The following is a 115,343-nucleotide window of genomic DNA, read 5'->3' as shown; positions in this document are numbered from 1 at the left end:
CAAGCATTAGAAAAAGGATATTTACAAGAGGAAATATTATCTGGGGATTTTAATGGAATGTTGGACGAACCAATAAAGAGAGAAATGAATTATGAAAGAATAATTAAGAGAACAAAGCCTGTATTTTTACAAAATGGTACTGTGACGGCAGGAAATTCGTGTGGTGTAAATGATGGAGCATGTGCTGTTCTTGTAATGGAAGAACAGCAAGCTCGAAAATTAGGATATAAGCCTGTTCTTCGGTTCGTTCACAGTGCTGTAGTTGGAGTGGACCCGAATCTCCCAGGAACTGGTCCGATATTCGCAGTACAAAAACTACTCAGAGAAATGAATTTAGTAATAGAAGATATTGATTGTATTGAGATGAATGAAGCATTCGCTTCGAAAATTGTTGCTTGTGCAAAGGAATTACAAATTCCATATGAGAAGCTCAATATAAATGGTGGTGCAATTGCACTTGGTCATCCGTACGGTGCGTCTGGGGCTATGCTTGTAACACGCTTGTATTATCAGGCGCAAAGAGAACGTATGAAATATGGAATTGCGACATTAGGAATTGGGGGTGGAATTGGGCTTGCTCTATTATTTGAGAAAGTAGAAGACTAGCAAGGAACTAGTTTTCTACTTATTGAGGGACATATACATTACTGCCAGGTTTTGATTTTATTTCGTTCCAAGCAGCGATAGCATCAGCTTTTGATTTTCCTTTGTTGCATGGATCTTCGAAAAAAGCACGAGTAAAACGATTGTATTCAAACTGTGCACCGATGTTTGTTTTATATGCTGGGTCTTTTTTACGTTCGTTTTCTTCATACCAAAACGTTACAGCATCCTCATATGTTTTCCCTGCATTCTCTTTAAAAAACTTTTGAAGGGCTACTGTAAAGCGGAAGTTTACTCCAATTTTTTCTTTAAAAAAAGCACGGACATCTTCGCTACAGCGGTGGTTTTCAGTAATAATCGTTTGAAGAGAAAGATCTTTATAGGAGAGGGAGTTTTTACTCTTTTTTTGATTAGAACAATTCTTTAATATTTTACCTGTAGTCAAAAAGTGTGTAATACGTTCAGAAATCTCAGTTTTAGAGCCGTTTGAGGGTAAATCATGCTCACGACAAAATGTTTGCAGTTCTGCTTTTAACCAATAATAATTTTGAAAATCTTCGAGTGGTATAGCTTTTGTTAAAGGTGGACGCATGAATGTAACAACTTCTTTCTTCCATAATTTCCTTTAATTATAAAACGTATGTTCTTTTTGTGGAAGGGTTAATTTGTAAATTTAATAGGAGTAGGAGAGAGAGTATGACTAATTTAATGCAAGTTCGTGTTACGGGAATTTTAATTGAAGATGAAAAAGTATTATTAGTAAAACAAAAAGTCGCTAATCGGAATTGGTCTTTACCCGGAGGAAGAGTAGAGAATGGTGAAATGTTAGAAGAAGCGATGATTCGAGAAATGCGAGAAGAAACAGGATTAGAAACTAAGATTAAGAAATTACTTTACGTTTGTGATAAACCAGGTACTATACCATCTTTATTACATATTACATTTCTACTTGAAAGGGTTACAGGGGAACTTACGCTTCCTTCTAATGAATTTGATCACAATCCAATTCATGATGTACAAATGGTAGAGATAGAGAAACTAAGTAATTATGGTTTTTCAGGGGTTTTCATTAAACTTGTGTCTGAAGGATTTCTAAACGCAGGGAGTTATCAAGGATTAAAACAAAATATTGGTTTGTAAACATAAGAGGAGGCTGTTATTTTGGAACAGACTCCTCTTACTATATAAGTTGCGATTGTTGTTGTATTTTGTGGGTAAATCGGTATTTCTTATAGAATCGTTGATATATTAGAAAAATCGTTCATATAATTTCATTTACTGTATTACTATGTACGAAGCAGAAAAGAGAAAGGGATGTCATCCAGTTCAATGACATCCCTTTCATAAAATAATCTACACTGCAGATTGTAAAGAAGAAATAAGTTGATTTAAAAACTCATCTCCAGTCATAATTGCTTTCCCACCGCCACGGGCACTCTTTTTATTTCCTCCGCCTTTTCCTTCAATAGAAGGGAGGGCATCTTTTAAAAGTGTATTCATATCGAGTGTCACTGCCTTACCACAAGTAAGGATGCATTGTAGTTTTTCTTCGTTTTCAATGACGAAGTATGTAATTGCCTGTTCTTGTTGTTCTGTAATGATAGCAGACAGTTTTGCGATTTCTGGCATTGAGCGATCTGTAAATACTTTAGAGATAAGTGTTCCAGTATGTAGTTCTTCTGATTGTTGTAATAATTCATTTGCTTCTACAAATAATAGTTTTTCATTCATTGTTTGCATTGCTTTTTCGTTTTCTTTTTGAGAGGTAATAAGCTGGGCTACTTTTGTTGGAATATCAGTTTCGCTACTGTTCAATTGTTTAGAAACATCTTTAATAATTTGTTGGTGCTGCCTAATTAATTTAAGTGTGCGCCAACCAGCGATAAACGTTAAACGTATACCACCTTTGTTGCGCTCCCAGCTAAGTACTTGAATAGGGCCTACTTCACCTGTATGTTTCGGATGTGTTCCACCGCAACCGTTGTAGTCATAGTTTTCGATGATAACAACGCGTATATTTTCTATCATAGTTGGCTCTTTACGAAGGGGCAATTTTTGCGCTTCTTCTAAGGTCATCCATTCAATACGAATAGGGTGATTTTCAAAGACAATTTGATTAGCAATTTGTACTGCCTTTTCAATGGTCTCTGTAGAAAGGTTAGCCGTCTCTAAATCAATTGTCACTGTTTCTTTTCCAAGATGGAACCCAATTGTTGGTATGTTAAAATGATCCCAAAAAGCAGCAGATAAAATGTGCTGAGCTGTATGTTGTTGCATATGGTCAAAACGACGTTGCCAATCTATTTTCCCGTCTACTTCTTTTGTATGTAGTTGTTCTACTATGAAATGACGAATTTCTCCATCTACCTCTTCGACATTAGTTACCGGAATGTCATTTAAAGTTCCAGTGTCATGTGGTTGTCCGCCACCTGTTGGATAAAATGCAGTTTCATTTAGAACAACGTACAAGTTTCCTGCTGAATCAATATCTTGTTTTATAACTTTAGTTGTAAAGACTTGCTGATAAGCGTCGTTGTAATATAATTTTTGTTCCAATTTGTTTTCCCCTTTCGTGTTCACTAGTTTCATTGTAAAGCAATCGAAATAAGTTTCCTAATATTTCAGAAGAAAGAAACTATTTTTAGAATTTTCTTGCTATAATAAGGAAAAGAAAATGCGGGGGTGGAAAGAAATGCTGTATGATAACGGCGTAGATAAACTGCTTAGTTTAAACAGAAATATTTCTGAATTATATCGAGAATTAAATGAAATGACCCGGATTTTAACGGAATGTAATCGAGAAAGTGTGAAATTTGATCGGTTATATGTAAAAGAGTTACTTTGGAAAAAAGAAGATGTGATAGAGAAGTATGATCAATTACTTGTCCAGTTATGTATTAATGAATGCTTTGATTTAAAAAGTGTAATTACTGGCGAATATAAGTATACATATGAAGAAGTAGAAAGCATTGTATTAGAATTTAATGAAAAGTATAATGTTGTAATTTTAATTAAAGATGTTTGTAAAGAATTACAGTTTACATATGGAATTGATATGGACATAACGAGAACAGCTCGGGTGTAAACATCTCAAGTATAGAAAAAGGAAAAAGAAAGCAGATCCTTTGCTTTCTTTTTTTATGTAGAAAAAGGGAGAGTAGATCTAAAGATGAAGGGGAAGTTACAACAGATTCATCCGCTAGGCATGACAATAATTATAGGGACTTTATTTGCGAGATTCGCCACTTCAATGAGTATTCCTTTTTTAGCGATTTATTTAACAACCGTTAAAGACGTATCGGCTGGAATGACTGGTGCTATTATTGGAACGAGTGCACTTGTTGGAGTGTTTGCTAGTTTTATTGGGGGGAATTTATCGGACCGATTTGGCCGAAATATAATAATAATATGGTCCATGATTGTTTGGGTTTTTGTATTTATAGGATTTTCAGTTGCAGATCATGTTTTGAGTTTTTTTCTATTAAACGCTTTGAATGGATTGTGTCGTTCATTTTTTGAACCAACATCAAGAGCGTTATTATCAGATTTAACGAAACCAGAGTATCGTTTACTCGTTTATAACTTACGGTACGGTGCAATAAATGTTGGGGTAGCGATTGGTCCACTTGTTGGATTACAAATTGGAAGTGCCAAATCAACAATTCCGTTTTTAGTAGCCGCTGGAGTGTACATTCTATATACAGCGATATTAGCGTTGCAATTTAAGAAGTACCCACTTGAAAAGAAGAAAATAAATACAGAAAAACCCGTCACGATGTTAAATGCAATTCGTATTTTACGAAAAGACATAGTATTTTTAGTTGCGTTAGTCGGTATTATTTTGAGTAATTGTGGCTTTTCACATTTAACGACGACAGTATCTCAATACTTTGCAAACGCACATATATTTCAAGATGGAGTAAAGTTATTTTCATATATGCTAACTTTAAATGCGATTGTAGTAGTGGCCATTCAATACCCTGTTATTAAAATGTGTAAAAGGTATACGCCATTAGCGTCTATTATAGTCGGAACGTTGTTTGTGAGCGGGGGATTGTTTGGATTTGGAATAGTAGAATCCATACTAGGTGCTGCCATCTGTACAATTATTTTTACAGTTGGAGAAGTTCTAATGTTCTCAATGACAGATGTATTTATAGATGATATAGCTGTTTCAAATCTAAAGGGTACATATTTCGGAGCGATGGGCTTCTCTGGAATTGGCGGAGTAATTGGTCCTTGGTTTGGCGGGATACTCCTCGATTACTATGGATATCAAAATGGTTTTGTAGTATTTTTCATATTAGCCATATTTTCAACTGTAGCATTTCCAGTCCTTTTAGTTACAAAAGGTTTATTGAAAAAAAGATATATTAGAAATTCTAAAATAGAAATACATGCGAAATAACAGAAGCCCGAGCAAACTAAAAATTTGATCGGGCTTCTGTTTGTATTTATATCGATCCTTAATGCGAAAAAAAGACTTTCTTTTCATGCTCATTAGCAACTTCATTTTTGGAAATATGAATGGTTAAAAATCCATTTTCTAAACAGGCTAGCATCTTCTTGTAAATAATATTAGCAGGTAAGGGAATTATTCGCTGTAAAGAAGCATTGTTATGAAGTATGCAAATGTTTAGGCCTGTCTCCATCTTTTTTATGAGTACATTCTGTTCAGTTACATTTGGTACATCTGTTTCCAAAATGTATTCTTGTTCTGTTTCACAAAGGTCAATATGAATTTGATTTGGAAAACTAAAGTTACTATAAGAATCGGAACAAAATTGATCCATCCATTCTTCGAAACCATCAACATGAAAAAGACAATTCTTCTTTTTCTTGCCCATGTACGACACCCTCCGTAAAAGCTCAATTCATACTATGTTATGCATGAATGAAGTAGGGGTGAAGAATAAATGAAAAATATAAACAGTGTATGTGACAAATATAGCTAGTGTGAATGTTTTTTTACATATCATGATGTGCATGATTTTTTTGGCGTGAATGGTTACGGTTTTTTACTTTATGAGACCCGCTTAAAGGTTCAGGCTGCCCAGAAGAGTACCCTTTCTTCTCGTTTTGACGATTAGATTGATTATTGTTTTTACCCATTGTATTTTACACCCCCTCTTTTTATTTAGAATGAGAGAAGTTTGCGAATTTATACGAGAATGTTTTTAGAGAAAAGGGTAAAGATAAGTAGGACTAACTAATATAGAAAGGGGAAAGTATTATGCCATATCATAAAAATAAGCAACAAGCTTTTCAGGCCGCGCAGCAAGGATTTGTTCAAGCGGAAAATGTATTTAATAATATTGTGAAAAATGATCCGAATTACGGTCATGATTTAAAAGAACTACGCCAAGAAGTTCAGGAGGCGTACGAACAGATTCAAAATGCACTTGAAGTAGCATCAGAAACACAACGTCCACAACTTGAGGAATATGAAAGTAATCTCCAAAATATTATGCAGAATGTAGATCAATTAGAAAAGTAAAGGAAGGTTGTTGTGAATTCAACAACCCCATTACTCTTAGCGCTACTATGCTGAAACGAAAAATTTTTATTTTAATTTTTTCCTTAATGTGTGCAGTACATATATTTCAAGTGGACAAAGTGGAAGCGAAAATGTTGTTAAGGAAAGAGTTAGAACCGACTGGTTATGTAACATGGGAAGTACCTAATAATGAGAAAATCATTGCGATTACATTTGATGATGGACCGGATTCAACTTATACACCGCAAGTATTAGATTTATTACGTCAATATAAAGCGGAAGCGACTTTTTTTATGATTGGCTTTCGAGTTCAGCGTAATCCATACTTAGTAAAGCGAGTGCTAAAAGAGGGGCATGAAATCGGAAATCATACGATGAATCATTTGTATGCAAATAGTTCTTCAGATGAAAAGTTGAAAAATGACATTTTAGATGGAAAAAAATATTTTAAAGAATGGGTAAAAGAACCTTTATTGTTCCGTCCACCAGGTGGATATATTAATGACGCTGTATTTACAACAGCAAAAGAAGCTGGCTATCAAATTGTTTTATGGTCATGGCATCAAGATCCTCGTGATTGGGCAAACCCTGGTACAGAATCTATCGTGAATCATGTTGTGAAAAATGCTAAAAGCGGAGATATTGTACTGTTGCACGACGGGGGGAATGATCGTAGTCAAACAGTGGCGGCATTGGCAAAAATTTTACCAGAGCTCAAAAAGCAAGGATATCGATTTGTGAAGGTTTCGGAGCTATTACGTTATAAGCATTAAAAAAAATCCCAAAAGGTGAACCTTTTGGGATTTTTCGTTACTGATTCTTTTTTCGCTTCTTGTTATTTTGTCGCTGCGCAGCTGTTAAAGGCTCATTTGCAAATTCTTCGTTATAACCAGTTCCTTGTCCTTGCGCGGATGCTGCATTCATTCCTGAAATAGTATGATTTGCTTTTCGTTTACCCATTTTTTCTCACCTCTATAATGTTTTTATAGATGAAACATGAGTTGCTCATAACATATATGAACGTAAAGTAGAGTGCTTTACTTTACAATAATAGTATTTATAAGGAGCATGGACACTATTCAAATTTAGAAAGATAAAGAAAACTTATTATAATCTATAAGTTTCTTATTATTTACTTATTTAGAAAGTTGTAATAAGATATTATCGTAAGGTATTGAAAAGTTTGTCTACATTTTATATTCAGACAAATTAGTCACGTTTAACAGGGGGGAAACATAATGGTCAAACATAATCCATTTCAATCACGTGCAACTTTTGAATTAGATGGAAAGACGTATCATTATTATCAATTGAAAGCGCTTGAAAATGCAGGGGTTGGCAACGTATCTCAATTACCATATTCCGTTAAAGTTTTACTTGAATCTGTACTTCGTCAAGTAGATGGACGCGTAATTACAGAAGAGCATGTTACAAATTTAGCGAAATGGGGAACGAAAGATGTTCAAGATATTGATGTTCCATTTAAACCATCTCGTGTAATCTTACAAGACTTCACAGGTGTTCCAGCTGTTGTAGATTTGGCTTCGCTTCGTAAAGCAATGGCAGACATGGGCGGGGATCCTGATAAAATTAATCCTGAAATTACTGTAGACCTTGTAATTGACCACTCTGTACAGGTTGATAGAGCGGGTACGGCAGACTCACTTGCATTCAACATGGACTTAGAGTTTAAACGTAATGAAGAACGTTATAAATTTTTAAGCTGGGCACAAAAATCATTTGATAACTACCGTGCAGTTCCACCAGCAACAGGTATTGTACACCAAGTAAATCTTGAATATTTAGCACCGGTTGTTCATGCGGTGAAAAATGCTGAAGGTGACTTAGTTGCATACCCAGATTCATTAGTTGGAACAGACTCACATACAACAATGATTAATGGTATCGGTGTTCTTGGATGGGGCGTTGGTGGTATTGAAGCAGAAGCAGGAATGCTTGGACAGCCTTCATATTTCCCAGTACCTGAAGTAATCGGTGTGAAATTAACTGGTACACTTCCAAGTGGTACAACAGCAACTGACGTTGCATTAAAAGTAACACAAGTGCTACGTCAAAAAGGTGTAGTTGGTAAATTTGTTGAGTTCTTCGGTAATGGACTAAAGAGCATGCCTTTAGCTGACCGTGCAACAATTTCAAATATGGCACCAGAATACGGTGCAACTTGTGGATTCTTCCCAATCGACGACATTTCATTAGAATACTTACGTTTAACAGGTAGAGATGAAGAGCAAATTCGCGTTGTTGAAGAATATTGTAAAGCAAATGGCTTATTCTATACAGCGGACAGTAAAGATCCAATCTACACTGATCTTGTTGAAATTGATTTAAATACAATTGAATCTAACCTTTCTGGGCCGAAACGTCCGCAAGATTTAATCCCGCTTTCAAATATGAAAGAGGAGTTCCATAGAGCTGTTGTAGCACCAGTTGGAACACAAGGACTTGGATTCAATGAGCAAGAGTTTGATAAAGAAGTGAAAGTTACATTAAAAGATCAAGAAGTAACGATGAAAACAGGCGGAATTGCAATTGCTGCGATTACAAGCTGTACAAATACGTCAAATCCATACGTATTAATTGGAGCAGGTTTAGTTGCGAAGAAAGCAATTGAAAAAGGACTTAAAGTACCTGGTTACGTAAAAACATCGTTAGCACCAGGGTCTAAAGTTGTTACAGAGTACTTAGATAAGTCTGGTTTAACAACGTATTTAGATCAATTAGGTTTCCAAACAGTTGGTTACGGCTGTACGACTTGTATCGGTAACTCTGGTCCATTAGCAGAGGAATTAGAAGAAGCGATCGCAGCAAACGACTTATTGGTAACATCTGTTTTATCTGGTAACCGTAACTTTGAAGGTCGTATTCATCCACTTGTAAAGGCAAACTACTTAGCGTCACCACCACTTGTTGTGGCATATGCACTTGCAGGTACTGTTGATATTGATCTGAAAAATGATGCAATCGGTAAAGATGCAAATGGCAACTCTATTTACTTCAATGATATTTGGCCATCAGCTAAAGAAATTGAAGATGTAGTTCAAAGTGTTGTTACATCTGAATTGTTCAAAAAAGAATATGCGCAAGTATTTAACAGCAATGAGCGTTGGAATGAAATCCAAACTTCAAATGAAGCTTTATATACTTGGGATAATGATTCAACATACATTCAAAACCCACCGTTCTTTGAAGGATTATCTAAAGAGCCAGGTGAAGTTGAAACGTTATCAGGTTTACGCGTAGTTGGTAAATTTGGTGATTCTGTAACGACAGACCACATTTCACCAGCAGGTTCAATTGGTAAGCATACGCCAGCAGGACGCTATTTATTAGAAAACGGCGTACAACCAGTTGACTTTAACTCTTACGGTTCTCGTCGTGGTAACCATGAAGTTATGATGCGTGGTACATTCGCAAATATCCGTATTAAAAACCAAATCGCACCAGGAACAGAAGGCGGATATACAACATATTGGCCAACTGGTGAAGTAACATCTATCTATGATGCTGCTATGAAATACAAAGAAGATGGCACAGGCCTTCTAGTTGTTGCTGGTAAAGATTACGGTATGGGAAGTTCTCGTGACTGGGCTGCGAAAGGTACAAACTTATTAGGTATTAAAGCAGTAATCGCAGAAAGCTTCGAGCGTATTCACCGCAGTAACTTAGTGTTAATGGGCGTATTACCATTACAATTTAAAGATGGCGAAAGCGCTGAAACATTAGGTCTTGTTGGTAACGAGTCATTTGAAATTCAAATTGACAAAACAGTTAGACCACGCGATCTTGTAAAAGTAGTTGCAATCGATGCAGAAGGCAATGAAAAACAATTCGAAGTAGTAGCTCGTTTCGATAGTGAAGTTGAAATTGACTATTACCGTCACGGTGGTATTTTACAAATGGTTCTTCGTGAGAAAATCGAAGAGTCTAAAGTATCGAACTAAATAATTGTAATGAATGATAAGGAAGCTGACATATGTTAGCTTCCTTACTTTATGTACAGAGGAAAGGGATGAAACCATTTGGTTTCATCCCTTTCCTTTTTTTATGCAAATTTGGAGGAATGATGATGAATGAGTATAGAAAAATTGTGTTGCCGCTGTTGCAAGAAAAGCTGTTGTTAATTACTGCGATATGTAGTGGGATGATAGCTGCTATTTTAAATTTATCTAGACCTCTTTTAATGGGGTTAATTGTAGATAACCTTATTCAGCGAGAGTTAGAATGGGCGTATATGTACATTGCATTATTTGCAGGTAGTTGGTTTTTGATGTGGACGAATACACTTTTGTTTGGTTATATAAGTACAAAAGCGAGTCAACGTATATTACGAGAGAAGCGTATAGATTTATTACGTCACTTTTTGTCATTACCATTTGAAGAAAGTGAGAAGGTAAAACAAGGAGAATTAGAAACATTAGTCATTTCTGATATTCCGAGTTGGGTAAGGTTATATGGATCTATATTAATTGAATACATTCATGCAATCGCGCAATTTATTGGGGCATTAATAGCGCTTCAGCATATCGATATACAGTTTATATGGTGGGTTACTCCGTTTTTATTTTTAAGTACGATTGTTCCGATAGTTACGACGAAAAAGGTGAGAAATGTAGCGAGTATTGCTCAAAAAAATCATTCAAGTGTTGTAGAGATGATGTCACAGTTTGTAAGGGGTATACAAGATTTGCGTAGTTTACAAAAAGAGAGCTGGGCAATTGGCTTATTTAAAGGAGTGACAACAAAGTCTTATAAAACGGAAGTAAAAAAGACTATGATACAACATTGTATTGGGATAGTAGGAACGGTAATAGAAACAGGAGCATATATAGTTGTTCTTATTATAGGAGCACAAAAAATAATGAAAGGGGATATGGAAGTTGGATCACTCGTTGCGATATTAGCTACAATTGAGACGTTATTTTTCCCTGTTCGTTATGCGAGTGATTTATTAATGATGACACAAGTTGCTGTTGCATCGGCAAATCGAGTTTTTTGCTTTTTAGATATACGAGCTGAAGATAGAAATGTAGAAAGAGCGATGGGAATGAAGTTGAAAAATGTTTCATTTCAAGAGAACGGTGAGGAGAAGTATAGAATTAAAAATATTGATTTGCAAATTTCTCCTGGTGAACTTGTTATCATTGTGGGAGAAAGTGGTGCTGGAAAAACAACCTTATTAAAGTTATTAACAGGATTATATAAGCCTTCAAGTGGTATGGTTGCTTATTACGGTAAGAAAGCTCGTATGACTACTGTATGGCAGGAACCAAGTTTTTTTCGGGCGACAGTAAAAGAGAATATACATTTTCAAGAAGATATTATAGAAAAACAGTTTAAAAAAAGTATCGAGCTTGTAAATATGAAGACAATCTTAAAAAACTTATCAGAAGGAATCCATACTGTACTGCACAAAAGTGGAGAAGAGTTTTCGGGAGGAGAAAGAAAGCGTCTTGCGTTACTGCGAGCGATTGTAACAGAGCCGAATATTGTTATTTTAGATGAACCGACTGCTGGATTGGATCCAGGTAATCAACAAGCTGTTTGGAATATGATTGAAGGGTTGGGAGAAAACGTAACGAAAATTGTGACGACACATGATGTAGAAAGGGCGATGATAGCTGATCGGGTTATTGTAATGAAGAATGGAGTTATTGTGGAATGTGGGAATCCTAGAGAATTATTAAATTGCAACTCATTGTTCAAAGAGATGCAAACAAAAAGATAAGAGCTGCGTAGCGCTCTTATCTTTATTCAGTCTTATTAAGTTGATACGTATAAGACTCAGGATCGCTAGTACTAAATTCTTTGACTAAAGTAAGTTGATTTGTATCTGGGTTATATTTGAAAATTTTGACCGTATGTTCGCTACTTAGTGATGGATTATATTCTTGAATAGCAAATGTATTTTCAGCAATCTGTGTCATATTACTGGTGGAAGCACTTTCTGTGGAATCATGATTTGTAGAAATTTCAACGACCCTTCCACCGTTGAAAAATAAAAGAACGATTACTAAAATAACTAAGCATATTCGTATATAGCGAAGTTCTTTACTAATAGGGTGTTCTCCCAAAAAAATCATCCTTTCTGTAACTATTGTGTAGTAGTGGTGATAGTCATTGTGAAGAAACTAAGAATACCGAGGCCTGCTAAAAGGATAAATGAGATTAAAGCGATATAGAGACAAATACGTCCAACTTTCTTTTTTTCAGGATCTTTACTGAAGAGCGAGATAATCCAAGTGATAATTCCGATTGGGGAAAATATAAAACTAAGAATATATAATAGTATTTTTTCGAATAAATTCATAAAAATACCTCCCTTTTTGAAAGTTCTATATGTGCAGTTTTCTTCGTATTAGCGCTGCTGTTATATAGGAAAGTACAGAATAAACAGCACCATAAACAATCCAAGCATCTAAGTTTTGTAAAGCTAGGTATATATCAAATCCAGAGACGATAATAAAAAATGTAAGTGGAACAGTAAAAGAAATAATAATAGCAGCCCATTTGAATTTGTATAGTAAGCAACTAAAAAAAATACATAGTAAGGGTAAAGTGAAGAAAACAAAAGTAAATGGGTTGATAAGTAGTTGTAAAATACATATCACCTCGCAGGTTTTGTATGTATTTCTAATTATATGATAAAAAGGAAAATGTTTTATCTCCGCTATGAATATTCTAACTATTTCGAATGTGAATATTTCCAAGCTTGTCCGTATAAGCTAAAATAAGGTATATAGTATTGAGGTAATTATGTTACAAGAAGATAAACACGTAAGGGTGATATAATATGTGGCGGAAACTTACCATTATTGTAGTGTTACTTTGTTTAGCGGGATATGCAGCGTATGAACAGTTTGGTAAAAAGGATCAGGCAGTACAAGGGAAGCAAGAAAAAAGTGAAGCTGCTATGAAAGAGATTATCGCAAGGAACGGTATTGAAATTGGAAAGAGCGCACCAGATTTTGAATTAACAAAGATAGATGGAACGAATACAAAATTATCCGATTTAAAAGGGAAGAAAGTTATTTTAAACTTTTGGGCAACGTGGTGTGGGCCATGTCAGCAAGAAATGCCTGATATGGAGGCCTTTTATAAAGAGCATAAAGAAAACGTAGAAATTTTAGCTATAAATTATACTCCTTCAGAAAAAGGTGGGGGAGAAGAGAAGGTAAGCAATTTTGCTAAGGAAAAAGGAATTACTTTTCCTATTTTATTGGACAAGAACATTGATGTGACGACAGCGTATAAAGTAATTACAATCCCAACGTCTTATTTTATAGATACAAAAGGTGTCATCCAAGATAAGTTTATCGGACCGATGACACAAAAAGAGATGGAAAAACGGATTGCGAAATTGAAATAATAAGTAAAAAGGCAGAGATGGATATTGGCCATTTCTGCCTTTTCTTTTTCATAGAGTGAGGACTTCGTGATATGATAAAAGAAAGATAACCGTTAATAACAGATGAGGGAGTGTATGGATTGGGGAATGTATCCTTACCATTAGATTATGTTGTAATTGATTTTGAAACGACAGGGTTTAATCCCTATAATGATAAAATTATCCAAGTAGCAGCTGTGAAGTACCGTAATCATGAACTGATTGATCAATTTGTATCGTATGTGAATCCAGAGCGTCCAATTCCAAACCGAATTACGAGTTTAACAGGTATTACAAATTATCGTGTTTCAGACGCACCAACAATTGAAGAAGTATTACCTTTATTTTTAGCATTTCTAGATACAAATATTATTGTGGCACATAATGCTTCTTTTGATATGCGTTTTTTAAAGAGTAATGTAAATATGCTTGGACTACCTGAGCCTAAAAATAACGTTATTGATACTGTCTTTTTAGCGAAAAAATATATGAAGCATGCGCCTAATCATAAACTGGAAACGTTAAAACGAATGCTTGGAATTCGCTTAAGTTCTCATAATGCATTTGACGATTGTATTACATGTGCAGCTGTTTATCAAAGATGTGCATCAGTTGAAGAAGAAGGAAAGAGAAAAGCAAAGAAAGAAGTACTGGATGACACAGCGGTATTTGAAGCGGTAAAAGAAATACTTGTGCGAAATAAACGTGATATTGAATGGATTCGTTGTATGAATGTCGGGAGTTATTTAGATATAAAGGCTTTTTATCCAATTATAAGGTTAAAGGTAAAAGGGCGAAAGAAATATGTGTTAACAGAAAAAATGGAAGACGATGTAAGAGGAATTTGTACGAGCTTAACATGTGAGGCAGCATTGAAAAGTGAGATTGGCAACACGAGAATTATGATTGACAGTGTAGAGGACATTTTGAAGTTAGAGAGCTACATTGTAGAAGAATACGATTCGGTATTACGAGCGCTGGATGAATATAGAGCAAATAAAGTAAATGCAGATGAAGAAATTAAAAAGTATTTAAATATGATGGTGTAAAAAATCCCATGCGTAAAATATGCGCATGGGATTTTTTATCAAAACATAAAATTTTCTTATAAATCTGATTAAAGAGTTTTTCATTTGCTCATACTATGTAGTAAGAAAGCGAAGGAGAAAGGGTGAGCAACATGAGAAGAAGTCGCCGCAAGTCGTTTGAAGAACTTGTAAATGAAAATAAACAACAATTATTAAGCGATCGTGATGCAATCGATCGAATTGAAGAGCGAATTGAAAAACGTTATGAAATGAAACTTTTTAAGCAGGCTGAATAATTCTTAACACTAGTACGATACTAGTATTAAGGAGGCGATAGTAATGGGTAATCCGAAAAAGAATTCAAAAGACTTTGCACCAAATCAAATTGGAACACAATCGAAAAAAGCTGGTGGCAATAAAGGGAAGCAAATGCAAGACCAAACTGGCAAACAACCGATTGTAGATAACGGTTAAAGAAAAGGAGAATGTTGCATTCTCCTTTTTATGTATAAATTTAAAGGAGTATAGGTAATTTAAGATAGTATATATAATTAGGAGGGAATAACATGCCGAATCCAGACAATCGAAGTGACAACGCTGAAAAATTACAAGAAATGGTACAAAATACGATTGATAATTTTAATGAAGCAAAAGAAACAGCTGAGCTTTCTAATGAAAAAGATCGTGCTGCTATTGAAGCGAAAAATCAAAGACGTTTAGAAAGTATTGATTCATTTAAAAGTGAAATAAAAGATGAATCTTAACAGAATGTACAAAAAAAGGGGCTGACGGAAGTCAGCCCTTTTTCGTGATTGTAAAGTTTTCAACGAGTAAACGCCAATTTTGTGGGAATGGTAGACCAATTTTCCAATAGCTAATGCCGCCTATACCTTGCTCTTTCATTAAATTAAATTTACTTTGTACGGACCGTGAATCTTCAAACCATACTTCGTGTTGTACGCCGTTTTCGTCAAAGTAATTAAAATGGGGAGCTTGAGCTGTGAAATCATAGCGGATAGGAACATTGTATTTACGAGCTAGTGCAACAGCTGCGACAGAGCTAACTGCTTTTGCTGGTGGATTCCCTTGTTTGAACGGTAGTTTCCAATCGAAACCGTATAAATTTTGCCCCATCATAATTTTTTGTGGAGGCATTTGAGATTTTGCATATTGAAGTACTTCTTTTACAGGACCAATAGGAGAAATTGCCATCGGTGGCCCACCTTGCCAACCCCAGTCGTATGTCATAATAACGACGAAATCAACAATTTGCCCTTGTGCTTTATAATCATGGGCTGCAAAAAATTTTCCTTTTTGAGTGGAGCTTGTTTTTGGTACGAGAGTTGTACTTAATGTGTACCCGTTCGGTAAGCGTGTTTTCACATTTCGTAAAAAACGATTATATGCTTCACGATCTTCGGGCGCCACATTCTCGAAATCAAAATGAATGTCTCGCATGCCATATTTTTCAGCTGTTTGCAAAATGTTTGTAATAAATTTATTTTGGATGGTTGCGTCGCGTAAAAGAACAGATGCCAGATCGGCACTGAAATTTCCATTTTCGATATTTGTAATAACGAGCATAGGGATGGTTTTACCTTGCGTTGCAAGGTTAGCGATTTTAGCTGTTTCGGTTGGTTCTTTTAAAGTACCGTTTCTTTTTGCTTCAAAACTAAAGTAGGCTAAATAGGTTAAAAATGGGTTGATAGCACGTGTAGCACTTACTAAACTTTCTTTTATTGGAATTGTTGAAGGTTGTAAATAAGCGATGGATTCTGCTGCTCTTTTTGTCCCTTTTGGTATATATAATTGTTGTCCGACATGGAGAATAGATTTTAATGAAAGGTTATTAACTTTAGCTAAACTAGCGAGAGGAACGTTATATGTTTGAGAAATTCGATGCAGGCTGTCACCAGGCTGTACATAATAATTATTGCCTTTCGTATTAACGATAAGTGCCTGACCAACAACGAGTGTTTCGGCTGGATTTAGACCATTGTCTTTTACAATCTCTTCAGGTGTAGATCCATATTTTGAAGCTAAACTATATACACTATCACCGCTACGAACAGTTACAATTTGAATCATGTGCTTGCCCCTTTCAATAAAAGATTCACTGTTTTTATTTTATTTTTGATTCCACTGTATTATGATTAAATGTATGCAAGGTAGCAGAAGTGAAAGAAGGCGAATAGAAATGTTTGTAGCAGAACATGAAATTGAAATCCGCTATGCGGAAACAGACCAAATGGGTGTTGTTTACCATTCAAACTATTTAGTGTGGCTGGAACTTGGACGCACGAAACTTATACAAGAATTAGGATTTTCATATGTTGAAATGGAGAAAGAGGGAGTTATCTCTCCTGTATTAGACTTGCAAATCTCATACCGTAAAGCGATGCGTTATGGAGAAAAGGCCATTGTGAAAACATGGATTGATACTGTGAGTCCACTTCGTGTTGTATATGGATATGAAATTTATAACGGCGATGGTGAGCTTTGTATTACGGCAAGTACAACGAATATTTGTGCGAAAAAAGAAGGTTTTCGCCCTGTATCATTTAAAAAATTATATCCTGAGTGGTATGCGAAATATGAGGAAATTAAAAAGAAATAAAAAAGCGTGGCAGTAGCCACGCTTTTTTATTTTTCATAATTAAATTGAGGGAAATCATCACCGTCATTAAGTGTAACTAATAAATTATGTCCATCGAAGAACCATTCGTCATCGCCTTCAATAAAGAAATTAATACCTTCTTCTTGAATTTGAACAGCAGGATGTGCAGGGTCATCTTTACGAATTCCTAAAGAAAGTCCTTTTTGCACAGTACTGCAACCACCGTATTGTACGAAAAAGCGTAGTGTTTCACCTGATTGTAAGTTTAATTCGTCTTTATACCATTGTGCTGCTTCTTTTGTTACGGAAAGATTCATGTATAGTTCCTCCAAATTATATTGCTTTTTCTTAAGTATAAAAAATAACGCAAAAAGACGCTATTAATATGCTTCACGTTTTCTTTTTGCGTTATGTGGGCTACGATCTTATTTTTGCTTTTTTGAAAAGTTTGCTTTTGGTTCAGTTTTATTTATAATTCGTCCGATATTTGCACGGTGTTTATAAATAACCATACCTGCTAATAAACACATCGCAATAATGAAGATTTTATCCCCGCTAACAATGGATGCAATAACAGCAGCAACAGCTGTTACCATAGAAGAAAGTGATACGTATCTTGTTGTAAATAAAAGGCTGAAAAAGATAACAGCTAATATTACAAAAACAACTGGTGAGTAACATAATAGTACCCCAGCAGAAGTTGCAACTGCTTTCCCCCCGCGGAATTTTGCGAAGATTGGATATACATGTCCAAGAACCGCTGCTAATCCGAACCATAGTGGGTGAATATCTAACCCGAAAATAATCGGTAGACTTGTTGCTAAAGTACCTTTTAAAATGTCAGCAATTGTAACGATAAAACCTGCTTTTTTCCCTAGTGTGCGGAATGTATTTGTTCCGCCTAAATTACCGCTTCCATGCTCACGAATGTCGATTCCATAACCGATTTTTCCAACGACTAGTGCAAATGGAATCGAGCCAAGTAAGTAGGCAACGATAAATAAAAGATATGTAGTAACCATAAGTTCAGTCTCCTTTATTCAAATGTGTTGATAAAGGGTAAAAAGAGTTTTTCCCGTATATTGTACCATACATTTGTAAAGAGCACATTTCTTTTTTGTAAATGAAAAATTCATTATTTCGTGAAAAAAATTTCACAGGAATGTTACATTTCTCACAGAAACAATAAGACTATATGTTGTATGATTTTAATCAAAAGACAACAACATGTTGGTGGAGGGTTATGAATGTTGAAACAAAATGTACGTGGAGAAGAATTAATGAAAGTATTTGAGACAATTATCCACGGTAATGAACAAGATTTAATGCAGGAAAATGCAAATGTAGATGGCCGATCTCCAATGGGCGTAATGGGAACGTTCGCATCTGAGAGTGCAAAATATTATGCAGTCGAAAATTTACTATCAGATCAAGTGAAAAAAGCGATAGATCAAAATATATTATATCCACATGATTTAGATTTTTATGCGACAGGAACGACGACTTGTTCACAAATTCCGTTAGCACAAATGCTTGCTAACGGTTTTCATACTGGACATGGACATATGAGACAACCACAAGATATTAAAAGTGCGTTGGCGCTTTCTTCAATTATTTTTCAGGCGAATCAAAATATGCAACACGGTGGTCAATCGTTTGCACTCTTTGATATTGATTTAACTCCATATGTGAGGAAAACAGTAGAGAGACATAAAAAACGATTACAGTCATATCCGCTTACGAAAGAACAAATAGAGGAATTTGCATGGAAAGAAACTGAAAATGATACGTATCAGGCATGCGAAGCTTTCGTTCATAATTCAAATAGTATGCACAGTAGGGGCGGGGGACAAGTACCGTTTATTTCAATTAATTACGGAACAGACACATCAAAAGAGGGAAGACTTTTAATTAAACAACTTTTAAAAGCGACGCAAGCTGGACTTGGCAAAGGAGAAACACCGATTTTCCCTATTCAAATTTTTAAAATGAAAAAAGGTGTGAACTTTGAAGAATGTGATCCGAACTATGATTTATTTGAATTAGCGTTAGAAACGACAGCTGAGCGATTATTCCCTAACTTTTCGTTTTTAGATGCTCCGTTTAATGCTGTGCATTATGATGGTCGACCTGAAAGTGAAGTATGTTATATGGGATGTCGTACCCGTGTTATGTCTAATATCCATGGGGAAGAAACAGCAATCGGAAGAGGCAATTTATCGTTTACTTCTATTAATTTAGTGAAATTAGGGCTAATCAGCGGTTCAAAAGAAGCGTTTTTTGAAGCACTAAGCTATTACTTAGATTTAGGGATTAAGCAATTATTAGAGAGGTTCGCTTATCAATGTACAAAGAGAGCAAGAGATTTTCAGTTCTTATATTCACAAGGTGTATGGCGTGGTGGAGAAACATTACACCCTGAGGATACTGTGGCACCGATTTTAAAACAAGGGACGTTAAGTATTGGTTTTATCGGTCTTGCGGAATGCTTAGTAGCTTTAACTGGGAAGCACCATGGAGAAGATGAAGAATCGTGGAAGATTGGATATGAAATCATTTCCTTTATGAGGGAGAGAATGGATAAGGCGACGGAAGAGCATCAACTCAATTTCTCTGTAATTGCAACGCCAGCAGAAGGGCTATCAGGAAAGTTTGTGAAAAAAGATAGAGAAGAATTTGGTGTAATTAGTGGTGTGACAAATCATAACTATTATACAAATTCATTCCATATACCTGTGTATTACAACGTGCAAGCGATAGATAAAATTCGTTTAGAAGGTCCGTTCCATGCTCTTTGTAATGGTGGACATATTACGTATATTGAACTTGATGGTGCAGCTGTGCATAATCAAAAGGCGTTAAAACAAATTGTACAAGCGATGGCAGAGTATGGAGTAGGGTACGGTTCAATTAACCACCCTGTTGATCGTTGTAAGTGTTGTAGTTATCATGGCATTATCGGGAATGCATGTCCGAACTGCGGAAATGAAGATGAGCATGAAATAGAAAGAATTCGCCGTATAACAGGATATCTTGTAGGAGATATGTCGAAGTGGAATAGTGCGAAACGTAGTGAAGAGATGGATCGGGTGAAGCATAAATGAAAGTTATGAATATCATTCATGATAGTGTAGTAGATGGAGAAGGATTGCGGACAGTCGTGTTTTTTGCGGGCTGTCCGCATCGTTGTATCGGTTGTCATAATCCGAAATCTTGGAATGTTTGCAACGGAACTGAAATGACGGTAGAAGAAATTGTGAAAGAGATTGAAAAAAATCCATTAACCGATGTAACATTTTCAGGTGGAGATCCATTTTTTCAAGCCGCTGAAGTGAAAAAAGTAGCAAAAGCAGTGAAAGATTTGAAAAAAAACTTATGGATTTATACAGGTTATACGTTAGAAGAGATACAGAGTGCCCAAAATAATGATATGATAGAGTTGTTACATTATGGGGACGTTCTGGTCGATGGAAGGTTTGAACTCGAGAAAAGAGATTTAACACTTCCATTTCGCGGAAGCTCCAATCAACGTATTATTCGATTGCAAGAGTAAAAAGGCGGGATAGGTCAGATGAATAAAACAGTATTACTTGTTGAAGATGAAAGAAGATTACGTGAAATTGTTAGTGATTATTTTCGTAATGAGGGCTTTGAAGTAATCGAAGCGGAAGATGGAAAAAAAGCGCTAGAATTATTTGCTGAACATACAATTGATTTAATTATGTTAGATATTATGTTACCAGAAATAGATGGTTGGTCGGTTTGTAGACGAATTAGAAAAGAGTCAGCTGTACCAATTATTATGCTGACTGCACGTTCTGATGAGGATGATACATTACTAGGATTTGAACTAGGTGCAGATGAGTATGTAACAAAACCTTTTAGCCCGAAAGTGTTAGTAGCTCGCGCGAAGACGTTATTGAAACGTGCAGATGGCGCGGTAGGAGTAGCTGAAGAAAATGCTATGTCTTTAGCTGGAATAGAAGTGAATCGATTATCTAGAACAGTTTTAGTAGATGGAGAAGAAATTATATTGACACATAAGGAGTTTGAGCTTCTCGTTTATTTAATGGAGAACAAGGGAATTGTGTTGTCACGCCAACATTTATTAGATCAGTTATGGGGATATGACTACTACGGTGATGATCGAACGGTTGATACACATATTAAAAAACTAAGAAATAAGCTAGGAGATAAAGCGAAGCATATCGGTACTGTCATTCGAGTAGGTTACAAATTTGAAGAATAATCTTTAAGTTACTATGCACTTTAGCTTGGGAATATAGCAAATTTACACTCTCCTTTGTAGGTGGAATGTACAAAAAATACTTTTCTTGTCTACAATGGTAGATAGGAGTATTTTTTTAATTGGATTTCACGATGAGTTCACAAGAAGGACACAAAATGTGACTATACTAAAAGTACGAATTCACCAGAGAGGGGAAAGAAAACATGGGATATTACGACGGACCGAATTTAAATGAAGAGCATAGTGAAATGAGAGAAATGAAAAAATCAGGTAGTAAAAAAGGATATTTTTTCACAGGTTTAGTTGGAGCTGTAGTTGGAGCTGTTTCAATTAGTTTTGCAGCACCGTACATGCCATGGGTGCAAAATAATGGTGCAGCTGTTTCGTCATTTAATTCTAATAAACAAGTAGAAGGAACTGTAGTTCCAGTTGTAAATAAAGCGAAAAATGAAACTGATTTACCAGGTATGATTGAAGGTGCGAAGGATGTTGTTGTAGGAGTAATTAATATGCAGCAAAGCGTCGATCCATTCGCAATGCAACCGACAGGTCAAGAAGAAACAGCTGGTACAGGCTCAGGTGTTATTTATAAAAAATCAGGAAATAAAGCATATATTGTAACGAATAACCACGTAGTAGATGGTGCAAATAAACTTGCTGTTAAACTGAGCGACGGAAAGCAAGTTGATGCGAAATTAGTTGGTAAGGACCCTTGGTTAGACTTAGCAGTTGTAGAGATTGATGGATCTAATGTGAATAAAGTTGCAAGTTTAGGTGATTCAAGTAAAATTCGTGCGGGTGAGAAAGCAATTGCAATCGGTAACCCATTAGGATTTGATGGAAGTGTAACGGAAGGTATCATCAGTAGTAAAGAGCGTGAAATTCCAGTTGATATTGATGGTGATAAACGTCCGGATTGGCAAGCACAAGTTATTCAAACAGATGCAGCGATTAACCCTGGTAATAGTGGCGGTGCATTATTTAACCAAAACGGTGAGGTAATCGGTATTAACTCAAGTAAAATAGCACAACAATCAGTAGAGGGTATTGGTTTTGCAATCCCAATTAACATCGCAAAACCAGTTATTGAATCACTTGAAAAAGATGGAGTAGTGAAACGTCCAGCACTTGGAGTCGGTGTAGTTTCATTAGAAGATGTGCAAGCTTATGCAGTAAATCAATTAAAAGTGCCAAAAGAAGTAACAAATGGAGTTGTATTAGGTAAAATTTATCCAATATCTCCGGCAGAAAAAGCTGGTTTAGAGCAATATGATATTGTAGTAGCATTAGATGATCAAAAAGTAGAAAATTCACTTCAATTCCGTAAATATTTATATGAAAAGAAAAAAGTAGGCGAAAAAGTAGAGGTTACATTCTACCGCAACGGTCAAAAAATGACGAAAACAGCTACATTAGCAGATAATTCAGCTACAAAGAATCAATAACCGGAATTAAAGAAAGTCTCTTTCATGTTGAAAGAGACTTTCTTTATCGGATATACTAAAGGTATAGGAGGGATTAATTATGACAATTGAAAACCCAACTCGTACGGAAATTGGTGAAGTATTAAAGAAAAGCAAAACGATTGCAGTTGTTGGATTATCAGATAAGCCAGAACGTACATCATATATGGTTTCAAAAGCAATGCAAGATGCTGGGTACCGCATTATTCCAGTAAACCCAACAGTAGATGAAGTGCTTGGAGAAAAGGCCGTTTCTTCACTGACTGATATTAAAGAACATGTTGATATCGTAAATGTATTTCGTCGCTCAGAATTTTTAATGGATGTTGCAAAAGAGTTTGTAGAGATTGATGCAGATGTTTTCTGGGCACAATTAGGAGTACAAGATGAAGATACATATAAACTTTTACAAGAAAAAGGCTATACTGTAATAATGGATCGTTGTATTAAAGTAGAGCATGCGATGACAAAATAGTATAGATTTTAAAGATAGAAAGATTGATTCAGCCCTATATAAGTATGAATAGGGCCGATGAACGAGGTGTTCATCATGAGATTTTTTAAAGGCTGTTTTTGGGGATTGTTACTTGTTATCCCGTTTTGGATATTGATCATTTGGATCATGATTAAGGTTTGGAATGTGTAATCTTGGAATACATATCCATTTCTCGTTGACAAACGATTATTTTTCTGAAATAGTAGCCTAGAGGAATCCTTGTGAAAAAAACAAGGATTTTTCTATTGAAAATGGTATATAAAAGAGATAAGATAACTTGCCAAAACTATAGTCGAGGCGTTATTCTATAATAGAAACATATGTTCTGATTTGATTAGGAAAGGGGCAAGGAGTTTGGCAAAGCATCAGTTCCAATACAATGAAGATGCAATTCAAGTGTTAGAAGGACTTGAAGCCGTTCGAAAACGCCCGGGTATGTATATCGGGAGTACGGATAGCCGTGGATTGCATCATTTAGTATATGAAATAGTAGATAACTCCGTTGACGAAGCGTTAGCGGGATTTGGCGACGAAATTTCTGTCGTAATACATAAAGATAATAGTATTAGTGTTATTGATAAAGGGCGAGGAATGCCTACAGGAATGCATAAACTTGGGAAACCGACACCTGAAGTTATTTTAACTGTACTTCATGCTGGTGGTAAGTTTGGCCAAGGAGGTTATAAAACGAGTGGTGGCTTACACGGTGTTGGGGCATCAGTTGTAAACGCCTTATCAGAATGGTTAGTAGTAACGATTAAGCGTGATGGTAACATTTATGAACAACGCTTTGAAAATGGTGGTATTCCTGCAACGACGTTAGAGAAAATCGGAAAAACGAAAGAATCTGGTACGACAATGCATTTTAAGCCAGATACAACAATTTTCAGCACAACAAATTACAATTATGAAACATTATGTGAAAGATTACGTGAATCTGCATTCTTATTAAAAGGGATGAAGATCTCAATAAAAGATGAACGAAATGATTTAGAAGATGTCTTTCATTATGAAACAGGAATTGAAGCTTTCGTTTCATACTTAAACGAAGAAAAAGATTCAATTCATCCGGTTGTATATTTTAATGGTGAACAAAATGGAATTGAAGCAGAGCTAGCATTTCAATTTAACGATGGCTACTCAGAAAACATTCTTTCGTTTGTAAATAACGTACGTACAAAAGACGGTGGAACACACGAAGCTGGATTTAAAACAGCGATGACACGTGTGTTTAATGAGTATGCTCGTAAAGTTTCACTATTAAAAGAAAAAGATAAAAACTTAGAAGGTACAGATATTCGTGAAGGTGTAGCGGCTATCGTTTCTGTACGTGTACCAGAAGAAGTACTTCAGTTTGAAGGGCAAACGAAAGGGAAACTGGGTACAAGTGAAGCGCGTTCTTCAATTGATGCCATTGTATCTGAGCATTTAGCTTACTTTTTAGAAGAAAATCCGGATGTAGCTACACTTCTTGTGAGAAAGGCAGTTAAAGCAGCGCAAGCACGTGAGGCTGCTCGTAAAGCGAGAGAAGAAGCACGTACTGGTAAGAAGAAGAAAAAATCAGAAGGTACTTTAAGCGGGAAGTTAACACCTGCACAATCACGTAATCCTCAGAAAAACGAATTGTATTTAGTAGAGGGTGACTCGGCTGGTGGTTCAGCAAAGCAAGGGCGAGATCGTCGTTTCCAAGCGGTGCTACCATTACGTGGTAAAGTAATTAACACGGAAAAAGCAAAGCTTGCTGACATTTTTAAGAATGAAGAGATTAACACAATTATTTATGCAATTGGTGGCGGCGTAGGAAATGAGTTCGCTGTTGAAGATATTAACTACGATAAAGTTGTTATTATGACCGATGCCGATACAGATGGAGCTCATATTCAAGTATTGTTATTAACTTTTTTCTACAGATATATGAAACCACTTATCGAAGCTGGTAAAGTATTTATCGCACTTCCACCTTTATATAAAGTAAGTAAAGGAAAAGGGAAAAGTGAAGTGATTGAATATGCATGGTCTGATGAAGAATTAGATGGTGTAACGAAAAAGGTCGGTAAAGGCTATATGTTGCAGCGCTATAAAGGACTTGGTGAAATGAATGCGGATCAGTTATGGGAAACGACGATGAATCCTGAAACGCGTACATTAATCCGAGTGAAAATTGATGATGCAGCAAGAGCGGAGCGCCGTGTGACTACATTGATGGGTGATAAAGTAGAACCGCGTCGTAAATGGATTGAGCGTAATGTACAATTTGGTATGCAAGAAGAAGGAAATATTTTAGAAAACGAAATGATTATGGAGACGGAGGTGGAATAACATGCAGGCAGAGAAGTTTCATGACCTCCCGCTTGAAGACGTGTTAGGTGACCGCTTTGCACGTTATAGTAAATATATAATTCAAGACCGCGCGCTTCCAGATGCGCGTGACGGTTTAAAACCGGTACAAAGACGTATTTTATACTCTATGTATGTAGAAGGAAACGTACATGATAAAGCGTTTCGTAAATCAGCTAAAACAGTTGGTAACGTTATTGGTAATTACCATCCACATGGTGATTCCTCTGTATATGAGGCGATGGTCCGTTTAAGTCAAACTTGGAAAGTACGTAATGTTTTAGTTGAAATGCACGGAAATAACGGTAGTGTTGATGGGGATCCAGCAGCGGCAATGCGTTATACAGAAGCCCGTTTATCACCAATCGCATCAGAGTTATTACGTGATCTCGATAAAGAAACAGTAGAATTTGTGTCAAACTTTGATGATACGAGTGAAGAACCAGTTGTATTACCGGCAATGTTCCCGAACTTATTAGTGAACGGTTCTACAGGGATTTCCGCTGGTTATGCAACAGAAATTCCACCGCATCATCTTGGAGAAGTAATTGATGCTACAATGATGCGTATCGATCAACCGAATAGTTCTGTGGATGACTTGTTAACAGTTATTAAAGGACCAGATTTCCCTACAGGTGGTATTATTCAAGGGATAGATGGCATTAAAAAAGCGTATGAAACAGGGAAAGGCAAAATTATTATTCGCGGAAAAGCAGAAGTTGAAACGATTCGTGGCGGGAAGCAACAAATCGTTATTACAGAAATTCCGTACGAGGTAAATAAAGCGAACCTTGTTAAGAAAATGGATGAATTACGTCTAGATAAAAAGCTAGATGGAATTGCTGAAGTGCGTGATGAGACAGACCGTACAGGTCTTCGCATCGTTGTAGAATTAAAAAAAGAAGCGAATGCTGAAGGTATTTTAAATTATTTATATAAAAATACAGATTTACAAATTCCATACAACTTTAATATGGTAGCGATAAATAATCGTCGTCCAACACTTATGACATTACCTAAGATTTTGGATGCATATATTGGGCATCAGAAAGAAGTTGTTACGAGACGTTCGCAATATGAATTAAGAAAAGCAGAAAGTCGTCAACATATTGTAGAAGGTTTAAAGAAAGCATTATCAATTTTAGATGAAGTGATTGAAACAATCCGTGGGTCTAAAGATAAGCGTAATGCGAAAGATAATTTAAGTGCGAAATTTGGATTTACAGAGGCGCAGTCAGAAGCAATTGTTTCACTGCAACTATATCGTTTAACGAATACAGATATTACAGCGTTAGAGCAAGAAGCAGCTGAACTTAATAAGAAAATTATAGAGTTACAGTCAATTTTACAAAGTGAAAAAAGACTTCTTCAAGTCATTAAAACAGATTTGAAGAGAGTAAAGAAAACATATAGTGATGATCGCCGTGCGATAATTGAAGAGGAAATTGAAGAAATTAAAATCGATGTGGAAGTTATGATTCCGCAAGAAGATGTCATCGTTACTGTAACGAAAGAAGGATATGTGAAACGAACAGGTTGGCGTTCGCATAATGCATCGAACGGGAAAGACTTCGGTATGAAAGAGGGTGACATCTTACTTGAGCGTTTCGATACAAACACGACAGAAACCGTTCTTTTATTTACGAACAAAGGAAATTATATTTATCTTCCTGTATATGAAATGCCAGAAATTCGTTGGAAAGATTTAGGTCAACACGTTGCGAATCTTGTATCACTCGAGCGGGATGAAATGATTATCTGGGCGACAGTCGTACCGAACTTTGAGGAAGAAAAACGATTTATCGTATTTGTTACACGAAACGGTATGATTAAGAAAACAGAATTAAATCAATATAAAGTTCAGCGTTATTCACGGGCGTTTGTTGCTGTAAACTTGAAAAAAGATGATGAAGTTGTCGATATATTTGCGACAGATGGGACAAGTGATATTGTTCTTGCAACACATGGTGCATATGCACTTGTATTCAATGAAGAAGAAGTAAGTCCAGTTGGTGTAAGGGCGGCTGGTGTGAAAGCAATTAATTTAAAAGAAGATGACTATGTTGCTTCTGGTAAACCGTTAAATGGTGACAAAGATCAACTTATTCTCATTACGCAGCGAGGTGCTGTGAAACGTATAAAGGCATCAGAAATTGAGAAATCAACGAGGGCGAAGCGAGGTCTTGTTATTTTCAAAGAGTTAAAACGTAATCCGTACCGCATTGTCGGTATTGAAATTGTTCGAGATGATGAATTAGTTTACATGAAGACAGAGAAACACATTGTAGAAGAAATTGATCCGAAGGCGTTTCGAAATAAAGACCGGTATAGCAATGGTAGTTTAGTACTAGATGTTAATGATACTGGTGAAGTAGTGGAAACGTGGACGAAGAAAAGACCGGAATAAAGGAAGAGGATGTCCCAAAAGTTATTTTGGAACATCCTTTTCTTATTAATACGTTACTGTTATTGTCAGTTTGTGTCGGTAAAACGATATATTTGGAGTTGCGGTCGATATATTTGAACCAAAAATAAGAAGGCGCATTCCTCTTCAAAATCTTCGATTTAGTGGAGGTTAGCCTTCTGTAATTTACTTCTCTTGATTCTCTTTGTACGTACGTATAACTTCAATTGGTGCGCCTCCCGTTGTGAGTAACATGTAACTTCTACTCCAAAAATACGGTTTCCAGTAAAAGGTTTCAATTCATCGGGGAACTCTTTTCGTATATAGCGGGAAGTAACTGTTTTAAAACTATTCACAACATTAGCTAAGTGAATTTGTGACGGAGCATCAAACAGGATATGTATGTGATCCTCTTCACCGTTCATTTCAATAATTGTACAATTCCACTTTGTAAATAGGTTGTGTGCAATTTCCTCGAGCCTATTTTTTATGTTTTCATTGATACAAGGATGTCTATATTTTGTAACTATAACTAAATGATATGTTAGTTTATATATTGCTTGTCTATTCTTGTTAAATTCATGCATGAAACCACCCCTTATTATTTTACAACTAAATTAATATAGGTTACATTTTTAACATACTCAAATACGAAAAGGAAGGAGGGTTTGTTGGATGTCCACGACAAAATCTAAAACGTTAAAACATAAAATAACAAATCAAACAAACATCTTTGAACCAACGATTCAAATTTTTAATGAAGCACTTTCGTATTTTATGAAAGTTATTGATAAAGAATTTTTAAGTTTGGACGATTGGAACACAAAAGGAATCGTACCGGCCATGGAAATGTTGACGCATACGACGAAAACAAACCCACTTCCTAAATATAAAGAGTTCAACCAACAATTTTACAAGTTTCCTAGTTATTTCAGGCGCGCGGCTATCGCTTCCGCCTTCGGAAAAGTGAAAAGTTATCGTTCCTTACTCCAAAACTGGGTAGAAGAAAAAGAACAAGCGAAACAAGAGGGAAAACGTTTTTCAAAACGTCCACCTTCTTTTCAACTTGAACACAATGAATTTCCTGTGTTCTACCGCGGTAATATGTTTAAAAAAAGAAGTAACCATGAAGCGAAATTAAAGTTATTTATAAAAAAAGATTGGGTTTGGGTAGATATTACATATACACCAATAGATTTAGAAAAGAGAGGCGTTTCAGATTGGAAAGAATGCAATCCAAAGTTGATAAAAAGTGGTAAGAAATACTACCTAGCTATCTCCTATGAGAAGAAAATGCCGTTAAATAAAACAAACATAAAAGACCAAACGATTATTTCCGTGGACCTTGGAATGACCAATTCTGCGGTATGTTCTGCCATTCGTTCCGATGGAACTGTCATTGGACGTACATTTATTAACCAGCCAGTAGAAAAAGACCGGATGGATCGAATGAGTAAGAATGTAAAAATCGCACAAAAGAAATATGGGTATATTTCCGCTCCTAACCTTTGGAGAAAGATAAACGGTCTACAAAAACATATCATGATAGATACAGCTCGTCACATCGTAAACTTTGCGGAACAGCACCATGCTGATGTGATTGTATTCGAATTTTTAGGGAAAATGAAATTTTCACCTAACACTTACGGAGCCAAACGACTCAAACAAAAATTGCACCATTGGTGCAAAAATGGCATTCAAAATAAAGTAAAACAAATGGCGCACTACCGAGGAATTCGTATTCGTCGGGTAAATGCTGCAAATACTAGCAAACTAGCCTACGATGGCTCAGGTGAAGTTGTACGTAATCATAAAAAAGACCTCGCAACATTCCAAAATGGCAAGGTCTATCATGCTGATTTAAATGCAGCTTACAATATAGGCGCACGTTATTTCTTACGTGAGCATCTTAAAGCTTTTTCTGAAAAGAAAAAGTTGAAACTCGAGGCAAAAGTACCTCAAGTTTCAGCCAGAACACAGCAATCCTTATCTACATTCATTAGTTTTCTTCAGGCGGTCGTACCAACGGTGTGAAAATGCTCGAGTTAACCGTATTTATGATGAAGGATGCTCCATCAAAATCTATGATTTAGGTGGAGAGGTTCACAAAGCGCTCATATACTATTTTATTTTTTGAAAAAGATTACCTTAGGGCTCCTTTTTTCTAAAGTAAATTATTATGTATATGAAAATAATCTTGTTATAATAATGTAATGAAATCGTTCTCATAAATGGAGGGGCAGCATGAAAAAAATAGGTGTAGGGATTGTAGGGTTTGGATTTTCTAGTACAACATTTCACATCCCGTTATTACAAACGATAGAAGCATATGATATTCGTGCTATTTTATCATCAAAAGAAGAAGTAGTGAAACAAGCATTACCAAATACTGAAGTCGTTGGCACAATTGATGAATTAGTAAATCGAGCGGATATTGACCTAGTTGTCATTACTTCGCCGAATACAACTCATTTTCCATATGTAAAAGAAGCAATTTTACACGGTAAGCATGTTGTTGTGGAAAAACCATTCGTTGTTTCAATTGAAGAAGGCGAAGAACTGATTTCATTAGCGAAGCAACATAATGTCGTTTTAAGTGTGTATCACAATCGTCGTTTTGATAATGATTTTTTAACGATAAAGAAATTATTACAAGAAAAAAGAGTAGGGAACGTATATGCATATGAAGCGCATTTTGACCGTTTTCGCCCACATGTACGTGATCGCTGGAGAGAAAAGAATTTACCAGGGTCAGGAATTTTATATGACTTAGGTTCACATTTAATGGATCAAGCATTATCTCTATTTGGTAAACCAGATGCAATTAGTGCAGATGTAATAAAACAACGACCAGGTGCGGAAATAGATGATTATTTCCATGTTGTACTTCACTATGGAGTAAAGCGCGTTATTTTACATAGTAGTAGTTACGTAAAACAAGCAGGCCCACATTTTACACTTCATGGAGATAAAGGTTCTATCGTGAAATACGGTATGGATTCGCAGGAAGAACAATTAAAGAATGGTATAAAGCCGGGCGATAGTGGTTATGGAACAGATAAAGAAGCGAACTTTGCTATTTTAGAAACGGAAGAAAAGTTAGAACGTATTCCAACAGAAGTCGGCTGTTATGAAATGTATTATAAAGAGATTGGAAATAGTATATTAAATGGTGCAGAGCCACCAGTAACAGCTGAAGAAGGTTTGGAAGTTATTAAGCTTATTCAATTAGCAATTGAAAGTAGTGAAACTGGCAGAGCAATTTCAGTGAAATAAAAAAAGACACGATTTCGTGTCTTTTTTTATTTTTGGGGAACGGAAAGTCCATAAAAAAACATCGTAACGATATCTTGTATATGTTTTTCTCGATCTCCTTCAAGAAGCTTTGCTCCGAAGTCATCACCTAACTTAGTAAACATTTGAATGTAAAGTAGCATCATTTCTTTTGAAAGGTGAGGATTAATTTCATTTTTTTGCTGCGCTTTTTCTAGTAGTTCTAAAAACCAAGGGAGTATAGTTTCATTTTGATAGCTATAAACAAATTTCCGAAGTTCTTCGTCTCTTTGCATCACTTGTAGTAGCATATCAGGTTGAAATAATCCGCCAGTTTCCATTTTTCGTACGATCATTTTTTGCATCATTTCGTGAAAAGGCAAATTTTCAACAGCAAGCTCTGTATAGTATTGAAACTCACTTTGTATAAATTCTTGAATTAACTCTCTAAATAGGGCATCTTTACTACCGAAATGGTTATAAATTGTCACTTGAGAGACGTTTGCTTCTTTCGCGATATGTTCTATTTTCACTTCATTAAATCCACGTTCAGAAAATAATTCGAAAGCCGCATCTTTAATGGCACGTTTTTTCTTTTCTTTCACTTTTTCAAAGCCATTCAATTTAATCACCTCAATTAAAATATACAAGAAAAGATAATTGAAAACAATATTTTTGAAATATGGACATATAAATATTTCAAAAAGTTGTTGCGAATATGAAGGATGAGGAGTACAATGATTTTGAAATATCATCAATCAAATATTTCAAAAAATGAGGTGGGTTTATGATTTCAGTTCAAAATGTTACAAAACAGTTTTCAAATGGGAAAGGCTTGTTTGATATTACATTTGAAGTGAAAGAAGGGGAAGTATTCGGTTACTTAGGGCCAAATGGAGCTGGAAAATCAACAACTATTCGTAATTTAATGGGGTTTATAAAACCGACAGCTGGTAGAGCAACAATTTTCGGATTAGATTGCTGGGATGAGGCAGCGAAAATTCAAAGAGAAGTTGGTTATTTACCAGGAGAAATTTCTTTTATTGAAGGAATGAATGGACTAGAGTTTTTAAATTTGATGCAAGGTATGCGCGGGTTAAAGGAAACGAAGAGACGCGATGAATTAATAGAACGTCTGCAATTTGATGTGAAAACACCGATCCGAAAAATGTCTAAAGGAATGAAACAAAAAGTAGGAATAGTTGCTGCATTTATGCATGATCCAGAAGTATTAATTTTAGATGAACCAACATCAGGGCTCGATCCACTTATGCAGCAAATATTCATAGATTTAATATTAGAAGAAAAACAAAGAGGGAAAACGATTCTTATGTCGTCGCATATTTTCACTGAAATTGAACGTACATGTGACCGAGTAGCTATTATTAAAGATGGACGTCTCGTAACGGTTGAAGATATTCACGATTTACAAGGAATGCGAAGACAAGTAATAGATGTAACAGTATCATCTCAAGATGAAGTACAGTCACTTACACAATCAAATTTACAATTCGAGGCTGTGAAAGGGAAAACAGCATCAATTATTGTGCAAGGAAACTATCAAACTGTTTTACAAATACTATCAAACTATAATGTAACGGCACTTCAAACGAGAGCGACGGATTTAGAACATTTATTTATGCATTATTACGATCAGAAAGAAGGGGTAAAGCATGAATAAACAACTATTCTTAGCTAGTTTGAAAGAAACGCAAAAAAGTATATGGAGTTATGCTACTGGTGCAGCTCTTTATTTATGGTTATTAATTTGGATATTTCCATCGATGGTTTCAGCGAAAGGCTTAAATGAATTAATAAGTGCCATGCCTGATAGTGTAAAAAAAATCGTTGGTATGGAAAGCCCAATTCAAAATGTAATGGATTTTTTAGCTGGTGAGTACTATAGCCTATTGTTTATTATCATTTTAACAATTTTTTGCGTCACAGTTGCAACACATTTAATTGCTCGGCATGTAGATAAAGGAGCGATGGCATACTTGCTAGCAACACCTGTATCTAGGGTGAAAATTGCAATTACACAAGCTACGGTTCTCATATTGGGGCTACTAATTATCGTATTTGTTACTTACGTAGCGGGTATATTAGGTGCAGAATGGTTTTTAAAAGATAATAACTTAAATAAAGAGTTATTTTTAAAAATAAATATAGTCGGAGGGCTTGTGTTTTTAGTAGTTAGCGCCTATTCATTTTTATTTTCTTGTATATGTAATGATGAAAGAAAAGCACTTAGTTACTCAGCAAGTTTAACAATCTTATTTTTCATGTTAGATATGGTAGGGAAATTAAGTGATAAGTTAGAATGGATGAGAAATATATCATTATTTACGTTGTTTCGTCCGAAAGAAATTGCAGAAGGAACGTATCATATATGGCCAGTAAGCGTAGGTTTAACTGCCGGAGCGCTTTGTCTCTTTATAATAGCAATTGTAGTGTTTAGGAAGAGGGATTTACCTTTGTAGATTAGAAAGTCCACTGTGAAAGTGGGCTTTTTTGTTTGTAAATTCAAAGGGATATTTTTTAGAGTAATATCTAAGTAGATAGTCAAAATTGAATGCTTGCCTTTATTCTTGTGAAAATATTCAAAAAAGTGAACCTTTTTATAGGCTACTCCGTCTAATAAGTGTAAAGTTGAATTTGAAGAGAGGCTGAAACAGGAGGACCAATTGTGAAAGTAATTCCTTTATATAAGATGATTGTAAAAGAAGAAACGGATGTTTCTTTAGCTAAAAAGGGTGATCATGAGGCTTTCATGGCACTTATACATACAGAAAAAGTGAAGATGTATCGCATTGCGAAGGCGATGTTACATGATGAGACGAATATAGAGGATGCGATGCAGGCAACAATTTTAAAAGCTTATGAAAATATAAAAAAACTGAAAAAGGAAGCGTTTTTTCAAACTTGGCTAATTAGAATTTTAATAAATGAGTGTAACAATATAATTCGCTCTTATAAAAAAGTAATAGTAATTGAGGATTATGATAGTAATATGGTGGCCTTCGATCGATATGAAGATATTGATCTTTGTAATGCTATTCAGTCTTTAACGGAAGAACTAAGAGCTGTAACCGTACTTTATTATTATGAAGATATGAATCAAGAAAGTATTGCAGCGCTTTTAGAAATTCCAAAAGGCACGGTTAAATCAAGATTGTCACGTGCAAGGGAACAATTAGAAGAGCGATTAAAGATGGAGTAGGAGGTGGTTAAAATGGATAAAGAAAAATCATTTGATGAAAAATTAAAAAAGAGAATAGAGAAGGATAATACTGTATTGCCACAGGCACTAAACGAAAAAATTAATGATACACTTCATAATCTTCCTGTAAAAAGAAAGAGTTATAGAGTACATATGATGTTTATTAGTGCCGCTGTTCTAACGCTGTCAATTGTATCTATGTCTGAGTTTTCTATACAGAGCTTTGCGCAAAATGGAGGAGTGTTTAATTACGTAAAGAAGAATGCGTTTTCTGATTATGAGAATGAAGAAGAAATAAAGTCGAACGCCAATTATCCAGATAAGGAAAAGCTTCATCAAAAGATGCTTGATTCAATTGATCATTTCCAAAATGTTTTAGGGCAATTCGAGGAATATTCTAGCTCTACAAGAATTGCTACAACATATAAATATGCGATTGATACGGAGAAACAAAGTGGTATTTCATCTAAAGAAGATAAACTGTCGAAAAAAAGAACGATTATATATAACGAGGGTAGAAAAAAAGAGTTTAATGATGGGAATAATACGTATAAAGAGACGAGATGGAGCCCAAAAGAAAGAAATAATGAACTATTAAAATTAAGTCCTACGGAAAGGCTATTTAGAAAATCAGGTGAGAAAAAACGATACGACGATGAGTATGTAGGGCAAGCCAAATATAGCATTCAATCAGAATTCGCTGATTTATTAATTCGGTATAAAGATTGGAATTATAGAGAGACGAAGTATCTTGGATTAGATTGCTACAAAATAGAAGGGATAATAAACATAGAAATGCCTGTAAGTACATCTGAAGATTTGAGAGGGAAGTTTGAAATGGTTGTAGAGAAAAATACAGGAATTATGTTGAAGTTCCTTAGTTTCCATGAAGGTATGATTCAATATTCGATTACGACTGAATGGATACAAATAAACAAAGGATTGAAAGAGAATGTATTTCAAAAGGATAGCACTAATTATGAAAAGTTGAAAAACATATTAGATGAATAGAAAACGGAGGGAACTATATGGAGAATACCTCTCCTTCAAGAGAAAAGAAAAATAAACGAAAATATAAAAAGACAACGATAATAAGTGTATTGTTAGGAGTATTACTATTTGGTGGAGTTGGATATGGTACCTATGTATATATGAAGACTTCTAATATCGTACAAAAATCAAATTTGAATTTAGCGCGTGGTGAAAAATCAAATTTACGCGAGAAAGCTGTAAAGCCAATTACACACAACGTTTCAATTTTAATTATGGGAATTGATGAAAATCAAGAACGTCAAAAGGAGTATAACGGTGCATTTCATACAGATGCATTATTGTTAGCTACTTTTAATAAAGACGATAAGACAGTGAAGTTAACTAGTATACCACGAGATACATATACATATGTTCCAATCGAAAAGAAAAAAGATAAAATAACACACGCATATGGAAGTGGTTTCGTTAAAAACGGAAAAGATGGAGGACCACAAGCTTCTGTTGAGGCAGTAGAAAAGTTACTGCAAGTACCGGTAGATTATTTTGTGAAATTTAATTTTGGGTCATTTATTAAAATTGTTGATGGGCTCGATGGTGTTGAAGTAGATGTCCCTGTTGAATTTACTGAACAAAATAGTAAAGATGAACCTGATGCAATTCACTTGAAAAAAGGGGTTCAAAAATTAACGGGAGAAGAAGCACTTGCTTTGGTGAGAACTCGTCATATTGATAGTGATGCAATGAGGGGGCAGCGCCAACAACTTGTCATTGAAGCGATTTTAAGTAAATTAAAAAGTGTAGGGTCTATTACAAAACTGGAGAAAATGGTTGAGGCTGTCGATGGTGATTTTAAAACAAATTTAGCATTGGAGGATATGTTATCTTTTTATAAATATGGTTTAGATTGTCCAGTTGAGAAGATTCAACTTGCCGGTGATGATTTATATTTACCTAATGGTCCAAATGGACAACGTGTATATTACTATAATCCTAATAAAACAGACTTACAAAATTTGAGTAATACACTTAGAACACATCTTGGATTAAGTGAGAAGCGAATTGAGGGAAATTAAGGCAGATGTTATATCTGCTTTTTGTTTTGTTTAATAGTATAACATTTACATTTAAATATTATATACTATTTAAAAATTTTATATAATAGTGTAACATAATAAAGGGGTGCAAGTTAAATAGCAAGGGGGCTATCACATAGAATAAATGATTATCATTAATTGAAATAGTATGGGAGAAATGAAAGAAACAGGGGAGTATTGAAAATGAAAATTGTAAAGAATTTAACATTCCAAGTTATTGTGGCAATTATTTGTGGTATTGCAGTAGGAGCGATTTGGCCTAGTGTCGGACAACAAATGAAACCAATTGGTGAGACGTTCATTAATATGATTAAAATGGTCATTGCACCGATTATCTTTTTAACAATTGTGCTTGGTATTGCAAGTATGGGGAATATGAAAAAAGTAGGACGCGTTGGTGGGAAAGCGTTATTATATTTTGAGATTGTTACAACTTTTGCTCTTATCATTGGTATTATCGTAGCGAATGTCGTACGTCCTGGCGATGGGTTAGATCCTTCAAAGCTAAAGGGCGGTGATGTTTCGCAATATGTACAAAGTGGACAAGAAATGAAATGGATGGATTTCTTTTTACATATTGTACCTTCTAATATGTTCGAGGCATTCGCAAAAGGTGATATTTTACAAGTGTTGTTCTTCTCCATTTTATTTGGAGCAGGTTTAACGATGCTTGGAAAAAACGGTCAACCTGTTATCGACTTTTTTGAAAGATTATCGAAAGTATTTTTTAATATTTTGTCGATTGTTATGAAACTAGCACCGGTTGGAGCGTTTGGTGGAATGGCGTTTACAATTGGGAAATACGGTATAGGTACTTTAATACCATTAGGTAAATTGATGATTTGCGTATATGCGACAATGGCATTATTTGTTTTTATCGTTTTGAATTTTATTTGTAAGCTTTATAAATTTAGCTTATGGAAATACTTAGTACATATTAAAGAAGAACTATTAATCGTTCTTGGAACATCTTCATCAGAATCTGTATTACCGCGTATGATGACAAAGATGGAAGACTTCGGATGTTCAAAGCCAGTAGTAGGCTTAGTTATTCCAACTGGCTATTCTTTTAACTTAGATGGAACAACGATTTATTTATCTATGGCAACAATATTTTTAGCGCAAGTTTTTCATGTCGATCTTTCACTAGGCCAACAATTAACTATAATAGCTATTTTGTTAGTTACATCGAAAGGGGCAGCAGCGGTAACGGGCGGAGGATTTATTGTATTAGCTTCTACTTTATCTGCGATGAATGTTATCCCATTAGAAGGATTAGCACTTTTACTTGGGGTTGACCGTTTTATGTCAGAAGCGCGAGCAATCGTTAATTTAATTGGTAACGGTATTGCGACTATAGTTGTTGCAAAAAGTGAAAATGAATTCAATGATGAGAAGTATACGAGAGTGTTAGAAGAAATGAAGAGAGAGAGAATAGCCGGATAAAAAAGTCAGCTTTGCTGACTTTTTTTATTTTTGTAGGAAAGAGGTTTATGATGATATGCATTATTTATTAACAATAATTTACAGGTTCTTTATGGCTTGGGGACATAAAGACTATTAAATCAATACGTATAATTCAATGATGTACAGTATTTCAAAAGAATATGGAATTTTTATGAATATTACTGTAAAAAAATAATTTTTTAAAAATTTTCAATAATAGCACTTTACAAAACTCGAAAAATTAGTAGAATAATAGTTAATAAGAATCTTCTGATAAATATATAAAGAAAAACAAAATTATCAGAAAATTCTTAAATGAGATCGTTAAGAATTAGGGAGGGTACAGAAAGTGAAAAAGAAAAAAATCAAAAAACTAACAGCAGTTGTAGCACCAGTTTTAGCAATGAGTATGGCACTTACAGCATGTTCTACAGGTGGGGATAAGAAGACAAGTACAAATTCTAGCTCTAGTGGAGATAGTAAGTCTGGAGAAAAGTTAGCGGCAAAGCAAGTGTTAAATCGTACTGAAACAAATGAAATTCCAACAATGGATACTTCGAAAAATACAGATACATTAGGTTCTCAAATTTTAGGGAACACAATGGAAGGGTTATATCGTTTAGATAAAGACAATAAACCAATCCCAGCAGCAGCAGAGTCAAGCACGAAGAGTGACGATGGTAAAAAATATACATTTAAACTGCGTAAAGATGCAAAGTGGTCAAATGGTGATCCTGTAACAGCGAAAGATTTCGTATTTGCATGGCAACGTCTATTAGATCCAAAAACAGCTGCTGAGTATGCATTTATCGCATTCCCGATTAAAAATGCAGAAGCGGTTAATAAAGGAGAAAAACCTGTAACTGAATTAGGAGTGAAGGCGGTAGATGACAATACGCTTGAAGTTGAATTAGAACAAGCAGTACCTTACTTCTTAAACTTAGTTTCATTCCCATCGTACTACCCACTAAATGAAAAGTTCGTAAAAGAAAAAGGGGATAAATACGGTTTAGAATCTGATACAACAGTTTATAACGGACCGTTCGTTCTTACTGATTGGAAACATGAGCAAGGCTGGAAACTAAAGAAAAATGATCAATATTGGGATAAAAAGACTGTAAAATTAGATGAAATTAACTATAGTGTAGTAAAAGAAGTAGCTACAAGAGTAAACTTATATGATACAGGTGCAATTGATTCCGCACTTTTATCAGGTGAGTTCGTTGATAAATATAGAAACAATAAAGATGAGTTTGGAACTTATTCACAAGTAAGTACTTACTTCTTACGTATGAACCAAAAACGTGGTGGACAAGATACACCATTAAAGAGCCAAAAATTACGTGAAGCAATCGCACTTTCAATCGATAAGAAGAATTTAGCAAACGTTATTTTAAATGACGGATCTAAACCAGCGGACTTCTTAGTACCGAAAGGACTAGCAACTGGACCAGACGGTAAAGACTTCCAAGAAACATTTAAAAATGGTATCAAACCAGATGCGAAGAAAGCAGCAGCGGCTTGGGATGAAGCGAAAAAAGAACTTGGTAAAGATCAAGTTACAATTGAGCTATTAAACTATGATACTGGTAATGCGAAAAAAGTAGGGGAATATGTAAAAGACCAAATCGAGAAAAATTTAAAAGGTGTAACAGTTAATATTAAACTTCAGCCATTCAAACAAAAACTAAAATTAGAAACAGAGCAAGATTATGATTTATCATACGCTGGTTGGGGACCTGACTACGCAGATCCAATGACATTCTTAGATATGTTCCAGTCTAAGCATTCTCATAACCAAATGAGCTTCTCTGATGCGAAGTATGATGACATGATCAAAAAAGCTGGCGGTGAATTAATGGGTGATGCGAAAAAACGTTGGGAAGAGCTAGGAAAAGCTGAGAAATTACTTCTTGAACAAGATGTAGCGCTTGTTCCTTTATACCAACGTGGTGATGCATATGTTCAAAAACCAAATGCAAAAGGCATTGTTCATCATAACATTAGCCCAGAGTATAGCTTCAAGTGGGCATATATGACTGAAAAAGATGGGAAATAATTTTAAACAGTGATGCTATCTTTAAGTGGATATATACAAGTTCCTTAGCTGATTTTTTGTAGTGGGAATATTACTGTCCACAATAGGAAGATAAAATGATAGAGCATTCCAAAAGTAGACTACTTACTTTTGGAATGCTTTTTTATTATGAGATTAAATTTAAACAAATGAATAAGCGTAAGGAAAAGGAAAAGGGTACTTATATATGGTAGATGGAGGGGAATTCGTATAGTAGTAATTGTAAAATACGTAGTTACTATCAAATAAATTTTTTGAATATTTTTAAAAATACTTTACAAAACAAGAAAAATTAGTAGAATATTAATTAATAAGAATTTTCTGATAACTAGTTATTAGAAAGTCTATCAAAATTAGTTTCGTACATATAATTGGGGAGGGTACAAGAATGAAGAAAAAGATGAAAAAGTTCACGGCGGTTGTAGCGCCAGTATTAGCAATGAGCATGGCGTTGACTGCGTGTTCTGGATCTGGCGGGGAGAAGAAAACGACTACGACGTCTAGTGGTGGGGACGAAAAAAAGTCAGATATTAAATATGCTGCGAAGCAAGTTTTAAATCGAACAGAAAACCAAGAAATTCCGACGATGGATACTTCTAAATCTACTGATACGTTAGGGTCACAAATTTTAGGGAATACGATGGAAGGTTTATATCGTCTTGATAAAGATAATAAGCCAATCCCAGCTGCGGCAGAATCTAGTACGAAAAGTGAGGATGGCAAAAAATATACATTTAAACTACGTAAAGATGCGAAATGGTCGAATGGTGATCCTGTAACAGCGAAAGATTTTGTGTTTGCATGGCAGCGCTTACTTGATAAAAACACCGCTGCAGAATATGCGTTTATCGCTTACTATATTAAAAATGCAGAAGCGATTAATAAAGGAGAAAAACCTGTAACTGAATTAGGAGCAAAGGCGGTAGATGATTACACGCTAGAAGTAGAATTAGAAAAACCAGTACCGTACTTCTTAAATTTATTAGCATTCCCGTCATATTATCCGTTAAATGAAAAATTCGTAAAAGAAAAAGGGGATAAATACGGTTTGGAAGCGGATACAACAGTGTATAACGGGCCGTTCGTTATGTCTTCATGGAAACATGAACAAGGATGGCAGTTGAAGAAAAATGATAAGTATTGGGATAACAAGACTGTGAAATTAGAAGAAATTAATTACAGTGTTGTAAAAGAAGTAGCTACAAAAGTCAATTTATATGATACAGGATCGATTGACTTTACATTACTATCAGGAGAATTCGTAGATAAATATAAATCGAATAAAGATGAATACGGTGAGTATGCAGAATCAAGTACATTCTTCTTACGTTTAAATCAAAAGCGTAACGGACAAGATACACCGTTAAAGAGCAAAAAACTTCGTGAAGCAATTGCATTATCAGTTGATAAAAAAGGATTGGCGAATGTAATTTTAAATAATGGATCAAAAGCAACGGATCAATTGGTTCCGAAAGGGCTTGCAACAGGACCTGACGGTAAAGATTACCAAGATACATTTAAAAATGGTCTGAAATATGATCCGAAAAAAGGCGCAGCAGCCTGGGAAGAAGCGAAAAAGGAACTTGGAAAAGACCAAGTTACAATCGAATTACTAAGCTATGATGATGGAACTGCGAAAAAGATTGCTGATTATGTTAAAGATCAAATTGAGAAAAATTTAAAAGGTGTAACGATTAATACGAAAATTCAGCCGTTCAAACAAAAATTAAAATTAGAGACTGCACAAGATTATGAAATCTCTTATGCAGGTTGGAGTCCAGACTATGCGGATCCAATGACATTTATTGATATGTTTGAATCGAAGAGCCCATACAACCAAATGAGTTATTCAAATCCAAAATACGATGAAATGGTAGAACAAGCAGGTAATGAATTAATGGGTGATGCGAAGAAGCGCTGGGAAACGTTAGGAAAAGCAGAGAAATTATTCCTTGAAGAAGATGCAGGGTTAGTTCCTTTATATCAAACAGGAAGAGCGTATGTAATGAAACCGAATGTAAAAGGAATTGTGAAACACAACATTAGTCCAGAATATAGCTTTAAGTGGGCGTATGTAACTGAGGATGGCGGGAAAAAATAATATGAAAGCATTTCAAAAGTGACTAAGCTGCTTTTGAAATGCTTTTTTTAGTATGTATAAGAGAATAAGGCCCATGAAATTTGAGGTTATTTTCAAAATTCTACTGTAGGATATTAGAAGGAATGCGGTAGTTGGTTAGATGAATGTTAAGTAGAGATTTCATATTGATAAGAAAAATATAGAACTTAGCAATAGAGAAGAATAAGAGGTGGTATGTTTACATATAGTAGATGGGGGATAATTCATATAGTAGTAATAGCAAAATAACAAGTTACTATCATAAAAAAATAAATTTTTAGAAAATTCATAAAATACTTTACAAAACTCAAAAAAATAGTAGAATATTAATTAATAAGAATTTTCTGATAACGAAAGTTGATAGAAAATCTCTCAAAGTTAGTAGCGTACATATAATTGGGGAGGGTACAAAAAATGAAGAGAAAAAAGATGAAAAAATTAACAGCGGTTGTAGCACCAGTTTTAGTAATGAGTATGGCACTAACAGCTTGCTCAGGATCAGGTGATAAAGATAAGGCAAGCACAACGCCAAAAAGTGGTGAAAAAGAGGGCGGAAAATTAGCAGCAAAGCAAGTACTTAATTTAACAGATAGCCAAGAGATTCCATCTATGGATTCTTCAAAGGCGACAGACCAAGTATCGTTCCTTGCTTTAAACAACGTAATGGAAGGTTTATATCGACTTGATAAAGATAATAAAGCAACACCAGGAGTTGCTGAATCATATAAAAAGAGTGATGATGGTAAAAAGTATACATTTACATTAAATAAAAATGCAAAATGGTCAAATGGAGAACCTGTAACAGCAAAAGATTTCGTGTTTGCTTGGAAACGTGCAGTAGATAAAAATACAGCAGCGGAATATGCATACATTATGTTTGATTTAAAGAACGCAAAAGCAATTAATGAAGGAAAAGCAGAGCTTGATACGTTAGGAGTAAAAGCTGTAGATGATTACACATTAGAAGTAGAATTAGAAAATCCAGTTCCTTACTTTGTAGAATTAACTTCATTCGGAACATTCTATCCGTTAAATGAAAAATTCGTAAAAGAAAAAGGAGAAAAATACGGTTTAGAAGCAGATACAACGTTATATAACGGGCCGTTTACATTAGCAAGTTGGCAACATGAACAAGGCTGGAAGTTAAAGAAAAATGCACAATACTGGGATAATAAAACAGTTAAGTTAGAAGAAATTAACTTTAATGTCGTAAAAGATAGCGGTACACGTGTAAACTTATATGAAAGTGGACAAATTGATCGTGCGGCACTTGCATCTGAATTTGTTGACAAATATAAATCAAATCCGGATTTCTTTACACAAAAAACACCTTCAACGTACTTCTTACGTTTGAACCAAAAACGTGGTGGTCAAGATACAGTATTAAAGAACAAAGATTTACGCTTAGCGATTGCGATGGCGTATGATAAAAAAGGCTTAACGAATGTTATTTTAAATGACGGATCTACACCTGCAGATTACTTAGTACCAAAAGAATTTGCGAAAAGTCCAGATGGAAAAGACTTCCGTAAAGATAACGGAGATATTTTAAAAACAGATGTGAAAAAGGCAAAAGAGCATTGGGAAAAAGCGAAAAAAGAGCTTGGAAAAGACCAAGTAACGGTAGAGTTATTAAACTATGATAGCGATAACGCGAAAAAAGTAGGGGAATTCTTAAAAGGAGAGCTTGAGAAGAACTTACCAGGATTAACAGTTAATTTGAAAAACCAGCCGTTTAAACAAAAATTAAAGCTAGAAACAGATCAAGACTATGATTTATCTTATGCTGGTTGGGGGCCTGACTACTTAGATCCAATGACATTTATTGATATGTTTGTTACAAATGGCACTCATAACCAAACAGGATATTCAAATCCGAAATATGATGAAATTGTAGAAAAAGGGAAAGGCGAATTATTAACGAAAACGAAAGAGCGTTGGGATGGCTTACTGAAAGCTGAGAAAATGTTACTTGAAGATGCTGCAATTGCACCATTATATCAACGTGGTGACGCTATCGTTCAAAGACCAAAAGTAAAAGGCATTATTCACCATCCAGTTGGTGGAGATTACAGCTACAAATGGGCATATATTTCTGATGATAAGTAAGAGAGAGGGCGCACAATGCGCCCTTTTTCTATGCACTTTTCTTCCTTCCTGGAATATATAAAATAAAAAAGGGAGAATCCCATGAAACGAAATACGTACATCGATTTTCTAGCTTATTACGGAATAGGGAGTGCACATCCTGGTGGCTTTACGTTAACGAAACAATTGCTATCTCAATTGCTACTTAGACAGGGAGCGAATGTTCTTGAGATAGGTTGCGGCACGGGGAAAACAGCGGCGTATATGACAAAAGCATTTGGTTATAAAGTAACAGCAGTTGAAAAGAATGAAATTATGATTCAAAAAGCGAAAGATAGATGGTTGTTTGAAGGTTTAGATATACAATTAATTCAAGGAGATGTAGAAAGATTGCCTTGTTTAAATGATTCATTTGAGCTTATACTCGGAGAATCTATACTCGCTTTTACGAATAAAGAAAAGGTTATTCCGGAATGTTATCGTGTATTGCAGCAGGATGGAAAGCTTGTTGTGATTGAAATGATTATCGAAAGCCATATTGGGAAAAATGAGGAAGAAAAAATCGTACAATTATATGGAATGAAAGAATTATTAACTGAGGATGAGTGGATTCATTTATTTAAAGCAGCAAATTTTAAAAAAATTACAATTGCGGGTGGCGGTACCATTGCAGAAACAGTTGCAGGACATATGGAAGAGCCGGAGTGGAATGTATCACCGTTTATTCCAGAAGAATTGTATGAGGCGTGGGTGCAACACGAACAAGTACTGCTTATGTATCAACATATTTTAGGACATCGTATTTTTATATGTGAAAAATAGAAAAAAGAGTTGGCTAAAGATAGTCAACTCTTTACTATGTTAGATGAAAAATAATGCAGCCAAAGTAATTCCTAAAATAAAACCAAATCCAAGTTCAACGCCCCAGCCGCCGCCCCAGCCACAACCACCACCGCCGCAACCACCGCTGAAACCATCGCCGCCCCAGCTACCGCCAAATCCGAAGCCGCAGCTGTCACATCTACTAAGACCGCCACAAATATCACAACCACCGTCTGGATATGCGTCATTGTATCCAAATCCTGTATCAAAAGATGACCGTCTTTGTACCGGCTCGATCCAAACAGAATCATTTGTCACGTCTATTATTTTTCCTAAATGGATACGACCATCAAGATCTTCAATTCGAACCATTTTACCGAAATAACGTTGGCATGTATCATAACATTTTTGTCTATGCATGTTCTTTCCTCCTTCGCATTACAGTAATACGATATGTAGGGGGGACAAGTGCGGCTTGTATGAATGACCTACCTATTATAATTGTTATAGAAAAGGGGAAATATATGAACAGCATATATAGTGAGGAGGAAATGAAATGAAATCTACAGATCAATTTCAGACGTACGAAGTTCCTTGGGAAGAATTTATAGAAGCATTGCGAAGTGAAATGAAGAAACAAGTAGGGGCGGATATTATAGATACAGTAGTTAGTAATTTGGAAGATGGTTTTGAGGTATATACATATGTGCAGGGTGATTTGGATTTTGAATATAAGGAAGCACTTGAAAGAAAATATGGAAGCGATGCGAAGATACCTAATTTGTTAACGGTTATGCTGTTAGCTAGCATTTATAATGCGGGTGAAGAGAATATACGTTTACATGCAGATCAGAAGGAAAATCCGATTGTTGAAGTATATGTGAAGAAATAAAGAGCGCGCTAGCAGTAGCGTGCTCTTTATTTTTTGTATTGAGTAGAAAATCAAACCTTTATGGTGGAATTTATAAGGGGAAAAGTATGAAAGCTATGTGTTATTTCGGATATATAATAAGGAAAAAACTCGAAATATAAAATGGGATATTTCAACTTTTCTTACATAATGTTATTGTTGTGAACTGTTGTCCTAAAATACAAGTCATATATCTTGTTTCCTCTCATAAATTTAAACATAGGAATTTGTCTACAAAGGTGGCGAAGCCTCATCATGAAAATTCGAATTTGTGCCACATTCATGATTTTTCTATTTATATGGTTACATCCTTTTTGGACTTTTGCAAAAGGAGAGGAGGCAAAGGAAAGGGTCGTTTCACTTGTATATGATGATTCGGGCAGCATGAGAAATAACGATCGCTGGAAGTATGCCAATTATGCTTTGCAAAGTTTAGTTGCACTATTAGACGAGAAAGATAAATTTTCTTACGTTCCAATGAGCCGACCGAACGATCCGCTAAATATTGCTTTAACAAAGGATAAAAGGCAAACAGAAATTGATGGAATTGGAGCGTGGAAAACGTATTTAAATACTCCGTTTAGCGCAGTAGAAACGGCAATGCAATCAATAAAAAAGGAAGCGGATATAGATGGGAAACGTGAATTTTGGCTTATTGTATTAACTGACGGGGCATTTAATGATTTAGAAAAAGATAAGGTTGGCGGAAAAGAACAAATTACACAGAAGTTAGCACAGTTTAGGAAAGAAATGGACTTAAAAAAGATTTCTTTACATCCAGTCTTAATAACGATGGAAGAAGATTTAGGACAGCAAGAAAAAGAGCAGCTAAATACTTTTAAAGAAATATGGAAGAAAGAGATAAATGGTGTTACGATGCCATCTAGTGGAGAGGATGGTATTGTAAAAAGTGTGAATCAAGTGGCAGCATTAGTTGCAAATCGCGATCCATTTTCTTCTGTTGAATCGATTGTGAAAACGAAAATATCCGGAAAAAAAGTGGAGATTACAACGCCGTTTCCATTAAAGCGTATGACACTTGTACGACAATCGCCTTCTTTGTCTAACTATCAAGTTGTGCAAATCTCTAAACCGTTACAGCTACAATCTTCTTTTTCCATACATGCGCCAGGAGAAGCTAAATTATTCGGAAATATAGTGCATGTAAGTACGGCGAATCAGGAAGTGATTAAGCCAGGGACATATACGATAGAAGTGGATCAAGACATTGAGAAAGAAGGGTTACAAGTACTTGTTGAACCGGCACTTAATTATACTGTTTCTACGTATGACAAAGATGATAAAGATAGAAAAACTGTTGAGAAAATGTACGAAGGTGTAACGGCAGTTATTGAAGCAAAGCCTACTGAGCTACCAATTCAGTCTTCTTATTTTGAAGCAGAAGTAGAAATAGACGGGAAGCAGTATCCGATGAAGTGGGACGATAAAAGGCATGTATTTTATTACGAAATAAAAGTTGGAAAAGAGTTAGTACGCGGGAAAGTTCATATGAATATAAAGGGATTTTATAGGCAGACGAAAGAATTCAAAATTGATACAGCTGAAAAACAGAAATTATCACTTCAAACTGTTACGAAAGATTATGAAGAAAAAGTAACAAATTTAGAAAATAGTAAACCATTTATTTTACAGCCCCAGTTAGATGATAAACCGATGACAGAAGAGGCTGTAAAGAAACTATTAAAATCTACTGGTGTCACATCTAATCAATCGATCAACTACGAATTAAAACAGCATGGTAATCAAATTTACGTTTATCCTCGTCCCTATTACTCCGACACATTCAATTTTACAGATACAGGCACCGTAGAAGCTACCATCACGATCAATGATTCAAAATTACAAGAAGTAAAAGAAAAGATTTCACTTCACATTGAAAATGCGCCGTTTTTTGAGAAGTATGCGCTCATTTTTAAATGTGTAATTCCGATCACGTTATTACTTTTCATAGTAGGAATTATGATTTTAGGATGGATTGTTCGTCCGAGGTTTCACCGGAAAGCATTATTATATTACGAATGGGATCAAGAAGTGGCGAAAGATTGGCTTTACCAATCTGAACCTGAGTTACTTAGAAATAAATGGTGGAAACACTATTTTGGCATTCCATTTCGAGCAGAAAGAAAGACTGTGCAATCTGTAACATTAATAGCGAAAAAAGGATCGAAATCTATATTTGTAGCGAAAGAATCGCAAGTAGTTGGGATGATTATTGACGGGATGTTTATTACAGAGGAAGAAGTGGGAATGGAGCATAAAACATTGTATCCAAATGAAATTTTAATAATTGATAGAGGATATGGTAAGGAGATTTACCGGTATGAATGTGAATAGTAGATGGGGTATAAGAGGGGCGGTGGAGGCTCGGCTCTCTTAATCCTTCTATTCAAACAAGCACGAATAGGAAGGTGGTTCACATGACATTACAAGTTCCAACAATTTTAATTGGCTTAGGTGGAATCGGTAGTACTGTCACACACCAAATATATGAAAAGTTACCTGAGGAGCGTCGTAAAAAGGTAGCGATGCATGTATTTGATACAGATGTGAATACATTGAGTAAATTTGATCATATTCGGAAGTTTAAGACGCAAACGAGTTCGAGTAAAACACCGAGAGAGTATATTGCGGGAGATCCAACGATTCCGGAATGGTTCCCGATGGACCCGACTATACTTGATAAACCGTTAACAGAAGGAGCAGGACAGTTACGGGTTATCTCTCGGTTAGCGCTACGTGCAGCGATGAAAGAAGATAAGCTGACATCTTTTTGGCAAGAAATTGAGAAGATTTTTCCGGTGACAAGCGATCAGACGGAATATGGTGTGCGAGTTATTATTGTAACGTCACTAGCTGGTGGAACAGGTTCAGGGATGTTTTTACAAATCGCATTATATTTACGTGAAATGCTTCGGAAAAAATTGCAGCATCATAACATTTTAATACGTGGTGCATTTTTAATGCCAGATGTTTTAGTTAAGACGAGAACGGTTAGTGCGAAAGAATTTGAAACTGTGCAAGCGAACGGCTATGCATCTTTAAAAGAGCTGCACGCTATTACGCTCGGGTCTACTGGGGAATTATCAAAACGCGGCGGTGTAACGATTGAATTAGAATATCGTCCTGATCAAGTGGATGAAGATGGGAGAACGAATCATACGATTAAGCAGCATCATTTACCGTATAATTATTGTTTCTTATATGATTATGAAAATTTACATGGGCACCATTTGCATAATTTATCGGATTATATGGAGCAAATGGCAAACACGATTTATTTACAGTTATTTAGTCCGATGTCCACAAATCATTTTGCACAAGAAGATAATCAAATCCAGCAATTAGCAGAATCAAGTGGGAAAGGTAGATATTGCGGAGCAGGAACGGCAAAACTTATTTATCCGTATGAGCATGTTTTGAAATATTGTGCATTAAAATGGGCGGTGCAAGGTTTAGATGAATCGTGGCTGCATTTAGATCAACTGTTTCAAGAGAAGAAGCAAAGATACGATCAAGATGTAAAACGTGGTATGCAGCGCGAAAAGCCGGAGCGTGGTAAAAGTTATTTAGAAGATTTAGAACATCTTGCTACTCGTCCAGAACAAGCTCATATTTTTTATAGACAAATGTACAATGAAACGCGTGAAGGGGCAGAGGGCGGAAAGCTCGGTGTTGCAAAATCAAAATTGTTTTTAGATGCTGTAGAGAGTTATGTACACCGTACAGTGCAAAAAGATGAGGAATTAAACCGCCTGCAGCATGAGTGCAAAATATCGGCTGCGAAGCTTAAAATGATGGAACAAATGAAGGGCGAAGTAGCGAGAGTTGATCATGCGGTTCGTTTATATGCTTATGCGATTCCGAGCCGTGTACATGAGCATGTTACTACCCTTCTATATGACATGATCGAATCAGACCGCTTTACACCAAGTGGCTCAGAGGGACAGTCTTACCAATTAAATACATGGTTTTTAAAGAAAACGGATCCTGTTCATCCAGTAGCAGCACGTTTCATGCTGTATGAAATTCGTAAGCAGTTAGTAGAGAAGATGAATCGACTACATGAAAATAATGAACAAAAGCGTAATTTAATTCAAAACTACGATAAGAAATTTAATGTGAGTAATATTGATGGAACTGTAACGGCTGTTCGCCGCGTTGAAATTGCCCAGCAACAAGGTTGGTTTGGGAAAACGTTTTATAATCAGCAGCGTTTGTTCAAAAAAGAATTTGAAGATATCGTAACGCAATATGTACACAAATTAAGTGAGTATCGCAAAGAAATGTTGTTAGAACTCGTGTACCAATCGCTATATCAGGCGGTTGATAAAATGATTCAATATTGGGAAAGATTCTTTGATAATTTACAAGAAACACGTGAAAATTTATTGTTTGAAATTCAAAAGCGAAGTAAAGAATTTGAAGGGAAAACGAATCCGACGAATGTATATGTGTTAGCTGAAGAGAAATTGCAAGAAAAGATTTGGCAAGATATGCAGCAACATTTAAATTTAGGTGTATTACCGAAAGATATATCATCAGAAATTTATATGAGTTTGTACGGGGAATATTGTCGTGATGCAAAAACTGAAGAAATTCAGTCGAAAAAGGTTGAAGACTTCTATCGTGAACATATATTGAGTTATTGTTATGACGAACTTCAAGTGCGCTATCGTGACAAATTAGAGCTTAATATCGTTGAAGCATTGCGAAAAGAAGCAGATTTCAAGAAACGTGATCGTGATGAATACGTTCGTGAAAAAATTGAAGATCTTTTCCATTTAGCAAGTCCGTTCGTTCCGAAAGTTTCTCATCATAGAGAGTTACAATATTGGGGCGTACACCCTTCTTTAAAACAAGAATTGCAAGAAGAGTTATTGCAAGAAATGTTTAAAGAAAAAGATACGGTAAACGAGGCATTTTCACCATTTGAAGTGATTTGTTATCGTGCCCATTACGGATTATCGTTACAAGATTTTCCTAAGCTTTCATCTGGGCATATTGCAAATGGTTTTATGAATGATAAAGGTGACTACTTTCAATCGTATTATCGCCGTGTGAACAAATTAAATAGTAAAAAGTCTAGTTTGACGCCGCATTTAGATAAGTATTGGCACTTACCAGCATTTATGCCAGACTTGAATGCAACACAAACGAAGTTAGACTACGATAAGTGTAATCGTGCTCTTCTATACGCGTATATGTATCGTTGGATTAGTTTAGTTGCTGTTGATGGACAGTTCGTGTATCAATATAACGGTGTCGGGCGTAGCTTTTTAATCCAGTCGATGGGGAAAAATATATCAAGCGAAAGTTATAAATTGCACAGAGCATTGCTCCATAATCCGTTTATTTATGAAAACATCTTGTCACGATTTGAAGAAGAACAAGAAAAAGCTATGATACAAGGTGGACATTTATATACACATGCATTTGTATTAGGCGCCCAAGATATAAGATGGCTTCGTAAAGAGCACGCCCATAATATTTTAGATATGATTTTAATGTATGACCGTGAGGCAAAATATGACCCGACGCTAGAAGAAACATCCGACGAGTTGTTAAGGCTATTCCTTGATGAAATTGAGCTGTATTTCCAAAATTATTACGGAACGGGTGCAGATATGGTTGCGAAGAAAGAGAAAGAGATGTTTATTAAACAATTGTGGGATCGTTCGTATGCGAAAGGGTATGTGGATCCAAATAGTGCACCTTATAAAAAATGGCAAAATTTATTACACGTTCACGATGAAGAAGTGCCAAAAACGAATGTATAATGAATGAAAAGGGAATCCTTAAGAATGGCAATACAACTTTAGAAAAGAGGGATTCCGATGCCGTTTTTAGGAAGTGTATATCAAATATTTGGATTATATCCAGAAATTTATTATGGAATGATTTCAGCAGAGATGCAAGAAGAAGCTCAAAAGGAACACATCGAAAATAATAATGCAGAAAATAAAGTGGAAGAATGAAAAGTGCAGATGAAAATCTGCGCTTTTTTATTTTTTTTAGTGAAAATACTGTGTGTAATGCGTGGGAAAGTTGATCAGTCTATAAATCTAGGTGATTATTTCAATATAACGAATTATCTGGTTTAATTGTAGTTGTATGCAATATCTACATTAAATTTGATGTATAAAAATCAATTCTCAAATAATATAAAGTGTGTAAAAATGGAAAATAACAATGTTTATAAATTGTATTTTATATTTCGAGATATCATTACATTTATAATTATTCAATTTAAGTGAATTAATTATATTGTTGACAATATAATTAATCGTGTGATAAATTCAATCAATCTTCTAAAAACATGCCTGTTAACAAGCGCGTTTTTAGAAGATTGATTTTTCTGATTTTAAAGCGTGTAATTTGTGGAGTTTATATAGGGAGTGATAGTAAAGCATGAATATTATTAATGTGTAATAGCAACAGTAATAAAGAGTGTAATGAGTAAGGGATAATTTTGAAAAAGAGGTTTCTACGAATGAGTTTATTAATAAAGAAAGCAATGGATGAAGAAAAGAAAAAAGTATTGAATCAAACTTTAGGAGCAATTGACCTAACTCTTTTAGGAATTGGAGCAATTATCGGTACAGGAATTTTCGTTTTAACAGGTATTGTAGCAGCGAAACATGCTGGTCCAGCAATTGTATTATCTTTTATGTTAGCTGCAATTGTATGTGCATGTGTAGCCTTTTGTTATGCTGAATTTGCATCTACAGTCCCAGTCTCAGGAAGTGTGTATTCGTATACGTATATGACATTAGGTGAGATTTTTGCTTTTATAGTTGGCTGGTGTGTAATGCTAGAGTACTTATTAGCTACTTCTGCAGTGGCGGCGGGATGGTCAGCCTATTTCCAATCATTGCTACTAGGGTTTAATATTCATATTCCGGCAATCGTTGCTTCAGCACCAGGGATGGGGAATGGCGGAATTATTGACTTGCCAGCGGTTATTATTATTTTAGTTGTTACATTTTTGTTAAGTCGTGGTGTGAAAGAAAGTGCACGTATAAATAATATAATGGTTATTATTAAACTGGCTGTTATTTTAGTATTTATTATTGTAGGAGCGAAATATGTAAAGCCAGAGAATTGGCAGCCGTTTCTTCCTTTTGGATATCATGGTGTTATTGGAGGGGCCGCTACTGTATTTTTTGCCTTTTTAGGTTTCGATGCAGTTGCAACAGCAGCAGAGGAAGTGAAACGCCCACAACGAAACGTTCCAATTGGATTACTTGTCTCTTTATGTATTTGTACAATTCTTTATGTTGGTGTTTCATTCGTGTTAACTGGAATGGTTCCGTTTACGGATCTGAATGTAGCTGATCCAGTTGCATATGCTTTGCGTATTGTGGGAGAGGATAGAATTGCTGGTCTATTATCAGTTGGAGCGATAGCTGGTTTAACGACAGTGTTGTTAGTTGCTATGTTTGCATTTGTTCGAGTATCTTACTCGATGAGCCGAGATGGCTTGCTACCAAAAAGATTTTCAAGCGTTCATAAACGTTTTCAAACACCATTTTTTAATACATGGATTACGGGTATTCTTGCGGCTTTATTAGCAGGTTTATTGGACTTGAATTTGTTGGCAAATTTAGTGAATGTGGGAACGATAACAGCGTTTATATTTGTATCTATAGCTGTAATTGTATTAAGGAAGACACATCCTAATCTGAAAAGACCGTTCCGTGCTCCTTTCGTTCCATTCTTACCTATACTTGCGATAGTAAGTTGTTTATATTTAGCATTAAATCTCTCTAAAACCACTTTAATCAGTTTTGCAATTTGGGTTATTGTAGGTATTTTTATCTATTTTATATACGCAAAAAAACATAGTCATATTAGAAATAAAGTGTAAGCATTAAAATTATGGTTGTAGGTTAAAAAAGGTTTATTTTTAACCTATAGCCATTTTTTAATTGTGTGCACCTTATTTTCGTGTTAACATAAAGCGAATTTTTTTAGGGAGAGAAAGAAATGAAATGGATTTATTTTATTATTATCAACGTTATAGCATTTAGTATGATGGGGCTTGATAAGCGAAAAGCAAAGAAGAAACAGTGGAGAACGCCAGAAAGTACGTTATTTTTATCAGCTGCAGCTGGAGGAGCGGTTGGAGCTTGGATTGGTATGTATACGTTTCATCATAAGACACATAAAAGCAAATTTGTCTTCGGTATTCCAGTGCTCGTTATTGTAACAGTTGGCATGTTTTTATACATATAAGGGATTGGCAAGAGGAATGTCGAAAGAAATGCAGATTGGATATTGGTAAAGTAAGCATGTAAGACCTTATAATGAAGAAAAAAAGAGAAGAGGAGAACAAGGAAGATGGGGAGTCAAACAGCACAACAAAAGCAGGGGATTATATATGCTGCGGGTGCGTATACGATGTGGGGAGTCCTTCCGATTTATTGGAAATGGGTGGAGGAAGTTCCGGCAGACGAAATTTTAGCGCACCGCATTGTTTGGGCATTTGTTTTTATGTTGTTAGTTTTAGGAGTAACGAAGAGGTTTCGTCAGTTTGGTGGGGAGTTAGTGACCCTTTTTAAACGACCTAAATTATTAATGTCATTAACAATTGCTTCGGTACTCATTAGTGGAAACTGGTTTGTATACATATGGGCCGTAAATCATAACCATGTAATAGAAGCAAGTCTTGGTTATTATATTAATCCACTTATAAGTATTTTACTTGGTACAGTTGTTTTAAAAGAGAAGCTTAATTTTTGGCAATATGTTGCGGTTGGTTTAGCCGGAGTAGGCGTTGTTATTTTAACAGTACGTTTCGGATCTATTCCATGGGTTTCTCTTTCACTTGCTTTTTCATTTGGACTATATGGATTAACAAAAAAATTATTAAATTACGACGCGACAATTGGGCTTACGATGGAAACGATGATAGTGACGCCATTTGCGCTTATCTATTTGTTTATGACAGGAGTGCATGGCTTTGGCTCGTTCGGTTCCATTTCGGCTACATCAACGTTTCTTTTAATAGGAGCAGGTATTGTCACAGCATTACCACTCTTTTATTTCGCTAAAGGGGCACAGCTTATTCCGCTCTATTTGATAGGGTTTTTACAATATATTGCACCGACTATTAGTTTAATTTTAGGTGTATTCGTTTTTGGTGAACATTTCACATCTACTCATATGATCGCATTTTTCTGTATATGGGTTGCTTTATTTGTCTTTTCGATAGCGAAAACAAAGTTTTTACTACAGAAACAACCGAAATTTATTAAAAATAAATCAGCAAAAGTATCATAATGCGTAGTATTTTCTACGCATTTTTCTTTATAATTATAATTATATAGAAGTCCATTATAGTCAGTGAGGAGCTGAAAAACATGGAAACAATTTTACATAATGATCCGCTTATGGCAGCTATAATTTCGTGGTTTTTAGCGCAGTTAACGAAAGTTGTTTTTAAATTAGTAAAAACCGGCGAGTTTGATTTTGCAAAGTTTTTCGCTTCAGGTGGAATGCCAAGTTCACATGCCTCGACTGTTACGGCACTTGCTACAGGTGTCGGAGTTGTAGAAGGAGTGGAAAGTTCAATATTTGCGGTTGCCGCTATTTTTGCCATTATTGTTATGTATGATGCTTCAGGAGTAAGACTTGCGGTAAGTAAGCAAGCAAAAATATTGAATGATTTTTTTCACGGCAGGCAAACAGATTATAAAAAGTTAAATGAGCTCGTTGGACATACACCGTATCAAGTTGTTGTCGGAGCGCTATTAGGAATTGTTGTCGGGGTTGGATATTGTTTGTAAGCAGAATGTGTACTACACACATTCTGCTTTTCTTTATTTTCATACATAATTAGCTGGCTTTTCGAATATCGTATACGGACTTAGAAAGGGTGGGTGAATAGAGTGCTACTATATGACAAAGTGCGTGACGAAATTGAGCGGAGAACGACTGCACTTCAAACGATGCAAAGACAAGATGGAACGTGGAGATTTTGTTTTGAAGGGGCTCCGTTAACGGATTGTCATATGATTTTTTTACTTAAATTGTTAGGGCGAGATGATGAAATAGAACCATTCGTGAAAAGGTTAGCATCTTTCCAAACAAATGAAGGAACATGGAAATTATATGAAGATGAGCCTGGAGGGAATTTATCCGCAACGATTCAAGCATATGTTGCTTTACTTGCTTCAAGAAAGTATTCAAAAGAAGATGTGAATATGAGGCGAGCTGAAATGTTTATTAAGGAACGCGGTGGAGTTTCTCGTGCTCATTTTATGACGAAATTTTTATTAGCGATTCACGGGGAATATGATTATCCTGCTCTTTTTCACTTCCCAACGCCGATCTTATTTTTACAAGATGACTCCCCCCTCAGTATATTTGAGCTAAGCAGCTCAGCACGGATACATTTAATTCCGATGATGATTTGTATGAATAAGAGATTTCGTATAGAGAAAAAGTTATTGCCAAATTTAAATCATATTGCTGGCGGGGGTGGACAATGGTTTCGCGAGGAGCGGTCTCCGCTGTTTCAATCGTTTTTAGGTGATGTGAAAAAGGTAATATCATATCCGCTTTCTTTACACCATAAAGGATATGAAGAAGTAGAGCGCTTTATGAAAGAACGTATTGATGAAAATGGAACTTTGTATAGTTACGCGAGTGCTACGTTTTATATGATTTATGCTTTGCTTGCATTAGGACACTCTATTCAGTCTCCTGTTATTGAGAAGGCTGTAACAGGATTGAAGTCTTATGCATGTAAGATGGAAAGGGGGAGTCATTTGCAAAATTCTCCTTCTACCGTATGGGATACCGCTTTACTCAGCTATTCATTACAAGAGGCCAATGTTACAAATGAAAATAAGATGATTCAAAGGGCGACAGAGTATTTATTGCAAAGACAGCATAGTAAAAAAGTAGATTGGAGCGTACATGCACCTTCACTCGTAGCTGGCGGTTGGGGATTTTCAGATGTTAATACGACGATTCCTGATGTAGACGATACAACAGCTGCTCTTAGAGCATTAGCACGAAGTAGAGGGAATGGTAAAGTAGGTAGTGCGTGGGGAAGAGGCGTAGAATGGGTAAAAGGATTACAAAACAGTGATGGAGGCTGGGGAGCTTTTGAACGAGGGGTAACGAGCCGTATATTAGCAAATTTGCCGATTGAAAACGCGAGTGATATGATAACAGATCCGTCTACACCAGATATTACAGGTAGGGTGTTAGAATTTTTCGGCACATACGCGCCGAATGAATTGCCAGAGGAGCAAAAAAAGAAAGCTGTAAAATGGCTAATGGATGTACAGGAACAGAATGGATCCTGGTTTGGGAAATGGGGGATATGCTATATATATGGTACATGGGCAGCGATGACAGGCTTACGTGCATTAGGAATTTCTTCGACTCATGCGTCATTAAAAAAAGCAGCATCATGGCTCGAGCATGTACAGCATGCAGACGGAGGTTGGGGAGAATCATGTCAAAGTAGTGTAGATAAAAGATTTATTTCTTTGCCCTTTAGTACGTCGTCACAAACGGCCTGGGCACTTGATGCGCTCATTTCTTACAATGATAAAGAAACACCGATTATTCGAAAAGGAATTTCATATTTGCTCACGAAGCCTACTATGAATGAAAAATATCCTACTGGTACAGGGTTACCGGGGGGATTTTATATTCGTTATCATAGTTACGGACACATATACCCGTTGCTTGCTTTAGCACATTATATAAAAAAATATAAAAAATAAACCGAGAGTAGCCTCGGTTTATTTTTGGGGTAGTAGGTCCCTTTTGAAAAGAATAAGGAACATTGTAGTGCCTTATTTTTCAGTTGACTGGCGTTTTTGACGTGCATCAGCGGCATCTGCACGTGCGTTTGCTTCTAAGTCATTGTGGTCAGCGAGTTCACGAGAAAACTCAACATCAATGCCATCAGTAGCTTTGTTTTGATCTACATTCTTTTTTTTCATTTGACACAATCTCCTTGTGTTTTATGCGGCGTTGCAAAGTTAGTTTGACACAAATAGACTTTTTTATACAAAGAGGATTTGGAAAGCAAAGAGCCGAAATATACAGTATAACGAATAGAAATGGGGGATAGGGATGGACTTTTTAAATGGGAAAACAGCCGTTGTAACAGGTGCTGCGCAGGGGATTGGAAAAGAAATCGCAAGAGTTTATGCGAAGCTAGGGGCTAAAGTATTAATTAGTGATGTAAATGAAGAGAAGCTACAAGAAACGACACGTGAGTTATCGGATGAAGGATATGAAGTGAGCTTATATCGATGTGATGTGAGTAATCAAAGTGAAGCGAAATCATTAATTGAGTATGCGGTTCAAAAATTTGGTTCATTACATATTTTAGTAAATAACGCCGGAATTACAAAAGATGCAATGTTACATAAGATGGAGAAGTCTGCTTGGGAACAAGTATTACAAGTTAATTTAACTGGCGTTTTTTATTGTATGCAACCAGCACTTCTTTATATGAGACAACAACAGTATGGACGGATTATTAATATTTCTTCTATTAGTAGGGAAGGAAATATTGGGCAAGCAAATTATGCGGCTACAAAAGCAGGGGTAGTAGGTTTAACAAAAACAGCAGCGAAAGAGGTTGGAAGTTTTGGTATTACGTGTAATGCGATTTGTCCAGGATTTATGGATACAAATATGACCAAAACAATACCGGATAAAGTAAAAGAGAAAATGGTTGGAGCGATTCCGGTTGGAAGAATCGGAACACCGGAGGATATTGCAAACGCAGCTGCCTTTTTAGCATCGGAGTATGCGTCGTACATTACAGGAGAGGTATTACATGTTAGCGGCGGATTGCAAGTTTAAATGAAATACATAATGAAAAGAACCTGACTTATCCAGTCAGGTTCTTTCTCGTTAGTTTAAGTTGATCCAAACGCTCTTCACTTCTGTATAGTTGTTTAGCGCATAAGATCCCATTTCACGGCCAAGTCCAGATTGTTTAAAGCCACCAAACGGAGATGCTGCATCAAAGACGTTATAACAGTTTACCCATACTGTACCTGCACGAACTTTACTTGCGATATAATGTGCAGTTTTTACGTTTTCTGTCCATACGCCAGCCGCTAAACCGAATTGTGATTTGTTCGCACGTTCAATTACCTCGTCAATATCATTGAATGGTAATGCAGAAATAACTGGACCGAAAATTTCTTCTTTAGCGATTGTCATCTCATCATTTACGTCAGCAAATACTGTTGGAGAAACGAAATATCCTTGATCGAATGGCTTGTTTCCTCCGCAAAGTACTTCGGCACCTTCTTCAATTCCTTTTTCAATATAGCCCATTACGCGTTTTTGCTGTTCTTCAGAAACGAGAGGACCGATTGTAGTTTCTGGATTTAATCCAGCGCCTTGATTTAATTTTTTAGAATATAGAACGAGATCAGCCATGACATTATCGTACATTTTCTTCGGAATAAATAAGCGTGATCCAGCACAACACACTTGTCCTTGGTTAAACATAACACCAGAAAGTGCAGCTGGAATTGCTCGAGATAAGTCAGCGTCTGGTAAAATAATGTTTGGTGATTTACCACCAAGCTCTAATGTAACGCGTTTCAATGATTCAGATGCTTGTCTCATAATTTGTTTTCCGACTGGAGTGGAGCCTGTAAATGCAATTTTATCAACGAGTGGATGATTAACGAGAGCTTGTCCAGCTGTTTCCCCGAATCCAGGAACGATGTTGACAACGCCTTTTGGGAATCCAGCTTCTTCAAATAATTCAGCTAAGTATAGAGCGGATAGTGGAGTTTGTTCAGCAGGTTTTAGGACGATTGTACATCCTGTTGCAAGAGCGGCTCCCATTTTCCACATTGCCATAAGAAGTGGGAAGTTCCATGGGATAATTTGGCCGACAACACCAACTGCTTCATGGCGTGTATAGTTAAAGTACTCACCGGAAACAGGGATTGTTTGCCCAACGATTTTTGTAGCCCAGCCAGCGTAATAACGCATATGTTCAATTGCAAGCGGGACGTCTGCTGTCATTGTTTCACGGATTGGTTTTCCGTTATCTAACGTTTCGAGCTGTGCAAGCTCTTCTTTATGTTCTTCCATTAAATCAGCAAGCTTGTACATAAGACGACTTCGTTCAGAGGCGCTCATACGTGACCAAGGACCTTCGTCGAAAGCCATTCGAGCTGCTACGACAGCTTTATGAATATCTTCGCGACCAGCTTCAGAAACGACAGCTAGAGTTTCACCGGTTGCTGGGTTAGGAGTTTTAAATGTTTTTCCGGAAGCGCTTTCGATAAACGCTCCGTTCACATATAGTTTCTTTGTACCTTGAAGAAATTTCTCTACCTTTTCATGAAGATTTACAGCTAGTTGACTCATTGTATAACCCCCTTGAAAATATAATGTAAACGCAGTACGAGACGGCGTTTATTCCGAAATCAAGGATGTGGGAACTAGATGAAAAGCCTCTACTTAAAATCATAAATAACAAATACAGAAAATTCAAATTTCATTTATGTTACAATTGTAAAAAATATGTAATGAAACATTGTATTCTATATAATTACAAAAAATCCTGCGCGTTTTTGTTTTCTAGTAGGAAAAACTAGAAGAACAATGGTACAATTATACCTCGTGAGAGGAGGGAGAAAATGAAGAATTATCATGATGATCCACGCTTTCGAATTGCCCATAGGGAAGCGTTAATTGGTATTGGACTAGCTATTATTAATTTTATAATATGGTATGGATTTGCTTATGGGCTTGGTAGTAAGGATCCGAGTGAATATACATATGTATTAGGTTTTCCAGCATGGTTTTTTTATAGCTGTATCGTTGGATTTATCGTAATAGTTATTTTGCTTATTTTAGTTGTTCGTTTTTTATTTCAAGATATTTCACTCGATGAGGAAGAAAAAAGTGAGGAATGATAGATGAATTGGTATGTAATAATTCCAATGATAATTTCTTTTATCGTTGTGTTTTTAATTGGTGTATTTGCATCAAGACGTGTACAAGCAACTGCTAATAATAAATTTTTGCAAGAATATTTTCTTGGTGGGCGTGAGCTTGGCGGCTTATTATTAGCTATGACGATGATAGCTACGTACGGTAGTGCAAGTAGCTTTATTGGTGGGCCTGGTATTGCTTACAATATGGGACTTGGATGGGTGTTATTATCGGCGATTCAAGTTGTAACAGGATATATCGTTTTAACGGTTATTGGTAAAAAGTTTGCTATTATCGCTAGGAAGATGGAGGCAATTACGCTTATTGATTATTTAAAGGGAAGATACAATAATAAGGCGGTAGTTGTTCTTTCAGCATTATGTATTATAATCTTTTTGTTTTCAGCAACAGTAGCTCAGTGGGTTGGTGGCGGACGATTAATTGAGTCACTAACAGGACTTTCCTATACAACGGCACTATTTTTATTTACATTTTCTGTACTTGTGTACGTGTTAATTGGTGGATTTCGTGCAGTCGCTTTATCAGATACATTATTAGGAATCATCATGTTAGTCGGAACAACAATCATTTTAATTGCTACTGTCATTGCTGGTGGCGGGGTTGAAAAGATAATGCATGAACTCGTTCAAATTAATCCAAAGCTAATAACACCATTCGGTGCGGACGGTAGTTTAACAAAAGCATATGTCACATCATTTTGGATTTTAATTGGAATTGGTGTCGTTGGATTACCACAAATTAGTGTGCGTGCTATGTCTTATAAAAATTCAAAAGCTATGCACCAGGCGCTAATCATTGGAACGGTTGTGGTTGGTACAATTATGATTGGTATGCATTTAACGGGTGTATTTGCACGAGTAGTACTTCCAGGTATAACGGTACCAGATAAAGTAATGCCGCTATTAGCGATGGAAGTGTTGCCACCTTGGTTAGCTGGAGTTTTCTTAGCTGCACCAATGGCAGCAATAATGTCTACTGTAAACTCATTATTATTACTTGTAAGTTCGTCAATTATTAAGGATATATATGTGAATTACATAAATAAAGAGGCAGCGGATAGTACGATAAAGAAAGGTAGTCTATGGATTACTGGTATCGTAGGATTACTCGTATACGCTGCAGCTATTAAGCCACCAGATTTTTTAATTTGGTTAAATTTATTTTCCTTCGGTGGTTTAGAAGCGGCGTTCATTTGGCCGATTGTGTTAGGTTTATATTGGAGAAAGGGAAATGCAACTGGAGCTCTCGCTTCTATTTTAGTTGGAGTAGGTTCCTATATGTTTATTCATCTTTGTTTCCCTAATCCATTTGGTATACATACAGTTGTTTTCCCGATTTGCTTTGCTTTTATTGCTTATATAATTGGTAGTATGGTTACGATGAAAAAAGTAGCGGGATAAAATTGAAAAAACGTAGGGACTTCTACTAGGAAGCTTCTACGTTTTTTGTATATAACAAAATTTTTCTTTTTCATTCTGTATGCTGTCATGTATTCATAAAGTAATAACAATTGATGGGATGGAGTTGAGGTCTGTGAAAAAAATATTATTTTTAGGAGACCCGGGAATTGATGACTCTTTAGCAATTATGTATGGATTGTTGCATCCTAATATTGATATTGTTGGAGTAGTAACGGGATATGGGAATGTAACGCAGGAAAAGGCGACGAGTAATGCGGCGTATTTATTGCAAATAGCGGGCCGGGAAGATATACCTGTTATTAGTGGGGCTAAAATACCTTTGTCTGGGGAGTTTGTAACGTATTACCCAGAAATTCATGGAGCAGACGGCTTAGGTCCGATTCGTCCCCCTAAAGCCTTTTCTCCAAATATAAAACCTTTTTGTGAGTTTTTTGATATCATTGAAAAATATAAGGGTGAACTAATTATTGTTGATGCCGGCCGGTCAACAACGTTGGCGACGGCATTTATTTTGGAGAAACCGATGATGAAGTATGTGAAGGAATATTATATAATGGGCGGTGCTTTTTTAATGCCCGGAAATGTTACACCAGTCGCGGAGGCGAATTTTCATGGGGACCCAATTGCATCACAATTAGTTATGCAAAATGCAAAAAATGTGACATTAATACCGCTTAACGTTACATCAGAAGCGATTATTACACCGGAAATGGTGAAATACATTACGAAACATTCTAAAACGAATTTTAAGAAATTAATAGAACCGATTTTCACGTATTATTATAAAGCTTATAAAAACCTCAATCCTAAAATAACAGGGAGCCCAGTGCACGATGTAGTAACGATGATGGCAGCAGCAAATCCATCTCTTTTAGATTACGTTTATCGCCGTGTTGATGTAGATACGATTGGAGTTGCAAAAGGAGAAAGTATCGCTGATTTTCGTCCTCATCCTGATTCGAAAGCATTGAAAAATTGGGTGAAAATTGGTTGGTCTTTACATTATAAAAAGTTTCTTGAGGATTTTGTGAAAATTATGACGTAGACATAATAGTAAAATACAAGTTAAAATAATGGAGATGATTATTTAAATAATTATCTTCATTATTTTGTTATTAAGAGATAAATAGAGAAGAGCTACACAATAGGAGAGGAATTTTACTTGAAAAAAACTATAGTATGCGCAGTGATTGTGGGTATTTTTGTTTTGCTAATATCAGGTAACTTTTTGGTGAAAAAAGTTTGGAGTTCAAATAATGATGATGCGCAATATATAGCATCCTTTATTGAAGAACATAAAGATGAAAAAAATAGTGCACTTCTAATAAAAAGAAATGATAAAGTTGTTTATTCTGTAAATCCAAATGTTGTATTGCCAGTTGCTAGTACGATGAAGTTAATTGTGGCGCTTGAATATACGAAACAAGTTACAGAGGGGAAAATTGATCCGTCTAGTTTCGTCTCAATTAATGATGTGAATCGTTATTATGTACCAAATACAGATGGTGGTGCACAAGACAGGTGGCAAAATTATTTGCAGAAAACGGGGAAGATAACTGAAGGAGCGGTTTCTTTAGAAGAAGTTGCAAAAGGAATGGTTAAGTTCAGTTCAAATGCAAATACTGAATATTTAATGGAAGTGTTAGGGTTAGATAATATTAATCGAAATTTACAAAGCTTAGCGCTCCCTGCACACCAACCACTGTTTCCAATTGTTTCATCTTTATATATTCCAGGATATTTGCATAAAGAATTACATGTTCCGAAATATAAAATAGAGAAGAAGTTAAAAGAAATGTCTCAAGAGCAATATCGAGAGTATGCCATGATTATTCATGAACGCTTAAAAAAGAAGGGGCCATTATTATTACAGCAGGAAATTCCCCTGTATTTAGAGGAACGATATGATAAAATTTGGTCGGATAGATTACCTGCCGCATCGGCAAATGATTATATGGTATTGCTTCAAAAGGCAAATCATAAAGGTGGCCTTACAGAAGCTGAAGAAAAAGTGTGGGCGAATATCGTTGAAACAGATATGAGTGCAAAGAAATATCGTAAAACATTCAGGCATGCTGGACAAAAGAATGGCTATACACCATGGACGGTAACTAAAGCAGTTTATGCAATGGATAAACGCGGAAACTGTACAGAAATTGTTTTCTTAGCAAATAATTTAAATGAAGATGACAGCGCTGAAATACGTAAACACTTGGCAAATTTACATTTCCAAGTGTTGCAAAGTGATAAGTATGATGCGACTGTTATTAAATAAACTCGGTGCTATAAGCGCCGAGTTTATTTTTGTGTACAAGCACTTTTTCGCTATCGCTGGGTATGATGGGTAGTAATACTTAGGCGAAAGGGGAAAAGGTGATGAAACAGAGTAAAGAAGAGTTTATAAAGAGTGAAGGCGCTGATTTCCCTGGGAAATCATATGTGGATTGTGTATTACAACATGTATTTGATTTTCAACGCAATTATTTATTGAAAGATATGTTTCAAGTGCATAGGGCACATATTACTATGTTAACTGAAGAAAAGTTAATGAAAAGAGAAGAAGCTAAAGTTATATTAACAGCACTTAAAAGGGTAGAGGCAATTCCAAAGGATCAATTGCGATATACGGAGCAGCACGAAGATCTTTTTTTCTTAGTTGAACATTTAATTGTTCAAGAAGCGAAGTGTGAATTTGTAAGTAATATGCATATCGGTAGAAGCAGAAATGATATGGGTGTAACGATGTATCGTATGAGTTTGCGGCAATATGTATTGCGGTTAATAGAGCACCATTTATTACTGCAAGAAAGCATGCTCCAACTTGCTGAGGAACATATGGAAACAATTATGCCTGCGTATACACATACACAACCAGCGCAACCGACAACATTTGGTCATTATTCTTTAGCAATTTACGATACGATGCAAAGAGACCTAGAACGAATGAAAAGAACGTACCATCTTTTAAATCAGTCTCCAATGGGAGCTGCGGCCCTTTCTACAACAAGTTTTCCGATTAAGAGAGAACGAGTGGCGCAGTTGCTTGGATTTACAAATGTAATTGAAAACTCATATGACGCCGTTGCTGGAGCGGATTATTTATTAGAAGTTAGTTCGTTACTTATGGTAATTATGACGAATACGAGTAGGTGGATTCATGACTTCTTATTATTGGCAACGAAAGAGTATGACGGTATTACTGTTGCAAAGTCATATGTGCAAATTAGTAGTATTATGCCGCAAAAACGAAATCCAGTTTCAATTGAACATGCCCGTGCTATTACGAGTAGCGCTTTAGGTGAAGCATTTACTGTATTTCAAATGATTCATAATACACCATTTGGTGATATTGTTGATACGGAGGATGACTTGCAGCCGTATTTATATAAAGGAATCGAAAATGCGATTCGTGTTTTTTGTATTATGAATGCAGTTATTCGAACGATGAAAGTAGAAGAGGAAACGTTAAAAAGTCGTTCCTATAAACATGCAATAACGATAACAGATTTCGCAGATACTTTAACAAAAAACTATGAAATTCCATTTCGGCATGCTCATCATGCAGCAAGTACTATAGCGAATATGTCATTAGAGCAAAAAAAGGAGTTGAATGAATTAAATTTCAAGGACGTAAATGTATACTTACAAGAAAATTTGAAAGTGAATTTATTAGAGGAAGAGTGGAAAGAAATTATATCGCCAGAAGCTTTTATTCAAAAAAGAAATGTATACGGTGGACCGAGTAAAAAAGAAATGGAGCGTATGATTAAAAGTCGTAAAGAGTCATTTCGGAGTGAAGAAGAGATATTTGAAAAGGAAAAACGGAGAATTTTACGAGCTGAAAATGATTTAAACACATTAGTTTCCAATATTATCGAATCGTAAAAGAAGGATTTAATGAATTAATCGCCAATATTTAATTAAAATAAAAATTGAGGGAAGAGATTGTCGATGATTCAATTGCACGTATATGAAGAGGTTATTCGTTTTAAAGAAGATGTTATACCATTTTTAGAAAAGAATGAGCAGGAAAATAATTTAATATTAGGCGTATTACAAGTTGTTCAAGAACCGATATTTATGGCGGCAGCGAAACAAGGAGAAGAAGTGGCGATTGTATTTCTTCAAACAGTGGAGAAACAAATGATCGTCGCTACGTCTGAAATTTCGGAAGAGGATATAGTGGAACTTGCAAAGGAGTTAACGAAAGTATATTCAAATATTCCTGGATTGATCGGTAATAAAAAAATCGTACAGAAATTAACTGAAGAGATTGCGATATTAGAACAGAAAAAAACTACTGTTGTGATGGAGCAAGGTGTGTATGAACTAAAACGAGTAAAGAAGAAGTGGAACGGGAATGGGATTTTTCGAGAAATAAATAGCGATGAACTTCCATTAATAGAAAAATGGGTATATCAATTTTGTGAAGACGTGAAGCTCCCTACTACGAAAGAAGAAGCAAAACAAACTGCACATACGTTAATAACCACCAATCGTCTATTCGGTCTGGAAGTGGGAGGTAAACTAATCTCTATAGCTGCAAAAACGAGACCGACTACAAATAATATAACAGTCAATTTCGTTTATACGCCGAAAGAAGAACGGAAAAAAGGGTACGCATCTAATTGTGTAGCCGCACTTAGTCAACGTATGTTAGATGAAGGTTACAAAACGACTACATTATATACCGATCTAGCGAATCCAACATCTAATAAAATTTATCAAGAAATTGGTTATGAGCAAATTATGGAGTCTGTACTTATATTTTTAGAGGAATAGAATGAAACGATTTATTTTTAATTGAATATATACAAATGGCAAGAATGCAGAGCAGATAGTAAGGATTGATTATCCCTACTATCTTTTTTATTTAACCGAATACATAAGTAATAGATAGATAATTCGTGTTATTGAGATTGGAGAGAGATTTTGGACAGCTTTTATCTCAAAAAGAGCAGAAAATTTAAAGTCAATACTTAAGGAAGCATATTACTTAAAAATGAATAGATAAGGGCAGTAGTTGAAGAAGTGAGAAACAAAAGGGTGAAAAATTGTCCGTTTTCTTTTGATGAAAAATCCCGTATCGACAATTACTTAGTAGTTGTCGATACGGGATTTCAAATCCAATGCTTAGTCAAGAGTATGTGTATTTTACAAAATACAGCTCTCGTTATTCGTCAATTCGAATAACCTCGCCTTGCGGGAAGTCCTCAGTTTCTAGTAAATTACGAATAGCTTTCGCAACATATTCAGGTGACAGTAGCTTTCCTTCTGCTTTTAATGCGGTGAATCGATCTAAGTTTGTGAAATCCTCTTTGTTAGCCCCGCGAATTTGTTTTTGCATATTTGTATCAACAACACCTGGTGCAAAAGCGACGATTTTTACAGGGAATTCTCTTTCCGCTTCTTCAGTAGCTACGCACTGTGTAAACATATTGACACCGGCTTTCGTTGTGCAATAAGCTCCCCATCCGAAATAAGGATTTTTTCCTGCGCCAGATGAAATATTTATAACACGTTTTTCTACTTTCCAATTTTTCGTATGTTTCATGAAAGTGGAAGTAAGGATCATCGGTGCAAGTAAATTAATGTGTACGTTCGTAATTAAAAGTTCACTTTCTGATTTTTCGATGGGTTTCATTGGTGCAACTGTGCCTGCATTATTAATTAAATGAATAGATGAGACAGTGTCTTTTTTAATAGATGAAAAGATTTCGTTAAAGTAAGTTTCTAAATTATGTACATCTTGAAGATCTAAGGAATGGAAAATACAATGGCTGTTTTTTTGCTTTGCGAGTTTTGTAAGCTCTTTATTCTCTCTTCTAGAAATAGAGATGATTGTTGTGTTTTCTTCTAACAATTGCGCGGCGATTGCCTCCCCTAAACCTTGTGAAGTTCCTGTTATGATAACGTAGCGCATAGTTTAGTAAACTCCTCTCCATATATGTGGAATTTTGTTGGACAACGTACATTGTATAGTTTGTCTACATTTTATAGTATAGAGCACTTTTTACTATAAATGAAATGAGATGATTGTGTGCCTTTTATGAACCGATTTACAACGACAGTAACGGATATGGAACAGTATATGCAAGTGGGAAGGAAGGTGGATATTCTTGCATGAGAAAAAATATACAAGTTCTCGTACAATACAGGCTGCATGTTAAACTAAATTATAAGGAGGAAAAAATATGAGACATCAAATGAGACTATATAATGAACCTTTTCAATCTATTTGTTCTGGGAAAAAAGTATTTGAAGTTAGATTGTATGATAAAAAGCGTCAACAAATAAAACAAGGTGATGAAATTGTATTTACTAACCTTGTGACGGCGGAAATAATTGCTGTAAAGGTAACGGAGATAAAGCGATACGAGAGCTTTAAAGAAATGTATGAACAAATTGATGGAAAATTATTTGATCGTGAAAACGTTAGTATAGAGGAAAGGTTGGAAAGTACATACAAAATATATACGAAAGAACAAGAGAAAGAGAAAGAGTGGGGAACAGTTGCAATTGGTATTAAGGTAATAATATGAGAAGAAATCGCGGTGCAGCTATAATTATACAGGAAGGTAAAATCGCACTTATAAAACGTGTTCGAGAAAGTGAGATGTATTTTGTTTTTCCAGGCGGGGGAATTGAAGAAGGAGAAACACCTGAAGAAGCAACGAAGCGAGAGGTTTACGAAGAATTAGGGATACATATACAAGTGAAAAACCTTATCGCAAAGGTGGAGTATAAATGTACCGAGTATTATTATGATGCTTATGTTACTGGTGGAGTGTTCGGAAGTGGTAACGGCGAGGAGTTCGAGTTGAAAGATAGAGGGAGCTATATTCCTGTATGGATGCCGATAAAAGAGTTGTTAAATATAAATATAAAACCTTATGATGTGGCAAAAAGTGTATTCGATTATTATGGAATATAAGGTCTGACAACATACAAAAAAAACCATTGACATAGCCTTCTGATTTAAGTATTGTATTCGAGTATGTTTATAATCAGGAGGTTTATATGAGCAATCAAACTACTACACATCATGTGAAAATGACAACAGCAGATCCATCTGGAATTGGTCTATTTGGATTAGCGATGGTAACACTTGTAGCATCATCTCAAAAGTTAGGCTTAACAGATGGCGTTTCACTTGTATTACCATGGGCAATCTTTTTAGGAGGATTTGCACAACTCTTTGCATGCATTCACGATGCAAAGCATAACAATACGTTCGGTACAACAGCATTTGGTGCTTATGGCCTATTTTGGTTAGGTGTTGGAATGTCTTGGTTAATTCAACTTGGAGTATTTGGTGAAAAATTAGCCCAAACTGCAGATTCAAAACAGCTTGGTGTAGCCTTTATCGGATACTTGATTTTTACGATTTTTATGACAATTGGTGCAATGGAAACACATAAAGTATTATTTATGATTTTCGTCCTTATTGATTTCTTATTTATTGGTCTTTCATTAAGTACATTAGGTGTTATGCCGCATGCAATGCATAATTTAGCAGCGTATTCTGAACTATGTATTTCATTATTATCTTTCTATGGTTCAGCAGCAGCAGTGTTAAATACACACTTCGGAAAAGTTGTATTACCAGTTGGAAAGCCATTTGGTATTTTTAAAAAGTAATAAAAAAGAACGGATGATTGTATAGTCATCCGTTCTTTTTTATTTATTGATAGCTACAGCAGTAGATCCTGTCATTTCGGAAATCTTTTGAGAGCTTGCTGGGTTGCCGTCTATTGTTACATGAACTTGTTGCTTAGGGTTCGCGGTAACAACCCAGGCGTCTGGTAAATAGCGTGATTTATGAGATAAGGTTGAAGGGATGTTTAAAATATCTCCCATTGCGTACAATGTCGCTGACGAGCCTCCGTCCATTGCCATTGCATTTACGGCCCCTTTTTCATAAAGAATATCTTGGCAGTCTCTTAAAGAAGCTCCGATACTATGAGGTTGTCTTCCGTCAATAATGAAAAACATAATTGATCCATCTTTTTTCTGAGCCATAATACTTCGGGGACCATAGCCCCATCCGCCATCATTTGTAATCATTTTTTCGCCATTTACAATTAGTTGAGGCATAAAGCCAGCAGCGGAAACGACATTTTTATTTAACAGTTGATTAGCAGAAAAATCTCCTGAAACCATTTGTCCGTATTTTGTAAGTCCACTTACGAGAGTAGGGGTATTAATGTCTTTCGGTGTGTTTATAACTTTCCCGTTTTCAATAACAATACCGATGCCTGTTTTACCACCACCATGTCCCGTTTCATCCCAAAAACCACTAGCATTTACAGCAGCAAGTGCATGATTTCGCTTTGCCATGACATATATCTTTTCTCCAACGTCTTTTCCCTGTGAACCTTGTTGTGTAACGAGTTTTACATTTAATGGATTACTAATAGTCATTAATTTACCTTCGAAAAAATGGTCGCTATATTTTTTCTTAACTGTTTCAATCGAAACAGTTAGTGGTAAATTTTTCTTTCGCTCTAATTCTTGTTTTGAAAGTTTAATATTAGCAAAATCGCTATTTTTCCATTTTGGATTTGTAATGGATTGAGAAATATCATTTAACTCATTATCAGACAGTAGTGTGATTTTTGCGTATTGCGGATGTTGAGACGTTAAAATACTTTCCGCTGCGATGACACGTAAATTATGGCCGTATGAAGTGCCGAATAGAATAATGGCACCTACTGTTAATAATAGTGCTGTCAAAAGGGATGATATTTTTAAAAGTCTAATAAAAAATTTTTTCATTATAAAGACTCCTCTTTTTGTAAGATCGAAATTGTTTGTTACCTGAAAATAATGAAATGTGTAAAGGGCCTTTCACATTATATATGCAACATATTAAATGTGAAAGGATGTATATACAATAAGTTGAGAGACCAGATTTGGCAATAGATGAATATGAATGTTAATACTCAAAATGAAAAGGTAATAGTCAGATATACTATTTCTTTTAACATAAACGAAAAGGATATAAATCGGATGAAAAATAATAATTGAAATTGATTCTCATTATTAATATAATGAGAATGAGAATCATTTATTGTAAGAGGGGGATGCCAAAGTGGCGAAAATTTTAATAGCGTATGCAAGTATGTCAGGAAATACAGAGAGTATAGCTGATTTAATTAAAGTAAGTTTAGATGCCTTTGATCACGAAGTAGTATTGCAAGAGATGGAAGGTATGGATGCTGAAGAATTGTTAGCTTATGATGGAATTATTTTAGGATCTTATACGTGGGGCGATGGTGAATTACCATTTGAAGCGGAAGACTTCCATGATGAGTTAGAAAATATAGATTTATCGGGTAAAAAAGTAGCTGTATTTGGATCAGGTGATACGGCGTACGAACTATTTTGTGAAGCTGTAACGATTTTTGAAGAACGTCTTGTAGGATGCGGGGCAGAACTTGTACAAGAAGGATTGAAAATTGAATTGGCTCCGGAAGACGAAGAGGACGTTGAAAAATGTAGTAATTTTGCAATTGCTTTTGCAGAGAAGTTCTAAGAATGGGAGTGTCAACGTGGAAACAATGTTAAGTGCAACGGCTATTACAAAGTTAAGGGATGGAAAACTTTTGTTAGCTACTACATATAATGGCTTATTCATTGAACAAGATGGAGAATGGAAACAGATTTTAAATGAGTTTCAAAAACGAATTCGAGATTTACATAGCGAAGGTAATGTAGTTTACGGAGTAGGAGACGAAGGAGTTTTTATTCGTAGTACGAATGGTGGAGAAACGTGGACGGTCCAGCGCTTCCCGACGAAAGCAACAAGCTGGAATGTATGTAGTAATGAGAATGGAACGGTAATTGCTCATGGAGATAAAACACTGTACCATTCTACAAATTTTGGTTCCACCTGGGAAACTATTCATCCATTTCTTGATTACGGTAGTAATGCACCATCTATTCGTTCATTATTTTTATATAAACATTACTTATTTATCGGTACAAAAATACATGCTAAATATGGTGGTGTTTGGCTTTTTAATCTAGAGACACGTAAATTAAAAAGGATTAAAATAGCGACGAATCAGATGATTTCTGCGTTGATTATACACAATTCCTATTTAGTAGCAGCAAGTGGATCTTGTAAGGGGATTAGCGGGAATATTTCTTTTTGTAAAATAGATGAGAGTGCTGAGAGTGATAAAATATGTTGGCATACATGTCAAAATGAGCAAAAAGCTAGTAGCTATTTAGACTTAAGTGTAGATCAACATGTGTTATATACAACGTCAACGCAAAATAAGGCGGGAATTAGCACAGTTTGCCGTGTGCTCCTTGATGAAGGAATTGTTACAGTATGTGATTCGGTCAAAGGGCATGGTTGGCGCATTGTTAATGAAAAAGAAGGCTATGTTGTAGCTGGGTCAGGTGAATCAAAAGCGATGCAGTGGAAGAAAAAAGTTGTATAGCTTAAAAAAAACTTTACTTTTATTATATTGATATGATATAGTTACTTTAAACCATTTTACTTTTAATAATATAGAGATTTAAATGAGCTGTAACTTCCGAGGAGGATAGCAATGTTAAATCTCCTTCGGGGGTTGCAGTTTTTTAATGTCTGACGTATTATTGTAAAGTGGTTGAAAATGAATATGTACATATAGGTACATTGTAGGAGGATTTTTTTCATGCAAAACGGTAAAGTAAAATGGTTTAACTCAGAAAAAGGTTTCGGTTTCATCGAAGTTGAAGGCGGAGAAGACGTATTCGTTCATTTCTCAGCTATCCAAGGCGACGGCTTCAAAACTTTAGAAGAAGGTCAAGAAGTTACTTTCGAAGTAGAACAAGGTAACCGTGGACCACAAGCTACTAACGTAAACAAGAAGTAATTATGAAAAAAAGAAGGGCTTGCCCTTCTTTTTTTTTGCGTTTTTTTGGTGAATGAAAGTCCTCCTATGTAGATTCGAAGATGAGACTGAATTTTCAATTTGTATTCAAGCGTATTAAATGTATAAACTGTATGTATAAATAGATACTGAAAATAAAGTGAAACTGCTAATTAAGAATTGGCATCAAAAGGAATTAGAAAGAGGTAAACAAATTGATAAACTCTACACATTTCATTGTGTTCGATATTGAAAGGAATTTCAGGCCATATAAATCAGAGGATCCGTCAGAAATAGTTGATATTGGAGCTTTAAAAATAGATGTGAGTACAATGAAGGTTATTGGAGAATTTTCAGAGTTAGTAAAACCAAGTGCTCCATTAACTCGTCATACAACAAAATTAACTGGCATTACAAAGAGAGATTTAATCGGTGTAGAGAAATTCCCTCAAATTATAGAGAAATTTATTCAGTTCATCGGAGAAGATTCTATATTTATTTCATGGGGAAAAGAAGATTATCGTTTTCTATCTCAAGATTGTACATTACACGGTGTAGAATGCCCATGTATGGAAAAAGAGAGCAGATTTGATTTGCAGAAATTTGTTTTCCAGGCGTATGAAGAATTGTTTGAACATACACCAAGTTTACAATTTGCAGTGGAGCAGCTCGGTTTAACTTGGCAAGGTAGGCAACATCGTGCTTTAGCAGATGCTGAGAATACAGCAAATATATTTCTTAAAGTATATAACGAGAGAGATATTAATAAGCGATACAAGAGACATGGTGAGCTTGAACTTGTAAAGAACGGAAAACTAACAGAAAAAGCGAAAAAAAAGATGCGAAAATGGGTATTTAAAGAAATGAGAAAAAATACAGAGCACCCTTTTGTATGGAGTACATTTGAAAGTAGTGACACGTGGGAAAGTATAACGGAAAGGTATTATATAAGTGACTCTGCAGTAGAACTTCTGAAAAAACATTTTCGTACGGCGGTGAGAAAAGCGGAAAGGCAGTTGAAGTATTTGGCTGAGATGGAGAAGGCGCAGGAAGATAATTTCAGTCGGTAAAGGAAAATCGAAGGTATTAAAGAAGTTGAGGTCAAACATCTTTTTTAAACAGGGAAATGTATTAATGAATAATATAAAAACTCCTATTCCATTTAAAGAAATAGGAGTTTTTTAGTATTTATTTTTTAAGCCAGTTGATCGTTCAGAGTTCTATTCAATCCCGCTTGGATCATACCCAAACTGCTGCTTTTTCTCAATCCGCTCAATTACGTCTTGCAACTCATCTGGCTTCAGAAACTCAATCGGAGAGAAACCTTTTTCGAACGTAAGTGTGTCAGCCTCAATCATTAATACATAGCGGTCGTTTACCTTTGCGATATGTATTAGGTCTCCGAAATCAGCAAGCAACGCCTTCACAGAGATATGATCTGCTTTTAGCTTTAGTTCCACTTCAGGGGCGTGCTCGACGATTTGAGCAGTAGCTTCCATTACTTCTTCTGTTGAAAATTGTTCCATAATTTCACGTTTTGGACTGGCAGCCCATACTTCCATCGCTTGGTCGAATTGTTCGCGTTCTTCTGTACCTTCTTCAAATACATCTTCAATTTGGTCGTATACCATGTCCATTACTTGTGTTTTCATAATTTCAGGCATAGAGCGTTCGTACTCGACGAATTTTAAGAAGTCTTCAAAGTAGCGGGCGTGTGATGCTTGGTGTATTTTTAGTTCACCTACTTCGACAATACCTTCTTCAGGCATGTATGGGTATTGGATAGATTTCATATTCTTTGTTGTAATAGCCATTTCAACGTTACGAATAAGTGTAGATTCATCAGAAATTGAAGCGACTTTTGGTTCGAAGTCACATTTCATAACGAATACGAATGGATCATCAAAATATTTGCGTAGTTTTGCTTGAGCGATTAAAAATACACCACCACGTACAGCGCTTGTGTCTAGATATGTATAAACGAGAGGTTCGCTCATATCTTTGAAGTTTTCTTTCGTTTCTGCAAAACGAATACGATTAAAAAGGTTGTAGTGAGGGTTGGAATCTAATTCATGTCCTTCTTCTACAATAAAGCGACCGATCTTTGTTGGAGCTTGTTCTGTTTTTGCATGACGTTCGACTTTTCGTTTCGATATTTTTAATAATTCACCATTCAAAAATTCTTTCAAAGAGCTATCTTCATACTCTTCCGCATCTAATGTTTGAAAATGCTTATAGCGTTTATCAACTGCTTCTCCTTTTCCTTCCACTTGTACAACATAAAAGGAAAGGAAATTTATTTCAAAATCCATATTTATCACCTTGTTTCATTTCGTTAACTCTTATCAGTATAGAGATGGAAAAAACTTTCGTCAATTTATATAAGGAAGGGAGAGTCCCTTCCTTATATATTTTTTATTTTCGAAATTAAAAGCCGTCTTCTAATGCTGAAAATGGAATGTTAAGTCTGTTTTCTACTGTACGTAAACGCTGATTTAAGCGGTTTAGTCTACGAGTATGTCGCTCAACTGTGTTTTCTAGTTGACGTACTCTTTGTTCAAGCTCATTTACTCGTCGTCCTAGTTGACGGTTTCCAGTGCCAGGAAAAGAGATTGGAAGTTGAAATTGTCTATTTGGATCATATGGATTAACTTGCTCTGTTTGATCTATATATTGTTGATATTGTGCTTGTAAATCGTATTGAGGTTGATATTCATATTGGTTATATGGATCATATGGGTTGTAGGGATACATATAAACTCCTCCGTTTCTTTAAAGTGGGGTAAATTCATCATAATGTATGTGCGAAAGCGGAGTAATGGCACGGCAAATACCTATAAATGTTTCAGTGGTTCATTATTTATGGAAAATTAAGAACATGGAGGTTTTATAATTGTATTTAATTTGGTTAATGGTATATACTGGATATAAGAGTTACATAAAGGTTACAATTCTATCGAACTTAAATTTTTTATGTGGATATGTATAGACATTTTGGAAAGAAAAGAGTAATTTATATAGAGTAAAAATAACTTGTAACATTTTCTAAATATATTGTAAAATGATTGTAACAAAACATACATAAAAATGAAACAATACATAAGAAATGATGTTGGGAAAAAGGGGAGAGTATATTGTTACGTAAAGTAAAGGGTATATTAGTAGGGGTGCTATGCATAGCTGTAGTAAGCGGTTGTGGTGCAAAAGTGAGTGATGTGGCATTAGTAAGTGATATCGGCGGAAACGTTGTAGAAGCTAAGGCAGAAGTACAGGATAGCATTAGCTTAGTGGATGGTCGTACTGGCACTGAAGTGAAAAAAATAGATTTATCAAGCTTAGGCTATTTTGAAGATGAAGCGAAATTCAAAAAATCGGTAACGAAGGTTGCTAGTGAGGTAGGGAAGAGCGTCGATACAAAGATGGTTCCTTCACGTATAGCGCCTGATGGAACTTGGCAAGAAGGAAAGCCTTCGTATGAATTAATGGAAAAAGAATTAGTAGATAAATTATTAAATGTAGGTATGTGGGATTCTTCTTATCAGTTACCAATTGTGGAGAAAAAACCTACTGCAACACTAAATGATGCGCAAGGTAGTGGTACTGTAGTTGGTAGATATGAAACGAATTTAGGTGGCTCAACAGGTGGCCGAATTGAAAATATTCGTTTATCTGCGGCGAGCGTAAATGGGGTTGTTTTAGCGAAGGGAGACCGTTTCTCTTTTAATGCATTAATCGGTGATACAACGCCAGATAAAGGATATCAATTAGGAAAAGAAATTGTAGATGGTAAATTAGTAGATGGTTATGGTGGTGGCGTTTGTCAAACATCATCTACTTTATTCAATGCAGCAGATCAAGCTGGTTTGACAATGGTAGAGAGAACTACACATTCTAAAACAGTAGGTTATGTTCCACAAGGAAGAGATGCTACAATTGCATATCCATATTTAGACTTAGTATTTGAAAACACGAATGATGCTCCTGTTAAGCTTTATATGGGTATACAAGGTGGAAAGTTAGTTGCTGAAGTACATAAGATGAAATAAATATCATAAGCTATAAAAATATAAGATTTGAAGCCGGTATTTCTAAGTTTGTTAGAAGTGCCGGTTTTTTGTGTACAGTTTATTAAGGATAGTAATTTTGATGGCGTATTGTTTGTATGTACGAAAAAAGTCTGGATTTAATTCTTAGTTTTCCTATTGACATTGTTTTGATTTAACTGTATTCTTCATAATAACAACTCAATAAATGGAAAAATTTATTAGTTTTCTTATCAAGAGAGATGGAGGGACTGGCCCGATGAAATCTCAGCAACAGGCTACAAAAGTACTGTGCTAACTCCAGCAAACGCAATATGCGTTTGGAAGATGGGGGGAAATGGATTAACATTCAACTCTTCTTATATGTGTAAGAAGAGTTTTTTGTTTAGAGAGGGGGGGATAGAGTGAAATTTGATGTAACGTATTTTTTAGAAAGTTTTCCGCAATTATTTAAGTATGTATACATAACTTTAGGGATTACTGTTGTTTCAATGATTATTTCTTTCGTTATAGGGATTGGCTTGGCGATCATTACAAAAAATAAAACAAAATTTTTATATCCAATTGCAAGGGTGTATATTTCTTTCTTTAGAGGAACACCGTTATTAGTTCAATTGTTTGTGTTGTATTTCGGATTGCCACAAATATTCCCGACCTTTACAGTACTTACAGCTATGCAAGCAACTTTAATTGGTCTCAGTTTAAATAATGCAGCTTATTTGTCAGAGATAATTCGAGGTTCATTAAATGCTGTAGAATCAGGACAAATGGATGCTTGTTTATCAGTAGGGATGACAAAAGCGCAAGCGATGCGACAAATTATCTTTCCGCAGGCTATTCGTGTAGCAGTGCCGTCACTTGGAAATAATTTTGTTGGATTGTTAAAAGAATCTTCGTTATCTTTTGCACTTGGGGTGGCTGAAATTTTAGCGCAAGCGAAAATGCTAGCGGCGCAATCGTATCGTTATATGGAAAGTTATTTAGCGGTAGCGATTGTGTATTGGATTATTACAATCGTAATTAGCTGGGGGCAGAAAAAGTTAGAAAAGAAACTTGATGCACCGTATTTATAACAGAAATGAGGTGAAATATGTGATTGAGATAAGTGATTTGTATAAATCCTACAAACATAATGAAGTGTTAAAGGGAATTTCACTTACTGTGAAAAAAGGGGAAGTGGTAGTAATTATTGGACCTTCTGGTTCAGGAAAATCGACACTACTGAGATGTTTAAATTTATTAGAACAACCGAATGATGGAAGTATTAGAATTGAAGATTTAGAGATTCATACGAAGAAACTTTATAAAAAAGAAATAATACAATTACGACAAAAAGCAGCTATGGTTTTTCAAAACTATAATTTATTTAAAAATAAAACAGCATTGCAAAATATTACAACGCCATTAACGGTTGTACAGAAAAAAAGTGAAGAAGAGGCAAAGGGAATAGCGAGAGAAATATTAAAACAAGTAGGTTTAGCTGATAAAGAAGATTTTTATCCAACAATGTTATCAGGTGGGCAGCAGCAAAGAGTAGGGATTGCTAGGGCAATGGCTTTAAATCCAGCTGTATTATTGTTTGATGAACCGACTTCAGCGCTTGATCCAGAATTAGTTAATGAGGTATTGCAAGTTATTAAGGAATTGGCAAGACAGCATATAACGATGGTTATTGTTACACATGAAATGAATTTTGCAAAAGAGGTGGCTGATTGCGTTATTTTTATGGCTGATGGAATTATCGTAGAGCAGGGAACGCCAGAAGAGATTTTCCGAAACCCACAAAATGAACGTACGAAAAAGTTTTTACGGCAATTAAATGCATCTGAAGAAGGAAATCATTTCGTTATTTAGGAGGAAGAGTTATGAGAAAATCGTCATTATTACTAACAATAGCATTAACACTATCAGTTGGAAATTTGTCTGCATGTGGTTCCAATGCAGCAAGTGAAAAAACAAATGAAAAAGTAGTGAAAGTTGGAACTTCCGCGGGGCGTAGCCCATTTATATTTAAAGAAGGTGAGAAAGTAAAAGGTTTTGATGCTGAAATTATTGAAGCGGCTGCTAAAAAAGCTGGATATAAAGTAGAATGGAATGTTTCTGATTTTGAAGGATTATTTGGTTTATTAGATTCAGGCCGTATTGATACGATTGCAAATGAACTATCAGTTTCTCCGGAAAGAAAAAAGAAATATGACTTTTCGATCCCATATGTGTATTCAGGTTCTGTTTTTGCGGTGAAGAAAGATAATAATACAATTAAATCGCTAGAGGATCTAAAAGGAAAGACAGTAGGTGTTGGGCTTGGTACAGCTGGAGAGCAAGAATTAAAAACATTAAATAAAAATAATGCTTTTACGATTAAAACGTTCTCAGAGGATCCGACAGCGGAATTGAATGAAGTAGGACTTGGGCGCGTCGATGCTTATTATAATGATAAAGTTCAAGTGGAAACAACAATAACAAAGGCGAAACTAGATAATGTGAAAGTTGGATTTGGTCCACTTGAATGGGGAGAGATTGCATTTCCATTTGCAAAAAAGAGTGAAAAGTTAGAAGATATAAATAAAGCGTTAAAAGAATTAGAGCAAGATGGAACATTAAGTGACATATCGAAAAAATGGCTAAAAGTTGATGCTACAAAAAAACAAAATTAAGGTGTATTTGTTGAATGCGGCTATTGCCTATCAACTTATATAAAAAACTAAAGGGGAACTGGAGAGGAAGTTATTCATGGTACAAATTCATCCGAAAACACGTATTGGTCATGTTGAATTTAAAGTAAAAGATTTAGAGCGTCAAATTGCTTTTTATGAGAATGTAGTAGGGTTAGAAGTAATTAAGCAAGAGGGGAATAAAGCATATTTAGCAGGAAAAGGTGGTAAGAATACGTTACTTGTTCTTGAGCAGTTGGAAGATGCAGCGCTGCAAGAACCGCGTACGACGGGTATATATCACGTTGCCTTTTTAGTTCCGACTCGTGAAGCTTTTGCTTCGGCACTATTTGGTGTTATTCGCAATAAAAAGGTAATTGATAGTCCAGCTGAACAAGAAGGGCGTTATACATATTCAAATGAAATTTTGCCAATTTCAAGATTTAATAGCGCAAGTGATCATACGTATAGTGAGGCGTTTTATTTACAAGATTTAGAGGGGAATGGTATCGAGATTTATGCAGATCGCCCGCGAGATCAATGGGGAGAGGGACCAGGAGGAAGTACGCCACTTGATTTAAAAGAACTAGCAAAGCTCGTTAATTATGAGTTTGATGGATTACCTGCTGATACTGTCGTTGGGCATGTACATTTACGAATAGCTGATGTAGAAAAGTCACATGAGTTTTATGTAGAAACAGTAGGTTTTGAAGTACAACAGCGTGAAGATGATTGCTTATTTATTTCGGCAGGTGGTTATCATCATCATATCGGTGCGAATACGTGGAATGGGGTAAATAACCCGCACCCACCAGCACATGCAACTGGATTAAAGGTGTATACGATTGTATTACCACATAAAGAAGCGTTAGATGAAGTAAAAGAAAGATTAATAGACAAACAACATGAAATAAGTGAAACTACAAATGGATTTACGGTAGTAGATCCGAGTGGTATTACAGTACAGTTTGAAATAGAAGTAGTATAAAAGAAACCAGAAAGTGGTATTTTAATCACTTTCTGGTTTCTTTTTGATATGTAATCCAGGTAGGACAAGGGTTAAAAGGAAAGGATTTTAATATTTCCATTGCAAACATACTCGTTGAATCGAATTCACCTTGAATGAAAGAATAGCCGTGTTTATTTGCATACATAGTTTGCTCAAAAACAAGTAGTTTTAGTAACGATAAATCGTTCATAGTTTGGGTCCCACACCATCCTAATTCTAACGTACTCTCCTTTTCAGAGGTATGGAGGAAAGAGTACCCCATAATCTCGTTCTCTTCATCTATAATTAGAAAACTCCCATCTAGTAGTATATCATTAGCTATAATCATTTCTTGCCAAGTTTCGAGAGGGAAGGAGGCAACAGGATTTGCTAAGTGAGTATGCTCATAATTCATTTTTACTAAGTGAGCTAGTTTTTCAAATAAACTATTATTGGATAAGATGTTTGATAAAGTTTGTAAATGATAATTTGAATTAAGCATTGTATTGGTAGGTACTATTTTTTGTACGTTTAGTATCGGCATATATGTTCTTCGGATTTCCGCAAAATTATTTTCTTTGTAATAGGCTTTTAAATGAGCTGACGTTTCCCATATGGAAGTTTGTAATGGTAGATTGAAGCTTTCTCGTTTTTGAATCTCAGTTAATAAATATTTTTCAATGTGTAGTTGCGAATAGAAAGGATTTGTGAACATTCTAAAGTATATGCAGTATGGATGGAAGTTACTGTTCCAGGCGATAAAGATGCCTACTACATCTTTGTTATAGTAGGCAACATACGCACAGTTTACTTTATTATGTCGTAATAAGTTAAGTAGATAAGATTCTTCATTGTATAAGTCAATAAGTTGTTTTACTTCTAATTCATTACTTTCTCTATATTTTTCTATAAAAAAATGATGTTCGTTGGATGAACTATTCATAGCTCAATCCAATACCTTCTTACAACATTTCCATTTTCTTCAGTAAAATCTTCATCACGGAGACCGTCGTTATGTAAAATCGTTTTCTCTGAAGCAGTATTCACTTCGTCGCAAACGACAAGTACTTTCGTGATGTCTAATTCTTTCGTTTTTTCTAGTGACAACTCTAGTAACTTCGTAGCATAACCTTTTTTTCTTTCAGAAGGGCGAATGCCATAACCGATATGACCACCAGCGTTAAATAGATGATCAGTTAAACTATGACGTATATTAACAACTCCTACAACTCTATTTTCATCTGTCACGAGCCAATAAGTAGAATCTGGTACCCAAGTTTCAGGAATATTTATTCCGTTATGTGCATCGAGTAATTCTTGAATCATAGCTGGGAAGTTAGAAGGGTCTTTTGAAATAACCCATGGAATCATCGTTTCACCGCTATCTTTCCATTCGTTATAAAACTCTAAGTATTCTTCTTGTAAATCAGTAGTAGGTGTAATTAAAGAGACGTTCATTGTTAGTAAGCTCCTTTTATTTATGCTTTATTTCACAAAAATTGCGGCATGAAATGAAAGCATTTTCTGACTTTCTCAACCTCATTTCATGCAATCCACATTCCGTTTTTAAATGAAAATTAGTTTGGCTTTAAAAATTAAAGTTTTTCGTATAAAAAGTAGGTTGTTTTTTATTTTATGTTAATATTTAAAATATTAACATAAATTCACTGGAATATTAAATATATTTTAATAAAATGCTTTTATATCGATGGATAGATACATGTGATAATTTTTGTTTTATCTCTCTATAATGAATAAAAGGGGGAAGTGCTCGTGAGTTTAGATATTGATTTTATTATACGAATCGGTGTTGCTGGTTTGTTAGGAGCAATGATTGGTATTGAAAGAGAAATTCGTTCAAAAGAGGCAGGGTTAAAAACGCATTTCTTAGTAGCGGTAGGAAGTGCTTTAATAATGGTTGTTTCGAAATATGCTTTTTCAGATATTATGTTTGAAGATCATATGTCTCTTGATCCGAGTCGTATTGCAGCACAAGTTGTTAGTGGAGTGGGGTTTCTAGGTGCAGGTACAATTATTATTCAAAAGCAGGCAGTGAAAGGATTAACGACAGCGGCTGGTTTATGGGCAACTGCAGGAATTGGATTAGCAATTGGAGCAGGTATGTATGTAGTAGGGATTGGAGCGACGATTCTCGTTTTAATTGGTTTAGAGATTGTAAGTCGTATTTTTAAGGTGCAATTTTTATTTCCGCAAAACATAGCGGTGCAAATGTGTATGAATAAACACGAAGCAGTTCAACAAATATTAGAAATGTTACAAGTGAAAGGTATTCCAATCCTTTCATATGAAGTTGATGTTTTACAGCAAGAGGAGGGCGTAATCTATAAAGTAGGAATGCAACTAAAAAATATATCAGCAGAAGAAAAGAATACATTCATTCAACATATGCAATCGTTACCGGAAGTTACGTTTATAAAGCTAAAATCATAATAGTGAAAAAGAGGGATAAGTAATAGTAGAAATTTTAATGTAACGAAGGAAAATAATATCGGAATAAACTGGGTTCTTTATTCAGAAGCAGATTTAAATAATTATATTACGTATGCTCAGCCGCAAGGAAATAAATTAGTAGGTAGTTATTATACGTATCCAGGGAAGTATTATTTACATGTATATCAATATGGTGGGGGATCAGGGAATTATACGGTAGAAGTGAAATAGTAAAAAGGTCGCCATTCATGGCGACCTTTTTATTACGCGTTATACCCAAATAATTTTAAATCTTCTCCAGATCCTGAAATAATTTTCTCAAATCGCAATCCTACTTTTTCTAAAAGCTTTCCTGAATCAGCGTTATCTATAGAAGTAATTGCTACAATTCGTTTAAGACCCAGCTCATTTTTTCCGTATTCCATTACCGCAGAAGCTGACTCATAGCCATATCCTTTTGAACGGAATTTTTCTAAAAAGGCAAACCCGATATCAATATCTTCTAGTGAATCTCTTTTAATAAGGCCACACATACCAAGTGGAGTAAGATCTTCTTTTCGTTCTACTAAGTAAAGGCCAAAGCCAATTTTGTTATACATATCGACTGGACCGTTTAAAATATAATTTTTAGCATCTTCTAAGTTTCTAACCCCTTTATCACCGATAAACTGAATCCATGCAGGATCGTTTACTAACTCGAGAATAAATGGAGCATCTTTAACATCGAACCAGCGAAGAATGAGGCGTTCAGTTTCACGAACTATCAATCTATTGCACCACCTTTAAAAGTTATAACAATTAGTATGAATTGTGCAAAACAAAAGTGCAAGTTATTTTAATTGAGTTCTACTTGTTCACATAAAGTTCGATTGTTTTGTATAAAAGGATATTTTATAATTAAAATTAACTGGAAAGAGTGAGATGCTTATACAATGACTCCTAGGAAACTAGGAGTTTTTACTATATAACTATCATTATTACTAAATATGACACACTACACATTCTACTTAAGGAGGTATATAATGAAGAAATTATATAATGCATCGTTTACTTATTTAATTATAGGTTTACTATCGGGAATATTCGCTAGAGAGTATGGAAAATATAAAGGGATTTTAGGATCTACACTATTAAATCTTTTGCACACACACACGCTTGTGCTTGGCTTTTTCTTCTTTTTAATTGCTTTAGGATTAGCAAAAGTATTCGCGTTTCATGAAGTGAAAGGATTTAATAAATGGTTTGTTTTACATAACATCGCATTAACTTTAATGTTAGGTTCGCTGGCAGCGAGAGGACTTCTTCAGCTAAATGGAGCGGACTTTAAAGGATTAACTTATATTGTAGGATTCTCTCATTCGATGATGGCATTCACATTAATTTGGTTTATGCTTTTAATAAAGAAGTCATTTAAAATGTAGTTAAAAAAGAACTTGTAGCGTATGCTGCAAGTTCTTTTTTATGTACAAGTAACGTAAACTTACTATTCTGATTATTTTGTATAAAAATGGTATAATTATTGTGAAGTAAATAATATAAAAGGGGAGCTTGTTATGGAAATAACAATTGAACATTTAGTAAATGAATTAAAGGATGTACTTCCAGAAGATCGAGTAGTTGTTAATACGACAGTAAGAGAGTTACATAGTAAAGATGAATCTTACCATACTAGTAGTTTACCTGATGTAGTTGTGTTTCCAAAAACGACCGAAGAGGTTAGAGAGATAATGAAAGTAGCGAGTCAGCATGGAAAGGCTGTCGTTCCATTTGGAGTAGGTTCCAGTTTAGAGGGGCATATAATTCCTTATGAAAAGGGGATTACGGTTGATTTTTCATTAATGAATAAAATACTTGAAATAAGAGAGAAAGATTTTCTAGTGAAAGTACAACCGGGAGTGACTCGTTCTCAGCTTAATAAAGAATTGAAAAAGTATGGTCTGTTTTTTAGTGTGGATCCTGGTGCGGATGCAACATTAGGAGGAATGGCTGCTACGAATGCGAGCGGAACGACAGCAGTGAAATATGGTGTTATGCGTGATCAAGTTCGTGATTTAGAAGTAGTTCTTGCTGATGGGCAAGTGATACATACTGGCAATTTAGCGGCGAAGTCATCATCAGGTTATCATTTAAATGGTATTTTTGTAGGATCGGAAGGCACGCTTGGATGCTTTACAGAGCTAACATTAAAAGTATACGGCATACCAGAACATGTTATGGCTGCGAGAGCGTCGTTTCCATCTATAAATGATGCAGTAGAAGCTGTTATAAATATATTGCAAGCTGGCATTCCAATTGCGAGAATCGAGCTTGTTGATGAATTATCTATGAAACAAGTAAACCATTACAGCGAAACAAATTATAGAGAAGAACCAACGCTATTTATAGAGTTTCATGGCAATGAAGCAGGGCTAAAACAAGATATTGAATTTACGAAAGAAATTGTTTTTGATCATAAATGTAGAGAAGTTGCTTTTGAAACTGAAACAGCGGCGAGAAATAAATTATGGGATGCAAGACATAACTTAGCATACTCTTACGTTCATAGTTATCCTGGTAAAAAGCTAATGAGTACGGATGTTTGTTTACCAATTTCAGAATTAGCTGGCGCAATACAACATGCGAAAGAGACATTAGATAAAGTTAGTCTTGTTGGTGGTATTCTTGGCCATGTAGGAGACGGGAATTTTCACGTGCTCTTAATGGTTGATCCAAACGATAAAGATGAAGTGAAAAAGGCGGACGAAATAAACGAAAGTATCGTACTGTATGCTCTTAAACGTGGTGGAACGTGTACGGGAGAGCATGGCGTTGGAATAGGAAAACTAAAGTATCAAGAAGAAGAACATGGTGCGGCATTATTGGTAATGGAGAAAATAAAGAAGGCTCTTGATCCGCAAAATATTTTGAATCCAAATAAAGTTTTTAAGCTAAAAGATAAGGGATGATGAAATTTGGAGAAACGAATTATACATCTTGAAGGATTGGTCGTTTTATTAGCTGCTATTTATATATATGCATTATGTGGATTTAGTTGGTTATTATTTATCGTATTACTTTTGGCGCCTGATTTAGCAATGATAGCGTACGCTATAAACAATCGTGTCGGTGCACAAATTTATAATCTATTTCACACATATAGCATATCCATATTACTTGTTTTAATAGGGGTCTATTTTAAGATGGATTCAATTTTAATGGTCGGTTTAATATGGACAGCACATATTGGGATGGATCGAATGCTTGGGTATGGATTGAAGTATGAGACGGATTTTAAGGACACTCATATTCAGAGGTTATAAAAGTGATTTGAGAAGGATGGGGCAATTGAACCGATTTATTACTGTTGAGAAATATAATACACAGTGGGAAAGTGAATTTTGTAAATTACAGACGTTTCTTAATAACGTAATGGGAGAACTCATTTTTTCTATAGAGCACGTTGGGAGTACATCTGTTAAAGGTCTTGCTTCTAAACCGATATTAGATATCGATGTTGTAATAGAAAATTATGATGTTTTTCCTAAAATAATAAAGAAACTTGAAAAGATAGGGTATTTTCATCAAAAAGAGTGGAGTTTTAAGGGGGGAGAAGCTTTTGGGAGAAAGGATCAATATGTTCCGAGGGATGGAAAGAATGCCATTTGGATGGAACATCATTTATATGTATGCGATAAGGATAGTGAAGAGTTAAGAAGACATGTAGCGTTTCGGGATTATCTTCGTGAAAATTCCAATGCTATTATCGAATATGGACAGTTAAAGAGAGAATTAGCAGCAACTATGAAAGATCGAGCGAGTTATAGTTCAGGTAAGACGGAATTTATTAAAGGTGTATTAGAAAAAGCTAAGAAGGATAGTTAAATAAAGGAGTTTGTATCAATAAAAAAGTGGACTAAGGTGGCAGAAATCATATTATGCCACCTATTATTTTTGAAACAGAGGTTGTGCTCTATAAGCACTGACCTTATAAAACAATTACAAATCTGCCCCTGTTGAATAATAAATCTCATAAATATAATGGGAAATAAGAAGATAAGAAAAGAGGGAGTTTATGTACATACCTAAGCATTTCGCTATACAAGATGAAGAGACGAAGTACGAAATTATTGAACAAAATAGCTTTGCAACTTTATTTTCTCAGCATAACGGAGCACCATACGCAACACATTTGCCGTTATTGTTAAATAGGGAAACACTTACTTTATACGGGCATTTTGCACGCCAAAATGAGCAGTGGAAAGATAGTGGGAATCAACAAGTGCTAGCCGTATTTCAAGGGCCGCATAGCTACATTTCTCCGTCATGGTACGAAACAAATAAAGCAGTACCAACATGGAACTATGTTGCGGTGCATGTATATGGTGAATTAGAAACTGTTGAAGATGAACAAGAATTAATAAATTCTCTTCAAGATTTAGTACATAAATATGAAAATTCAAAGAGCACCTACTCGCTGAATGAGGTGGATCCGAATTATGTGGAAGGATTAAGTAGGGGGATCGTTGGCTTCAAAATAAAGATAAATAAAATAGAAGGAAAAGCGAAATTAAGTCAAAATCATTCTGTGGAGAGGCGAAAGTTAGTTGTAGAAGAACTAGAGAAAGTTGGTAGTGAGGGGAGTAGGGGAATTGTGGAGTTGATGAGAGAATTAGAGTGAGAAAGAAATTTCTATGTAATAAAGGGAGAATCTTATTTTTGTAGAAAAATAGTCTACTTGAAAGAAAAACATTCTAAATAAGTGCATTTAAAAAGACCTTCTTAATTGAAGGTCTTTCATTTTTTAAAGTGCTTTTTCAGCTGTTGTTGAGTTGTAGTCTTTACTTACGTCAACGGATTGAACAAAGTCAGACCTTTGAGGTGCAGGAAGATCAGCATGACCTGCTTGATATGTAAATGAACTATGTATACCAGTAGCCAAAATACCAAAAACAGATAGTCCTAAAAAGACAGAGCCAATTTTTTTAATCATTTTAATGCTCCTTTCTCAAATGTTTTTTCTTTTGCCTGTAATGCCTGATGAAAATATTCACTTGCTTTAATATGATTATTTTCATCATAAAATTTAACAGCTAATTTTTCTGAGTATTCTTGAGTGTAGTTATATAATAGTTCTTTGTCGAAATACGTAATTCCTTTAAGAATAATTGTTTCTAGTTCTTCAGAAGCAACATTATTATTTAGTGAGTTTAAAATGTTAAAGTGATTTATATATTCTTCATTATTTAAGTCCATACAAATTTTTAATCCCTTTTGAATTAACTCCTCAGCGATATTTATTTCATTTAGTTTAGAGTGTTCTCTTGCTTGTAAGAAGAGAGCTTTGAAATGTGTAGGCTTCTTTTCAGTTACTTCTGATAGGTGACGGATTGCTAGTGTGGAGAGGTTTTGATTCGCGTATAACCAACCCAAATTATTGCGTACACTTAAAATTAATTCTTTTTCATCAGATTTTTGTAAAAGGTGTATTGCTGAATTATATTGCTCTTCTGCTTGTTCATATTGTTTTAAATATACAAATGAGGCACCTAATGTATTTTTACATAATCCAACTTTAACTTCGTAGCCAATTTGTTTATCGAAAATCTCTTTAGCCTTAGTTGCATATTCAATAGATTCAATTGGTTGGTAAAAGTGATAATGGAAAATCGCCATTCGATAATAAAATTCAGCATGTTCTAGATTATCAGTGATATTTATTAATAATAACTTAGCCTGTTCATAATGTTCGCTAGCTAAGTTATAGTTTGTTGTTAAAGTTGCATAAATTCCTTTAAACAAATGATAGTAGTAAGAAAGTGGATGATTAGATGAGATTGCGTAAGAATCTATCTTATCAAAACTGTCTTTTGTAATGCTTAAACCATCAGTTAAAACTTTGAATCGAAAATCTAATAGGGAATGGTATAAGGCTAAGTTGTCATCTTCTTTAAAGTTTAGTTCCTTTTCCTCAATTTTATGCTTTAAATTTGTCGCCTGTGAAACATCTTGCTTTAGCATAGCTAAATACCAGTCATTAAATAGTTTTGTAACTTGTTCATTACCTTGTAGTTGAACGTTCATGAAATCCCCTCGCTTTTTGAATATTCTTATAAATAATACTATCAAAAATAATAATATATAGAAATGGAATTTTTATTTCTCAATATTTGTTTTAAATTGTATATACTAAATTGATTTAAATAGGGGGATTTCGTTGGTCTAAAGAGGGTGACATATATGTAACACACTTTTACGCGGAATAGCTACTAGTGGAATGGCATTTCATTGTTTTCGTTAGAGAGGGAAATGTATAAAAAAGTTGTGTTCACACAACTTGTATGAACACAACTTTTTACATATTAAACAATCACGTCCCACAAAAAGTCCTATAAGGACGATTTGTCGGCGCTGGAGGCGTGCAGTAATCCGCTTGTTCTGGAGAATATTCATAAGGATTTGATAAAGCTTGAAGGAGTTTCTCCATTACGCTATAGTCTCCATCTTTAACGGCTGCTTCTAGTGCTTCTTCTACTCGGTGGTTTCGAGGGATGATTACTGGGTTGGTATTTTTCATCAGCTTGTAGGCATCATCTTTTGATTCTTTTTGTCTTTCTAATCGAGATTGCCATAGCTCGTGCCACTCTTTAAATTCAGGACTTTCAAATAAAGGTGCATTTTCTAATGTGTTGTCAGTTAATGCACGGAATGTATTTGTATAATCTGCTTTATGTTTTTCCATCGCTTTTAAAAGTTTCTCAATAAGTGGTTGATCTTGTTCCTCGTTGCTAAATAGTCCTAATTTCTTCTTCATGCCGAGGAACCAATTGTTTTCGTACTGCACGCTAAATTTTGAAATTTCATCTTGTGCAATTTTTAGTGCTTCTTCTTCATCTTCGTGTAATATCGGTATTAAAGATTCAGCTAAACGAGCGAGATCCCAGGCAGCCATATATGGTTGATTTCCATATGCGTAGCGGCCTTGTGTGTCAATAGAGCTAAAGACTGTTCCTTGGTCATAACTGTCCATAAATGCACAAGGACCATAATCAATCGTTTCACCGCTAATCGTTATATTGTCAGTGTTCATTACGCCGTGAATGAAGCCGACGAGCTGCCATTTTGCGATAAGGTTTGCTTGTTTTTTAATAACTTCTTGTAATAATGAAACGTATGGATTTTCATGAGATTCAACTTCTGGATAATGTCTTTTTATCGTATAATCAGCTAAAGCTTTGAGATTTTCGATTGAGCCGCGAGCTGCTGCGTATTGGAATGTTCCAACACGTATATGACTGCTTGCAACCCTAGTTAAAATCGCCCCAGGTAACTTTGTTTCACGATAGATTAGTTCGCCAGTTGAGACTACTGCTAAACTGCGAGTAGTTGGAATATCAAGTGCGTACATCGCTTCACTAATAATATACTCACGTAGCATCGGACCGAGCGCAGCACGGCCATCACCACGGCGTGAATATGGAGTAGGGCCAGAACCTTTCAACTGAATATCAAAACGTTCGCCTGAAGGAGTAATTTGTTCGCCGATTAAAAGAGCACGACCATCTCCTAACATGTTGAAATGGCCAAATTGGTGTCCAGCATACGCTTGAGCTAGTGGATGAGCTCCTTCTGGAATTGCATTACCAGCGAGAATGGCAATTTTAGCTTCCTTTTTTAGTTCCTCAGGATTAAAACCAAGAGATATTGCTAATGAATGATTTAGTTTAATTAACTCCGGTGAGCTTACAGGAGTTGGGGGTATTTCTGTATAAAATGATTGTGGTAATGTAGCATAACTAGTTTCTAAATTCCAACCAGCTTCATTATTTTTAGTCATCTTATCTCCTCCTTTTTTATTTTTTAATTATGTATTTGTACTTATGTATTCTTTGTAAAGTTAACGAAAAGTATAATATGATATTTCCCCTTGAAATCTATTGTAAGGACTTCCTTACATTGTGTCTATTTAACTGTACTAAAAAAGAAGAGCCTTCGTTTTGTAACGAAGGCTCTTCTTTTTTCCCTTTTATACATACACAATTTACGTAAATTGTGTATGTATAAAAGGGAAAAAGTAATTTGGGGCGTAATCTATCTATATGATAATTCAAAATGAAATTTAAGTCTATATTTTTGTTGTTTTTTTGATTATATTTATGTCACTGAGCTCAGAAGAATATATGTGGAGGGAAAATATATGAAATCGAAACATGTACCAGTTTTAATTGTTGGAGGGGGATTATCAGGATTAGCGTCTGCGTTATTTCTCGCAAAACATAACGTTGATTACTTACTTATTGAACGCCATCAGACTACTGCGATTCATCCAAAAGCAGGTGGAATCACATTTCGCACAATGGAATTATTTCGAGAATTAGGTTTAGAAAAAAGCATTAGATTAGCCGGTAAATCATTAGAGAATTGTCATGGGAGAATCGCGGTTCAAACAATAGCTGAAGTAAATAATGAAGAGTTGGAACAAATAAGGGCGGCACAGTATGAAAATAATGAAAAGTTAGTTCGTAAAGTGGAAGAGATTAGCCCATCAAAACAAACTGCTTGTTATCAAGTTACTTTAGAAGAGATGATGTTACAGTACGCGAAAAAAATGGGCGGCGAATTATCTTTTTATTATGAACTAGCTTCTTTTGAACAAAATGAAAACGGTGTAATAGCAACTATTCGAGATCGAAAAACAGAAAAAGAAAGTATAATCCATTGTGACTATGTAATTGCAGCAGATGGAGCGAAAAGTAAAATACGTGAGCAGTTAGGGATTGCAACTGAAGGTCGCGGTACAATCGGTGGCTATTATATGAATATTTACTTTGAGGCTGATTTAAGTGAATTTATACAAGGAGACGCCTTTGGTTTTTCAATGGTACTTCATCCAGAGGTGCTTGGTGCGCTCATTCCAGTTGATAACGTAAAAAAATGGATTTATCATGTAGCTTACGACCCATTAAAAGGAGAACGACCAGAGGATTTCACTATAGAACGTTGTAAACAAATTATTCAAACAGCAATTGGGAGCACGAATATTGAGTCAGAAATATTAAGTGTTTTACCGTGGGAAGCGACTGAAAGTATAGCTACAAAGTTTCAAGATAATCGCATTTTTTTAGTTGGCGATTCTGCACATAGTATGCCGCCAACAGGAGGATTCGGTTCAAATACAGGAATACAAGATGCGCATAATGTAGCTTGGAAATTAGTGGCTGTTTTAAAAGGGAAAGCAAACCCAAAATTGTTAGAAACGTATCATGAAGAGAGATATCCTGTTGCGAAATTAACGACGGACCATGCGAGTAGTATATTATTTCGTGCTGCGGGCAGAGATGAAAGTAATTTGAGTAATATGGATAGTTTAGCTGTTACTGCTGGGTATCAGTATTGTTCAAAGGCGATTATAGATGACTTAGCAACTCCACATAGAATGGATATAGTAGAGTTGAACGGAAGACCTGGCACGCGAGCACCACATTTTTGGGGAACATATGAAGGAAAAGAAATTTCGGTACTTGATTTATTCGGTAACAGCTTTGTGTTACTAACTGGAGCAGAAAATAGTCTTTGGGCTCAAGCGGTACAGGACGTTTCATCTAAATTAGGAGTAAATATAAAAATGTATCGAGTTGGTTTAAATGGGGACTTTATTACTCAAGAAAATATCTTTAGCAAATTATATGGGATAGGGAATGAAGGAGCTGTATTAATTAGACCAGATGGCTTTATAGGATGGCGTACGGGAAAAACGGTAGTAAATCCAGATGTAGTACTTGGAGAGGTAATGGGTAATTTATTATGTGATTTTTAAATAATTATGGGAGTATTGTTTTATATAAGACAATGCTTCTATTTTTTTAGCTTACAAAGTAAAAATATTGTAAGTTGAAACAGGGTTACAATTTCATGATGTCAAATTTAAAGGCGAAGTGCTTATTGAGGAAAGGACGATATAGGATTATTTTTATGCACTAGACACGTCTATTTCCATTCCGAATCGAATGCAACTTACCGCGGAATGGATTCATAAGAAGTTAGATGAGTTTGAAAAGAAAGAAGCGAAAAAGACTGGATAGAGATAGAAATTCGGTACCTTAAATAAAGAAAATTATAATCGCTTGTATGAAAAATTAGAGAAGTATAATCAATTTGATTATTATGAACGGGAATGTGAGTCATTAACGAAATATGAAGTGAAGAGACATTATTATTATAAAAATATATTTAAGTTAATTTCCTTTCTTTTTGTTGTTAGAATTTTTTTAGTTTTTAGTTTTAAGTGTTGGCTATTACTAGATTGAGTCATTTTTTTAGTGTATTATATTTCTTAGAGATTACATATTACGCTAGGGAGTGGGACTATTGAACCTCTTATTTTATCAAATAAAGAAGTATATGTATTAACTGGTATGTTTGACCGTGAAACTATGATTGGAATTGAGAACCCCTTTGAAAATTGGTCAGATGAAGAAATAGACAAAGAATTAGATGTAATGCACGAGAAGTGGACAAACGAAGAGCTACTCATAATAAAAGAAGATGAAACATTATGTAACAAATAACTTTTAGAATATTTTCGCATTTGTTTAACTACAGGATTTGTTATTGAAGTACAGATAGATAAAAACAGCGCTTTAGAAAAAAACATTTTCTATTTTAGTGAAAAAAAAGTTATACAAAATGTAATAACAGATGCTAACGGTGATAAACAATGTACATTTAAAGAGTGCGGGACACCAGAGGTAGCTTGGCAATTTATATATCAAGCATTACAGCCTAAAAATACTTTCTCTCGTCCAAATTATACATTTAAAATTCCTTCTTCTGCATATAAAGAAGACATTTTAACTCAATCACACAAGCAATTAGTAGACTACTTGACACTTTACTTAGATGATGAAGCCTCCTCAGAATTAGCAAACATTATACATAATCGTGAAGAGTTAAATACGGTTCAAGTTCATTATTATATAAAGGATTCATGGTCTACAGACTGTATTCAGTTTTTATATAGTCAAAACCAATATTGGCTAATTCAAAAAGTATTAGATAATGAACAAACACAAACAAATTTTATTTGTCTTGATACCTTTACAATTACTGAAGAGATAAAAAAATGGTGCTTTATCTTAAATCATTAGGCGGTGAAACAAGGTGAGCGGTGAAATTAAGGTTACTCCTGCCCATTTAAGGAAACTGGCTTCTAATATAGAACAAACAGCTCATGAGCTATCTGAAACATATCAACATATCAATAAGCAGTTATTTGATCTGCCTTTCCAGATATCTGGAAGAGATGCTGTGTTAAATCAATCCCAATACGCAGGATCAATGTTAGCTACTATAACGACCGTTTTAAAAGAACATAGTGATTCATTAAGAAAAGCTGCTGATCGTTTTGAGAAGGCTGATCAACAAGAAGTTTCATTTGGAGAAGAAGCAATTGATATAAAATGGTTCGCACCGTTTGGTGGCGATATTGGTGATTGGAAGGATAACCCTGCAGGGTCTGCATTTACTTTACTGGGTACCGTAACGGAAGGTGCAGTTGCCTATAAATTGGCATCTTTACATAATAAAGGCTTGCGTGTAACACCCTACACAGATAGAAAAGGAAAAGAAATGGTAAGATTTCAAAATCGCACCGTACTAAAGGATAAAAATGGACTTAATGTGATAAGGCGTACAAAATTACCTTTAGCCGAAGTAAAGCAAATAGACGATGTAAAAAGATATGTTTTATCACCAAAAGAAATTCTTAAAGATTCATTGAAATTAAAAACAAATGTTTTAGGCTATGCAGCTGTAGGATGGGATGTAATTAATGATACAAAGGAAAATATTGAAAATAAAGCGTCAAAAACTAAGATAGCTGGTGATATTATTGGTGATGCAGCAATTGGGATTGGTTCTACTGCTGCTAGTGCATTGGCTGGTGCTGCAATCGGTACTGCATTTGGGGGACCAATTGGAACTGTAGTTGGAGCCGGAATTGGCTTTGGTGTTTCTATCGGGATAAGTTGGTTAACAGATGGAATCAAATTTAACAAAGGTGATTGGAATCATGATGGCAAACAGGATTCGGTAAAAGATAGAGTTAAATCAGGAATTGGAAATGTATTAGATAAAATTTTTTAATTTTTATGAGGTGTATAATGGACAAATATAATGGCAACAACATAGATGATTGTATGCGGATATTAATACCATTTGATATAAGAAATATTGTAGGGGCCTTTGTGTGGGTTATCATGAATTTTCTTCTACTCATCATTTTATTCATATTTCCACCGTACAATATATACTCTTACGCAGCTTTTCCATTTTATGTGATATGTAATCTATGGGGAATTTGGGTTTCTATTCATAAGCCTCGGCAGCCTCAATTGCAACATTTACTATATTCTGGATTTGTTGCGTTAAGTATTTCATTTTGTAGTTTTATAGCTGTGCAAAAGTTAGCTTACGAATTCGTAGAAATAGAGTCTCCTTTATTTTTTATTCTATCGCTTATTGCATATAGTTTAATTGTTTATAAATCTGAATTATTTTGGATTAAATATTTTACAGACCGCTTAAGGGGGACAACTAATCAAGGTGTGAAAATTCCTAAAATTGTATTTTTTTCAAGTTTAGGTTATATGATTGGTCAAGTTAGTATTGGAATTTTGAGCCAAAAAGCTATGGCGATTGTGCTAATCGTTATTTTTTCATTTATTTCAGTTGTTTTCCTAGGGCTAAGTACACATTTGTATTTTTACTTTGATTTCAAAAAACAAGGTATTACTTCGCGACATTTAAAAGAATTATATTCTCAAAAGAAGCCTAAACTGTCAAGGAAGGAAAGGAGACAATCCACGGCTGCTTCGGGACATGTAAATATACCATATTCTCAAAAGAAACCTAAACTTACAAGAAAGGAGAAAAGACAATGAATTCGCAACTTTTTCCTATAGGCTCTATTGTAATTTTAAAGGAAGGTACAAAGAAACTCATGATTTTCGGGCGGAAACAACAAGTAGAAACGGATGAGGTAAGAAAATTCGATTATATCGGGTGCCCGTATCCAGAAGGCTATATTAACCCAGATTTCACGTATTTATTTAATCATGATGATATTCAAGAAGTTGTTTCAACAGGATATGAAGATCAAGAAGAACGTACTTTCCAAGAAAATGTATTGTCTAAAATATAATAAGAAATAATGTGAAAAACTGTTTAAACAAGCAGTTTTTTTTACATTATTTCTTATTAGTGATGCAGCAAATGGAACCTTTATTGGAGTGGAATAAGCTTGGATGTTTTTATAGAAATTAATATAGAAACTGATGGAATCAAATTTAACAAAGGTGATTGGAATCATGATGGTAAACAGGATTCGATAAAAGATAGAGTTAAATCTGGAATCGGAGCAGCTTTAGATAAAATTTTTTAGTTTTTGGGAGATTAATATGGAAAAATACCATGGAAAAAGCACAGAACAAATTATTCGGAAATTGATGCCTGACAGTGTAAGATCGAGTGTCGTTATGGTGTGGGTAGTTATTAATTTTATGATTTTAACCCCATTTTTATTTCCTCCAACCTTTACCATATACTTATATATAATTTTACCTTTTCTTTTGACTGCCAATATATGGGGGTATGGGTATTTTTGTAAACCAAATGAGCCAAGGTTGGTACACATTTTATATAATGGATTTATGGGAATAACTTTTTCTTTTGGAAGCTTTATAGTGATTCAAAAGCTTGCATATACTTTTATTAAAATTGAAACACCTCTGTTTTTTATTGTTACTTTTGTGCTTTACATTTTTACAATTTATAAATTGATTTCTATTGGAATGAAAAGTTTTTTAAAGCGATTAAACAATGAAGAAAATGGAAATATCAAAATTTCTCCAATTGTTTATTTTTCAGGATTGGGATATATTATTGGACAGATATGTATAGGTTCATTATCACAAAATGCTTTAGCGACGGTCTTAATTTTAGTCTTTTCTTTATTAGCTGTTGTGTCTAGTATATATGGTGTATACATATGTGTATATATTGATTTGAAGAAGCAGAAAACAAAGCTAGGTTCCTTAAATTCTTAGCAAAAAACAATTAATAAGGAGGGGCCATACAATGAATTCGCAACTTTTTCCTATAGGCTCTATTGTAATTTTAAAAGAAGGTACAAAGAAACTCATGATTTTCGGGCGGAAACAACAAGTAGAAACGGATGAGGTAAGAAAATTCGATTATATGGGATGTCCTTATCCAGAAGGCTATCTGAATCCAGATTTCACTTATTTATTTAACCATGATGATATTCAAGAAGTTGTTTCAACAGGTTATGAAGATCAAGAAGAACGTACTTTTCAAGAAAATGTATTGTCTAAAATATAATGCATGTTTTCAAAGTTAAGTATAGTTTCAAATATACTTTAAAATAAGTTCCAGGTAAGGATATACGAAACTAAGAATTTGTAATTAAGTAAAATGTAGATATACGTAAATATCAAGTGAAAGTTACTATAAAGAATTTGAACAGAATGTATCCTGCATTAATGAGCAGTAAAAACTTCCACTAATAATCAGTAGGAGATGGATAATCCATCCGGATTAAAGCTTCACTTTATTGAAAAAATAATATTCACAAATTTTAATAGGTTTGGTATGATTAAATTCAACAAGTTGATAGAGGCCGGAGATATTTGAGAAAAGCCATAAATTTATTTAGGGATACAGGAGTGTCCTCTAAATGATTTATGGCTTTTTTTATTGAATGGGACATACACAATAGGGAGTACTATCGCGATATGTTACATGTGAAGGGGAGGGAATATAGGGGTTAAATAGTATAACAAGAGTTTTCTATTGTATAAACAATAATAGAGTGAATATATGTAAGATTGGAATTTTAATATAGGCTTATAAAAATAATGAAAGTATGTCTTCTATTTCGTGTAAATCGCATTAGCTTGTTGAAATTTGTAACGTAGGAAGGGTTAGAAGGATGAGAAAAATTATTAGCGTATTAGTTATTTTCTTTACGATGGGAAGTATCTTTGCTGGGGGAGCTGTTCATGCGAAATCAGAAGGAAAGCATGAAGGGGATACGAATAAGTTTTTAAATATTGCACATCGCGGAGCAAGTGGACATGCACCTGAGCATACTTTTGCTTCGTATGATCTTGTGAAAAAAATGAAAGCGGATTATTTGGAATTAGATATTCAATTAACAAAAGATGGTCAATTGATTGCAATGCATGATACATCAGTTGATCGAACTACAAATGGAACAGGCGAAGTACGAGATAAAACGTTAAGTGAAATAAAAAAATTAGATGCGGGTTCATGGTTTAATAAAGCTTACCCAGAAAAGGCTAAGCAAGAGTATATTGGTCAAAAAGTTCCGACTCTTGAAGAAATTTTTCAAAAGTACGGAAGAAGCATGAAGTATTATATTGAAACAAAATCACCAGATGTGTATCCAGGAATGGAAGAGAAATTATTAGCTTTGTTAAAAAAATATAATTTAATAGGTCAAAACATGTCTTCTAGCCGTGTTATGATTCAATCATTTAGCAAAGATAGTTTAACAAAGATTCATAGTATGAATGAGAATATTCCATTGGTTCAATTGCTATGGTATTATCCAAATGATAACAATGAGATTGTTGAATGGTCTGGTATTACACATGAACCGAAAAGTGTAACGAATGATGATTTTCAAGAAATTGAAAAGTATGCAGTTGGTATTGGACCAAACTTACGTAATGATAACGGAGAATTAATTATTGATGAGTCATACATGAAAATGGCTAGGGAAAATGGATTGCTAATTCACCCTTATACAATTAATGAGAAAGAAGATATGAGATTGTTAATTAAATGGGGTGCTACAGGGATGTTTACAAATTACCCGGATCGATTACATAGTGTTTTAAAAGAAAAATAAGTGGGATAGGATAAAAGGTATACCAGTGTTTTGGGTATACCTTTTTCTATGTTTCGGTTCTTCGTTTCATTCCACGTATTTTCTTTTCACGCATTGTGAATCAGCTCCATAAACTTTTGTAATGCAGCTGAGTGAAATATATCTTTTCTAGTAATAAAGGTAGTAGGAACTTTTTTGAAGTTATTTGGTAAAGGGTTGAATGATACGTCATGTGCATGAACATTTAAAATAGATTTCGTCATAATTGCTACGCCCATACCGGATTTTACACAAGCGAGTATTGCCTCAATTGTTCCAAATTCTAATACTCGTTTAGGTGAAATACCTTCCTCTTGAAGCCAGTTTTCTAATAAACTTCTATAATAGCAACCGTGACTAAAAGCGAGTAAATTCATGTCTCCTACTTCTTTAAGGGAGGATAAAGGATGTTTACTAATGAGAATTAATTCTTCTTCACAAAATACATTTGTATGAAGTTCAGCATGCTGAGTAGTTCCAGCGATAAACGCTCCGTCTAGCTTTCGGTCTAATACGAGTTGAATTAATTCTTCCGTCGTATTTGTTTCTAAAATAAATTCGACTTTTGGGTAATTCTCATAGTAGTTCGTTAATATAGATGGAAGCCTTACAGCAGTTGTAGATTCTGTACATCCAATTTTTAAAATGCCTTTTGGCTCGGTTCCGTTACTTTGGATAGCTTTTACAGATTGGTCCATTAAGTGGATAATTTGTTTTGCGTATGATAATAAAATTTCACCGTTTGAAGTTAAAGTAACACCTTTCCCATTTCGATAAAATAAAGGCACACCTAATTCGTTTTCTAGTTGTTTTATACGCATTGTTACGCCAGATTGAACATAGTTTAAATTTTTAGCTGCGTGAGATATATTACTTTCTTTTGCAACTTCGTAAAAAACAGTTAAATCCTTTATGTCCACGTATCATTCCTCCGAACAAGGTATCAATTTTTTTGATGGATTATATGATTAATCTTTATTTTATATGATATCAGAAATTTCATACAATAGAAGGGGATGGAGGGATTTTCATGTTAATGGAAGAGCGTGTGAATAGTACTTATAAGTGGATTATGTTAATTTTTGCGACTATTACTCAAGCAACAGCAACACTTATAACGTATGGTGTCGGAGCTTTCGCTTTATTTTGGAAAGAAGAATATTCGCTAACGAATATGCAGAGTGGATTGTTAGTAAGTGTTGTAAATATTGGACCGCTATTTTGTATGCTTTTTGTCGGGCGGTTACTTGATCGATATAATGAAAAATTATTAATTACTATAAGTTCTTTTTTACTAGGAGGTTCGCTTTTACTCACTAATACCGTAAATGAATTTACTGGATTACTCTTTGTACTTTTATTAGTAGGAGTGTTTTATAGTGTTTCGCAGCCAGGAGGAAGTAAAGTGATTATAAAATGGTTCTCAAAAGAAAATCGTGGGTTAGCGATGGGGATCAGGCAAGCTGGTATACCGATTGGTGGTATGTTAGCGGGAGTATTGATTCCGTTTCTTACAATAAAATATAATGTGGCTTATGCGATAAATATTATTGCATGCATTTGTATAATTGGAGGGTTTTTATTTTTCATATTTTATAAGGAACCATATGTTCAGGAGAAAGTAAAAGAAGAACGTATTAAACTCTCTTTTTGGATGCAGTTAAAAGCAGTGATGTGTAAAAAAGAGTTGTATCCAATTTATATAACTGGTATTTGTATGATTTCATTACAAATGGTGTTAGTTGGGCATTTTATAAAATTTTTAGTAATGGAACAATCAATTACACCTATTTTAGCTGGAAAAGTATTTTCGATTTTGTTCTTTTCCGGAATGATTGGCCGGGTTGTATTAGCAGCTGTTAGTGATTTGCTTTATAAGGGGAATCGAAGCACACCTTTATTTATAGTTGTCTGCATTTCTATCGGTTTCATTCTAATATTCGTTATAAGCATACATACAATAACGATTGGAGTATTGTATGGTGTAAGTGCATTATTAGGTTTTTTTTCAATTGGATGGTTCAGTCTTTTTATGGTTGAAGTTGCTGAATCGGCAAGTGAAGAATCTGTAGGGATGACAGTGAGCTTTGCACTTACACTAAATCAAATTGCTATAATTGTTGCACCTGTTTTATTTGGTTATATTGTAGATGAGAAAGGGTATACGTATGCGTGGTTGTGTATAGTTGTATTACTAAGTATATCGGCCGTTAGCTTATATAGTAAAAATAAATAATAAAGGAATGTTAGCAATGTAAATTTCTTTAGATTTGCTGTATAATCGGAATATACATGAGATTCGATTTCAATTATGTTCATTTCCTCTTTTGAAATTGCCGGTAATTTTAGCCATAATAAGTTGTTTTTCGTTTTCGTTATTTGCCCGATTTATTTTGTTCAAAAATTTTTCAGCGTGATTTCCTTTTAAAGTCATAATTTGTTTTCCGTAATATTCAATTAAAACCATGTTATTTTTAGTTACTCGATAATGAAACATCATATCGCCTAAACGATTGCGTTTATCAGTATTTTTCAAATCTGCACCTTCATTTTTGCTAATGTGTAACGAATGTTACATAAGAAATTGAAATTGAAGTTAGATGTATCCGATTGTAAGGTGGAAATTTTGCAAAAAAGAAATACAATAGAGAGTAGTCAAAATTTGAATGTGAGAAAAAGGAATCTAGTTTAATATGATGAATATTAGATAGATGGTATAATTATAAAATGTTTAGAGATTAATAGATATAGAATAAGAATAGAATGGAAAAGTATAACGTGAAATTGGATAAAAGAGGGTCCCTATATGTGTAAGAAATGGCTAATTGCTTTCTTTATTTTTGCTATTTTTTGTGGGAGTGTCGCTGCACTCATACATGCAAATAAAGATAAGAAATATAATTTGAAGGCATTTTCAAATTTTGAGAATAAGACTGAGAATGATAAACCGAAAGTCGATGCAAATCAGCAAAAGCGTTATGAGATTGCAGCAACAAAACTAGATCAATATTTAAAAGATAAAGGATTTAATGGAACGGTCCTTGTAGCTGATAAAAATAATGTAGTTTTACGAAAAGGATACGGGTATGCGAATGTAAAAGATCAAATTTTAACAACGCCAAGAACAAAATATCGCATCGGTTCCATTACAAAAACGGTAGTTGCAATATCTATATTGCAGCTAAGAGAAAAAGGGAAATTAAATATAGAAGATAATGTGAATAAATATATTCCGTCCTTTCCAGCAGATAAAAATATTACATTGAGAAATTTGCTAACGCATACTTCGGGATTACCTGAGCAGGGACAAGGTAGAGTTGAGGCAGCATCACGTTTAAAGTTAGTAACATGGATTGGATCTCAAAAGCTTGAATTTCCTGCAGGTACAGGATGGCGATATACAGATTATAATTATATGGTACTTGCGTATATTGTAGAAAAGATATCGAATAAACCGCTCGCTGAATATGTGAATGAAAATATTTTTACTCCTGTTGGGATGCATGAATCTGGGATGGGTGCAACGTTGCCTGGGGATATGTTTTTAGCAGAAGGTTATACGAAAAAAAATAATGAGTTAGTAACAACACCTCGTTTAAAAATGAGTTGGTTATATGGTTGTGGTGAAATGTATACAACTGTTGATGATATGAAAAGGTTAGATGAGGCAATTATGGATGGTAAATTACTTTCTAAACAAAGCTTATCAGATATGTTTACTGTATCACCAGCTAGAAAATATGGATTTAGTTTTTACATTTACCCAGATTATAATCATAATCACGGGGTGCTAGCTGGTTGGAACACTTTTAATAATTTTACTGGGGATAAACGAACTTTTGTAATTCTTTTCTCAAACGTACAAAATGGAATGAATGATGCATTTAATCAAGAATTTAGAAAGATGGCAAAAGATTTGTTAGCAGCAAACTAAGTGTTTAATATGTAATAGAAATGAAAAAAGGTAGTAGCTATATAATGAAAAATCGGTATGGACAATTGTCCATACCGATTTTTTATTTAGGTCGTTATTAAGAAGTTACATCATATAAAGGCTAGATGTATGGAATATTATGTCGGATGTAAAAAAATGTTGTTTTATATTGAAAAAAAGCTTGAGCTTCACACTATGTGAAGCTTTACATTGTTGTAGAGAAAATTAGGAGGTTTAGAAATGAAAAAAATAGTAACGCTTTGTTTGGTAGCGGCTCTATCCGCATCAATTATTGGTGGGTGTGCTCAGGAAAAAGATAATGAGAATACTGAGAAGGTAGAGGCGCAAGAAAAAGTAGGGAAATATACAATGCCGGACGAAAAAAGCAAGCATGAAGGCACATGGCTGCAATGGCCACATGATTACACATATGGACAGGAGTATAAAAAAGAAGTAGAACCTATTTGGATTGAAATGGTAAGTGCATTAACTGAAGGTGAAAAAGTTCACATTGTTGCATATGATCAAGAAGAAAAAGAAAGAATCAATCAACTTTTAACAGATGAAGGGCTGAATATGGAGAAAATTGATTTTTTTATCGCTCCTACTGATGATGTATGGGCAAGGGATAGTGGACCGATGTTTGTTTATGATAATAATAAAAATCTAAAAATATTAGATCCGGGATTTAATGGTTGGGGGAAGAAAACGCCTTATAAAAATGATGCCCGTATTCGTGAAAACCTTAGTAAACAATTAGGGGTGGAAAGAATTGATTGGCATAAATTTGTACTTGAAGGCGGGGCAATTGAATTAGACGGTAACGGTACGGCTTTATTAACTAGAAGCGCTGTAACGAATAAAAACAGAAACTCGAAATTATCAGAAGCGGAAATTGAGAAATATATTAGTGAACTTGGAGTAACGAATTTTATTTGGTTAGACGGGGTACCAAACATAGATATTACTGATTTTCATATTGATGGATTTGCAAAATTTCACGATAAATCTACCATTATAACGCTGGCTGAAGACGATTTGGTGGAATGGGGATTGTCAAATAAAGATATTGATACACTGATGCGTGCAAAAAATGCTGCAGGTGGGAAATATAAATATGTATACCTGCCGCTAAGTAAAAATAAGGTTACGTTAGAAAGTGGGAAAACTCTCGATTATAAGGGGTCATATGTGAATTATTATATTGGGAATAAAGTTGTGTTGGTGCCTAATTATAATGATCCAAATGACAAAATAGCAAATGAAACCATTCAAAAACTATATCCTGATCGTAAAGTAGTAGGTATTGATGTGAGAGAACTTTATAAAAATGGCGGTATGATACATTGTATTACACAACAACAACCCGTTAGCTTGAAGTAGTAAATTGAAGTTTAATCATAGGCAAAATAGATAACGTGGTATCTATTTTGCCTTGTTTTATTTTCTGTAATAAAGTTTCTATGAATTTATAATTACATCTTTGTTTTTTAGTTTTTATTAAATAAAAATTTATTATGAAAAAGTCTGTCAAGAGTCAATTTATCGCTCAACCACGGCTTTATATTTTTTATATAAATATATAATATTACCCCATGCTATAATCCATTCATGAAATGTGCACGTTTCAAAAAAACAAGTAAGCATAGGAGATTTGAATAGAGGGATAGCAGTTTTTATCGTGATAAAGACGTTTTTCTAATTAATCATAAAAAGTGAGGGGATCAATATGGAACACATACAGGGCGGGATTATTTTTACTGCGATACCAGATAAATCGAATGAATGTTATCGACCATTTTATGAAGATCTTATTTATTTTAATGAGAACTTAAATGAAAATAAAGCATATACAGATCAACTTATATCTTTATCTATTGAAGAACAAGAATTTCATACAAGCCATTTTGAGTATGACGATATTTGGCTGAGAGATGTTGCACCAGTTGTAACAAATCACCTTGTTAAATTTAAATATCAACCAAATTACTTACCAAAAAATCAAGGACAATATTTAAATCAACAATTTAATAAGTGGTTAGGAGAAAATGACTTTAAATATGTGACATCCCCATTGATATTAGACGGCGGAAATCTTATTTGGAATAAAAAAGATACTGTTATACTAACGGAACGCATATTTGATGATAATTATGATTGGACGGAAGAAGAGATTATAGAGCAATTGGAATGGGATTTAGATGTCAGTCGTGTTATTATCATTCCTGCTGAACCGGGAGATGTACTTGCTCATGCGGATGGTATGGTGAAATTTATTGATAATCATACAATGTTTATTAGTGATTTTCTAGGGGATCATGAATTTAGGCATAGCGTTCAAGAAATCATTCAAGAACAAATGCCAGAAGCTGAATTTATAGTTGTTCCTTCCTCATATACAGAGAAAGGGCAATATGATCAAGAGATAGCATCAGCAAAAGGTTTATATATAAATATGTTAGAGACAAATGATACTATCTACGTTCCTAAGTTTGGATTAGCTAGGGATAAAGAAGTATTTCAATATATTCAAAAACATACTGATAAACATGTGATTCAAGTTCATGTAGGAGAGATATCAACAATGGGAGGAGCCATTAATTGTTTAACGTGGTATTGTCCTAATCATTTGTTACCTTCAAAAATAAAAAGATTGAAGAATCAAAATGAGGAATTTTCAATTAGGAAATTTTTTGATTGGTTTTAATACATGTTTACAGGTGTACTTGCTTAAAAGGGTAGAAGGTGTTTATAGGCTTATAAAAGATAAAGCATTAAAGGAGCATGTATATGTACACAATCACTGAATTTTCTCGGATTTGTAAAATGAGTACGCGGATGTTAAGACATTATGACCAAGAGGAGATATTAAAACCGGCATATGTTAATCCGGTAAATGGATATAGATATTATGAGCAGGAGCAATTAGAAGTAGCGTTAAGAATTAAAAAATTAAGAGAGTATAAGTTTCCTCTCTCGAAAATTAAAATAATTCTTCAGTCATCAGATCAAGATTCATTTATTAAACATATGCGATCGCAAATTATAGAGTTGTCTCATGAAGTGAAACAACACTTACAGGTTATTTCTGAAATGAATGAAATGATAAATATGAATAGAGATTTACATGCAATTCAGCATAAAACATACGATATATTCATTGGAATGAGAGGAGAAATAACTGTAATTACTCAAAGGTTACAAATCGATATAAATGATATGGACGACTATTTTCATTCTTTATATGAAAAAGTACAAATGAATTGTTTTACAGTAATCGGTTCACCTTCTGCTGTATTCTACGATGAAGAGTATATTCCAAATCGCAGTGATATTGAATTAAGAATTCCGATTATGTATGAGAACAATGAAGAATCTTCCCGAGAATGTGAGATAAAAAAGCTAGTAGAGCATCAAACTGTTACTACGATGCATTATGGAAGTTATGATTATATAGGCTACGGTTATATGACATTAGAAGAGTGGATTGAAAAGAATGGTTATATAACTGATACGCCGCCATATGAAGTGTATGTAAAAGGGCCTGAATGTGAATGTTCAGTAGAGGAGTATGTGACGCAAATTTGCATTCCAGTTACTAAAATGTAATACGAATAATAGTTGACCTTAACACTATGTCAAAGTATAGACTGGACGTACATTCATAGAAGGGGTGAACAAGTATGGGAAATATAGAAAATAGTTTGTTTTATATGCCTGCGGAATGGGAAAAACATGAGGGGACATGGCTCCAATGGCCTCATGATAGAACTCATAGAGGTGGAGGGTATAGAGCGAAGTTAGATGATATTTGGGTAACGATGGCAAAGGAGCTTCATTATGGAGAGAATGTGCATATTGTTGTATATAATGATGAAGAAAAAACGCGTGTTGAATCGAAGTTAATTGAAGCTAAAGTAAATATGGATAAAATCGATTTTTTAATTCAAGAAACTGATGATATTTGGATAAGAGATAATGGCCCTATTTTTGTAAGAAATAAGGAAGGGAATCTTTCGCTAACACATTGGATTTTCAATGGCTGGGGGAATAAATACCCGTATGAAAAAGACGCTGTTATTCCACAGAAAATAAGTGAAATGTATAGTATTCCAAAAGTTGAAGTCAATGTTTGTCTAGAAGGTGGAGGAATAGAGGTAAACGGAAAAGGAACCCTTATGGTAGCAAAAACGTCAGTCATGAATGAGAATCGAAACCCTACGCTTAGTCAGGAAGAAATTGAAATGGAGTTGACGAAGTATTTAGGTGTAACGAACTTTGTATGGATTACTGGCATTCGCGGAGAGGATAATTATGATGAAGATACAGATTACCATATTGATGGGGCAGCACGTTTTGTAAATGAAAATACAATTCTTTATGAATATGATCCTTTCGGGGAAGGCGAATCGTACCTTTTGGAGGCGTACGAAAAGCATTATCAAGAATTGCGACAAGCAAGAAATATAGATGGAAATCCATTTCAGCTCATCCCAGTACCGGTAACACGGCAAGTGGTAAAAGAAGCAGACTGTAAAGGGTCGTATTTAAATTTTTATATTGGAAACGAAGTTGTATTGGTTCCTATATACGGTGATGAACATGATAAGTTAGGGCTTCAAATTATTGAAGGGCAATTTCCAGGTAGAAGAATTGTTGGTATTAATGTAAATGAATTATATGCGTATGGTGGCATGATTCACTGTGTGACGCAACAGCACTTGGATTAAATGAAAAAAGAATGCAGAGTATATCTGCATTCTTTTTGTCTATAATGTTGAAAATTCTTCAACTAGTGCATTGAAGCGAATTAATGCACTTTCAATTGGCTCTGGTGTTGTTAAATCTACACCAGTTTTCTTTAGTAGATTTAGTGGGTAGTCTGAACTACCACCTTTAAGGAATTCGATATAGTTTTTCTGAACATCTGGTTCACCGCTTAAAAGTTTATCAGCAATTTGGATTGCAGAAGCGAATCCAGTTGCGTATTTGTACACGTAAAATGGTCGATAGAAATGTGGTATTCTAGCCCATCCGTATTTTACTTCTTCGTCAAATACGAGGGAGTCGCCATTATATTCTCTAAATAAGTTTTCATAAATTTCGCTAAAGACTTGTGCGTTTAATGGTTTACCTTGCTGAGCCATTTCATGTGTGATTTTTTCAAACTCTGCGAACATGATTTGTGTAAAGAAGGTACCTTTAAATTTCTCGATGAAATGATTTACTAAATGATTACGTACATCCGTATTTTTTGCTTCTTTTAATAAATGATGAATTAATAGCACTTCATTTACTGTAGAAGCGACTTCTGCGACAAAAATGGAATAGTGTGCAGAAATTCTTGGTTGGTAACCGTGTGAGTAGTGCGTATGCATACCGTGACCACATTCATGAGTAAGGGTGAAAAGGCTATTTAAATCATCGTGATGATTTAAAAGAATGAAAGGGTGGACACCGTATACACCAAAGTTATAAGCACCAGAACGTTTTCCTGGTGTTTCTCTCACGTCTATATATCGCTTATCTTTAAAGCTTTTTAATGTTTCAATATATTCTTCACCTAAAGGAGCTAGTGACGCGATCATTATGTCAAACGCTTCGTCATATGAAATGTCTTGTTTTACACCTTTTACTAAATCGACGCTTAAGTCGTATTGTCTTAGTTCATCTACGTTTAATTTTTCTTTGCGCAAATGATTATAAGTATGTAGTGATTGAATATTTTTTTTTGTTGTATCGATCAAGTTTTCATAAACTTCTTTCGGAACCATATCACCAAATAATGATTTTTCTAAAGCGGATGGATATTTTCTTAGCTTTGAAACAGTAACATTATTTTTAATAGCTGCGGATAAAGTAGAAGCAATGGAGTTCTTTAATTGAACATAGGGTTTGTAATACGCTTTATAAGCTTCTTTACGTTTCTCACGATTCTCATCTTCTATTAGCTTTGAATACATTCCACGCGTTAAATTTACTTTCTCTCCATTATCAGTCGTCACTTCACCAAATATTATATCTGCATTATTTAGCATACCAAATGTATGCTGCGGAGAGGAAAGTACTTCACCCATTTGTGATAAAATTTCTTCTTGGTCCTTATTTAAAACGTGTTTTTTATAACGGTATAATTCGAATAAATCTTCTTTATAATATTGTAAGCCTTCTGTTTCTTCTATGTAAGAATGTAATGTGTTTTCATCTACACTAAGTAAGAATGGAGAAAAGAAAGATTTAGCCGCACTTACTTTTATGTGTAACTGTGATACTTTATCGACAAGAGCTTGGGAGGCAGTATCACGTGTATCAAGGTCAGATTGTAGTCTTGCATAAGCAAACATTATTGATAAAATGCTAGATATTTCTTCACTTTTTGTTAAGTAAGCAAGTAGGCTACTGCCATCATGAATATTTCCATTAAACTCGTTCAATTCATTTGTTAATACTTCAATTTTGTTATAATCACTTTCCCAATCTTCAATTGTATGGTAAATATCCGTTAAATCCCATTTTTCTTTATCAGCTATTTGTAATCGATCTTTAAGTTCTGTCATAATCATTTCCTTTCTAGATATGTAGTTATATTCCTATATAACTATGAAATACAACAAATTGCAAAAAATCCCTGCTGAAAAATGAAAAGCCTTGCCGGAAATGACAAGGCTTTAAAGGTTATAAGGAAATACCAAACGTTGAATGTAAAAGATTTGTATATTGTTCTTCTGTAAGTGATTCTTTAAGTTTCTTGCCTTGCTTTGTTATAGTGAGGCTATCTTTCGTTAATGAAGCATGCCCATCATGAGTTAGCTTTACTATTAAAGGGACTTTATTGAAAGGTGATTTCTCGTGCTCTACAATAATTTTTTGCGCTGCATTTACCTTTGTTTCATTCACTTCTTCTAAGTAAAATGCATAGCCTACGGTCCAATTATCAGTAGAAGATTGATCTAAAAACGCATTGTTTTTACGCATTTCTAAAATATGATCTCCTTTTTCAGTCGTTTCTTTACGAATACGATAATCGCCGGTTACAGAATGAACAACTTTACCTGAGAATGGAACAGGGGCAAGAGGTAAATATGATCCGAAACCTACTTCAATTAAGTAAAGTTCATTTTGATGTTGTAAAACAGTTGCGATATGTCCTGAATCAACAGCCCATATCGAATTTGCAGCGTTATAAACTGTTCCTGAAACGAGATGAACATCGAATCCAGAGTCTTTAAGGAAGTAATACATAGTCGGATTCAATTCATAACAAAGGCCACCACGGTTGTTTAATAAAATTTTCTGGTGAAGGCTGTCTTTTGAGATTTCAGTAAAAGTGTTTTGAAGAATATTTAAGTTTTCAAAAGGGACGGCTTGTGCCATCGCGTACATAATATCATTTACATCATCGAATGACACAGATTCTTTCTCTTGTATATATAATCTAGTGAAAAATTGTTTTTGAAAGTCTGTCATATAAATCCCTCCGTAATATGTTCTACAAACTAATTGTATGTAATTTTGTACGAGAAAACATCTGCAATAAGTCGGGGGACTAGTCTGTAAATGTGCGTACGACTAAAGTGTGGCACCTTTACTTCTCGCAAAACATATAGTATGATGATTTCAATAAATTAGATTTCAATGACTATAATATAAATTAATGAGAGGTGCTTTTTGTGAGTGCGGTAGGTACTAAATAGGAAAAATTTAATGAAATAAATCGGATAAGACCAGGGGATTTTTATGTACATCATACCCCTAATTTTGTCATGGATTTATTTCGATACCTATGAAGATACCTACAATACTTTATAAAGCGTGTAATTAGAGGAGTGCCATGTACTTTTTTAGATGGTTTATTTCCTCATACGTTATTACACTTGCCTTGTAAATGTAAAAGCTGCGGTATCCCCGCAGCTTTTTTGTATATATTTTTAATGTATAAAAATGGAAATTTAATAATGTAGAGCTCATTGGAATCTAATGAGTAGGTATCTTCATTTATGATAAGAATCAATCATAGTGAGGAGAAACAAAATGAATACGATGACTTTTGAAAAGTTACAATATAACGAATTAAAGGAAATAGTGAAATCATATTGTGTAAGTGGATTAGGTAAGGAATTATTAAATAAATTAGTGCCGAGTACGAATTTGAAAGTAGTGAGAAATCGTTTAAATGAAACGACAGAAGCACGAGCTATATTAGATGCAGAAGGGCATGTGTCTTTCTTCGGAATTTCTAATATCGCTAGTACAATTCAAAAATTAGAAAAAGGGATGATTTTAGATCCAGAAGAATTAGTGAGTGTTTCAGACTTTTTACGTGGATGTAGAAAGATTAAAAAATTTATGTTGGATAAAGAATTTTTTGCGCCAGTATTAGCTTCTTATGCAAATTCAATGACTGAATTTAAAAGTATTGAAGAGGAAATTAACTTTTCAATAAAAGGAAATAGCATTGATGCAGCTGCTAGTAAAGAGTTAAAAAGAATTCGAAATAATATCGATTCTGTAGATGGAAAAATAAAAGAACGTTTAACGAAGTTTTTAAGTAATAGTGCAAATAAGAAATATATTCAGGAGTTCTTTATTAGTAAAAAGGATGATAGATATACGATTCCAATTAAATCTTCATATAAAAATCAGGTTGCGGGAAGTATTGTTGAAGCATCTGCAAAAGGTTCTACTGTATTTATAGAACCACATACGGTTACAAAGTTAAATGTAGAATTGGCTAGTTTAAAAGCAGAAGAAGCGATGGAAGAGTATCAAATTTTAGCGACATTATCAGGAATGATACTAGAAAACATTTATCAAATAAAAATTAATATGGAACTTATTAGCCAATATGATATGGTATTTGCGAAAGCGAAGTTTAGTAAATCTATCGATGGAATAGAACCGAAGTTAAACGATCATGGCCACATTCATTTAGTGAATTGTAAGCATCCACTTTTAACAGGGAAAGTTGTACCGTTAAATTTCGAAATCGGTCAAGAATATCGTAGTTTAATTATTACTGGGCCGAATGCAGGCGGGAAAACAATTGTGCTAAAAACAATCGGATTGTTAACATTAGCGACAATGTCAGGCCTTCATATTGCCGGAGATAAAGAAACAGAAATTGCTATTTTCGAAAACGTGTTTGTAGACATTGGTGATAATCAAAGTATCGAAAATGCACTGAGTACATTTTCATCTCATATGAAAAATCTTTCTGAGATCATGAGGTTATCAAATAATAATACGCTACTATTATTTGATGAAATAGGAAGCGGTACGGAACCGAATGAAGGTGCGGCGCTTGCGATATCTATTTTAGAAGAATTTTATCTTGCAGGGTGTATTACAATTGCGAGTACGCATTACGGTGAAATTAAACGATTTTCAGAAATGCATAGTGATTTTATGAACGCAGCAATGCAGTTTAATAGTGAGACGTTAGAGCCGCTTTATAAATTAGTTATCGGTAAATCTGGTGAAAGTAATGCACTTTGGATTGCAAATAAAATGAACGTAAAAGAGCATGTATTGCAAAGAGCGAAAGAGTATATGGGAAATAAAGAGTATCGTTTAGAAAAAGTGGATGAAAGTAAAATTAGAAAACCGAAATTCGTACAAGAAAAAAGAGAAACGCACTATGAATATAAAATCGGAGACCGTGTGAAATTATTAGATCATAACGACTTCGGAATCGTCTATAAGGAAAAAGATAATTTCTATAATGTCATTGTATATTATAACGGTGAATTTATGGAAGTGAATGTGAAACGTATTACTTTAGAGGTAGCAGCGAAGGAATTATACCCAGAAGGATACGATTTAAATACGTTATTTGTCGATTATAAAGAAAGAAAAATGCAGCATGATCTAGAGCGCGGATCGAAAAAAGCACTTCGTAAAATTGAAAAAGAAATTAGAAAGAATAAAGGATAATATAGAATGGTAACGATTAGACAAGAACAACAAAACGATTATAGCAAAACAGAAGAAGTTGTAAAACAAGCATTTTTAAATGAAGAATTTAGCGATAAAACAGAACATGAACTTGTTAGTCGTATTAGAAAATGTGATGCGTTTATTCCTGAATTATCAATCGTTGCGGTAGATAAAGAAATAGTTGGTCACATTATGTTATCAAAAATTACGATAGAACAGGATGGAACTTCTGTAGAATCATTAGCACTTGCACCGGTTTCAGTTGCTCCAAGCCATCAGAAGAAAGGAATTGGTGGAAAGCTTATCGCAGCTGCTATAGAAAAAGCAAAAGAACTAGGATATGGATCTGTCGTCGTATTAGGACATCAAGATTATTATCCGAAGTTTGGTTTTAAGAAAGCAAGTGATTGGAATATAAAAGCACCATTTGAAGTGCCTGATGAAGTGTTTATGGCAATGGAACTAAGAGAGAATGCTCTTCAAGGTGTAGAAGGGGTTGTTCAGTATTCGGAGGCTTTTTCTGGATAAGAATAGCCATTAAGGTAAAGGAAATATAATCATAAAAGACGCTATCTTTTTGTAGGAATATACAGAAAGGATGGCGTCTTTTTTATTAAGCGGATCTATTTACGTATATTTTGCTCTATGGATAATCGAGATGTTAAAATTGATATAGAAACCTAAGGGGAGAGAATAATATGAAGAAGCAAGCAACTGATAGTAATGTATTAAATGAAAATCAAGATAATCAAGATAATCAAGATAATCAAGTTACGTTATATGTTACAAGACACGGTAAAACTATATTAAATGCTAATCATCGCGTGCAAGGTTGGGCAGATTCTTCATTAGTAGAAAAAGGCGTTGAAGTTGCCGAAAACTTAGGAACTGGATTAAAAGATATTCATTTTACTAGAGTATATAGTAGTGATAGCGGTCGAGCGATTGAAACTGCTAATTTAGTATTAAAATATAATGAGCAATCAAAGTTAAAGCTTGAGAAAAGAAAAGATTTACGTGAATTGAACTTTGGTACTTTTGAAGGTGAAAAAGTTGAAATTATGTGGGATGCTATCGGAAAAGCTGCGGGTGTTACATCAGCAGACGAACTCATGAAGTATTCTGTTGAAGAAGTTATTAATCTGATTAGGGCAGCAGATCCTACAAAACAGGCAGAAGATTGGGAAGTGTTTTCTACTCGCATCAAAAAAGAGATTAACAAAATTAGTGAAGAAGCTGCTGAAAATGGAGGAGGCAACGTTTTAGTTGTGGTCCATGGACTTATGATAACTGCATTAATAGAAATGCTAGATCGTAGTAAAACAAAACTTGGAGTGGAAAATGCAAGTGTAACGAAAATTTCATATCAAGATGGGTCCTATACAGTCGAATCGGTTGGGGATATGAGTTATGTTGAAAAAGGAAAAGAAAGTGTGGAAATCTAATAATATCTCAAATAGAAATAAGAAAAGGAAGCTAGAAAAATCTAGCTTCCTTTTCTTATTTCGTATATCATTTGTGTATTTGAATCGGAATATTCTGTTAAAAATATACCGTGAGAATTATTGTGATGATATAGTAAGAGGGTAGGAACAACAAATCGTCTTGCAGCTTATTGGATGGATAGTAGTATAGTCTTACATCTCGAAATCATAAGTAAGTTTACGAGAAATAAAACAAAGTAGGGGAACGTGTGAATATGGATCGAATATACTTTGTGGACAATCCGTGGCCTAATGGTCATCGAGTTACTAATTTTAAGTGGAGTGCACATTTTAAATATGCAGAGGAAGAAGGGGTAAATGGTATAGCTGGTTTGTATTTTGATTTACATTTAGAGACTGCGGATTATGATGAGGAAGATTTGGATGAAGAAGATGATGAGGAAGAAGATGATTGGCACGCGAAGATTGTATGGAACAACTTCCATAGATGCACTTTGTCATCAGAAGAATGGGATTTTAAAG

Annotated in this window: 113 protein-coding genes, 3 pseudogenes and 1 riboswitch (2 of these 117 cut by a window edge); of the genes and pseudogenes, 87 read left to right on the top strand and 29 right to left on the bottom strand. The window is 34.9% G+C overall.

Annotation, left to right across the window (positions count from 1 at the left end; translation table 11 throughout):
* Window positions 1–606: the 3' portion of an acetyl-CoA C-acyltransferase gene (locus MR109_RS00875; RefSeq protein ID WP_242270604.1), read on the top strand. It extends 492 nt beyond the left edge of the window; the window shows 606 of its 1,098 coding nt (coding positions 493–1,098); the start codon falls outside the window, past its left edge; it ends in the stop codon at window positions 604–606.
* Window positions 607–625: 19 nt separating this feature from the next.
* Here MR109_RS00875 and MR109_RS00870 read toward each other — a convergent pair whose 3' ends face one another.
* Entirely contained in the window at window positions 626–1,195 is a 570-nt protein-coding gene (locus MR109_RS00870; protein ID WP_242270603.1) for a DUF6434 domain-containing protein, read from the bottom strand.
* A 104-nt stretch (window positions 1,196–1,299) separates the two neighbouring features.
* Between MR109_RS00870 and MR109_RS00865 the strand changes: the two genes are divergently transcribed.
* Window positions 1,300–1,743, top strand: coding sequence for an NUDIX hydrolase (locus MR109_RS00865; RefSeq protein WP_002172902.1), 444 nt, complete (start codon window positions 1,300–1,302; stop codon window positions 1,741–1,743).
* A gap of 213 nt (window positions 1,744–1,956) precedes the next feature.
* On the opposite strand, the gene MR109_RS00860 is transcribed toward MR109_RS00865, so the two are convergent.
* Window positions 1,957–3,159 carry an alanyl-tRNA editing protein gene (locus tag MR109_RS00860; RefSeq protein ID WP_242270602.1) on the bottom strand — a complete coding sequence of 401 codons (1,203 nt, stop codon included), beginning with the start codon at window positions 3,157–3,159 and terminating at the stop codon, window positions 1,957–1,959.
* Window positions 3,160–3,295: 136 nt separating this feature from the next.
* Here MR109_RS00860 and MR109_RS00855 point away from each other — a divergent pair, with 136 nt between their 5' ends.
* Together MR109_RS00855 and MR109_RS00850 are read left to right on the top strand one after the other, a co-directional pair.
* The gene (locus tag MR109_RS00855) at window positions 3,296–3,688 is read left to right on the top strand and encodes a hypothetical protein (RefSeq protein ID WP_002172900.1); all 393 of its coding nucleotides are present in this window, start codon (window positions 3,296–3,298) and stop codon (window positions 3,686–3,688) included.
* Between the two features lie 84 nt (window positions 3,689–3,772).
* Window positions 3,773–5,011 carry an MDR family MFS transporter gene (locus MR109_RS00850; protein ID WP_242270601.1) on the top strand — a complete coding sequence of 413 codons (1,239 nt, stop codon included), beginning with the start codon at window positions 3,773–3,775 and terminating at the stop codon, window positions 5,009–5,011.
* A 58-nt stretch (window positions 5,012–5,069) separates the two neighbouring features.
* Here MR109_RS00850 and MR109_RS00845 read toward each other — a convergent pair whose 3' ends face one another.
* Both MR109_RS00845 and MR109_RS00840 read right to left on the bottom strand, forming a co-directional pair.
* Window positions 5,070–5,450, bottom strand: a complete 381-nt coding sequence (locus MR109_RS00845; RefSeq protein WP_048371391.1) for an Hsp20/alpha crystallin family protein — start codon at window positions 5,448–5,450, stop codon at window positions 5,070–5,072.
* 121 nt (window positions 5,451–5,571) lie between these two features.
* Complete coding sequence (locus MR109_RS00840) at window positions 5,572–5,715, bottom strand: small acid-soluble spore protein P (protein ID WP_002172897.1); 144 nt, start codon at window positions 5,713–5,715, stop codon at window positions 5,572–5,574.
* Window positions 5,716–5,836: 121 nt separating this feature from the next.
* Between MR109_RS00840 and MR109_RS00835 the strand changes: the two genes are divergently transcribed.
* Window positions 5,837–6,100 (top strand): hypothetical protein, encoded by a 264-nt coding sequence (locus MR109_RS00835; protein ID WP_025148068.1) that lies wholly within the window; start codon window positions 5,837–5,839, stop codon window positions 6,098–6,100.
* A gap of 47 nt (window positions 6,101–6,147) precedes the next feature.
* Window positions 6,148–6,873, top strand: a complete 726-nt coding sequence (pdaB, locus tag MR109_RS00830) for a polysaccharide deacetylase family sporulation protein PdaB (protein WP_242270600.1) — start codon at window positions 6,148–6,150, stop codon at window positions 6,871–6,873.
* A 37-nt stretch (window positions 6,874–6,910) separates the two neighbouring features.
* Here the strand turns inward: pdaB and sspO are convergent, their stop codons facing one another.
* Complete coding sequence (gene sspO, locus MR109_RS00825; RefSeq protein WP_025148070.1) at window positions 6,911–7,060, bottom strand: small acid-soluble spore protein O; 150 nt, start codon at window positions 7,058–7,060, stop codon at window positions 6,911–6,913.
* 278 nt (window positions 7,061–7,338) lie between these two features.
* Here sspO and acnA point away from each other — a divergent pair, with 278 nt between their 5' ends.
* Window positions 7,339–10,062 carry an aconitate hydratase AcnA gene (gene acnA / locus MR109_RS00820; protein ID WP_242270599.1) on the top strand — a complete coding sequence of 908 codons (2,724 nt, stop codon included), beginning with the start codon at window positions 7,339–7,341 and terminating at the stop codon, window positions 10,060–10,062.
* Window positions 10,063–10,130: 68 nt separating this feature from the next.
* Window positions 10,131–11,846, top strand: coding sequence for an ABC transporter ATP-binding protein (locus MR109_RS00815; protein ID WP_242271213.1), 1,716 nt, complete (start codon window positions 10,131–10,133; stop codon window positions 11,844–11,846).
* Window positions 11,847–11,868: 22 nt separating this feature from the next.
* On the opposite strand, the gene MR109_RS00810 is transcribed toward MR109_RS00815, so the two are convergent.
* Together MR109_RS00810 and MR109_RS00805 are read right to left on the bottom strand one after the other, a co-directional pair.
* Window positions 11,869–12,201 carry a YmzC family protein gene (locus tag MR109_RS00810; RefSeq protein ID WP_242270591.1) on the bottom strand — a complete coding sequence of 111 codons (333 nt, stop codon included), beginning with the start codon at window positions 12,199–12,201 and terminating at the stop codon, window positions 11,869–11,871.
* 11 nt (window positions 12,202–12,212) lie between these two features.
* Window positions 12,213–12,428: a hypothetical protein gene (locus tag MR109_RS00805; RefSeq protein WP_025148074.1), complete on the bottom strand. Its 216-nt coding sequence runs from the start codon at window positions 12,426–12,428 to the stop codon at window positions 12,213–12,215.
* A 483-nt stretch (window positions 12,429–12,911) separates the two neighbouring features.
* Between MR109_RS00805 and MR109_RS00800 the strand changes: the two genes are divergently transcribed.
* From MR109_RS00800 to tlp, 5 genes are all read left to right on the top strand, one after another.
* The gene (locus MR109_RS00800) at window positions 12,912–13,487 is read left to right on the top strand and encodes a TlpA family protein disulfide reductase (RefSeq protein WP_242270589.1); all 576 of its coding nucleotides are present in this window, start codon (window positions 12,912–12,914) and stop codon (window positions 13,485–13,487) included.
* Between the two features lie 119 nt (window positions 13,488–13,606).
* Window positions 13,607–14,554 carry a 3'-5' exonuclease gene (locus tag MR109_RS00795; protein WP_242270586.1) on the top strand — a complete coding sequence of 316 codons (948 nt, stop codon included), beginning with the start codon at window positions 13,607–13,609 and terminating at the stop codon, window positions 14,552–14,554.
* Window positions 14,555–14,685: 131 nt separating this feature from the next.
* Window positions 14,686–14,829 (top strand): FbpB family small basic protein, encoded by a 144-nt coding sequence (locus MR109_RS00790; protein WP_001254699.1) that lies wholly within the window; start codon window positions 14,686–14,688, stop codon window positions 14,827–14,829.
* A 43-nt stretch (window positions 14,830–14,872) separates the two neighbouring features.
* On the top strand, window positions 14,873–15,007 hold the full coding sequence (gene sspN, locus MR109_RS00785; RefSeq protein WP_000527988.1) for an acid-soluble spore protein SspN: 135 nt from the start codon (window positions 14,873–14,875) through the stop codon (window positions 15,005–15,007).
* Window positions 15,008–15,099: 92 nt separating this feature from the next.
* Window positions 15,100–15,297 carry a small acid-soluble spore protein Tlp gene (tlp, locus tag MR109_RS00780; protein ID WP_025148077.1) on the top strand — a complete coding sequence of 66 codons (198 nt, stop codon included), beginning with the start codon at window positions 15,100–15,102 and terminating at the stop codon, window positions 15,295–15,297.
* A 31-nt stretch (window positions 15,298–15,328) separates the two neighbouring features.
* Here tlp and MR109_RS00775 read toward each other — a convergent pair whose 3' ends face one another.
* On the bottom strand, window positions 15,329–16,621 hold the full coding sequence (locus MR109_RS00775) for a glycoside hydrolase family 18 protein (RefSeq protein ID WP_242270584.1): 1,293 nt from the start codon (window positions 16,619–16,621) through the stop codon (window positions 15,329–15,331).
* 109 nt (window positions 16,622–16,730) lie between these two features.
* Between MR109_RS00775 and MR109_RS00770 the strand changes: the two genes are divergently transcribed.
* Entirely contained in the window at window positions 16,731–17,150 is a 420-nt protein-coding gene (locus MR109_RS00770; RefSeq protein WP_002172886.1) for an acyl-CoA thioesterase, read from the top strand.
* Window positions 17,151–17,176: 26 nt separating this feature from the next.
* Here MR109_RS00770 and MR109_RS00765 read toward each other — a convergent pair whose 3' ends face one another.
* Both MR109_RS00765 and plsY read right to left on the bottom strand, forming a co-directional pair.
* The gene (locus tag MR109_RS00765) at window positions 17,177–17,467 is read right to left on the bottom strand and encodes a HesB/YadR/YfhF family protein (RefSeq protein WP_025148079.1); all 291 of its coding nucleotides are present in this window, start codon (window positions 17,465–17,467) and stop codon (window positions 17,177–17,179) included.
* A 108-nt stretch (window positions 17,468–17,575) separates the two neighbouring features.
* A complete protein-coding gene (gene plsY / locus MR109_RS00760; protein WP_048371379.1) occupies window positions 17,576–18,172 on the bottom strand; it encodes a glycerol-3-phosphate 1-O-acyltransferase PlsY in 597 nt (198 codons plus the stop codon).
* Between the two features lie 225 nt (window positions 18,173–18,397).
* Here plsY and MR109_RS00755 point away from each other — a divergent pair, with 225 nt between their 5' ends.
* The 7 genes from MR109_RS00755 to parC all read left to right on the top strand — a co-directional run bounded on the left by MR109_RS00755 (window position 18,398) and on the right by parC (window position 28,102).
* The gene (locus MR109_RS00755; protein ID WP_242270582.1) at window positions 18,398–20,254 is read left to right on the top strand and encodes an anaerobic ribonucleoside triphosphate reductase; all 1,857 of its coding nucleotides are present in this window, start codon (window positions 18,398–18,400) and stop codon (window positions 20,252–20,254) included.
* Window positions 20,251–20,703, top strand: a complete 453-nt coding sequence (gene nrdG, locus MR109_RS00750; protein ID WP_002172882.1) for an anaerobic ribonucleoside-triphosphate reductase activating protein — start codon at window positions 20,251–20,253, stop codon at window positions 20,701–20,703. Before MR109_RS00755 ends, nrdG begins: the two co-directional genes overlap by 4 nt.
* 18 nt (window positions 20,704–20,721) lie before the next feature.
* Entirely contained in the window at window positions 20,722–21,399 is a 678-nt protein-coding gene (locus MR109_RS00745) for a response regulator transcription factor (protein WP_002172881.1), read from the top strand.
* A gap of 203 nt (window positions 21,400–21,602) precedes the next feature.
* The gene (locus tag MR109_RS00740) at window positions 21,603–22,844 is read left to right on the top strand and encodes a S1C family serine protease (protein ID WP_242270580.1); all 1,242 of its coding nucleotides are present in this window, start codon (window positions 21,603–21,605) and stop codon (window positions 22,842–22,844) included.
* 79 nt (window positions 22,845–22,923) lie between these two features.
* Window positions 22,924–23,337 (top strand): CoA-binding protein, encoded by a 414-nt coding sequence (locus tag MR109_RS00735; protein ID WP_048371369.1) that lies wholly within the window; start codon window positions 22,924–22,926, stop codon window positions 23,335–23,337.
* A 375-nt stretch (window positions 23,338–23,712) separates the two neighbouring features.
* A complete protein-coding gene (parE, locus tag MR109_RS00730; protein ID WP_071718081.1) occupies window positions 23,713–25,677 on the top strand; it encodes a DNA topoisomerase IV subunit B in 1,965 nt (654 codons plus the stop codon).
* 1 nt (window position 25,678) lies between these two features.
* On the top strand, window positions 25,679–28,102 hold the full coding sequence (parC, locus tag MR109_RS00725) for a DNA topoisomerase IV subunit A (RefSeq protein ID WP_071718080.1): 2,424 nt from the start codon (window positions 25,679–25,681) through the stop codon (window positions 28,100–28,102).
* 158 nt (window positions 28,103–28,260) lie between these two features.
* Here parC and tnpA read toward each other — a convergent pair whose 3' ends face one another.
* Window positions 28,261–28,686, bottom strand: a complete 426-nt coding sequence (tnpA, locus tag MR109_RS30525) for an IS200/IS605 family transposase (RefSeq protein WP_472926438.1) — start codon at window positions 28,684–28,686, stop codon at window positions 28,261–28,263.
* Window positions 28,687–28,774: 88 nt separating this feature from the next.
* Here tnpA and MR109_RS00715 point away from each other — a divergent pair, with 88 nt between their 5' ends.
* Together MR109_RS00715 and MR109_RS00710 are read left to right on the top strand one after the other, a co-directional pair.
* Window positions 28,775–30,133: an RNA-guided endonuclease TnpB family protein gene (locus MR109_RS00715; protein WP_242270579.1), complete on the top strand. Its 1,359-nt coding sequence runs from the start codon at window positions 28,775–28,777 to the stop codon at window positions 30,131–30,133.
* Window positions 30,134–30,343: 210 nt separating this feature from the next.
* Complete coding sequence (locus MR109_RS00710; protein ID WP_071718078.1) at window positions 30,344–31,375, top strand: oxidoreductase; 1,032 nt, start codon at window positions 30,344–30,346, stop codon at window positions 31,373–31,375.
* Window positions 31,376–31,401: 26 nt separating this feature from the next.
* On the opposite strand, the gene MR109_RS00705 is transcribed toward MR109_RS00710, so the two are convergent.
* Window positions 31,402–32,004: a TetR/AcrR family transcriptional regulator gene (locus tag MR109_RS00705; RefSeq protein ID WP_242270578.1), complete on the bottom strand. Its 603-nt coding sequence runs from the start codon at window positions 32,002–32,004 to the stop codon at window positions 31,402–31,404.
* Between the two features lie 155 nt (window positions 32,005–32,159).
* Here MR109_RS00705 and MR109_RS00700 point away from each other — a divergent pair, with 155 nt between their 5' ends.
* From MR109_RS00700 to MR109_RS00655, 10 genes are all read left to right on the top strand, one after another.
* Window positions 32,160–33,053 carry an ABC transporter ATP-binding protein gene (locus MR109_RS00700; protein WP_048371361.1) on the top strand — a complete coding sequence of 298 codons (894 nt, stop codon included), beginning with the start codon at window positions 32,160–32,162 and terminating at the stop codon, window positions 33,051–33,053.
* Window positions 33,046–33,852, top strand: coding sequence for an ABC transporter permease subunit (locus MR109_RS00695; RefSeq protein ID WP_071718076.1), 807 nt, complete (start codon window positions 33,046–33,048; stop codon window positions 33,850–33,852). Before MR109_RS00700 ends, MR109_RS00695 begins: the two co-directional genes overlap by 8 nt.
* Before the next feature lie 206 nt (window positions 33,853–34,058).
* Complete coding sequence (locus MR109_RS00690; RefSeq protein WP_071718075.1) at window positions 34,059–34,592, top strand: RNA polymerase sigma factor; 534 nt, start codon at window positions 34,059–34,061, stop codon at window positions 34,590–34,592.
* A gap of 12 nt (window positions 34,593–34,604) precedes the next feature.
* Window positions 34,605–35,603, top strand: coding sequence for an anti-sigma factor (locus tag MR109_RS00685; protein WP_071718074.1), 999 nt, complete (start codon window positions 34,605–34,607; stop codon window positions 35,601–35,603).
* A gap of 17 nt (window positions 35,604–35,620) precedes the next feature.
* Complete coding sequence (locus MR109_RS00680; RefSeq protein ID WP_242270576.1) at window positions 35,621–36,658, top strand: LCP family protein; 1,038 nt, start codon at window positions 35,621–35,623, stop codon at window positions 36,656–36,658.
* A 204-nt stretch (window positions 36,659–36,862) separates the two neighbouring features.
* Window positions 36,863–38,125 (top strand): dicarboxylate/amino acid:cation symporter, encoded by a 1,263-nt coding sequence (locus MR109_RS00675; RefSeq protein WP_071718072.1) that lies wholly within the window; start codon window positions 36,863–36,865, stop codon window positions 38,123–38,125.
* A 349-nt stretch (window positions 38,126–38,474) separates the two neighbouring features.
* Window positions 38,475–40,184 (top strand): peptide ABC transporter substrate-binding protein, encoded by a 1,710-nt coding sequence (locus MR109_RS00670; RefSeq protein WP_141548766.1) that lies wholly within the window; start codon window positions 38,475–38,477, stop codon window positions 40,182–40,184.
* A gap of 406 nt (window positions 40,185–40,590) precedes the next feature.
* Window positions 40,591–42,303 (top strand): peptide ABC transporter substrate-binding protein, encoded by a 1,713-nt coding sequence (locus MR109_RS00665; protein ID WP_071718070.1) that lies wholly within the window; start codon window positions 40,591–40,593, stop codon window positions 42,301–42,303.
* A gap of 432 nt (window positions 42,304–42,735) precedes the next feature.
* Window positions 42,736–44,430, top strand: a complete 1,695-nt coding sequence (locus MR109_RS00660) for a peptide ABC transporter substrate-binding protein (protein ID WP_178939189.1) — start codon at window positions 42,736–42,738, stop codon at window positions 44,428–44,430.
* 81 nt (window positions 44,431–44,511) lie between these two features.
* On the top strand, window positions 44,512–45,231 hold the full coding sequence (locus MR109_RS00655; RefSeq protein ID WP_242270574.1) for a class I SAM-dependent methyltransferase: 720 nt from the start codon (window positions 44,512–44,514) through the stop codon (window positions 45,229–45,231).
* Window positions 45,232–45,270: 39 nt separating this feature from the next.
* Here the strand turns inward: MR109_RS00655 and MR109_RS00650 are convergent, their stop codons facing one another.
* On the bottom strand, window positions 45,271–45,651 hold the full coding sequence (locus MR109_RS00650; protein WP_098305001.1) for a hypothetical protein: 381 nt from the start codon (window positions 45,649–45,651) through the stop codon (window positions 45,271–45,273).
* 136 nt (window positions 45,652–45,787) lie between these two features.
* Between MR109_RS00650 and MR109_RS00645 the strand changes: the two genes are divergently transcribed.
* The 9 genes from MR109_RS00645 (at window position 45,788) to MR109_RS00605 (ending at window position 57,906) form a co-directional block, all read left to right on the top strand.
* Window positions 45,788–46,123, top strand: coding sequence for a hypothetical protein (locus MR109_RS00645; protein WP_071718064.1), 336 nt, complete (start codon window positions 45,788–45,790; stop codon window positions 46,121–46,123).
* Between the two features lie 273 nt (window positions 46,124–46,396).
* A complete protein-coding gene (locus MR109_RS00640; protein ID WP_242270573.1) occupies window positions 46,397–48,496 on the top strand; it encodes a vWA domain-containing protein in 2,100 nt (699 codons plus the stop codon).
* Between the two features lie 83 nt (window positions 48,497–48,579).
* Window positions 48,580–51,939: a tubulin-like doman-containing protein gene (locus MR109_RS00635; protein ID WP_242270571.1), complete on the top strand. Its 3,360-nt coding sequence runs from the start codon at window positions 48,580–48,582 to the stop codon at window positions 51,937–51,939.
* A 57-nt stretch (window positions 51,940–51,996) separates the two neighbouring features.
* Window positions 51,997–52,137 carry a hypothetical protein gene (locus MR109_RS00630; protein WP_002172860.1) on the top strand — a complete coding sequence of 47 codons (141 nt, stop codon included), beginning with the start codon at window positions 51,997–51,999 and terminating at the stop codon, window positions 52,135–52,137.
* Window positions 52,138–52,652: 515 nt separating this feature from the next.
* Entirely contained in the window at window positions 52,653–54,029 is a 1,377-nt protein-coding gene (locus MR109_RS00625) for a branched-chain amino acid transporter BcaP (RefSeq protein ID WP_242270568.1), read from the top strand.
* A gap of 119 nt (window positions 54,030–54,148) precedes the next feature.
* Window positions 54,149–54,397, top strand: coding sequence for a DUF1294 domain-containing protein (locus MR109_RS00620; RefSeq protein WP_242270564.1), 249 nt, complete (start codon window positions 54,149–54,151; stop codon window positions 54,395–54,397).
* 105 nt (window positions 54,398–54,502) lie between these two features.
* Window positions 54,503–55,444, top strand: coding sequence for an EamA family transporter RarD (gene rarD / locus MR109_RS00615; RefSeq protein WP_242270555.1), 942 nt, complete (start codon window positions 54,503–54,505; stop codon window positions 55,442–55,444).
* A gap of 80 nt (window positions 55,445–55,524) precedes the next feature.
* On the top strand, window positions 55,525–55,950 hold the full coding sequence (locus MR109_RS00610) for a divergent PAP2 family protein (RefSeq protein ID WP_242270553.1): 426 nt from the start codon (window positions 55,525–55,527) through the stop codon (window positions 55,948–55,950).
* A 102-nt stretch (window positions 55,951–56,052) separates the two neighbouring features.
* On the top strand, window positions 56,053–57,906 hold the full coding sequence (locus MR109_RS00605) for a terpene cyclase/mutase family protein (RefSeq protein ID WP_178939195.1): 1,854 nt from the start codon (window positions 56,053–56,055) through the stop codon (window positions 57,904–57,906).
* A 72-nt stretch (window positions 57,907–57,978) separates the two neighbouring features.
* Here the strand turns inward: MR109_RS00605 and MR109_RS00600 are convergent, their stop codons facing one another.
* Window positions 57,979–58,128, bottom strand: coding sequence for a YfhD family protein (locus MR109_RS00600; protein WP_002172854.1), 150 nt, complete (start codon window positions 58,126–58,128; stop codon window positions 57,979–57,981).
* 133 nt (window positions 58,129–58,261) lie between these two features.
* Here MR109_RS00600 and fabG point away from each other — a divergent pair, with 133 nt between their 5' ends.
* Window positions 58,262–59,002, top strand: a complete 741-nt coding sequence (gene fabG, locus MR109_RS00595) for a 3-oxoacyl-ACP reductase FabG (RefSeq protein ID WP_178939196.1) — start codon at window positions 58,262–58,264, stop codon at window positions 59,000–59,002.
* Window positions 59,003–59,053: 51 nt separating this feature from the next.
* Here fabG and dhaS read toward each other — a convergent pair whose 3' ends face one another.
* A complete protein-coding gene (gene dhaS / locus MR109_RS00590; protein ID WP_048371327.1) occupies window positions 59,054–60,538 on the bottom strand; it encodes an aldehyde dehydrogenase DhaS in 1,485 nt (494 codons plus the stop codon).
* Window positions 60,539–60,810: 272 nt separating this feature from the next.
* On the opposite strand from dhaS, the gene MR109_RS00585 reads away from it, so the two are divergent.
* The 6 genes from MR109_RS00585 (at window position 60,811) to MR109_RS00560 (ending at window position 67,332) form a co-directional block, all read left to right on the top strand.
* Window positions 60,811–61,089, top strand: a complete 279-nt coding sequence (locus MR109_RS00585) for a YhdT family protein (protein WP_242270551.1) — start codon at window positions 60,811–60,813, stop codon at window positions 61,087–61,089.
* Between the two features lie 3 nt (window positions 61,090–61,092).
* The gene (panF, locus tag MR109_RS00580) at window positions 61,093–62,529 is read left to right on the top strand and encodes a sodium/pantothenate symporter (RefSeq protein ID WP_025148106.1); all 1,437 of its coding nucleotides are present in this window, start codon (window positions 61,093–61,095) and stop codon (window positions 62,527–62,529) included.
* 133 nt (window positions 62,530–62,662) lie between these two features.
* The gene (locus MR109_RS00575; RefSeq protein ID WP_048371324.1) at window positions 62,663–63,595 is read left to right on the top strand and encodes a nucleoside hydrolase; all 933 of its coding nucleotides are present in this window, start codon (window positions 62,663–62,665) and stop codon (window positions 63,593–63,595) included.
* Between the two features lie 117 nt (window positions 63,596–63,712).
* On the top strand, window positions 63,713–64,825 hold the full coding sequence (locus tag MR109_RS00570; RefSeq protein ID WP_002172848.1) for a serine hydrolase: 1,113 nt from the start codon (window positions 63,713–63,715) through the stop codon (window positions 64,823–64,825).
* Between the two features lie 101 nt (window positions 64,826–64,926).
* Entirely contained in the window at window positions 64,927–66,435 is a 1,509-nt protein-coding gene (gene argH / locus MR109_RS00565) for an argininosuccinate lyase (RefSeq protein ID WP_048371322.1), read from the top strand.
* 60 nt (window positions 66,436–66,495) lie between these two features.
* Window positions 66,496–67,332, top strand: coding sequence for a GNAT family N-acetyltransferase (locus tag MR109_RS00560; protein WP_242270547.1), 837 nt, complete (start codon window positions 66,496–66,498; stop codon window positions 67,330–67,332).
* Window positions 67,333–67,723: 391 nt separating this feature from the next.
* On the opposite strand, the gene MR109_RS00555 is transcribed toward MR109_RS00560, so the two are convergent.
* Complete coding sequence (locus MR109_RS00555; RefSeq protein WP_242270545.1) at window positions 67,724–68,473, bottom strand: (S)-benzoin forming benzil reductase; 750 nt, start codon at window positions 68,471–68,473, stop codon at window positions 67,724–67,726.
* A 271-nt stretch (window positions 68,474–68,744) separates the two neighbouring features.
* Between MR109_RS00555 and MR109_RS00550 the strand changes: the two genes are divergently transcribed.
* From MR109_RS00550 to MR109_RS00540, 3 genes are all read left to right on the top strand, one after another.
* Window positions 68,745–69,092: an ASCH domain-containing protein gene (locus tag MR109_RS00550; protein WP_242270544.1), complete on the top strand. Its 348-nt coding sequence runs from the start codon at window positions 68,745–68,747 to the stop codon at window positions 69,090–69,092.
* Window positions 69,089–69,484 carry an NUDIX hydrolase gene (locus tag MR109_RS00545; protein WP_178939201.1) on the top strand — a complete coding sequence of 132 codons (396 nt, stop codon included), beginning with the start codon at window positions 69,089–69,091 and terminating at the stop codon, window positions 69,482–69,484. Before MR109_RS00550 ends, MR109_RS00545 begins: the two co-directional genes overlap by 4 nt.
* 86 nt (window positions 69,485–69,570) lie before the next feature.
* A complete protein-coding gene (locus MR109_RS00540) occupies window positions 69,571–70,191 on the top strand; it encodes an acetate uptake transporter (protein ID WP_048371311.1) in 621 nt (206 codons plus the stop codon).
* 39 nt (window positions 70,192–70,230) lie between these two features.
* Here MR109_RS00540 and MR109_RS00535 read toward each other — a convergent pair whose 3' ends face one another.
* Complete coding sequence (locus MR109_RS00535; RefSeq protein ID WP_048371309.1) at window positions 70,231–71,328, bottom strand: phosphodiester glycosidase family protein; 1,098 nt, start codon at window positions 71,326–71,328, stop codon at window positions 70,231–70,233.
* 316 nt (window positions 71,329–71,644) lie between these two features.
* Between MR109_RS00535 and MR109_RS00530 the strand changes: the two genes are divergently transcribed.
* From MR109_RS00530 to MR109_RS00515, 4 genes are all read left to right on the top strand, one after another.
* Window positions 71,645–72,088 carry a flavodoxin gene (locus MR109_RS00530; RefSeq protein ID WP_048371306.1) on the top strand — a complete coding sequence of 148 codons (444 nt, stop codon included), beginning with the start codon at window positions 71,645–71,647 and terminating at the stop codon, window positions 72,086–72,088.
* 16 nt (window positions 72,089–72,104) lie between these two features.
* Window positions 72,105–73,004: a WD40/YVTN/BNR-like repeat-containing protein gene (locus MR109_RS00525; RefSeq protein WP_048371303.1), complete on the top strand. Its 900-nt coding sequence runs from the start codon at window positions 72,105–72,107 to the stop codon at window positions 73,002–73,004.
* Window positions 73,005–73,223: 219 nt separating this feature from the next.
* Window positions 73,224–73,424, top strand: coding sequence for a cold shock-like protein CspB (gene cspB, locus MR109_RS00520; protein WP_001179148.1), 201 nt, complete (start codon window positions 73,224–73,226; stop codon window positions 73,422–73,424).
* A 212-nt stretch (window positions 73,425–73,636) separates the two neighbouring features.
* Complete coding sequence (locus MR109_RS00515) at window positions 73,637–74,491, top strand: exonuclease (protein WP_242270533.1); 855 nt, start codon at window positions 73,637–73,639, stop codon at window positions 74,489–74,491.
* 150 nt (window positions 74,492–74,641) lie between these two features.
* Here MR109_RS00515 and MR109_RS00510 read toward each other — a convergent pair whose 3' ends face one another.
* Window positions 74,642–75,733, bottom strand: coding sequence for a DUF3900 domain-containing protein (locus tag MR109_RS00510; protein WP_071718039.1), 1,092 nt, complete (start codon window positions 75,731–75,733; stop codon window positions 74,642–74,644).
* A gap of 115 nt (window positions 75,734–75,848) precedes the next feature.
* A complete protein-coding gene (locus tag MR109_RS00505) occupies window positions 75,849–76,175 on the bottom strand; it encodes a hypothetical protein (RefSeq protein ID WP_002172828.1) in 327 nt (108 codons plus the stop codon).
* Window positions 76,176–76,555: 380 nt separating this feature from the next.
* Between MR109_RS00505 and MR109_RS00500 the strand changes: the two genes are divergently transcribed.
* From MR109_RS00500 to MR109_RS00480, 5 genes are all read left to right on the top strand, one after another.
* The gene (locus MR109_RS00500) at window positions 76,556–77,467 is read left to right on the top strand and encodes a VanW family protein (protein ID WP_071718038.1); all 912 of its coding nucleotides are present in this window, start codon (window positions 76,556–76,558) and stop codon (window positions 77,465–77,467) included.
* A 224-nt stretch (window positions 77,468–77,691) separates the two neighbouring features.
* A riboswitch (SAM riboswitch) is annotated at window positions 77,692–77,798 on the top strand.
* A gap of 70 nt (window positions 77,799–77,868) precedes the next feature.
* The gene (locus tag MR109_RS00495) at window positions 77,869–78,537 is read left to right on the top strand and encodes an amino acid ABC transporter permease (protein WP_242270531.1); all 669 of its coding nucleotides are present in this window, start codon (window positions 77,869–77,871) and stop codon (window positions 78,535–78,537) included.
* Window positions 78,538–78,556: 19 nt separating this feature from the next.
* Window positions 78,557–79,318, top strand: a complete 762-nt coding sequence (locus MR109_RS00490) for an amino acid ABC transporter ATP-binding protein (protein ID WP_242270529.1) — start codon at window positions 78,557–78,559, stop codon at window positions 79,316–79,318.
* Window positions 79,319–79,329: 11 nt separating this feature from the next.
* Window positions 79,330–80,121: an amino acid ABC transporter substrate-binding protein gene (locus MR109_RS00485; protein WP_242270527.1), complete on the top strand. Its 792-nt coding sequence runs from the start codon at window positions 79,330–79,332 to the stop codon at window positions 80,119–80,121.
* A 76-nt stretch (window positions 80,122–80,197) separates the two neighbouring features.
* Complete coding sequence (locus MR109_RS00480; protein WP_242270526.1) at window positions 80,198–81,106, top strand: VOC family protein; 909 nt, start codon at window positions 80,198–80,200, stop codon at window positions 81,104–81,106.
* 25 nt (window positions 81,107–81,131) lie between these two features.
* Here the strand turns inward: MR109_RS00480 and MR109_RS00475 are convergent, their stop codons facing one another.
* On the bottom strand, window positions 81,132–82,049 hold the full coding sequence (locus MR109_RS00475; RefSeq protein ID WP_242270523.1) for a GNAT family acetyltransferase: 918 nt from the start codon (window positions 82,047–82,049) through the stop codon (window positions 81,132–81,134).
* Window positions 82,046–82,564 (bottom strand): GNAT family N-acetyltransferase, encoded by a 519-nt coding sequence (locus tag MR109_RS00470; protein WP_242270520.1) that lies wholly within the window; start codon window positions 82,562–82,564, stop codon window positions 82,046–82,048. The genes MR109_RS00475 and MR109_RS00470 overlap by 4 nt, the downstream gene beginning before the upstream one ends.
* A 315-nt stretch (window positions 82,565–82,879) precedes the next feature.
* Between MR109_RS00470 and MR109_RS00465 the strand changes: the two genes are divergently transcribed.
* Both MR109_RS00465 and MR109_RS00460 read left to right on the top strand, forming a co-directional pair.
* Window positions 82,880–83,557: an MgtC/SapB family protein gene (locus MR109_RS00465; RefSeq protein WP_071718035.1), complete on the top strand. Its 678-nt coding sequence runs from the start codon at window positions 82,880–82,882 to the stop codon at window positions 83,555–83,557.
* A 36-nt stretch (window positions 83,558–83,593) separates the two neighbouring features.
* Window positions 83,594–83,788 (top strand): annotated as a pseudogene (locus tag MR109_RS00460) (pre-peptidase C-terminal domain-containing protein); the annotation flags it as partial.
* Between the two features lie 32 nt (window positions 83,789–83,820).
* On the opposite strand, the gene MR109_RS00455 reads toward MR109_RS00460, so the two are convergent.
* Window positions 83,821–84,324: a GNAT family N-acetyltransferase gene (locus tag MR109_RS00455; RefSeq protein ID WP_242270519.1), complete on the bottom strand. Its 504-nt coding sequence runs from the start codon at window positions 84,322–84,324 to the stop codon at window positions 83,821–83,823.
* A 255-nt stretch (window positions 84,325–84,579) separates the two neighbouring features.
* Between MR109_RS00455 and MR109_RS00450 the strand changes: the two genes are divergently transcribed.
* The 5 genes from MR109_RS00450 (at window position 84,580) to MR109_RS00430 (ending at window position 88,214) form a co-directional block, all read left to right on the top strand.
* The gene (locus MR109_RS00450; RefSeq protein ID WP_025148126.1) at window positions 84,580–84,978 is read left to right on the top strand and encodes a DUF2871 family protein; all 399 of its coding nucleotides are present in this window, start codon (window positions 84,580–84,582) and stop codon (window positions 84,976–84,978) included.
* Window positions 84,979–85,110: 132 nt separating this feature from the next.
* Window positions 85,111–86,502 carry an FAD-binding oxidoreductase gene (locus tag MR109_RS00445; protein WP_242270516.1) on the top strand — a complete coding sequence of 464 codons (1,392 nt, stop codon included), beginning with the start codon at window positions 85,111–85,113 and terminating at the stop codon, window positions 86,500–86,502.
* A 6-nt stretch (window positions 86,503–86,508) separates the two neighbouring features.
* Window positions 86,509–86,856: a DUF4260 domain-containing protein gene (locus MR109_RS00440; protein ID WP_242270504.1), complete on the top strand. Its 348-nt coding sequence runs from the start codon at window positions 86,509–86,511 to the stop codon at window positions 86,854–86,856.
* A gap of 25 nt (window positions 86,857–86,881) precedes the next feature.
* Window positions 86,882–87,418 (top strand): GrpB family protein, encoded by a 537-nt coding sequence (locus MR109_RS00435; protein WP_242270502.1) that lies wholly within the window; start codon window positions 86,882–86,884, stop codon window positions 87,416–87,418.
* A 190-nt stretch (window positions 87,419–87,608) separates the two neighbouring features.
* The gene (locus MR109_RS00430; RefSeq protein ID WP_242270500.1) at window positions 87,609–88,214 is read left to right on the top strand and encodes an FMN-binding negative transcriptional regulator; all 606 of its coding nucleotides are present in this window, start codon (window positions 87,609–87,611) and stop codon (window positions 88,212–88,214) included.
* Between the two features lie 123 nt (window positions 88,215–88,337).
* Here the strand turns inward: MR109_RS00430 and MR109_RS00425 are convergent, their stop codons facing one another.
* The 3 genes from MR109_RS00425 to MR109_RS00415 form a co-directional block, all read right to left on the bottom strand.
* The gene (locus tag MR109_RS00425; RefSeq protein WP_242270489.1) at window positions 88,338–88,526 is read right to left on the bottom strand and encodes a Phr family secreted Rap phosphatase inhibitor; all 189 of its coding nucleotides are present in this window, start codon (window positions 88,524–88,526) and stop codon (window positions 88,338–88,340) included.
* Window positions 88,523–89,617, bottom strand: a complete 1,095-nt coding sequence (locus tag MR109_RS00420) for a response regulator aspartate phosphatase (RefSeq protein ID WP_242270487.1) — start codon at window positions 89,615–89,617, stop codon at window positions 88,523–88,525. Before MR109_RS00420 ends, MR109_RS00425 begins: the two co-directional genes overlap by 4 nt.
* A gap of 286 nt (window positions 89,618–89,903) precedes the next feature.
* Window positions 89,904–91,370: a protein adenylyltransferase SelO gene (locus MR109_RS00415; protein ID WP_242270485.1), complete on the bottom strand. Its 1,467-nt coding sequence runs from the start codon at window positions 91,368–91,370 to the stop codon at window positions 89,904–89,906.
* A gap of 360 nt (window positions 91,371–91,730) precedes the next feature.
* Here MR109_RS00415 and MR109_RS00410 point away from each other — a divergent pair, with 360 nt between their 5' ends.
* The 9 genes and pseudogenes from MR109_RS00410 (at window position 91,731) to MR109_RS00360 (ending at window position 99,488) form a co-directional block, all read left to right on the top strand.
* On the top strand, window positions 91,731–93,350 hold the full coding sequence (locus MR109_RS00410) for an FAD-dependent oxidoreductase (RefSeq protein WP_242270483.1): 1,620 nt from the start codon (window positions 91,731–91,733) through the stop codon (window positions 93,348–93,350).
* 598 nt (window positions 93,351–93,948) lie between these two features.
* Window positions 93,949–94,697, top strand: a pseudogene (locus tag MR109_RS30175) (hypothetical protein).
* Complete coding sequence (locus MR109_RS00390) at window positions 94,694–95,677, top strand: WXG100 family type VII secretion target (protein ID WP_242270477.1); 984 nt, start codon at window positions 94,694–94,696, stop codon at window positions 95,675–95,677. Before MR109_RS30175 ends, MR109_RS00390 begins: the two are co-directional and overlap by 4 nt.
* A gap of 5 nt (window positions 95,678–95,682) precedes the next feature.
* Complete coding sequence (locus MR109_RS00385) at window positions 95,683–96,474, top strand: hypothetical protein (RefSeq protein ID WP_242270475.1); 792 nt, start codon at window positions 95,683–95,685, stop codon at window positions 96,472–96,474.
* Window positions 96,471–96,734, top strand: coding sequence for a DUF4176 domain-containing protein (locus MR109_RS00380; RefSeq protein ID WP_242270465.1), 264 nt, complete (start codon window positions 96,471–96,473; stop codon window positions 96,732–96,734). The genes MR109_RS00385 and MR109_RS00380 overlap by 4 nt, the downstream gene beginning before the upstream one ends.
* A gap of 120 nt (window positions 96,735–96,854) precedes the next feature.
* Window positions 96,855–96,974: pseudogene (locus MR109_RS00375) on the top strand (WXG100 family type VII secretion target); the annotation flags it as partial.
* Between the two features lie 16 nt (window positions 96,975–96,990).
* On the top strand, window positions 96,991–97,638 hold the full coding sequence (locus MR109_RS00370; RefSeq protein WP_242270463.1) for a hypothetical protein: 648 nt from the start codon (window positions 96,991–96,993) through the stop codon (window positions 97,636–97,638).
* Between the two features lie 31 nt (window positions 97,639–97,669).
* The gene (locus tag MR109_RS00365; RefSeq protein ID WP_012261358.1) at window positions 97,670–97,933 is read left to right on the top strand and encodes a DUF4176 domain-containing protein; all 264 of its coding nucleotides are present in this window, start codon (window positions 97,670–97,672) and stop codon (window positions 97,931–97,933) included.
* Window positions 97,934–98,543: 610 nt separating this feature from the next.
* Window positions 98,544–99,488: a glycerophosphodiester phosphodiesterase gene (locus MR109_RS00360; protein ID WP_242270461.1), complete on the top strand. Its 945-nt coding sequence runs from the start codon at window positions 98,544–98,546 to the stop codon at window positions 99,486–99,488.
* Window positions 99,489–99,574: 86 nt separating this feature from the next.
* Here the strand turns inward: MR109_RS00360 and MR109_RS00355 are convergent, their stop codons facing one another.
* Window positions 99,575–100,426: a LysR family transcriptional regulator gene (locus MR109_RS00355; RefSeq protein ID WP_242270458.1), complete on the bottom strand. Its 852-nt coding sequence runs from the start codon at window positions 100,424–100,426 to the stop codon at window positions 99,575–99,577.
* A gap of 110 nt (window positions 100,427–100,536) precedes the next feature.
* On the opposite strand from MR109_RS00355, the gene MR109_RS00350 reads away from it, so the two are divergent.
* A complete protein-coding gene (locus MR109_RS00350; protein WP_242270456.1) occupies window positions 100,537–101,742 on the top strand; it encodes an MFS transporter in 1,206 nt (401 codons plus the stop codon).
* Between the two features lie 69 nt (window positions 101,743–101,811).
* Here the strand turns inward: MR109_RS00350 and MR109_RS00345 are convergent, their stop codons facing one another.
* Window positions 101,812–102,042: a hypothetical protein gene (locus MR109_RS00345; protein ID WP_242270453.1), complete on the bottom strand. Its 231-nt coding sequence runs from the start codon at window positions 102,040–102,042 to the stop codon at window positions 101,812–101,814.
* A gap of 270 nt (window positions 102,043–102,312) precedes the next feature.
* On the opposite strand from MR109_RS00345, the gene MR109_RS00340 reads away from it, so the two are divergent.
* The 5 genes from MR109_RS00340 (at window position 102,313) to MR109_RS00320 (ending at window position 108,170) form a co-directional block, all read left to right on the top strand.
* The gene (locus MR109_RS00340) at window positions 102,313–103,440 is read left to right on the top strand and encodes a serine hydrolase domain-containing protein (RefSeq protein ID WP_071718018.1); all 1,128 of its coding nucleotides are present in this window, start codon (window positions 102,313–102,315) and stop codon (window positions 103,438–103,440) included.
* Window positions 103,441–103,680: 240 nt separating this feature from the next.
* Window positions 103,681–104,823 (top strand): agmatine deiminase family protein, encoded by a 1,143-nt coding sequence (locus tag MR109_RS00335; protein ID WP_071718017.1) that lies wholly within the window; start codon window positions 103,681–103,683, stop codon window positions 104,821–104,823.
* Window positions 104,824–105,169: 346 nt separating this feature from the next.
* Entirely contained in the window at window positions 105,170–106,147 is a 978-nt protein-coding gene (locus MR109_RS00330) for an agmatine deiminase family protein (RefSeq protein ID WP_242270450.1), read from the top strand.
* A gap of 83 nt (window positions 106,148–106,230) precedes the next feature.
* A complete protein-coding gene (locus MR109_RS00325; protein WP_242270448.1) occupies window positions 106,231–107,049 on the top strand; it encodes a MerR family transcriptional regulator in 819 nt (272 codons plus the stop codon).
* A gap of 74 nt (window positions 107,050–107,123) precedes the next feature.
* On the top strand, window positions 107,124–108,170 hold the full coding sequence (locus tag MR109_RS00320) for an agmatine deiminase family protein (protein ID WP_242270445.1): 1,047 nt from the start codon (window positions 107,124–107,126) through the stop codon (window positions 108,168–108,170).
* Between the two features lie 39 nt (window positions 108,171–108,209).
* On the opposite strand, the gene pepF is transcribed toward MR109_RS00320, so the two are convergent.
* Window positions 108,210–109,997: an oligoendopeptidase F gene (gene pepF / locus MR109_RS00315; protein ID WP_242270443.1), complete on the bottom strand. Its 1,788-nt coding sequence runs from the start codon at window positions 109,995–109,997 to the stop codon at window positions 108,210–108,212.
* Between the two features lie 118 nt (window positions 109,998–110,115).
* The gene (locus MR109_RS00310; protein ID WP_242270438.1) at window positions 110,116–110,907 is read right to left on the bottom strand and encodes an arylamine N-acetyltransferase family protein; all 792 of its coding nucleotides are present in this window, start codon (window positions 110,905–110,907) and stop codon (window positions 110,116–110,118) included.
* Between the two features lie 564 nt (window positions 110,908–111,471).
* Here MR109_RS00310 and MR109_RS00305 point away from each other — a divergent pair.
* The 4 genes from MR109_RS00305 to MR109_RS00290 all read left to right on the top strand — a co-directional run.
* On the top strand, window positions 111,472–113,373 hold the full coding sequence (locus tag MR109_RS00305; protein ID WP_242270437.1) for an endonuclease MutS2: 1,902 nt from the start codon (window positions 111,472–111,474) through the stop codon (window positions 113,371–113,373).
* Window positions 113,374–113,379: 6 nt separating this feature from the next.
* Window positions 113,380–113,904, top strand: coding sequence for a GNAT family N-acetyltransferase (locus tag MR109_RS00300; protein ID WP_242270435.1), 525 nt, complete (start codon window positions 113,380–113,382; stop codon window positions 113,902–113,904).
* A 170-nt stretch (window positions 113,905–114,074) separates the two neighbouring features.
* Window positions 114,075–114,821 carry a histidine phosphatase family protein gene (locus MR109_RS00295; protein WP_242270433.1) on the top strand — a complete coding sequence of 249 codons (747 nt, stop codon included), beginning with the start codon at window positions 114,075–114,077 and terminating at the stop codon, window positions 114,819–114,821.
* A gap of 254 nt (window positions 114,822–115,075) precedes the next feature.
* Window positions 115,076–115,343, top strand: the beginning of a protein-coding gene (locus MR109_RS00290; RefSeq protein WP_242270431.1) for a hypothetical protein. 419 nt of this gene lie beyond the right edge of the window; the window shows 268 of its 687 coding nt (coding positions 1–268); its start codon is at window positions 115,076–115,078; the stop codon falls past the right edge of the window.

It is taken from the genome of Bacillus cereus group sp. BfR-BA-01310 (genome assembly GCF_022664325.1).
Lineage (GTDB): Bacteria > Bacillota > Bacilli > Bacillales > Bacillaceae_G > Bacillus_A > Bacillus_A paramycoides.
This window is presented reverse-complemented; position numbering and strand designations above follow the sequence as displayed.

Bases quoted from the DNA above. Each gene is read 5' to 3' on its own strand.
- MR109_RS00870 (WP_242270603.1), bottom strand. From the start codon at position 1,195: ATGCGTCCACCTTTAACAAAAGCTATACCACTCGAAGATTTTCAAAAT.
- MR109_RS00865 (WP_002172902.1), top strand. From the start codon at position 1,300: ATGACTAATTTAATGCAAGTTCGTGTTACGGGAATTTTAATTGAAGAT.
- MR109_RS00855 (WP_002172900.1), top strand. From the start codon at position 3,296: ATGCTGTATGATAACGGCGTAGATAAACTGCTTAGTTTAAACAGAAAT.
- MR109_RS00850 (WP_242270601.1), top strand. From the start codon at position 3,773: ATGAAGGGGAAGTTACAACAGATTCATCCGCTAGGCATGACAATAATT.
- MR109_RS00845 (WP_048371391.1), bottom strand. From the start codon at position 5,450: ATGGGCAAGAAAAAGAAGAATTGTCTTTTTCATGTTGATGGTTTCGAA.
- MR109_RS00840 (WP_002172897.1), bottom strand. From the start codon at position 5,715: ATGGGTAAAAACAATAATCAATCTAATCGTCAAAACGAGAAGAAAGGG.
- MR109_RS00835 (WP_025148068.1), top strand. From the start codon at position 5,837: ATGCCATATCATAAAAATAAGCAACAAGCTTTTCAGGCCGCGCAGCAA.
- pdaB (WP_242270600.1), top strand. From the start codon at position 6,148: ATGCTGAAACGAAAAATTTTTATTTTAATTTTTTCCTTAATGTGTGCA.
- sspO (WP_025148070.1), bottom strand. From the start codon at position 7,060: ATGGGTAAACGAAAAGCAAATCATACTATTTCAGGAATGAATGCAGCA.
- acnA (WP_242270599.1), top strand. From the start codon at position 7,339: ATGGTCAAACATAATCCATTTCAATCACGTGCAACTTTTGAATTAGAT.
- MR109_RS00815 (WP_242271213.1), top strand. From the start codon at position 10,131: ATGAAACCATTTGGTTTCATCCCTTTCCTTTTTTTATGCAAATTTGGA.
- MR109_RS00810 (WP_242270591.1), bottom strand. From the start codon at position 12,201: ATGATTTTTTTGGGAGAACACCCTATTAGTAAAGAACTTCGCTATATA.
- MR109_RS00805 (WP_025148074.1), bottom strand. From the start codon at position 12,428: ATGAATTTATTCGAAAAAATACTATTATATATTCTTAGTTTTATATTT.
- MR109_RS00800 (WP_242270589.1), top strand. From the start codon at position 12,912: ATGTGGCGGAAACTTACCATTATTGTAGTGTTACTTTGTTTAGCGGGA.
- MR109_RS00790 (WP_001254699.1), top strand. From the start codon at position 14,686: ATGAGAAGAAGTCGCCGCAAGTCGTTTGAAGAACTTGTAAATGAAAAT.
- sspN (WP_000527988.1), top strand. From the start codon at position 14,873: ATGGGTAATCCGAAAAAGAATTCAAAAGACTTTGCACCAAATCAAATT.
- tlp (WP_025148077.1), top strand. From the start codon at position 15,100: ATGCCGAATCCAGACAATCGAAGTGACAACGCTGAAAAATTACAAGAA.
- MR109_RS00775 (WP_242270584.1), bottom strand. From the start codon at position 16,621: ATGATTCAAATTGTAACTGTTCGTAGCGGTGATAGTGTATATAGTTTA.
- MR109_RS00770 (WP_002172886.1), top strand. From the start codon at position 16,731: ATGTTTGTAGCAGAACATGAAATTGAAATCCGCTATGCGGAAACAGAC.
- MR109_RS00765 (WP_025148079.1), bottom strand. From the start codon at position 17,467: ATGAATCTTTCCGTAACAAAAGAAGCAGCACAATGGTATAAAGACGAA.
- plsY (WP_048371379.1), bottom strand. From the start codon at position 18,172: ATGGTTACTACATATCTTTTATTTATCGTTGCCTACTTACTTGGCTCG.
- MR109_RS00755 (WP_242270582.1), top strand. From the start codon at position 18,398: ATGTTGAAACAAAATGTACGTGGAGAAGAATTAATGAAAGTATTTGAG.
- nrdG (WP_002172882.1), top strand. From the start codon at position 20,251: ATGAAAGTTATGAATATCATTCATGATAGTGTAGTAGATGGAGAAGGA.
- MR109_RS00745 (WP_002172881.1), top strand. From the start codon at position 20,722: ATGAATAAAACAGTATTACTTGTTGAAGATGAAAGAAGATTACGTGAA.
- MR109_RS00740 (WP_242270580.1), top strand. From the start codon at position 21,603: ATGGGATATTACGACGGACCGAATTTAAATGAAGAGCATAGTGAAATG.
- MR109_RS00735 (WP_048371369.1), top strand. From the start codon at position 22,924: ATGACAATTGAAAACCCAACTCGTACGGAAATTGGTGAAGTATTAAAG.
- parC (WP_071718080.1), top strand. From the start codon at position 25,679: ATGCAGGCAGAGAAGTTTCATGACCTCCCGCTTGAAGACGTGTTAGGT.
- tnpA (WP_472926438.1), bottom strand. From the start codon at position 28,686: ATGCATGAATTTAACAAGAATAGACAAGCAATATATAAACTAACATAT.
- MR109_RS00715 (WP_242270579.1), top strand. From the start codon at position 28,775: ATGTCCACGACAAAATCTAAAACGTTAAAACATAAAATAACAAATCAA.
- MR109_RS00710 (WP_071718078.1), top strand. From the start codon at position 30,344: ATGAAAAAAATAGGTGTAGGGATTGTAGGGTTTGGATTTTCTAGTACA.
- MR109_RS00700 (WP_048371361.1), top strand. From the start codon at position 32,160: ATGATTTCAGTTCAAAATGTTACAAAACAGTTTTCAAATGGGAAAGGC.
- MR109_RS00695 (WP_071718076.1), top strand. From the start codon at position 33,046: ATGAATAAACAACTATTCTTAGCTAGTTTGAAAGAAACGCAAAAAAGT.
- MR109_RS00685 (WP_071718074.1), top strand. From the start codon at position 34,605: ATGGATAAAGAAAAATCATTTGATGAAAAATTAAAAAAGAGAATAGAG.
- MR109_RS00680 (WP_242270576.1), top strand. From the start codon at position 35,621: ATGGAGAATACCTCTCCTTCAAGAGAAAAGAAAAATAAACGAAAATAT.
- MR109_RS00675 (WP_071718072.1), top strand. From the start codon at position 36,863: ATGAAAATTGTAAAGAATTTAACATTCCAAGTTATTGTGGCAATTATT.
- MR109_RS00665 (WP_071718070.1), top strand. From the start codon at position 40,591: ATGAAGAAAAAGATGAAAAAGTTCACGGCGGTTGTAGCGCCAGTATTA.
- MR109_RS00660 (WP_178939189.1), top strand. From the start codon at position 42,736: ATGAAGAGAAAAAAGATGAAAAAATTAACAGCGGTTGTAGCACCAGTT.
- MR109_RS00655 (WP_242270574.1), top strand. From the start codon at position 44,512: ATGAAACGAAATACGTACATCGATTTTCTAGCTTATTACGGAATAGGG.
- MR109_RS00650 (WP_098305001.1), bottom strand. From the start codon at position 45,651: ATGCATAGACAAAAATGTTATGATACATGCCAACGTTATTTCGGTAAA.
- MR109_RS00645 (WP_071718064.1), top strand. From the start codon at position 45,788: ATGAAATCTACAGATCAATTTCAGACGTACGAAGTTCCTTGGGAAGAA.
- MR109_RS00640 (WP_242270573.1), top strand. From the start codon at position 46,397: ATGAAAATTCGAATTTGTGCCACATTCATGATTTTTCTATTTATATGG.
- MR109_RS00635 (WP_242270571.1), top strand. From the start codon at position 48,580: ATGACATTACAAGTTCCAACAATTTTAATTGGCTTAGGTGGAATCGGT.
- MR109_RS00630 (WP_002172860.1), top strand. From the start codon at position 51,997: ATGCCGTTTTTAGGAAGTGTATATCAAATATTTGGATTATATCCAGAA.
- MR109_RS00625 (WP_242270568.1), top strand. From the start codon at position 52,653: ATGAGTTTATTAATAAAGAAAGCAATGGATGAAGAAAAGAAAAAAGTA.
- MR109_RS00620 (WP_242270564.1), top strand. From the start codon at position 54,149: ATGAAATGGATTTATTTTATTATTATCAACGTTATAGCATTTAGTATG.
- rarD (WP_242270555.1), top strand. From the start codon at position 54,503: ATGGGGAGTCAAACAGCACAACAAAAGCAGGGGATTATATATGCTGCG.
- MR109_RS00610 (WP_242270553.1), top strand. From the start codon at position 55,525: ATGGAAACAATTTTACATAATGATCCGCTTATGGCAGCTATAATTTCG.
- MR109_RS00600 (WP_002172854.1), bottom strand. From the start codon at position 58,128: ATGAAAAAAAAGAATGTAGATCAAAACAAAGCTACTGATGGCATTGAT.
- fabG (WP_178939196.1), top strand. From the start codon at position 58,262: ATGGACTTTTTAAATGGGAAAACAGCCGTTGTAACAGGTGCTGCGCAG.
- dhaS (WP_048371327.1), bottom strand. From the start codon at position 60,538: ATGAGTCAACTAGCTGTAAATCTTCATGAAAAGGTAGAGAAATTTCTT.
- MR109_RS00585 (WP_242270551.1), top strand. From the start codon at position 60,811: ATGAAGAATTATCATGATGATCCACGCTTTCGAATTGCCCATAGGGAA.
- panF (WP_025148106.1), top strand. From the start codon at position 61,093: ATGAATTGGTATGTAATAATTCCAATGATAATTTCTTTTATCGTTGTG.
- argH (WP_048371322.1), top strand. From the start codon at position 64,927: ATGAAACAGAGTAAAGAAGAGTTTATAAAGAGTGAAGGCGCTGATTTC.
- MR109_RS00555 (WP_242270545.1), bottom strand. From the start codon at position 68,473: ATGCGCTACGTTATCATAACAGGAACTTCACAAGGTTTAGGGGAGGCA.
- MR109_RS00550 (WP_242270544.1), top strand. From the start codon at position 68,745: ATGAGACATCAAATGAGACTATATAATGAACCTTTTCAATCTATTTGT.
- MR109_RS00545 (WP_178939201.1), top strand. From the start codon at position 69,089: ATGAGAAGAAATCGCGGTGCAGCTATAATTATACAGGAAGGTAAAATC.
- MR109_RS00540 (WP_048371311.1), top strand. From the start codon at position 69,571: ATGAGCAATCAAACTACTACACATCATGTGAAAATGACAACAGCAGAT.
- MR109_RS00535 (WP_048371309.1), bottom strand. From the start codon at position 71,328: ATGAAAAAATTTTTTATTAGACTTTTAAAAATATCATCCCTTTTGACA.
- cspB (WP_001179148.1), top strand. From the start codon at position 73,224: ATGCAAAACGGTAAAGTAAAATGGTTTAACTCAGAAAAAGGTTTCGGT.
- MR109_RS00510 (WP_071718039.1), bottom strand. From the start codon at position 75,733: ATGGATTTTGAAATAAATTTCCTTTCCTTTTATGTTGTACAAGTGGAA.
- MR109_RS00505 (WP_002172828.1), bottom strand. From the start codon at position 76,175: ATGTATCCCTACAACCCATATGATCCATATAACCAATATGAATATCAA.
- MR109_RS00485 (WP_242270527.1), top strand. From the start codon at position 79,330: ATGAGAAAATCGTCATTATTACTAACAATAGCATTAACACTATCAGTT.
- MR109_RS00480 (WP_242270526.1), top strand. From the start codon at position 80,198: ATGGTACAAATTCATCCGAAAACACGTATTGGTCATGTTGAATTTAAA.
- MR109_RS00475 (WP_242270523.1), bottom strand. From the start codon at position 82,049: ATGAATAGTTCATCCAACGAACATCATTTTTTTATAGAAAAATATAGA.
- MR109_RS00470 (WP_242270520.1), bottom strand. From the start codon at position 82,564: ATGAACGTCTCTTTAATTACACCTACTACTGATTTACAAGAAGAATAC.
- MR109_RS00450 (WP_025148126.1), top strand. From the start codon at position 84,580: ATGAAGAAATTATATAATGCATCGTTTACTTATTTAATTATAGGTTTA.
- MR109_RS00445 (WP_242270516.1), top strand. From the start codon at position 85,111: ATGGAAATAACAATTGAACATTTAGTAAATGAATTAAAGGATGTACTT.
- MR109_RS00430 (WP_242270500.1), top strand. From the start codon at position 87,609: ATGTACATACCTAAGCATTTCGCTATACAAGATGAAGAGACGAAGTAC.
- MR109_RS00425 (WP_242270489.1), bottom strand. From the start codon at position 88,526: ATGATTAAAAAAATTGGCTCTGTCTTTTTAGGACTATCTGTTTTTGGT.
- MR109_RS00420 (WP_242270487.1), bottom strand. From the start codon at position 89,617: ATGAACGTTCAACTACAAGGTAATGAACAAGTTACAAAACTATTTAAT.
- MR109_RS00415 (WP_242270485.1), bottom strand. From the start codon at position 91,370: ATGACTAAAAATAATGAAGCTGGTTGGAATTTAGAAACTAGTTATGCT.
- MR109_RS00410 (WP_242270483.1), top strand. From the start codon at position 91,731: ATGAAATCGAAACATGTACCAGTTTTAATTGTTGGAGGGGGATTATCA.
- MR109_RS00385 (WP_242270475.1), top strand. From the start codon at position 95,683: ATGAGGTGTATAATGGACAAATATAATGGCAACAACATAGATGATTGT.
- MR109_RS00380 (WP_242270465.1), top strand. From the start codon at position 96,471: ATGAATTCGCAACTTTTTCCTATAGGCTCTATTGTAATTTTAAAGGAA.
- MR109_RS00370 (WP_242270463.1), top strand. From the start codon at position 96,991: ATGGAAAAATACCATGGAAAAAGCACAGAACAAATTATTCGGAAATTG.
- MR109_RS00365 (WP_012261358.1), top strand. From the start codon at position 97,670: ATGAATTCGCAACTTTTTCCTATAGGCTCTATTGTAATTTTAAAAGAA.
- MR109_RS00360 (WP_242270461.1), top strand. From the start codon at position 98,544: ATGAGAAAAATTATTAGCGTATTAGTTATTTTCTTTACGATGGGAAGT.
- MR109_RS00350 (WP_242270456.1), top strand. From the start codon at position 100,537: ATGTTAATGGAAGAGCGTGTGAATAGTACTTATAAGTGGATTATGTTA.
- MR109_RS00340 (WP_071718018.1), top strand. From the start codon at position 102,313: ATGTGTAAGAAATGGCTAATTGCTTTCTTTATTTTTGCTATTTTTTGT.
- MR109_RS00335 (WP_071718017.1), top strand. From the start codon at position 103,681: ATGAAAAAAATAGTAACGCTTTGTTTGGTAGCGGCTCTATCCGCATCA.
- MR109_RS00330 (WP_242270450.1), top strand. From the start codon at position 105,170: ATGGAACACATACAGGGCGGGATTATTTTTACTGCGATACCAGATAAA.
- MR109_RS00325 (WP_242270448.1), top strand. From the start codon at position 106,231: ATGTACACAATCACTGAATTTTCTCGGATTTGTAAAATGAGTACGCGG.
- MR109_RS00320 (WP_242270445.1), top strand. From the start codon at position 107,124: ATGGGAAATATAGAAAATAGTTTGTTTTATATGCCTGCGGAATGGGAA.
- pepF (WP_242270443.1), bottom strand. From the start codon at position 109,997: ATGACAGAACTTAAAGATCGATTACAAATAGCTGATAAAGAAAAATGG.
- MR109_RS00310 (WP_242270438.1), bottom strand. From the start codon at position 110,907: ATGACAGACTTTCAAAAACAATTTTTCACTAGATTATATATACAAGAG.
- MR109_RS00305 (WP_242270437.1), top strand. From the start codon at position 111,472: ATGAATACGATGACTTTTGAAAAGTTACAATATAACGAATTAAAGGAA.
- MR109_RS00300 (WP_242270435.1), top strand. From the start codon at position 113,380: ATGGTAACGATTAGACAAGAACAACAAAACGATTATAGCAAAACAGAA.
- MR109_RS00295 (WP_242270433.1), top strand. From the start codon at position 114,075: ATGAAGAAGCAAGCAACTGATAGTAATGTATTAAATGAAAATCAAGAT.